The organism is Sphingosinicella microcystinivorans (assembly GCF_003634215.1).
GTDB classification, from domain to species: Bacteria; Pseudomonadota; Alphaproteobacteria; order Sphingomonadales; family Sphingomonadaceae; genus Sphingosinicella; species Sphingosinicella microcystinivorans.
Genome location: NZ_RBWX01000011.1, coordinates 113,297 through 200,049, shown reverse-complemented (window position 1 = coordinate 200,049; position 86,753 = coordinate 113,297). Strand labels below are relative to the sequence as shown.

Annotated in this window: 91 protein-coding genes and 1 pseudogene (1 of these 92 cut by a window edge); 34 read left to right on the top strand and 58 right to left on the bottom strand. The window is 65.1% G+C overall.

Features of this window, described 5'->3' with window-relative positions:
• On the top strand, positions 1-783 hold a 783-nt coding region (locus DFR51_RS17330; protein WP_121053444.1), incomplete at its 5' end, for a UDP-N-acetylglucosamine 1-carboxyvinyltransferase.
• On the top strand, positions 776-1,174 hold the full coding sequence (locus tag DFR51_RS17325) for a DUF2948 family protein (RefSeq protein ID WP_160119074.1): 399 nt from the start codon (positions 776-778) through the stop codon (positions 1,172-1,174). The genes DFR51_RS17330 and DFR51_RS17325, both read left to right, overlap by 8 nt.
• Here DFR51_RS17325 and DFR51_RS17320 read toward each other — a convergent pair.
• Positions 1,171-2,700 (bottom strand): lipopolysaccharide biosynthesis protein, encoded by a 1,530-nt coding sequence (locus tag DFR51_RS17320; protein WP_121053418.1) that lies wholly within the window; start codon positions 2,698-2,700, stop codon positions 1,171-1,173. The genes DFR51_RS17325 and DFR51_RS17320 overlap by 4 nt on opposite strands.
• A 373-nt stretch (positions 2,701-3,073) precedes the next feature.
• Positions 3,074-3,757 carry a hypothetical protein gene (locus DFR51_RS17315; RefSeq protein ID WP_121053417.1) on the bottom strand — a complete coding sequence of 228 codons (684 nt, stop codon included), beginning with the start codon at positions 3,755-3,757 and terminating at the stop codon, positions 3,074-3,076.
• A gap of 286 nt (positions 3,758-4,043) precedes the next feature.
• Between DFR51_RS17315 and DFR51_RS17310 the strand changes: the two genes are divergently transcribed.
• Positions 4,044-6,050 (top strand): transglycosylase domain-containing protein, encoded by a 2,007-nt coding sequence (locus DFR51_RS17310; RefSeq protein ID WP_243445534.1) that lies wholly within the window; start codon positions 4,044-4,046, stop codon positions 6,048-6,050.
• On the opposite strand, the gene DFR51_RS17305 is transcribed toward DFR51_RS17310, so the two are convergent.
• Genes DFR51_RS17305 through DFR51_RS17295 form a run of 3 tightly spaced genes read right to left on the bottom strand, consistent with a single transcriptional unit; the run spans position 6,027 to position 7,830 of the window.
• Positions 6,027-6,770 carry a M48 family metallopeptidase gene (locus DFR51_RS17305; protein ID WP_121053416.1) on the bottom strand — a complete coding sequence of 248 codons (744 nt, stop codon included), beginning with the start codon at positions 6,768-6,770 and terminating at the stop codon, positions 6,027-6,029. The two genes, DFR51_RS17310 and DFR51_RS17305, sit on opposite strands and share 24 nt — an antisense overlap.
• On the bottom strand, positions 6,767-7,210 hold the full coding sequence (locus DFR51_RS17300) for a YcgN family cysteine cluster protein (protein WP_121053415.1): 444 nt from the start codon (positions 7,208-7,210) through the stop codon (positions 6,767-6,769). The genes DFR51_RS17305 and DFR51_RS17300 overlap by 4 nt, the downstream gene beginning before the upstream one ends.
• A complete protein-coding gene (locus DFR51_RS17295; RefSeq protein WP_121053442.1) occupies positions 7,198-7,830 on the bottom strand; it encodes an SCO family protein in 633 nt (210 codons plus the stop codon). The genes DFR51_RS17300 and DFR51_RS17295 overlap by 13 nt, the downstream gene beginning before the upstream one ends.
• Before the next feature lie 94 nt (positions 7,831-7,924).
• Between DFR51_RS17295 and DFR51_RS17290 the strand changes: the two genes are divergently transcribed.
• The 3 genes from DFR51_RS17290 to DFR51_RS17280 are packed head-to-tail and all read left to right on the top strand — an operon-like array spanning position 7,925 to position 10,397.
• The gene (locus DFR51_RS17290; protein ID WP_243446580.1) at positions 7,925-8,524 is read left to right on the top strand and encodes an ankyrin repeat domain-containing protein; all 600 of its coding nucleotides are present in this window, start codon (positions 7,925-7,927) and stop codon (positions 8,522-8,524) included.
• An 11-nt stretch (positions 8,525-8,535) separates the two neighbouring features.
• Positions 8,536-9,840 carry an ActS/PrrB/RegB family redox-sensitive histidine kinase gene (locus DFR51_RS17285; RefSeq protein WP_243445535.1) on the top strand — a complete coding sequence of 435 codons (1,305 nt, stop codon included), beginning with the start codon at positions 8,536-8,538 and terminating at the stop codon, positions 9,838-9,840.
• Positions 9,837-10,397, top strand: coding sequence for an ActR/PrrA/RegA family redox response regulator transcription factor (locus tag DFR51_RS17280; RefSeq protein ID WP_121053413.1), 561 nt, complete (start codon positions 9,837-9,839; stop codon positions 10,395-10,397). Before DFR51_RS17285 ends, DFR51_RS17280 begins: the two co-directional genes overlap by 4 nt.
• On the opposite strand, the gene DFR51_RS17275 is transcribed toward DFR51_RS17280, so the two are convergent.
• From DFR51_RS17275 to DFR51_RS17225, 11 genes and pseudogenes are all read right to left on the bottom strand, one after another.
• Positions 10,394-10,873, bottom strand: coding sequence for an MmcB family DNA repair protein (locus tag DFR51_RS17275; RefSeq protein ID WP_121053412.1), 480 nt, complete (start codon positions 10,871-10,873; stop codon positions 10,394-10,396). The two genes, DFR51_RS17280 and DFR51_RS17275, sit on opposite strands and share 4 nt — an antisense overlap.
• 40 nt (positions 10,874-10,913) lie before the next feature.
• Positions 10,914-11,588 carry a cell wall hydrolase gene (locus DFR51_RS17270; protein ID WP_121053411.1) on the bottom strand — a complete coding sequence of 225 codons (675 nt, stop codon included), beginning with the start codon at positions 11,586-11,588 and terminating at the stop codon, positions 10,914-10,916.
• 163 nt (positions 11,589-11,751) lie between these two features.
• Positions 11,752-12,075 (bottom strand): DUF1491 family protein, encoded by a 324-nt coding sequence (locus DFR51_RS17265; RefSeq protein WP_121053410.1) that lies wholly within the window; start codon positions 12,073-12,075, stop codon positions 11,752-11,754.
• 9 nt (positions 12,076-12,084) lie between these two features.
• A complete protein-coding gene (locus DFR51_RS17260; protein ID WP_121053409.1) occupies positions 12,085-12,453 on the bottom strand; it encodes a PilZ domain-containing protein in 369 nt (122 codons plus the stop codon).
• Positions 12,450-12,908 carry a PTS IIA-like nitrogen regulatory protein PtsN gene (gene ptsN / locus DFR51_RS17255; protein WP_121053408.1) on the bottom strand — a complete coding sequence of 153 codons (459 nt, stop codon included), beginning with the start codon at positions 12,906-12,908 and terminating at the stop codon, positions 12,450-12,452. Before ptsN ends, DFR51_RS17260 begins: the two co-directional genes overlap by 4 nt.
• A 51-nt stretch (positions 12,909-12,959) precedes the next feature.
• The gene (gene hpf / locus DFR51_RS17250) at positions 12,960-13,547 is read right to left on the bottom strand and encodes a ribosome hibernation-promoting factor, HPF/YfiA family (protein ID WP_121053407.1); all 588 of its coding nucleotides are present in this window, start codon (positions 13,545-13,547) and stop codon (positions 12,960-12,962) included.
• Positions 13,548-13,653: 106 nt separating this feature from the next.
• Entirely contained in the window at positions 13,654-14,340 is a 687-nt protein-coding gene (gene dnaQ, locus DFR51_RS17245; protein WP_121053406.1) for a DNA polymerase III subunit epsilon, read from the bottom strand.
• A gap of 29 nt (positions 14,341-14,369) precedes the next feature.
• A pseudogene (gene coaE / locus DFR51_RS17240) lies at positions 14,370-14,948 on the bottom strand (dephospho-CoA kinase); the annotation flags it as partial.
• Complete coding sequence (locus DFR51_RS17235; protein WP_174234217.1) at positions 14,945-15,757, bottom strand: shikimate dehydrogenase family protein; 813 nt, start codon at positions 15,755-15,757, stop codon at positions 14,945-14,947. The gene DFR51_RS17235 and the pseudogene coaE, both read right to left, overlap by 4 nt.
• Positions 15,754-16,350: a Maf family protein gene (locus tag DFR51_RS17230; protein ID WP_121053439.1), complete on the bottom strand. Its 597-nt coding sequence runs from the start codon at positions 16,348-16,350 to the stop codon at positions 15,754-15,756. Before DFR51_RS17230 ends, DFR51_RS17235 begins: the two co-directional genes overlap by 4 nt.
• A complete protein-coding gene (locus DFR51_RS17225) occupies positions 16,350-17,180 on the bottom strand; it encodes a pyruvate, water dikinase regulatory protein (protein ID WP_121053405.1) in 831 nt (276 codons plus the stop codon). The genes DFR51_RS17230 and DFR51_RS17225 overlap by 1 nt, the downstream gene beginning before the upstream one ends.
• A gap of 303 nt (positions 17,181-17,483) precedes the next feature.
• Here DFR51_RS17225 and hemE point away from each other — a divergent pair, with 303 nt between their 5' ends.
• The 4 genes from hemE (at position 17,484) to DFR51_RS17205 (ending at position 21,129) form a co-directional block, all read left to right on the top strand.
• A complete protein-coding gene (gene hemE, locus DFR51_RS17220) occupies positions 17,484-18,506 on the top strand; it encodes a uroporphyrinogen decarboxylase (protein ID WP_121053404.1) in 1,023 nt (340 codons plus the stop codon).
• The gene (locus DFR51_RS17215) at positions 18,507-18,959 is read left to right on the top strand and encodes a CopD family protein (RefSeq protein ID WP_121053403.1); all 453 of its coding nucleotides are present in this window, start codon (positions 18,507-18,509) and stop codon (positions 18,957-18,959) included.
• A 144-nt stretch (positions 18,960-19,103) separates the two neighbouring features.
• The gene (rho, locus tag DFR51_RS17210; RefSeq protein ID WP_121053438.1) at positions 19,104-20,360 is read left to right on the top strand and encodes a transcription termination factor Rho; all 1,257 of its coding nucleotides are present in this window, start codon (positions 19,104-19,106) and stop codon (positions 20,358-20,360) included.
• Between the two features lie 22 nt (positions 20,361-20,382).
• A complete protein-coding gene (locus tag DFR51_RS17205) occupies positions 20,383-21,129 on the top strand; it encodes a YjbE family putative metal transport protein (protein WP_121053402.1) in 747 nt (248 codons plus the stop codon).
• A 50-nt stretch (positions 21,130-21,179) separates the two neighbouring features.
• Here DFR51_RS17205 and DFR51_RS19525 read toward each other — a convergent pair whose 3' ends face one another.
• Positions 21,180-21,305 carry a hypothetical protein gene (locus DFR51_RS19525; RefSeq protein ID WP_276330582.1) on the bottom strand — a complete coding sequence of 42 codons (126 nt, stop codon included), beginning with the start codon at positions 21,303-21,305 and terminating at the stop codon, positions 21,180-21,182.
• On the opposite strand from DFR51_RS19525, the gene rnk reads away from it, so the two are divergent.
• Together rnk and DFR51_RS17195 are read left to right on the top strand one after the other, a co-directional pair.
• A complete protein-coding gene (rnk, locus tag DFR51_RS17200; RefSeq protein WP_121053401.1) occupies positions 21,304-21,702 on the top strand; it encodes a nucleoside diphosphate kinase regulator in 399 nt (132 codons plus the stop codon). The two genes, DFR51_RS19525 and rnk, sit on opposite strands and share 2 nt — an antisense overlap.
• 305 nt (positions 21,703-22,007) lie before the next feature.
• Positions 22,008-22,511: a MerR family transcriptional regulator gene (locus tag DFR51_RS17195; RefSeq protein ID WP_121053400.1), complete on the top strand. Its 504-nt coding sequence runs from the start codon at positions 22,008-22,010 to the stop codon at positions 22,509-22,511.
• A 4-nt stretch (positions 22,512-22,515) separates the two neighbouring features.
• On the opposite strand, the gene DFR51_RS17190 is transcribed toward DFR51_RS17195, so the two are convergent.
• Together DFR51_RS17190 and DFR51_RS17185 are read right to left on the bottom strand one after the other, a co-directional pair.
• Entirely contained in the window at positions 22,516-23,472 is a 957-nt protein-coding gene (locus DFR51_RS17190; protein ID WP_243446579.1) for a quinone oxidoreductase family protein, read from the bottom strand.
• 23 nt (positions 23,473-23,495) lie between these two features.
• Positions 23,496-23,996: a GNAT family N-acetyltransferase gene (locus DFR51_RS17185; RefSeq protein ID WP_121053399.1), complete on the bottom strand. Its 501-nt coding sequence runs from the start codon at positions 23,994-23,996 to the stop codon at positions 23,496-23,498.
• Positions 23,997-24,178: 182 nt separating this feature from the next.
• On the opposite strand from DFR51_RS17185, the gene DFR51_RS17180 reads away from it, so the two are divergent.
• The 6 genes from DFR51_RS17180 to DFR51_RS17155 all read left to right on the top strand — a co-directional run bounded on the left by DFR51_RS17180 (position 24,179) and on the right by DFR51_RS17155 (position 30,055).
• Entirely contained in the window at positions 24,179-24,430 is a 252-nt protein-coding gene (locus DFR51_RS17180) for a DUF6489 family protein (protein WP_121053398.1), read from the top strand.
• A gap of 27 nt (positions 24,431-24,457) precedes the next feature.
• The gene (gene mnmE / locus DFR51_RS17175; protein WP_121053397.1) at positions 24,458-25,753 is read left to right on the top strand and encodes a tRNA uridine-5-carboxymethylaminomethyl(34) synthesis GTPase MnmE; all 1,296 of its coding nucleotides are present in this window, start codon (positions 24,458-24,460) and stop codon (positions 25,751-25,753) included.
• 97 nt (positions 25,754-25,850) lie between these two features.
• The gene (mnmG, locus tag DFR51_RS17170) at positions 25,851-27,701 is read left to right on the top strand and encodes a tRNA uridine-5-carboxymethylaminomethyl(34) synthesis enzyme MnmG (protein ID WP_197723733.1); all 1,851 of its coding nucleotides are present in this window, start codon (positions 25,851-25,853) and stop codon (positions 27,699-27,701) included.
• The gene (gene rsmG, locus DFR51_RS17165; protein WP_121053395.1) at positions 27,682-28,338 is read left to right on the top strand and encodes a 16S rRNA (guanine(527)-N(7))-methyltransferase RsmG; all 657 of its coding nucleotides are present in this window, start codon (positions 27,682-27,684) and stop codon (positions 28,336-28,338) included. Before mnmG ends, rsmG begins: the two co-directional genes overlap by 20 nt.
• Positions 28,335-29,117: a ParA family protein gene (locus DFR51_RS17160; protein WP_121053394.1), complete on the top strand. Its 783-nt coding sequence runs from the start codon at positions 28,335-28,337 to the stop codon at positions 29,115-29,117. The genes rsmG and DFR51_RS17160 overlap by 4 nt, the downstream gene beginning before the upstream one ends.
• Before the next feature lie 20 nt (positions 29,118-29,137).
• Entirely contained in the window at positions 29,138-30,055 is a 918-nt protein-coding gene (locus DFR51_RS17155) for a ParB/RepB/Spo0J family partition protein (RefSeq protein WP_121053393.1), read from the top strand.
• Between the two features lie 70 nt (positions 30,056-30,125).
• On the opposite strand, the gene mscL is transcribed toward DFR51_RS17155, so the two are convergent.
• From mscL to DFR51_RS17130, 5 genes are all read right to left on the bottom strand, one after another.
• Positions 30,126-30,551: a large conductance mechanosensitive channel protein MscL gene (gene mscL / locus DFR51_RS17150; RefSeq protein ID WP_121053392.1), complete on the bottom strand. Its 426-nt coding sequence runs from the start codon at positions 30,549-30,551 to the stop codon at positions 30,126-30,128.
• Between the two features lie 77 nt (positions 30,552-30,628).
• The gene (locus DFR51_RS17145; protein ID WP_121053391.1) at positions 30,629-31,300 is read right to left on the bottom strand and encodes a TPM domain-containing protein; all 672 of its coding nucleotides are present in this window, start codon (positions 31,298-31,300) and stop codon (positions 30,629-30,631) included.
• Positions 31,300-32,055, bottom strand: coding sequence for a TPM domain-containing protein (locus DFR51_RS17140; RefSeq protein ID WP_121053390.1), 756 nt, complete (start codon positions 32,053-32,055; stop codon positions 31,300-31,302). The genes DFR51_RS17145 and DFR51_RS17140 overlap by 1 nt, the downstream gene beginning before the upstream one ends.
• A 2-nt stretch (positions 32,056-32,057) precedes the next feature.
• A complete protein-coding gene (locus tag DFR51_RS17135; protein ID WP_121053389.1) occupies positions 32,058-32,639 on the bottom strand; it encodes a LemA family protein in 582 nt (193 codons plus the stop codon).
• A gap of 48 nt (positions 32,640-32,687) precedes the next feature.
• Positions 32,688-34,430 (bottom strand): N-acyl-D-amino-acid deacylase family protein, encoded by a 1,743-nt coding sequence (locus DFR51_RS17130; RefSeq protein WP_121053388.1) that lies wholly within the window; start codon positions 34,428-34,430, stop codon positions 32,688-32,690.
• A 91-nt stretch (positions 34,431-34,521) separates the two neighbouring features.
• Between DFR51_RS17130 and DFR51_RS17125 the strand changes: the two genes are divergently transcribed.
• The 3 genes from DFR51_RS17125 (at position 34,522) to DFR51_RS17115 (ending at position 37,300) form a co-directional block, all read left to right on the top strand.
• Entirely contained in the window at positions 34,522-35,724 is a 1,203-nt protein-coding gene (locus DFR51_RS17125) for a parallel beta-helix domain-containing protein (RefSeq protein ID WP_121053436.1), read from the top strand.
• Positions 35,724-36,740: an SO2930 family diheme c-type cytochrome gene (locus DFR51_RS17120; RefSeq protein ID WP_121053387.1), complete on the top strand. Its 1,017-nt coding sequence runs from the start codon at positions 35,724-35,726 to the stop codon at positions 36,738-36,740. The genes DFR51_RS17125 and DFR51_RS17120 overlap by 1 nt, the downstream gene beginning before the upstream one ends.
• 101 nt (positions 36,741-36,841) lie before the next feature.
• Complete coding sequence (locus DFR51_RS17115; RefSeq protein ID WP_121053386.1) at positions 36,842-37,300, top strand: CVNH domain-containing protein; 459 nt, start codon at positions 36,842-36,844, stop codon at positions 37,298-37,300.
• Positions 37,301-37,307: 7 nt separating this feature from the next.
• Here DFR51_RS17115 and folE read toward each other — a convergent pair whose 3' ends face one another.
• From folE to DFR51_RS17090, 5 genes are all read right to left on the bottom strand, one after another.
• Positions 37,308-37,895, bottom strand: coding sequence for a GTP cyclohydrolase I FolE (folE, locus tag DFR51_RS17110; RefSeq protein ID WP_121053385.1), 588 nt, complete (start codon positions 37,893-37,895; stop codon positions 37,308-37,310).
• A gap of 47 nt (positions 37,896-37,942) precedes the next feature.
• Positions 37,943-38,443, bottom strand: coding sequence for an NUDIX hydrolase (locus tag DFR51_RS17105; RefSeq protein WP_121053384.1), 501 nt, complete (start codon positions 38,441-38,443; stop codon positions 37,943-37,945).
• Positions 38,444-38,511: 68 nt separating this feature from the next.
• Positions 38,512-39,285: a CsgG/HfaB family protein gene (locus DFR51_RS17100; protein ID WP_121053383.1), complete on the bottom strand. Its 774-nt coding sequence runs from the start codon at positions 39,283-39,285 to the stop codon at positions 38,512-38,514.
• A 146-nt stretch (positions 39,286-39,431) separates the two neighbouring features.
• Positions 39,432-41,381: an acetate--CoA ligase gene (acs, locus tag DFR51_RS17095; protein WP_121053382.1), complete on the bottom strand. Its 1,950-nt coding sequence runs from the start codon at positions 41,379-41,381 to the stop codon at positions 39,432-39,434.
• Positions 41,382-41,424: 43 nt separating this feature from the next.
• Positions 41,425-41,787, bottom strand: coding sequence for a DUF4870 family protein (locus DFR51_RS17090; protein ID WP_121053381.1), 363 nt, complete (start codon positions 41,785-41,787; stop codon positions 41,425-41,427).
• A 103-nt stretch (positions 41,788-41,890) separates the two neighbouring features.
• Here DFR51_RS17090 and DFR51_RS17085 point away from each other — a divergent pair, with 103 nt between their 5' ends.
• The gene (locus DFR51_RS17085; protein ID WP_243445536.1) at positions 41,891-43,165 is read left to right on the top strand and encodes an MFS transporter; all 1,275 of its coding nucleotides are present in this window, start codon (positions 41,891-41,893) and stop codon (positions 43,163-43,165) included.
• A gap of 24 nt (positions 43,166-43,189) precedes the next feature.
• Here DFR51_RS17085 and argB read toward each other — a convergent pair whose 3' ends face one another.
• Positions 43,190-44,092 (bottom strand): acetylglutamate kinase, encoded by a 903-nt coding sequence (gene argB / locus DFR51_RS17080; RefSeq protein ID WP_121053379.1) that lies wholly within the window; start codon positions 44,090-44,092, stop codon positions 43,190-43,192.
• Positions 44,093-44,158: 66 nt separating this feature from the next.
• Here argB and DFR51_RS17075 point away from each other — a divergent pair, with 66 nt between their 5' ends.
• Both DFR51_RS17075 and DFR51_RS17070 read left to right on the top strand, forming a co-directional pair.
• Positions 44,159-44,584, top strand: a complete 426-nt coding sequence (locus DFR51_RS17075) for a DUF3052 family protein (protein ID WP_121053378.1) — start codon at positions 44,159-44,161, stop codon at positions 44,582-44,584.
• A 58-nt stretch (positions 44,585-44,642) separates the two neighbouring features.
• The gene (locus DFR51_RS17070) at positions 44,643-45,599 is read left to right on the top strand and encodes a cation diffusion facilitator family transporter (RefSeq protein ID WP_121053377.1); all 957 of its coding nucleotides are present in this window, start codon (positions 44,643-44,645) and stop codon (positions 45,597-45,599) included.
• On the opposite strand, the gene DFR51_RS17065 is transcribed toward DFR51_RS17070, so the two are convergent.
• Positions 45,596-46,231, bottom strand: coding sequence for a queuosine precursor transporter (locus tag DFR51_RS17065; protein WP_121053376.1), 636 nt, complete (start codon positions 46,229-46,231; stop codon positions 45,596-45,598). The genes DFR51_RS17070 and DFR51_RS17065 overlap by 4 nt on opposite strands.
• 82 nt (positions 46,232-46,313) lie before the next feature.
• On the opposite strand from DFR51_RS17065, the gene DFR51_RS17060 reads away from it, so the two are divergent.
• Entirely contained in the window at positions 46,314-47,546 is a 1,233-nt protein-coding gene (locus DFR51_RS17060; protein WP_121053375.1) for a NupC/NupG family nucleoside CNT transporter, read from the top strand.
• On the opposite strand, the gene DFR51_RS17055 is transcribed toward DFR51_RS17060, so the two are convergent.
• Genes DFR51_RS17055 through DFR51_RS17045 form a run of 3 tightly spaced genes read right to left on the bottom strand, consistent with a single transcriptional unit; the run spans position 47,543 to position 50,086 of the window.
• Positions 47,543-48,406: a 3-hydroxybutyryl-CoA dehydrogenase gene (locus DFR51_RS17055; protein WP_121053374.1), complete on the bottom strand. Its 864-nt coding sequence runs from the start codon at positions 48,404-48,406 to the stop codon at positions 47,543-47,545. The genes DFR51_RS17060 and DFR51_RS17055 overlap by 4 nt on opposite strands.
• A 4-nt stretch (positions 48,407-48,410) precedes the next feature.
• The gene (locus DFR51_RS17050; RefSeq protein ID WP_121053373.1) at positions 48,411-49,340 is read right to left on the bottom strand and encodes an electron transfer flavoprotein subunit alpha/FixB family protein; all 930 of its coding nucleotides are present in this window, start codon (positions 49,338-49,340) and stop codon (positions 48,411-48,413) included.
• Positions 49,337-50,086: an electron transfer flavoprotein subunit beta/FixA family protein gene (locus DFR51_RS17045; RefSeq protein ID WP_121053435.1), complete on the bottom strand. Its 750-nt coding sequence runs from the start codon at positions 50,084-50,086 to the stop codon at positions 49,337-49,339. The genes DFR51_RS17050 and DFR51_RS17045 overlap by 4 nt, the downstream gene beginning before the upstream one ends.
• 166 nt (positions 50,087-50,252) lie before the next feature.
• Between DFR51_RS17045 and DFR51_RS17040 the strand changes: the two genes are divergently transcribed.
• Positions 50,253-52,256 (top strand): BTAD domain-containing putative transcriptional regulator, encoded by a 2,004-nt coding sequence (locus DFR51_RS17040; RefSeq protein ID WP_126494509.1) that lies wholly within the window; start codon positions 50,253-50,255, stop codon positions 52,254-52,256.
• On the opposite strand, the gene DFR51_RS17035 is transcribed toward DFR51_RS17040, so the two are convergent.
• The 10 genes from DFR51_RS17035 to gluQRS form a co-directional block, all read right to left on the bottom strand.
• Positions 52,228-52,935, bottom strand: a complete 708-nt coding sequence (locus DFR51_RS17035) for a TfuA-like protein (protein ID WP_121053371.1) — start codon at positions 52,933-52,935, stop codon at positions 52,228-52,230. The two genes, DFR51_RS17040 and DFR51_RS17035, sit on opposite strands and share 29 nt — an antisense overlap.
• A complete protein-coding gene (locus DFR51_RS17030) occupies positions 52,926-54,077 on the bottom strand; it encodes a YcaO-like family protein (protein ID WP_121053370.1) in 1,152 nt (383 codons plus the stop codon). The genes DFR51_RS17035 and DFR51_RS17030 overlap by 10 nt, the downstream gene beginning before the upstream one ends.
• Before the next feature lie 51 nt (positions 54,078-54,128).
• The gene (locus tag DFR51_RS17025; RefSeq protein WP_126494512.1) at positions 54,129-54,401 is read right to left on the bottom strand and encodes a glycoside hydrolase family protein; all 273 of its coding nucleotides are present in this window, start codon (positions 54,399-54,401) and stop codon (positions 54,129-54,131) included.
• Positions 54,402-54,485: 84 nt separating this feature from the next.
• Entirely contained in the window at positions 54,486-54,716 is a 231-nt protein-coding gene (locus DFR51_RS17020) for a hypothetical protein (RefSeq protein WP_121053368.1), read from the bottom strand.
• A 181-nt stretch (positions 54,717-54,897) separates the two neighbouring features.
• On the bottom strand, positions 54,898-55,860 hold the full coding sequence (gene egtD, locus DFR51_RS17015) for an L-histidine N(alpha)-methyltransferase (protein ID WP_121053367.1): 963 nt from the start codon (positions 55,858-55,860) through the stop codon (positions 54,898-54,900).
• A 13-nt stretch (positions 55,861-55,873) separates the two neighbouring features.
• Complete coding sequence (gene egtB, locus DFR51_RS17010; RefSeq protein ID WP_121053366.1) at positions 55,874-57,064, bottom strand: ergothioneine biosynthesis protein EgtB; 1,191 nt, start codon at positions 57,062-57,064, stop codon at positions 55,874-55,876.
• A gap of 30 nt (positions 57,065-57,094) precedes the next feature.
• Complete coding sequence (locus tag DFR51_RS17005) at positions 57,095-57,655, bottom strand: cob(I)yrinic acid a,c-diamide adenosyltransferase (RefSeq protein ID WP_121053365.1); 561 nt, start codon at positions 57,653-57,655, stop codon at positions 57,095-57,097.
• A 4-nt stretch (positions 57,656-57,659) separates the two neighbouring features.
• Positions 57,660-57,863: a twin transmembrane helix small protein gene (locus DFR51_RS17000; protein WP_121053364.1), complete on the bottom strand. Its 204-nt coding sequence runs from the start codon at positions 57,861-57,863 to the stop codon at positions 57,660-57,662.
• A gap of 55 nt (positions 57,864-57,918) precedes the next feature.
• Positions 57,919-58,884 (bottom strand): DUF481 domain-containing protein, encoded by a 966-nt coding sequence (locus DFR51_RS16995; protein ID WP_121053363.1) that lies wholly within the window; start codon positions 58,882-58,884, stop codon positions 57,919-57,921.
• A 58-nt stretch (positions 58,885-58,942) separates the two neighbouring features.
• Positions 58,943-59,806 carry a tRNA glutamyl-Q(34) synthetase GluQRS gene (gluQRS, locus tag DFR51_RS16990; protein WP_121053362.1) on the bottom strand — a complete coding sequence of 288 codons (864 nt, stop codon included), beginning with the start codon at positions 59,804-59,806 and terminating at the stop codon, positions 58,943-58,945.
• 155 nt (positions 59,807-59,961) lie between these two features.
• Here gluQRS and DFR51_RS16985 point away from each other — a divergent pair, with 155 nt between their 5' ends.
• Together DFR51_RS16985 and ppc are read left to right on the top strand one after the other, a co-directional pair.
• The gene (locus tag DFR51_RS16985) at positions 59,962-60,540 is read left to right on the top strand and encodes an HNH endonuclease (protein WP_121053361.1); all 579 of its coding nucleotides are present in this window, start codon (positions 59,962-59,964) and stop codon (positions 60,538-60,540) included.
• A gap of 47 nt (positions 60,541-60,587) precedes the next feature.
• The gene (gene ppc, locus DFR51_RS16980) at positions 60,588-63,290 is read left to right on the top strand and encodes a phosphoenolpyruvate carboxylase (protein WP_121053360.1); all 2,703 of its coding nucleotides are present in this window, start codon (positions 60,588-60,590) and stop codon (positions 63,288-63,290) included.
• On the opposite strand, the gene dapE is transcribed toward ppc, so the two are convergent.
• Complete coding sequence (gene dapE, locus DFR51_RS16975) at positions 63,287-64,423, bottom strand: succinyl-diaminopimelate desuccinylase (RefSeq protein ID WP_121053359.1); 1,137 nt, start codon at positions 64,421-64,423, stop codon at positions 63,287-63,289. The genes ppc and dapE overlap by 4 nt on opposite strands.
• 41 nt (positions 64,424-64,464) lie before the next feature.
• On the opposite strand from dapE, the gene DFR51_RS16970 reads away from it, so the two are divergent.
• Both DFR51_RS16970 and DFR51_RS16965 read left to right on the top strand, forming a co-directional pair.
• Complete coding sequence (locus DFR51_RS16970) at positions 64,465-64,917, top strand: cupin domain-containing protein (RefSeq protein ID WP_121053358.1); 453 nt, start codon at positions 64,465-64,467, stop codon at positions 64,915-64,917.
• Positions 64,914-65,489 carry a GNAT family N-acetyltransferase gene (locus tag DFR51_RS16965; protein ID WP_121053357.1) on the top strand — a complete coding sequence of 192 codons (576 nt, stop codon included), beginning with the start codon at positions 64,914-64,916 and terminating at the stop codon, positions 65,487-65,489. The genes DFR51_RS16970 and DFR51_RS16965 overlap by 4 nt, the downstream gene beginning before the upstream one ends.
• On the opposite strand, the gene DFR51_RS16960 is transcribed toward DFR51_RS16965, so the two are convergent.
• Together DFR51_RS16960 and DFR51_RS16955 are read right to left on the bottom strand one after the other, a co-directional pair.
• The gene (locus DFR51_RS16960; protein ID WP_121053356.1) at positions 65,476-66,243 is read right to left on the bottom strand and encodes an alpha/beta hydrolase; all 768 of its coding nucleotides are present in this window, start codon (positions 66,241-66,243) and stop codon (positions 65,476-65,478) included. The two genes, DFR51_RS16965 and DFR51_RS16960, sit on opposite strands and share 14 nt — an antisense overlap.
• Before the next feature lie 34 nt (positions 66,244-66,277).
• Positions 66,278-68,539, bottom strand: coding sequence for an NADP-dependent malic enzyme (locus DFR51_RS16955; RefSeq protein WP_121053355.1), 2,262 nt, complete (start codon positions 68,537-68,539; stop codon positions 66,278-66,280).
• Between the two features lie 104 nt (positions 68,540-68,643).
• On the opposite strand from DFR51_RS16955, the gene mutS reads away from it, so the two are divergent.
• The 3 genes from mutS (at position 68,644) to DFR51_RS16940 (ending at position 74,592) form a co-directional block, all read left to right on the top strand.
• Complete coding sequence (gene mutS, locus DFR51_RS16950) at positions 68,644-71,238, top strand: DNA mismatch repair protein MutS (protein WP_121053354.1); 2,595 nt, start codon at positions 68,644-68,646, stop codon at positions 71,236-71,238.
• A 2-nt stretch (positions 71,239-71,240) separates the two neighbouring features.
• Positions 71,241-73,970, top strand: coding sequence for a [protein-PII] uridylyltransferase (locus DFR51_RS16945; protein WP_121053353.1), 2,730 nt, complete (start codon positions 71,241-71,243; stop codon positions 73,968-73,970).
• 322 nt (positions 73,971-74,292) lie between these two features.
• A complete protein-coding gene (locus DFR51_RS16940) occupies positions 74,293-74,592 on the top strand; it encodes a hypothetical protein (RefSeq protein ID WP_243445537.1) in 300 nt (99 codons plus the stop codon).
• Here the strand turns inward: DFR51_RS16940 and DFR51_RS16935 are convergent.
• The 3 genes from DFR51_RS16935 to recF form a co-directional block, all read right to left on the bottom strand.
• Complete coding sequence (locus tag DFR51_RS16935) at positions 74,525-75,322, bottom strand: universal stress protein (RefSeq protein WP_121053352.1); 798 nt, start codon at positions 75,320-75,322, stop codon at positions 74,525-74,527. The genes DFR51_RS16940 and DFR51_RS16935 overlap by 68 nt on opposite strands.
• 88 nt (positions 75,323-75,410) lie before the next feature.
• Positions 75,411-77,777, bottom strand: a complete 2,367-nt coding sequence (gene gyrB, locus DFR51_RS16930) for a DNA topoisomerase (ATP-hydrolyzing) subunit B (RefSeq protein ID WP_121053351.1) — start codon at positions 77,775-77,777, stop codon at positions 75,411-75,413.
• 7 nt (positions 77,778-77,784) lie between these two features.
• Entirely contained in the window at positions 77,785-78,885 is a 1,101-nt protein-coding gene (gene recF, locus DFR51_RS16925; RefSeq protein WP_121053350.1) for a DNA replication/repair protein RecF, read from the bottom strand.
• Between the two features lie 48 nt (positions 78,886-78,933).
• On the opposite strand from recF, the gene DFR51_RS16920 reads away from it, so the two are divergent.
• Entirely contained in the window at positions 78,934-79,650 is a 717-nt protein-coding gene (locus DFR51_RS16920) for a hypothetical protein (protein ID WP_121053349.1), read from the top strand.
• Between the two features lie 3 nt (positions 79,651-79,653).
• Here the strand turns inward: DFR51_RS16920 and DFR51_RS16915 are convergent, their stop codons facing one another.
• The 8 genes from DFR51_RS16915 to DFR51_RS16880 form a co-directional block, all read right to left on the bottom strand.
• A complete protein-coding gene (locus DFR51_RS16915; RefSeq protein WP_160119077.1) occupies positions 79,654-80,802 on the bottom strand; it encodes an alpha/beta fold hydrolase in 1,149 nt (382 codons plus the stop codon).
• Between the two features lie 67 nt (positions 80,803-80,869).
• On the bottom strand, positions 80,870-81,970 hold the full coding sequence (dnaN, locus tag DFR51_RS16910) for a DNA polymerase III subunit beta (protein WP_121053347.1): 1,101 nt from the start codon (positions 81,968-81,970) through the stop codon (positions 80,870-80,872).
• 99 nt (positions 81,971-82,069) lie between these two features.
• Entirely contained in the window at positions 82,070-82,756 is a 687-nt protein-coding gene (locus DFR51_RS16905; RefSeq protein WP_121053346.1) for an ABC transporter ATP-binding protein, read from the bottom strand.
• Positions 82,753-84,003 carry an ABC transporter permease gene (locus tag DFR51_RS16900; RefSeq protein ID WP_243445538.1) on the bottom strand — a complete coding sequence of 417 codons (1,251 nt, stop codon included), beginning with the start codon at positions 84,001-84,003 and terminating at the stop codon, positions 82,753-82,755. Before DFR51_RS16900 ends, DFR51_RS16905 begins: the two co-directional genes overlap by 4 nt.
• A 4-nt stretch (positions 84,004-84,007) precedes the next feature.
• Complete coding sequence (locus DFR51_RS16895; RefSeq protein WP_121053345.1) at positions 84,008-85,033, bottom strand: efflux RND transporter periplasmic adaptor subunit; 1,026 nt, start codon at positions 85,031-85,033, stop codon at positions 84,008-84,010.
• Between the two features lie 61 nt (positions 85,034-85,094).
• A complete protein-coding gene (locus tag DFR51_RS16890; RefSeq protein WP_121053344.1) occupies positions 85,095-85,736 on the bottom strand; it encodes a 3-oxoacid CoA-transferase subunit B in 642 nt (213 codons plus the stop codon).
• On the bottom strand, positions 85,736-86,584 hold the full coding sequence (locus DFR51_RS16885) for a 5'-nucleotidase, lipoprotein e(P4) family (protein ID WP_121053343.1): 849 nt from the start codon (positions 86,582-86,584) through the stop codon (positions 85,736-85,738). The genes DFR51_RS16890 and DFR51_RS16885 overlap by 1 nt, the downstream gene beginning before the upstream one ends.
• On the bottom strand, positions 86,581-86,753 hold the end of the coding sequence (locus DFR51_RS16880) for a CoA transferase subunit A (RefSeq protein ID WP_197723681.1). 532 nt of this gene lie beyond the right edge of the window; 173 of the gene's 705 nt are visible here — the last part of the coding sequence; the start codon falls outside the window, past its right edge; it ends in the stop codon at positions 86,581-86,583. Before DFR51_RS16880 ends, DFR51_RS16885 begins: the two co-directional genes overlap by 4 nt.

Here is an 86,753-nt window from a genome sequence, read left to right as displayed (position 1 = left end):
CCGATCGTATCGGTGGGCGCCACCGAGAACGCGCTGATGGCCGCCGTGCTGGCGAAGGGCGAAACGGTGATCGAGAACGCCGCGCGCGAACCCGAAATCGTCGACCTCGCCAACTGCCTGAACGCGATGGGCGCGAAGATCGAGGGCCACGGCACCTCCACCATCCACGTGCAGGGCCGTACCAGCCTGCACGGCGCGACCTATGCGGTGATGCCGGACCGGATCGAGGCGGGCAGCTACGCCTGCGCGGTCGGCACGGCGGGGGGTGAGGTGGAACTCGTCGGCGCCGATCTCGCCACGCTCGGCGTTGTCGCGGACCGGCTGCGCGACGCAGGGCTGGAGGTTGACGCCACGACCGAGGGTGTCCGCGTGAAACGGAGCGGGCCGATCCGCGCCATCGATATCGAAACGCAGCCCTTCCCCGGATTCCCCACCGACATGCAGGCGCAGTTCATGGCGATGCTGGCGCTGGCCGACGGCACCAGCCATCTGACCGAGACGATCTTTGAAAACCGCTACATGCACGTGCCGGAGCTGGCGCGCATGGGCGCGGACATTCGCGTTTCGGGCCGCACCGCCGACGTGCACGGCGTCACGAAGCTCACCGGCGCGCAGGTTATGGCGACCGACCTTCGCGCCTCGATGAGCCTGGTGCTCGCGGGGCTTGCGGCAGAGGGCGAAACGGTTGTGAACCGCATCTACCACCTCGACCGCGGCTACGAGCATCTGGAAGAAAAGCTCTCCGGCGCGGGCGCCGATATCGAGCGGGTTTCCAGTGACTGAACGCCTGCGGCTGCTCGCTGTGGACGAGGCGGACCTCGAAACGATTTCCGCGCTGGTGCAGGACGCCGCCGTGAAGCGCGGCGATATCGCTTATGATGCGAAGGCACGGCGGCTCGTCATCATCGCCAACCGCTATCGCTGGGAAACACGGCAACCCTCGCGCGTGCGCTGCGTGCTGCGCCTGGATTCGCTCACGAGTCTCAAACGGCGGAACTGGCCGGCATCCGATACGGTACTCGATCTGCTGGCGCTGCGCTGGGAAAACGGCGGCATCGAGATCGATTTCGCGGGCGGCGCCGCGCTGCGCGCAGACGCGGAATGCATCGATGTCGAGCTACACGATCTGAGCGGCCCGTGGGGCGCCAAACGGACGCCGCGCCACACGCTTTAGGATTGTTCCGGATCGTTGCGGAACTTGTCGCGCCCGGCGAAGAGCAGCCGGTCTTCTTCCTCGAAACCGCGATACCAGAGCACGATGCCGTAGGTCGCAAGGATGGCGGGCAGGCCGAGCACGAGCTCCCAGTACGCGACCAGATAGCGCTGCACGAGGATGCCCACAGCGAAGGCCGCGCCGGCCGCAAGCAGCATCGGCCAGCGCCAGCCGGAGACCGGCTCGCCGAGCGTGGTGCGCAGCAACCGCGATTTCACGACGGTCGCGAACAGCCCCGACGCGAGGAGCGCGGCGGCGGGCGCGATGCCGTTCACGGCAGCGTCGGGCGATTCGGGCGGAAACAGCTCTCGGAACAGCGGAATGAAGGCGAGCGTGAGGCCCACCTGCACGCCGAGCGTCGCCACCGACAGCATCAGATTGCGGTGCCGCGCGGTGTAGACGAGGCAGGTTTCCGCGACCGCGCCCGTCACGTAGGCGATTTCGGCGAGCAGCAGCAGATTGAGGATCATCGTGCCGCTGCCGAAGCCTTCGCCGACAAGATCGAGCACCGCTTCGCCTGTCATCCCGAGTGAGAGCGCGATGCCGATCTGCGCGGCGAGAATCCAGAAACCGACCTGCCGCAGATGCCCGGCAATGACGGAGCTGTTGCCCTGCTTCAGGCCATTGGTGATGACCGGCGCCAGAATCGGATCGAACGTCACCTTGAGCTTTTGCGGCAGCGTGACGACCTGCTGCGCGACGTAATAGATGCCGAGCACGGCCGGCGTCGCGAACTGGCCGAGGATCAGGAGATCGATGCGCCGCGAGGCCCATTCGATGGCATCCGCACCCGCGATCGGCAGATTTTCCCGCATCATGCGGAACAGCCGAACGGGATGCGGCCGCCATCCACGCGGCAGGCCGAATAGACGCACGCATGGCACGATCGAGGCGACGAACGCCGCGCCGAGCGAAACGGCGTAGGCGATGATCATCGCGTCCGGCTTCCATTCCGGGATGAAGGCCAGCGCGGCGGCGAAGATCGTCAGCACCCACGGCTCGACGATCGAACGCGCGGTGACCGTCGCCCCGACGCGGTGCCGATAGGCGAGCGCCGCGAGCGTGACGTCAGAACCGACGATGAAGATCGCCGTGAGCGGGAAGATCCTGTCCAGCCCGGAGATCTTGCTGTTCGGGAAGACGATCTGCGGCAGCGCAATCATGATGAGCGCACCGATGAGCGACAGCATCCACGCGAGCACGAGCCCATCGCCGACGACATGGCTTTCCGGGCGATCGCCCTTGCTGAGTTCCTTGGCGAGGCCGCGCTTGAGACCGATGGTGGCAAGCGCCGCCATCAGCTCCACGATCATCGTGGCATAAGCGAAGCGGCCGAGCGCCTCCGCGCCGTAGAGCTGACCGGCGATGAACAGAAAGGGCAGGCGCGCCAGCAGCCGGAGCACGAACCCGAAGAAGTTCGTACGTCCGCCCTTCGCGAGCGCCGCGGTATCAGCGCCGCGCGTCCCGTCTTCCGCCTTTTCGGTCAAACCCGGCGCACCGGGCGGTTCGTCCTCATGGCACCGCTTTAGAGCGTGTCCTGTTGATTTTGAAGCATCGTGATTGCGTTTCCGTGTTCGTCCGGCAAGGAGCGTGGTGCGGCGCGTAGCAGAGCTACGCGCAAACCGCGCGACGCCGTCCGGCGGGCGCGGTAACGCAACCGCGAAGCGGCGGGCGGAAAAGGGCGCATGGGGGCGTCGCTCGTCGGTCACGATGCTTCTGCATCGCTCCCTCCTCGCTCCTACCCATGCGCCCTTTTCCGCTCCGTCACGACGCTTCAAAATCAACAGGACACGCTCTAAAGGATCGCGCGCCAAAGTGTGAGTGGATTTGAAACGCGGCCCGTCTCAGACCGTGTGCCGCTCAGCCCAGAATCGCCTCGGCACGCTCTATATCCATCATGGCGGCGGCGCGGCTGGCGTGAAAACCCGCGAAAGCGACCTGCTTCATCAGCGGGCCTTCCGAAAGCAGCAGCGCGTCTCCGTAGACATCGAGCTGCCCCGCCGCTTGTTCGGCGCGGCGCAGCAGCGGCTGCACCAGCACGGCGTCGGCAAGGCTGGTGTCGCCGCTCTCGGTGCGCGCAAACAGCCGCTCGAGCGCCAGCTTCACCGCGCGGCGTTCGGCATTCGCCTCCACGATCATCTGCTCTTCCTCGGTAAGCACAGGTCCGGTCGGAACCGGCGGCGGCAGAGCAGCAACCGCCACACGCGCGCGCTCGACCTGCGCCAGAAGATTGAGCGGCGGCCCCTTCGCTTCGGCAAACACATCGGCGGGGGGAAGATCGGCACCCGCCGAAAGATCCACGGGTTCGGTTTCCATGAGATCGGCGAGTTCGGCATCGATGTCGAAGGCGGCGACCTGCGCGCTGCCGGTCTCCTTTCGAATCTCTCCCGCCACGCGTTCCACGATGAACGGCTGCATCGCAAGGAAGGTCAGCACGAACAGCGCCGCCGCGGCCGTGAACAGGCCAGCCAGCATCCAGCGTTCGTGCCGCGCGAGCGTGGCGGCGGCCGGAACCGATGGCACGAAGATGACTTCTGGTTTCATGAGCGACCAGCAATGTAATCGATCACGGGAACATCATGGTGAATTATTTCATTGTCGAACAGATTAAGTGATTGTTTACTTCCGTGTCTTGCGATGCCGAAATGAAACTGTTCCGCATATGAAGTAATTAACATCTTGTTAACCCCGTCTTCAGCGACAGGAAGCGCGTTGGCGCTTCAGGCCGGCGAAAGGTCGGCGCAGGCAATCTCTTCGTCGAACGGGCCTTGTTGCCGCCGCGATTGGCGCATACACGGCGCACACGGGGACGGTAACGGATACGCACGCCTTGGGCCGATTTCTAAAATCAGCACTGAAAATTTCGCTCGCCTTCGGAACCCTCCTGCTCGTCATCCTGGCGGTCGCGGTGGGCATCCAGATGTCGTCGCTGCCTTCGTTCGACGACATGATGCGGTCGCCGAACGGCCAATCGATCCGCGTGCTATCGGCGGACGGTGCCGTGCTCGTGTCAGTCGGCCCCTCCTACGGCCAGTGGCTGACTTACGACGAGATTCCCGATGTGATGGTGGATGCGATGCTGGCGGTGGAAGACCGGCGCTTCCGCTGGCACCCCGGCATCGATCCACTCGGCATCGCGCGCGCGCTGTTCGTGAGCGCGAAGACGGGCGACCGGCTGAAGGCGACTTCCACGATCACGCAGCAGCTGGCGCGCAACATTTTCCTGAACAACAACCGCACGTGGACGCGCAAGGCGAAGGAAGGCCTGCTCGCGCTCGCCATCGAGCGCAAGTTCTCGAAGGAGCAGATCCTCGAGCTGTACCTCAACCGTGTGTATTTCGGCGGCGGCGCCTACGGCATCGATGCCGCGAGCCGGCGTTTCTACGGCCATAGCGCGCGGACGCTGAGCCTGCCCGAGGCCGCGATCATCGCGGGCCTTGTGAAAGCGCCGTCGCGTTACGCACCATCCTCCGATCCCGAGCGGGCGCGCCAGCGCGCTGCGGTCGTGCTGTCGGTGATCAACGAAACGAAGCCGCTGCCCGATCTTGCCGCCGCGCAGGCGGACCTGAAGGACATCACGTTTGCGCCGCAGGCCCGCCAGAACAACGTGCGCTACTTCACCGACTGGGTGATGTCGCAGCTCGATATCCTGACCGACGAGACGGTGGAACCGCTCGTGGTGCGGACGACCTTGCTGTCTTCGATGCAGAAGGGTGCGGAAGATGCGGTCCGCACGCAGACGCCCGCGGAGGCGCAGGGCGCGCTTGTCGCACTGTCGCACGACGGCGCGGTGCGCGCGATGGTGGGCGGCAAGGACTATGTCGAATCGCTCTACAACCGCGCCACGATCGCCGAGCGGCAACCCGGTTCGGCGTTCAAGCTGTTCGTCTATCTCGCCGCGATCGAAAGCGGTGTGCTGCCCGACGATATCGTCGTGGACGAGCCGGTGCAGATCGGCGGCTGGAGCCCGCGCAATTCGAACGGGCGCTACGTCGGCGAGGTGACGGTGCGACAGGCCTTCGCGCAGTCCATCAACACAGTCGCCGTGCAGCTCGCGACGCGGACCGGCTTCGACGCGGTTGCAGACATGGCGCGGCGTTTCGGCATCGCGACGCCGATCAGCCGCCAGCCGGCAATGGCGCTCGGCGCCTCGACCGTCCGCCTGATCGACATGACCTCCGCCTACGCCGCCGTGGCGCGCGGCGGCATCGAGGTGCGTCCCTATGCGGTGACCTCCATCGAGACCGCGCGCGGCCGCAAGCTTTATGAGCGTCAGGCTGAAAACCCCCGCGTGCTCGTCGCGCCATGGGTCGCCGCGAACATGACCAACCTGCTGCAGGCAGCGGTCGAGACCGGCACCGGACGCCAGGCACAGATCGGGCGTCCGCTCGCCGGCAAGACCGGCACGACCAGCTCCAACAAGGACGGTTATTTCGTGGGCTTCACCGGCGATCTTACCGCCGGCGTCTGGATGGGCCGCGACGACAACAAGCGCGTCGGCGGCCTTCAGGGCGGCACGGCGCCCGCGCGCGCCTTCGCGGCGTTCATGCGCGTCGCAACGAAGGGCATGCCGGTCGTCGAGCTGAACAGCAACATCCAGATCGACGATACGCTGAGCGAGCCCGATGCCGAGGTCTATGGGCTCGACGGCACGATCGCAGGCTATCCGGACGAGTATTATCGCGGCGGGCCCGATTATCAGGGTGCGATCGAGGTGCCGGTGGATGGTGACGGCAACCCGCTTCCGCGTGTGCACCGGCCGGGCACGCTCGACAATGCGTGGCTGGAAGAGGCAGCGCCGCCCGTGGAGCCTTCAGCGGCGCCCGATCCAATGTAACGCGGCGCCGTGCACCGCGAGCCAACGCGTCGCCTTGCGCGCGGTGGCACCCGACAGGCGGCTGCACAGGGCGTGAAATTCCGGCCCGTGATTGTGGTGGACGATGTGGGCCACCTCGTGCGCGGCGACGGCGCGGCGCACAAATTCCGGCGCCATCACGAGCCGCCAGCTGAATGCGAGCGCGCCCTGGCTGCTGCAGCTGCCCCAGCGTCCGGTCGTGTCGCCCAGCCGGATCGGCGGCGGCGGCAGGCCGATCTCGGCGGCAAGCGCGGTGCAATCCTCGGCGAGCAGCCGCAGCGCCTCTCGCCGAAGCCAGGTTTCAACGCGGCGCGGCAGTGCCTCCGCAGGACCACCGATGTGGAGAACCTCGCCCTCCAGCCGTGCGGTGCGCGGCAGATCGGCCCGCCATTCGATCCTGATTTCGGTGTCGCCATAGGGAATATCGGCCCCCGGCGCGAACGGGCGCGGCGTCGGCCATTTCTGCGTGCACGCCGCGATCCACGGCTTCTGCGTTTCAAGGAAAGCGGCAGCGCGACGGTGCGAAATGCCATTCGGCAACGTAAGCCCAATGCAGCCGAGCGCGGCATCGGCGCGCAGCGTCATGCGCCGCGCGCGCGGGCTGACGCGTACGCGAAGCGGAACGAGGCGGCCATCGATTTCGAGGACGTCGGGGAGAACGGGTTTGCGCGAAAGCGTGCGCCGCAGGAACGCGAGGCTCACAAAACGCGGTCCAGCATATGGTGTTCGAGCGGACCCGCCTCGTCCTCCGAAACCGTCCAGCCGCTCACCGATTCGCCCGCGCGCTTCACGCTTTCCGGGTCGCCCGTGATCAGCGGATGCCATTCGGGCAGCGGATCACCGCGTTCGAGCAGGAGGTATGCACAGGTGGAGGGAAGCCAATCGATGCTGCGCACCTTGGCGGGGGTGAGCCGCACACAATCCGGGATGTGGGCGCGGCGGTTGCGATAATCCGAGCAGCGCCCCGTGCGGCGATCGAGCAGGCGGCAGGCCACATTGGTGGGAACGAGCTCGCCCGTGTCCTCGTCCTCCAGCTTGTGCAGGCAGCATTTGCCGCAACCGTCGCAGAGCGCTTCCCACTCCTCGCGCGACATATCCTCCAGCCGCTTTGTTTCCCAGAAGGGGGTCGTCAGCGCACCCATTTCGCAAGGCCGGCGGCGATCGCGGCTGCATCATCCGCGCGCTCGAAATACATGACGGGCTTTCCGTCCGGGTCCATCAGATAGATGAAGGCGCTGTGATCCATCAGGTAGTTCTGCGGATCGGTGCCTTCGCCCTTCGCGGCATAAACACGGTAGGCGCGCTTCGCGGTGTCGATTTCCGCCTGCGTGCCGGTGAGGCCGATAAGGCGCGGATGGAACGCCGCCGCGAAATCCTTCAGAACCGCAGGCGTATCGCGCGCCGGATCGACGGTGACGAATACAGGCTGCACGCGCGCGCCAAGGGCGGGGTTCGACGCTTCGAAGCTTTTCAGGCCCTGCGCCATGCGCTGCACATCCACCGGGCACACATCCGGGCAGAAGCTGTAGCCGAAATAGATGAGGCGATACTTGCCCTTGAGGCTGTCGTTGGTAACCCGCTTGCCGTTCTGATCGGTAAGCGCGAAATCGCCGCCGATGGGCGCACCGGCGAGCGGCGGCTCCTCCACATTCTGCGCGGCGGGCTTCGGCGCGGCGAGCCAGATGAATGCCGCGACAAGCGCAACGGCCGCGGCAAGGAGCAGCGCGATGCGGAGAAAGGAGAGGCGACGCGGTTGTTTCATATTCAGCTTGTCCGGCCTATAGACCAGCTTTGCCCTCGGGGACAAATCGGATCCGTGCTACATGTCCAGCCTGCGTAAACTTGCCGCTCTTCTCATGACATTCGCCGCGCTGTCGCTTGCAGCGCCCGCCGCCGCACAGTTTTCGGACCGCTACAATTTCTTCAAGGCGGTGAAAGACGGCGACGTGCTGAAGGTGAAGTCGATGATCGACCAGCCGGGATCGACGCTGATCGACACGCGGGACAATGACAGCGGTGAAATGGCGCTGCACATGGTGACCCGCCGCCGCGACGTGCCGTGGATGAACTTCCTGATCGCCAACGGCGCCAGCGTGAACGTCCGCGACAAGGACGGCAATACGCCGCTGCACGTGGCCTCGCAGCTCGGCTACATCGATGGCATCCAGACACTGCTTCGCCGCAAGGCGGACGTGAACGCAGTGAACAGCCGGGGCGAGAGCCCGCTGATCGTGGCCGTGCAGCAGAGGAACGCCATGGTCGTGCGCGAGCTGCTGAACGCAGGCGCGAAACCCGATCTTGCCGACCATGTCGCCGGCATGTCCGCACGCGATTATGCCGAGCGCGACCGCCGCGCCGCCGCGATCGTGCGCATGTTCAAGGACAACGACAACAAGGCGAAAACCGACGAGGCAAAGCCGACGACGGTGCTGCCGCTGCAGAACCCGGGCAACTGACGGGCCGCGGCGTGCCGCAGCCGCAATCGCTCCCGCAGGGGCCGCTCCAGCAGGCGCCGCTGCCGACGGCGCTCGGCACCGCAGGTGTCCGCGTCCGCACGCTCGTCACCATCCGCTGGATGGCGATCGCCGGACAGTCGATTGCCTTCCTTGTCGTGCACCTGCTGCTCGGCTTTCAGGTTCCGCTCGCGGCGGCGGGCGCTGCGATTCTCGCGTCCGCCCTGCTCAATATCGGGCTTTCGACGCTCTATGCGCCAACGGCGCGGCTTGTGGGCGCCGAAGCGCTGCTGCATCTCGCCTTTGATCTGCTGCAACTCGGCGTGCTGCTTTACCTGACGGGAGGCCTCGCCAATCCTTTCAGCGTGCTGCTCGTCGCGCCGGTCACGATTTCCGCGACGCTGCTGAGCGCACGCGCCACGGTGGCGCTCATCCTGATCGCGATGGCGATCCTCGGCGTGCTCTGGCAGTGGTCGCTGCCGCTGCCGTGGGCCGGGCCACCGCCGGTGCTGCCGCCGATCTATGTGCTCGCGAGCATCGTCGCGCTCGGCTTCACCGTTGTGTTCCTGGCCATCTACGTGCTCCGCGTCTCGCTTGACGCGCGGCGCTGGCAGCAGGCGCTGGTCATCACGCAGGCGGTGCTGGAGCGCGAGACGAAGATGTCCGCGCTCGGCGCGCTCGCGGCAGCGTCCGCGCACGAACTCGGCGGCCCGCTCGGCACCATCAGCCTCGTCGCGCGCGATCTTGCCGAAACGCTGGGAGACGACCCCGATTTCGGCGAGGACGTCGCGCTGCTCGACCGGGAAGCCAAGCGCTGCCGCGAGATCATGACCGACCTTGCCCACCGCGCCGAAGTGGACGCGCCCTTTCCGCACGTGCCGCTGCGCGTGCTGCTGCACGAAGTGGTGCAGCCCTTCGAAGCGAGCGGCAAGCGCGTGCATGTCGATGCTCCGTCCACTGTGGTGGCGCGCACGCCCGAGCTGCTGCACGGCCTCGTCAACCTCATCGACAATGCCGTTCGCCACGCGGCGCGCGAGGTGCGGATCGGGGCGGTCACGGACGCCGGAACCGTTACGCTGCAGATCACCGACGACGGCGCAGGCTTTCCGCCCGAACTGCTGCCGCATCTCGGCGAGCCCTATCTCGGCCCGTCACGCTCGGCGCGCGGCGGCACGGGGCTCGGCATCTTCATCGCCACGACGCTCCTTGAGCGCACCGGCGGCGCGCTGACGTTCCGAAATGCCGCAGGGGGCGGAGCGGTAGTCGAAATCACCTGGCCGATCGCCTATATCGCGGCAGGAACGGAAGGACAGGCATGACGACCGAAACCGAATCCGGCGCTCCGCACACTGCTGACCGCACGTTGCTGCTCGTCGACGACGACAACGCCTTTCGCCAGCGCCTGGGCCTTACGCTCGAGCGCCGCGGCTATACGGTGGCCGCCGTGGCCAGCGTTGCGGAGGCGCGCGGGATCGCGGCTGAACTGAAACCGGCCTACGCAGTGCTCGATATGCGGCTCGGCGATGGCAACGGGCTCGATCTTGTCGGGGAACTGCGTGCGCTGCGTCCCGGCATCCGGATCGTGATGCTCACCGGCTACGGCAACCTTGCCACCGCCGTTGCAGCTGTGAAGGCCGGCGCGGTCGATTACCTGCCCAAGCCGGCAGACCCCGACGCGATTTTGAACGCGCTGCTCGCGCCCGGCGAAGCGAAGCCCGCGCCGCCCGAAGAGCCGATGTCCGCCGACCGCGTGAAGTGGGAGCACATCCAACGCGTCTACGAACTGTGCGACCGCAACGTTTCGGAAACCGCACGGCGGCTGAAGATGCACCGGCGCACGCTGCAGCGCATCCTGTCGAAGCGGTCACCCCGCTAGGACAATTCCCCGAAGAACGGATCTTCCGCCCGCTGGAAGCGGCTCGCCGCGAGCCGCCCGAAGCGCAGGATTTCGGTGCGTCGCCTTGCAGCAGGCAGCGGGTTTGCGGGGGCGTTGCGCAGAATCGCCGCATCGAAGCGATCGGCGACGATCACGCCGCTGATTTCCGGCCGGAACGCGGGCTCATCGAGGATCGCCGCCGGAATGTGCGGGGGTACCGCCCAGAAGAAGCGGTCGCAGAAATCGAGATAATCGGGCCACTTCATGTCGCCGCGCAGATCGGCGAGCGACACCTTGACCTCGCAGATCACGATCTCGCCCTTCGCATCGATCGCATACACGTCCGCGCGGCGACCGTTGCGCAGCGGCACCTCGGCGAGCGCGGCAAGGCCGAGATGATGAAACATGCGCGTGACCCCGCGGACGACGTCGCACGCCACCATCGGCGATTCGGCGGGAAGGGCAGCAGGACTCATCCGCCACACTCTACCAGAACAGGACGGGAACGAAAGTGGTCTAGCGGTAGAAGATGTGGCCGCCGATACGCCGCGTCTGTTCCTTCACGCGGCGCCAGCCCGGCTTCACGTAAGTCGCATGGAAGAACGTCGCCTTGTCGGTCACGTCCTGCCAGCCCTGGCCGACGGCGATGATGGCGATGGCTTCGGCGCGCTTCCACGCCGGGCCCTTCACGGCCGGAATGTCGGGCTTCCCGTCAAACGTGAAGGAAAACTGCCCGCTCTGATAGACGACGGCGCAGATATCATTGGGCCACCGCTCGTTTTCCGCGCGGTTCAGAATCACCTGCGCGACCGCGAGCTGACCTTCGAGCGATTCGCCGCGCGCTTCATAGTAGATCGCGCTCGCCAGGCAGCGCATCTCGTCTTCAAGCTCGCTGCGGTGCATATCGGCGACGTCGCCGACAAGCGCGGCGAGATCGAGCGTCGGGCCGGTTTCCTCTGGCACGCTGAGCCCGACACGCGGCGTCTGGTCGACATCGAGTTCGTTTTCAAGGCGGACCGGCGAGAACGGCAGACCCTGCTGGGCCGCCATCGGCACGTCGAGCGTGATCGCGGCAGGTTCGAGGTTGCTGACGATATGATCGCCCGCCACCGGGGCGGCACTAGGCCACACCATCGCGATCATCGCCGCGCAGCACGCGACGAGGCCGATGCCCCGTATGGATTTAGACATGGAAGGGTCCGCTCGTTGTCCGGGGCCGTCCAAGGGGACGAGCGGGGCCGAAAATCAGGCCGCCAGCGCCGGGAGTTCAACATCAGCGCCGGCCCAGAAGGCGTGGCGCATAATCATTTCGCCGTGCGCATTGCCCTCCCGACAGTCGAGAGTCAAGAAATTGTTAATCTTTGGCGACAAAACGCCCTGGATTCTCGACATCCAGTTCAACGATCCACAGATCGGGATCGAATTTTCTGCGCTTTTCGAGCGCCTCTTGTGCGGCCGGATCGCGTTCTTCGCGATTCTCGAAAATCGGCTGCCACGAGACCTTGCCGTCTCCCATATTCACGCGGGAAAGCGCCGTTATCGTGCCGGACGTGTCGCGCAGGAGTAGCAGAACGGCGCCCGAATCAGGCTCACCCTTGGCAATGATGGTCGCGAAGCCGCCCGCAGCCTCGACGCGGCGGCGAAGCGCGCCGACCCATATATGCGTTTTGATTTGCACCCGCGCCGATCAGGCGCTGGCAGCGGCGGCGTGTTTCGGCTGATCCGGCTTGGCATCAAGCAGCCCGAGCATGCGCGCCTTGTCACCCAGCCGCTGCAGCCCGCCCGAATCGCCATCGACGAAGACGAGACCCATCAGCCCCTGGTCCGCCCACGCGACAAGGCACGGAAATGTGCCGTATTTGGGGAGAAACAGGTGAAGCGCGGTGCCCTTGGGCAGCATCTGCTTGCAGGCGATGCGCGCGCCGCTCGTGGAGATATCGCGCACGATGCACCCGAACTGCCGGTCGATCAGGCGAATCTCGCCCTTGAACACGACCTGGCGGCGGCCCGCGAGACGCGCCGCTTTGCCTTCATCCTGGGTGACCTCGATGCTCATGCTGCTTCGCTATGCCCGACTCCGCTTAAAAGCGCGTAAAGAGCATCGCTATTATTGGTCCCCCGAAGCTTATCGACGAGACGACGGTCGCGGAACATGCGGCTGATCTGCGCCAGCGCTTTCAAATGGTCGGCGCCGGCGTCCTCGGGCGCCAGCAGCATGAACACGAGATCGACCGGCTGGCGGTCGATCGCTTCGAAATCGATCGGCGGATCGAGTTTCGCAAACAGGCCCTGCACGCCCTTGAGTTCAGCAAGCCGCGCATGGGGCACGGCAATACCGCCGCCAAGCCCCGTCGAGCCCAGCCGCTCACGCTCCAGCAGCACCTCCATGATGCGTCCTTCGGGGACACCAACGACCGGCGCGGCAAGCGCGGAAAGCTGCTGAAGCAGTGCCTTCTTGCTGCCGGCGCGGAGTCCCGTGTGGACCGTTCGCGGTGTGACGAGATCGAACATGGCTGAGCCTGTACCCCAAACCCTCTGCAAGGGCCGTTAACGCACCGCCGCTCAGGCGGCGGGCGGTTCGACCCAGCCGATGTGCCCGTCTTCGCGGCGGTACACCATGTTGTAGGCGCCCGTGCGGCTGTTGCGGAACATCAGCGCGCCGGTATGCCGGAGATCGAGCATCATCACCGCATCGGAAACGCTGGCGTCGGGGATGTCGACGCGGGTTTCGGCGACGATGAGGGGGTTGTCGGCGCTGTCGCTGGTGGTGTCTTCCACTTCCTCGTCGATCGCGCGCAGCACGCGGTATTCAGCGTCGAAAGCAACGTCTTTCACACCGTTCAGGCGGTGGTGATCCTCAAGCCTGCGCTTGTAGCGGCGCATCTGCTTGTCGATCTTTTCGGCCGCGCCGTCGAAGCCGAGCTGCGCGGTGTTCATGGACCGATCCGACGCCTTCAGCACAAGGCCCTGCGTCAGTTGCATCAGGATATCGCAGACAAAGCCAGCGTCGTGCGGACCCGGCTTCAGCGTGACGTTCGCGCCGGTGGCGCGCACCCCATACTTCTGCACCATCGCGCCCAGCGTGGTTTCGATATGCGTTGTCAGCGAAGCGCCGACATCGATCTGCTGACCGGAAACGCGGATATCCATTTCGGTCCATCCTTTCTTTTTGGCCTCACCCGCCGGTTTGCCGGGCGATGGCGGTAAACACTTATGAGACGCACCTTCCGGCGCATCCCACCCCAACACGAACAACTCAACCCGTGCCCGTCTGCTCCCACAGCGGATTTTTCAGCAGCTTGAGGAAGGCAGCATGCCGCGCCAGCTCTTCAGGCGTCGCGGCGTGCGGGCGGGGCGCCACGTAGCTGCGTTCGACGCGAACCGCAACCGTTTCCTCATGCGTGGCCGCCTGGCCGAGCGACATGCCAATCTGGCGGCCGCCCATGAGCTCCACATAGACGCGTGAAAGCAGCTGGGCATCGAGCAGCGCGCCGTGCTTGTCGCGCGCGGTCAGATCGATGCTGAAGCGCGTGCAAAGCGCATCGAGCGAATGCTTGGCGCCGGGAAACTTCTTGCGCGCCAGGACGAGCGTATCCCCCACGCGCTCGATCGGGATCTGATCGTGGCCGCAGTTGCGCAGTTCCCAGTTGATGAAACGCCGATCGAACTCGGCGTTGTGCGCGATGAGTCGCGCGTCGCCGATGAAGGCCACGAATTCAGCGGCAACCGCTGCAAACGTCGGCTTGTCGGAGAGGAACTTGTCGGAGAGCCCGTGCACCGCTTCCGCCTCGGCGGGCATCGGGCGGCACGGATTTATGTACGCGTGGAACGTGCGCCCCGTTTCGATCCGGCCCACGAGCTCGACGCAACCGATTTCGCAGATGCGATGCCCGTCCGACGGGTCGAGACCCGTCGTCTCGGTGTCGAAGATGACTTCACGCATGACTTGCAATATCGGACTCCATGACGCCGGAGACAAGAGACGAGATGACGGATTTCAGCCCGCGTTTCGCGCAGGCTCTGTCCCGTGTCGATCACGAAATCCGCGCGGCGGCGCTTTTCGCGGTCACGCATCTGAGTGGCGAGGATCGCCGCAAACTTCTCATGGCTCATTCCAGGCCGCGCCAGCACGCGGCGGCGCTGCACATGCGCGGGTGCGGACACCACGATGGTGGCGTCGACATGCGCGTGGCCGCCGCCTTCGAAGAGAAGGGGGATATCGAGCGCGACGATTGCCGCGCGGTTTTGCCGCGCCTCGGCCAGAAACGCCTGCTGCGCCTCCCGCACCAGCGGATGCACGATTTTTTCCAGGCGGCGGCGGGCTTCGGTGTTGCCGAACACCGCGGCACCAAGTTTTGGGCGATCGACGCCCTTGGGTCCGGTCGTGCCGGGGAACGCCGCCTCGATCGCTTCGATCGCAGCGCCGCCGGGGCCTTGCAGCCGGTGCACCTCTGCATCAGCGTCGAACACGGGCACGCCCGCGCGTCGCAACATTGCCGCGACCGTCGACTTCCCCATGCCGATTGAGCCCGTGAGACCGAGAACGATCATTGGGTGAGCAGCGCCTTCAATTCGTCCTCGCAACCTTCCGGCGGCGCTACGCCGAAAAACAGCGAAAAGGCGATCGCAGCCTGGCCGATCAGCATTTCGAGGCCGTCCACGGTTTCAAGGCCGCGCGCATCCGCAGCCTTGAGAAGGCCGGTTTCGAGCGGGCTGTAGACGATGTCGTAGACGACGGCATCGTCGGCGAGCGGCGAGAGATCGAGATCGAGCGGCGGCTGCCCGGTCATGCCGAGCGCGCTTGCATTCACAAGCAGGGCGGCTTGCGGAAGCGGCGCATCGAGCGGCTTCGCCGCGCCTTTGAGGCCGAACGCGGCCAGCAGGCCCATCGCCTTTAGCGGGCTGCGATTGAGAACCGTGACCGGGCCGACGTTCGCTTTCGACAAGGCAAAAAGCACCGCCCGCGCTGCGCCCCCTGCGCCGATCACGGCAACCGGCCGGCCTTCGAGATCAAGACCCGCGATGGGCGCGAAAAATCCGCCCGCGTCGGTGTTCGTGCCGAACAGCGCGCCGTCTTCAGCTCGCGCGATCGTGTTCATCGCGCCGATGCTCTCGCGCACGCCGCCGGGATCCGAGACATGATCCATCACCGCGATCTTGTGCGGAATCGTGACGTTGCACCCGCGCCAGTCGGGATCCGCCCGGCGGCTTTGGATATAGGCGGCAAGATCCTCCGCTTTCACATGCGCGCGGCGGTAGTCGGCGGCGATGCCGAGCCGGTCGAGCCAGAACTTGTGAATGGCGGGCGATTTGGAATGGCTGATCGGATCGCCGATCACCTCGGCATAGAGCAGGGTCATATTGGCATCACACCGCGCGTTCTTAGATAATCGAGCACGGCGAGAAGCGGCAGGCCGCGGATCGTGAACTGGTCGCCGTCGACACGCGCGAAAAGCTGCGCGCCGTGTCCCTCTATATGATAGCCGCCCACCGACCCGAGCAGGACGTCGCCGCAGTTATCGAGATAGGCATCGAGGAACGCGTCCGAAAAATCCCGCATCGTGAGTTTGGCCACGCCGACGAAACGCCAGACCGGGCTTCCGTTTTCCGCCACGACGGCCGCTGAGACCAGCCGGTGCGTGCGGCCGCGCAAGCTGCGGAGCTGCGCGGCGAGTGTTTCGCGATCGGGCGCCTTGTCGATCATCGTGCCATCGTCGAGCGCGACGACCGAATCGCTGCCGAGCACCAGCGCGGGCGGAATCTTGCGCGAGATTTTCACGGCCTTGGCTTCGGCCAGCGCATCCGCCACCCGGCGCGCATCCGCGCCTTCCGACAGAAGCGCGCGCTTCAGTTCAGCCTCGTCGACCATCGGCGCCAGCGCCTCGAACGGCACGCCAGCCGCCGTCAGCATCGCCTGCCTTGAAGCGCTCGTCGACGCGAGAACGAATGACATCATGCCGCCGAACCGTTGGCACGCGCCTCGGCGCGCTCGTTGTAGAGGTTGATGATTGCCGCCGCCGATTCCTCGATCGAACGGCGCGACACATCGATCACCGGCCAGCTGTTGTCTGCGCAAAGCCGCCGCGCCGCAGCGACCTCCTTCGTCACCTCGTCCATATCCACATAGGCGGTCTCGGGCGCCTGCGCGAGGCTGAGCAGCCGGTTACGGCGCACTTGCACCAGCCTGTCCGGATTGGTGGTGAGCCCGACGACCATCGGCTTCGACAAACGGAAAAGCTGCTCGGGCGGGCGGCTCGTGGGCACCAGCGGCAGGTTCGCGGTCTTGTATCCGCGGTTCGCGAGATAGATCGAGGTCGGCGTTTTCGACGTGCGCGAGACGCCGATCAGCAGAATATCGGCTTCCTCCCAATTGTCGGCGCCCTGCCCGTCGTCGTGGTTCATCGTGTAGTCGATGGCCGCGACGCGGCGGAAATACGCCTCGTCCATCTGGTGCTGGCGGCCGGGCCGCGCGGCGGCGCGTTGACCCAAAACCGCCTGCAGACCTTCGATCACCGGATCGAGCACGCCAACCGCCGGCAGCCCCATCGCGCGGCAACGCGCCTCAAGGTGGCTGCGCATATCGGCGTTGACGAGCGTGAACAGCACGAGGCCGGGGCGGCTCGCGATATCCATCAGCACGCGATCAAGGTGGCCCTTCGAGCGGACGAGCGGCCAGAAATGCTTGATCGTTTCCACGTCCTCGAACTGCGCGAGGCCGGCTTTCGCAACAGATTCAAGGGTTTCGCCGGTCGAATCGGAAACGAGATGCAAGTGCAGCCGCATGTGTCGCCTCCTGCCGCGCGGTTGTGGATAAGCCCCCGGACGACTCGATTAAGGACTCACGGGATAACCGGCAAGCGGGTGGTCGTTCATCCCCCCGCCCGGCGGCAAAGGAAGATCATCCCCAGGTGGACAATCCCAAACGCTTCCTGTGAATCCGGTGGATAAGTCCGCCCGTGCCATGCAAACCCGCGCGAGGACTTGATCGGCTGCGTCACGCTTGCCTGTGGACTTCACAGGAAACCCCGTTATCCCCAGCCCAACAATCAACCAAATCCATTTCTATATATTTATAAGAGAAGAGATATGGGGTTCCGATCCTTGCTCGCAGTGCTGAACGGTGAACGACAAGCCGTGCCTCCGGTGTGGTTCATGCGTCAGGCCGGACGCTATCTGCCGGAGTATCGCGCGCTTCGTGCCGAGAAGGGCGGTTTCCTGGCGCTGGTGTACGACAGCGACGCCGCGGCGGAGATCACGCTGCAGCCGATCCGTCGCTTCGGATTCGACGGCGCCATCCTGTTTTCGGACATCCTGATCGTACCGCACGCGATAGGCCAGGCGCTGACATTCACGGCAGGCGAAGGCCCGCAGCTTGCGCCGCCGCTTTCCGGGGCAAGGCTTGAGGGTTTGCACCCCGCGCCGGAACATCTTGCCGCGATTTACGAAACCGTCGCCAAGGTCGCGAAGGCGCTTCCGGATGAAACCACGTTCCTGGGCTTCGCTGGAGCCCCGTGGACGGTCGCCACCTACATGGTCGCGGGCGAGGGTAGCCGGGACCAGGCGGCGGCACGCTTGATGGCTTACAGAGAGCCTGAGCGTTTCTCTGCGCTGATCGATGCAATCGTTGACGTCACCGTGGAGTATCTCGCCGGTCAGGTCGCTGCGGGCGTCCATGCCGTGCAGATCTTCGACAGCTGGTCGGGCAGTCTTGCACCGCAAGAGTTTGATCGCTGGGTGATTGCGCCGACACGCGCAATCGTGGAGCGATTGAAGGCGCGCACATCGGTGCCGATCATTGGATTCCCAAAAGGCGCAGGCGGAAACCTGCCGCGTTATGCGCGCGAAACGGGCGTCGACGCCGTCGGGCTCGATGAAACCGTGGATCCGGTCTGGGCGGATGAGGCACTGCCGAAGGGGCTGCCGGTGCAGGGCAATCTCGACCCCCTGCTGCTGCTCGCCGGTGGGGATGCGCTTCCCGGCGCCGTGCGGCGGATTCGCAGCGCGCTCGCGGCGCGACCGCATGTGTTCAATCTGGGCCACGGCATCGACAAGGAAACACCGATCGCCCACGTTGAAGCCGCGCTCGCCGCGATCCGGAGCCCGCTCTAGATGGAAAGCTGGGTCGGCTGGCTCGGCGGCGCCCACCTTTGGGTGCGCGCGTTCCACATCATTTTCGTGATCTTCTGGATGGCGGGCATGTTCATGTTGCCGCGCTACCTTGTCTACCAGCACCCCGTCGCGCCCGGATCGCCCGAGGATGCGCTGTGGATCACGCGCATCGAACGGCTTCGCAAGATCATCGTCGGCCCCGCCATGATCATGGTCTGGGTGCTCGGCCTCGCGCTTGCGTTCAATCTGGGTTTGGCTGGCAACGGCTGGCTCCACGCGAAGCTCGCGGTCGTGTTCCTGTTCTCGGGTTTCCACGGCTGGATCGTCGGCGTTTCCAGGAAAATGGCGCGCGGGGAGCGGCCCGTGAGTGAGCGCAGCCTGCGCATGTGGAACGAGCTTCCGAGCCTCGTCGCGATCGTTGTGGTGCTGCTCGCGGTGCTCCGGCCGTTCTGATCGGCTTGACTTCCACGGGGCGCGTTCCTAAGTCGAAAACCAAGTCCTCGTTCTGAGGCGCCCGCGCAGGGCATTGTTTCGATTTTCCTCGTATCTCCCTGGCGCCAGCTTTTCACACGATTCACTGAAGGCCCACCGATGGTCATGCACCTTAAAGACCTCAAGAAGAAAACCCCCGCCGACCTCGTTGCCATGGCCGAAGAGCTTGGCGTCGAGGGCGCGTCCACCATGCGCAAGCAGGATCTGCTGTTCTCGATCCTGAAAGCGCTTGCCGACAACGATGAGCAGATCATGGGCGGCGGCACCATCGAGGTGCTGCCCGATGGCTTCGGCTTCCTGCGCTCGCCCGAGGCGAACTATCTCGCCGGGCCGGACGACATCTACGTGTCTCCGAATCAGGTCCGCAAATTCGGCCTCCGCACCGGCGACACGGTTGAAGGCGAAATCCGCGGTCCCAAGGACGGCGAACGCTATTTCGCGCTGACCAAGCTCTCGCTCATCAATTTCGACGATCCCGAGCAGGTCCGTCACCGTGTCAACTTCGACAACCTGACGCCGCTCTATCCCGACGAGAAGCTGACGCTCGACACGCTCGACCCGACGCTCAAGGACAAGTCCGCGCGCGTCATCGATATCATCGCGCCGCAGGGCAAGGGGCAGCGCGCGCTGATCGTCGCGCCGCCGCGCACGGGTAAGACCGTCCTCCTGCAGAACATCGCGAAGGCGATCACCGACAACCACCCCGAGGTGTTCCTGATCGTGCTGCTGATCGACGAGCGGCCGGAGGAAGTGACCGACATGCAGCGGAGCGTGAAGGGTGAGGTCGTTTCCTCCACTTTCGATGAGCCGGCGACCCGTCACGTACAAGTCTCTGAAATGGTTATAGAAAAGGCGAAACGTCTCGTCGAGCACAAGAAGGATGTCGTTATCCTGCTCGATTCGATCACGCGCCTTGGCCGTGCCTACAACACCGTCGTGCCGTCGTCAGGCAAGGTGCTGACGGGCGGTGTCGACGCGAACGCCCTGCAGCGCCCGAAGCGCTTCTTTGGTGCCGCGCGCAACATCGAGGAGGGCGGTTCGCTTTCCATCATCGCCACCGCGCTCATCGATACCGGCAGCCGCATGGACGAAGTGATCTTCGAAGAGTTCAAGGGCACCGGCAACTCCGAGATCGTGCTGGACCGCAAGGTCGCGGACAAGCGCATCTTCCCGGCGATCGACGTGGGCAAGTCCGGCACTCGCAAGGAAGAGCTCCTTGTGGAGAAGGACAAGCTTTCCAAGATGTGGGTGCTGCGCCGTATCCTGATGCAGATGGGCACGGTCGATGCGATGGAATTCCTGCTCGACAAGATGAAGGATTCCAAGACCAACGACGATTTCTTCGCGGCGATGAACCAGTAAGCCGAAGGAGCGTTTGGCCCCGATGGATATCAGCCTTCTTTTCTCCGCGGCCGCTGCCGCCGGTGCATCGAGCCTTGGCGGCCCCGCTGACATCTGGGCGGCGATCGTCAACGACTTCTCGAATATCGGTTCGCCGGCTGCGCTCGCCGCGTTCACTCAGGTCCTGCTGATCGACATCGTGCTTGCCGGCGATAACGCAATCGTCGTGGGCGCGCTCGCCGCGGGTCTTCCGGCTGACGAACGCCGCAAGGTGATCGCCATCGGTGTTCTCGCTGCGCTCGTGCTTCGTATCGCGTTCGCGCTTGTCGTCACCCAGCTGATGCAGATCGTCGGGCTCATTCTTGCGGGCGGTCTCCTCCTGCTCTGGGTTTCGTGGAAAATGTACCGAGAGCTTCACCCGGCGGGCGCCGATCACTCTGCGGGCTCTCCCGAAATCGAAGGCGACGAGGATTCCGGTATCCGTCCGGCCAAGAGCTTCGTTGCTGCGGCCTGGGCGGTCGCGGTCGCCGACGTTTCGATGAGCCTCGACAACGTGCTCGCCGTTGCGGGCGCGGCGCGTGACCATCCGGGCATCCTTATTGTCGGCCTTGTTCTTTCGGTCGCGCTGATGGGCATCGCGGCGAACATTATCGCCAAGTATATCGAGCGTTACCGCTGGATTGCCTACATCGGCCTGCTTGTGATCATCTATGTCGCGTTCAAGATGATCTACGAGGGCATCGTCGATCCATCGGTGGGCGTTATGACGCTCAGCATGTTCGGCGGTTGACACCGACCCGGGGTCCGGACAGCATCCACATCATGGGTACACGCAGTCTTTCACGCCGCCTCTGCAGCGGAGGCCAGCTTCTGGCGGGCATCTAGCCCCGGACCCTGACGGCATGTCCCGACGGGTTCGGGGCAGTTCAGCCATGTCCCCAACGCCGTCAGAAAGACCTGTTCCATGACCGACGCATCGCGTCCGCCGATTCACCTCATCGATACCGAAGCCGAAAGGCTTGGAGACCTCGCACTTGCCGCGGAGGCGCGCCTTCCCGAGGCTGCGGGGCTTCTTTTGCGCGAAATCGAGCGCGCCGCCGTGCACGCCGCAGAAAGCTTCCCGCAAGGGGTGGTGCGCATGGGTGCGCGTGTCGATTTCGTGGACGAGGGCACCGGTGCGCGGCGCACGGTCGAGCTCGTCTATCCGCCCGAAGCGGATATCGGCGCGGGAAAGCTTTCGATCCTCTCGCTTGTCGGCGCCGGTCTCATCGGGCTCGCCGAAGGCCAGACGATCCGCTGGCCGGACCGGAGCGGCGCGGAGCGCTTACTGAAGATTGAAAGAGTTCTGTTTGGTCAGGATTGAGATGCGGTCAGTATATAATCACGGATCCGTCGGTTCCAATTTATCCCGAAAATTTATGTGCTTGAGCGCTATGGAACCTTTCATAAGGCTGATTAGCTCAGAACGGCTGGATGCTGTCCAAGTCTTTCCGTTCCAGATTGGAATGCCGTGATCAAATAGACGACCGGTCCAGATGCCTGATACGTTCGAATATATGTGAGCCTCGATCATTTCTCCCTCCATCGCAAGATGTGGGACAGATATCTTTTTGAGTAACAATTTGTAGGGGCTGTATTTTAGGTATTGCGCAATACTATTATTATCGCATGAGTCGAGATCGATCAGAACCGTCTTTTGTTTCATTTAAGCAAGCTGCGGGGTTCTGCGGCCTGACGCAGATAATGGTAAACTACTTAGAAAGGCAGAATATTTATCGGGGAGAATTGATTCCCGAGGTTCCAAGGAAAGGTATACGGCGGAGGTATACGTTCCGAGATTTGGTTATTCTCAGGGCAATATCTGATCTTCTGCGAAAGGGGGTAAGTGTTAAAAAGTTAAAAGTTGCCATAGACAAACTGAGCACTGAGAACGGATTAAAATTCATTCCAAATGGGATAGAGTATAATAGTGAAATTATAAGATACTTTATTACAGATGGTGTAGATATATATTTTAGAGGATCAAAAGGAAATCCACTTTCTATAACAAGTGATGGTCAGATTTCGTTCGCGTTTGTCATAGATTTTTCTGATATTCATGCTTCTTTGAAAAGGGATGCGGGGAAGTATTTCCCTGAAGTATCTCCCAAGAAAACAGCAGCTCGTCGGTGAAAATTCACGGCAGCATGATCGTCGCGCCCGTGGTTTTGCGCGCCTCGAGATCGCGGTGGACCTGCGCGGCGTCGGCGAGTGCGCGGCGCTGGTGGCTATCGGCCTTCAGTTTTCCGGTGGCGAGCATTTCCATGAAGCGGGTGGTTCCAGCCTGGAAATCACTGGGTGTGGCGTAATAGTGCGCGACAGTCGGGCGTGTAACGAACAGCGAGCCCCTGGCGGCGAGAACGCCGAGGTCGACTCCCGTTACGGGCCCTGAAGCGTTGCCGAAGCTGACAAGGAGCCCGCGCGGGCGCAGCGCGGAGAGCGATACGTCCCAGGTGGCCTTGCCGACGCCGTCGAACACCGCGTTGACTCCGGCGCCTTCCGTCATCTCCCGCGCCGTGGTGGCGGCATCGGCATAGTCGCAGACGACATCGGCCCCCGCCGATCGCGCAAGCGCCTGCTTCTCGGCAGACCCGGCGGTGGCGACGACGCGGACGCCGATCGCCTTCAGCCATTGGACGAGGAGCAAACCGACCCCGCCTGCGGCGGCGTGGACAAGCGCAGCATCTCCGGCCTTCATATGGGCGCAGCGTTCGATGAGATATTCGGTGGTCGCCGCCTTCAGCATCACGGCGGCGGCATCTTCATCTGAAAGTGTGTCCGGCAGTCGCAGTGCCTGCGCCGCCGGAATGTTGCGGTGAGTGGCATAGGCACCGGGCTTTGCGGTGAAGTAGCCGATGCGGTCCCCAACTGTGAAACCGCTCACGCCCTCGCCGATCGCCTCAACGATTCCCGCGGCCTCGATGCCGGGCGCAGCGGGAAGCGGAACCGGATACAGTCCGCTGCGATGATAGGTATCGATGAAATTGACCCCGATCGCCGTATGGCGGATCGCGAGTTCGCCGGGGCGGGGCGCGTCGGGCCCGAAATCCTGACGCGCGATTACCTCCGGCGCGCCGGTTTTCTGAAACGCCATTCGATACGCCATCGGATTTTCCTTCACAGCAGTTTCTGCATGAACACGAGCGTCAGCCAGCGATCGAACTTGCGTCCGACCTCGCGCAGCCGTCCCGCTTCCTCGAAGCCCAGTGCGCGGTGAAACGCAAGGCTTCCTGCGTTTTCGGAATCAACTCCGCCGACAATCGTATGAAGGCCGCGGCCCCGCGCGAGCTCGATCAACGCTTCGAGCAGTTGGCGGCCATAACCGTTCTCACGGTATGTATTTGAAATATATACGGAATGTTCTGCTGTTCCAGCGTACGCCTGCCGGGCGCGGAATGGGCCGAAACTGCCAAAGCCTGCGACGCCGTTTGCGACCTCCGCAACAATAAGCGGCCAGCCGTCCGCCAGCTTCGCCGTGCGCCATTCGGCAATACGCTCTTTGGTCCACGGCGCGCAATCGTACCAAGCTGTCGTGTTGAGGATGGCGTCGTTGACGATGGCAAGGATTCCTCCGTCATCCTCGGCCCGCGCGGCGCGGATGATGGCCGGATCAGCCATGGCAAACCTTTCTGGGCTTCGTTTCGAAGCATCTCGGCAAGGGCCGGACTTTCCCGGTTACGCACAGGTCTTTTTCCGTTGCGTCGTTTTTGCGCAAAACCGGTTCCCACTTTTGCACGCGATGCTTTAGCGTCGAAAAACCTACCCGCCAGCGCGCGGCTTTCACAAGAGGAGGGGCGTCCATGAAGGTGAATATCGAGATTGACTGCTCCCCGGAAGAAGCGCGCGCGTTCATGGGGCTTCCTGATGTCCGTCCACTGCACGATCTCTATATCGAGCGCATGACCGGCTTGATGAAGGACGGCCTTACCGCGAGCGATGTGGAGCGTCTGATGTCCAACTGGCTGCCGAGTGCGGCGAGCGGCATCGGCGAGGTCCAGAAAGCAATGTGGAACGCAATGACCGGAGGCGTTACAGGCGGCAAGAAGGGCTAGTTGCCGACGTCATGACGTCATTTACAAATGATTGAAAAGAAAACGATATTCTCCTTGTCGTCGGGACGGCCCCCGGCTGGCGTTGCGGTTGTTCGCGTGTCGGGCCCGGCGGCGGGTGCGGCTTTGCTCGCGCTCGGCGGGCGTGTACCGCCGCCGCGCCGTGCCACGCTTGTGCGCCTGCGGGACGCGGGAACGGCGATCGACGATGCCCTTGTCCTGTGGTTTCCGGCACCCGGGAGTTTCACTGGGGAGGATGTCGCCGAGCTGCACGTCACGGGTGGACCAGCGGTGGTTGCCGCGCTGCTCCGTGCGCTAGGCACAGTCGAGGGACTGCGACCGGCAGAGCCGGGCGAATTCACGCGGCGGGCATTCGATAACGGCAAGCTCGATCTTACCGAAGCTGAGGGGCTCGCGGATCTCATCGATGCCGAGACCGAAGCGCAGCGGTGTCAAGCTCTGCGCCAGGCGTCCGGTGGTCTGCGGACGCGCGCCGAAAGCTGGCACGCACGCCTGCTCTCCGTCCTCGCGGAAACAGAGGCTGCTCTCGATTTCAGCGATGACGAAGAGGATGTCAGCACCCGGCTCGTTGAGGGCGAGGGGCCAGAGATCATGGCGCTCGTGCGCGAGATGGAGGACCATCTCGGCAACTACCACTTTGCCGAACGCCTGCGGCGCGGACTTACGATCGTGCTGCTCGGCGCGCCGAACGCAGGCAAGTCGAGCCTTATCAATGCGCTCGCAAAGCGCGACGTCGCCATCGTTTCACCCGAAGCCGGCACCACGCGCGACCTTATCGAGGTGCATCTCGATCTCGGTGGTGTTGCCGCAACGCTCGTTGATACGGCGGGCCTTCGCGATGCCGCCGGCGCCGTTGAAGCTGAAGGTGTCCGCCGTGCCCGCCAGCGTGCGGATGAATCGGATCTGGTCGTCTTTCTTCTTGGCCCGGATGATCGCGAGGCACACATTCCGGCGGGCGCGATTGTTGTCGAGTCCAAGGCGGACATTCGTCATGGCCACGCCGACACACGGCTGCGCGTATCGGCGGTAACGGGTGAGGGGCTTGCCGCGCTTGAGGCGCTGCTTGTTGAACGGGCAGATGCTTTGGTGGGAGCAGGGCAGGATGCGCTCGTAACACATGCGCGTCAGCGTGATGCCCTCGCCGAATGCCGTGACGCGCTCGCTACCGCTTTCGAGGAGCATGACGCAGTGCTTCGGGCCGAATCATTGAGGCTGGCGATGCGTGCCCTCGGTCGTCTGACGGGCCGGGTAGGCGTCGAGGACATACTGGATATTGTGTTTGGCCGCTTCTGCATTGGCAAATGATGTTTCACGTGAAACATTTGGGGACGAGCTGAGCCCGCAATGTTTCACGTGAAACACGACGTCGACATGAAAGGCCGATTCGGCTAGTCCGTCTCCCATCATGGAACGATTCGACGTACTCGTCATCGGGGCCGGACATGCCGGTTGCGAGGCGGCGACTGCCGCCGCGCGGGCGGGAGCGCGTACGCTTTTGGTAACGCCGGGGCGCGCGACCATCGGTGTGATGTCCTGCAACCCGGCGATCGGTGGCCTTGGGAAGGGGCACATCGTGCGCGAACTCGATGCGCTCGGCGGCGTGATGTCGGAGGCGGCCGATGCTGCGGCGATTCAGTATCGCCTGCTCAATCGCCGGAAGGGTCCGGCGGTCCAGGGGCCACGTGCGCAGGCGGACCGCAAGCTCTACCGCCGGGCCATGCAACGGGCGATCGATACACAACCTGGCCTGCAAGTTCTGGAAGCGCGTGTCGACGATTTGGTCGTGGACGCCGACGGCGTGTCGGGTGTCGTACTCTCTGATGGCGCGACGATCGGCGCCCTCGCCGTGGTCCTCACGACTGGAACCTTTCTCGGCGGCGTCATCCTTATCGGTGGTGACGTGCGCGATGGTGGTCGGGTCGGGGAGGCATCATCTGTAAACCTCGCGCAACGTCTTCGCGCCCTGGGCCTGCCCATGGCGCGGCTCAAGACGGGAACGCCCGCCCGGCTCGATGGCCGGACGATCGACTGGACCCGTGTCGAGTGGCAGGACGGGGATGACGTGCCATCCTTTTTCGCAGCGTCGACGCGCGGGGCGATGAACCCACAGCTGAGCTGCGGAATCACGCGCACCAACATCGCCACCCACGACATCATCCGTGAGAACATTCACGCCAGCGCAGTCTACAGCGGTCGCATCGAAGGCACTGGACCGCGCTATTGCCCTTCGATCGAAGACAAGGTGATGCGCTTCGGTGACCGTGATGGGCACCAGGTTTTCCTTGAACCCGAAGGCCTCGATGATCCGCTCATCTATCCGAACGGCCTTTCCACGTCGCTGCCCGTGGATGTGCAGCGCGCGTTCCTGCGCACACTCACAGGACTGGAGCAGGTCGAGATCGCACGGCCCGGCTACGCGATCGAGTATGACTATATCGATCCACGTGCGCTTTCGCGGACACTTGAGCTGCACGCCATCCCCCGTCTGTTCTTCGCGGGACAGATCAATGGCACGACCGGCTATGAAGAGGCAGCCGGGCAGGGTTTGGTTGCCGGACTCAACGCCGCTCGCAGTGCACGTGATCTCTCGCCGGCGGTGTTTGATCGGGCCGAATCTTACATCGGCGTGATGATCGATGACCTCGTGACGCAGGGTGTCACCGAGCCATACCGTATGTTTACCTCGCGCGCCGAGTATCGCCTGCATCTGCGTGCCGACAACGCCGATCAGAGGCTATCCGAAAAAGCCATCGCCCTCGGCTTGCTTAGCGGCCATCGTGCGCGGCTTTTCCGCGACCGGGCTGAGGCGCTTGTAAAGGGGAGGGCGCAGCTTGATGCCGCGCGCGCGTCTCCAGCCCAGCTGCAACGCGCCGGTCTTGGAGTTCGCCAAGATGGCGTAACGCGGTCGGCATTCGAATGGTTGCGATTCCCGGACGTCGCATGGGCAGACGCCGTCTCGGTCTGGCCGGAACTCTCCGACATCGCGGAGCCGCACGCCGAGCAACTCCATACAGATGCGCGCTATGCCGTCTATCTGGAACGACAGTCGGGAGAGATTGACGCCTTCCGTCGAGATGAGGCGCTGCGCCTGCCGTACGATCTCGACTATTCGGCGATCGGTGGCCTATCGAACGAGATGATCGACCGCCTGAACCGTGCCCGACCTGACAGCCTCGGCGCCGCCGCGCGCGTCGCCGGCGTCACTCCCGCTGCCCTCACCGCGCTTCTCCGCCATGTCAAACGCGCCGCCTGAACCGCCCGAAGAGCAGCGCGCGTGGTTCGCGGCGACCTTCAATGTTTCACGTGAAACATTGGTGAAGCTCGATAGCTATGCCGCGCTGCTCACTGAGTGGCAGGCAAAGTTCAACCTCGTCGGCCCGGCCACGCTCCCACACGTGTGGGTCCGTCATTTCGCCGATTCCATGCAACTTCTCCAGCTTGTCGAGCGCGAAGGCGCGGCGCATCGGCCCACATGGCTCGACATCGGAAGCGGCGCAGGCTTTCCCGGAATGGTTATCGGACTGTTAACGGGTGATTCGGTCACGCTCGTCGATTCGATTCGCAAAAAGACGGTGTTCCTTGAAACCGTGCGCGATGCGCTTGGGTTGGAGCGCAACGTCAAGGTGTTGAATCAGCGCGTTGAATCGCTGGGCTCTGTGAAGTTCGACCATATAACCGCACGTGCGTGCGCACCGCTCGCGAAGCTGTTTGACTGGGGCGAACCCTATGCTGCAAAGTCCTGCACGTGGCTGTTGCTGAAAGGTGCAGCGGTTGAGGACGAGCTTGCGGAAGCCAAGCGCCGCTTCGTTTTCGAACATGAATTGATACCCAGTCTTACCGATTCGCGGGGGCGGATCGTGCGGGCGCACAGTGTACGGAGGCGTCGGTGATCAGAATCGCGGTAGCAAATCAGAAGGGCGGTGTCGGCAAGACCACGACCGCCATCAATGTCGCGACGGCGATCGCCGCGACCGGGCGGCGCGTGCTCATCGTCGATCTCGATCCGCAGGGTAACAGCTCGACAGGCGTCGGTGTCGATCAGAATACACGCCAGCGCACGAGCTATGATGTGTTGATCGGCGCGTGCAGCGCAGCCGACGCTGTCGTTCCTACGGCGATCCCGCGCCTGTCGCTGATAGCCTCAACCGTTGATCTGTCCGGCGCCGAGGTCGAACTCGTCGAGATGGAAGGGCGCATCCACCGCCTCGATACCGCGCTGCAGGCGCCGGCGATGCAGGCATACGACTACATCATCATCGATTGCCCGCCCTCGCTCGGCATCCTGACGATGAACGCGATGGTCGCAGCGCAGTCGCTGCTCGTGCCGCTGCAATGCGAGTTCTTCGCGCTTGAAGGCCTCAGCCAGCTTCTGAATACGGTCGAGCGCGTGCGTGCCGGCTATAACCAGCGGCTCAACATCGTCGGCGTGGTGCTGACGATGTACGACAAGCGCAACCGCCTGTCGGAGCAGGTCGCCGCAGATGTGCGGGCGGTACTCGGCAAGATCGTGTTCGAGACGATCATTCCACGCAACGTGCGCCTGTCGGAAGCGCCGAGCCACGGGCTGCCCGCACTCGTGTACGATCACCGCTGCGCCGGCTCCGAAGCCTATATCGACCTTTCCCGCGAGCTTCTGGGGCGGACCGAACCGCACGCCCGCGCCGCCTAATTCTTTGAAAGTCCTCGTCCATGTCTCAGCCTAAGCGTCCCACCGGCCTCGGCCGCGGCCTGTCCGCACTGCTCGAGGAAATGGGAAGTGCAGCTTTGCCGCCGCGTACCGACACCGCCGCAGCCCCGGCGGTTCCAGCGGGTGACGCAGGCAGCAGCATGGGTGCACAGATGCTGCCGATGGCGATGATCTCGCCAAACCCCAAGCAGCCGCGCCGCCGCTTCGATGAGACCGCGCAGGCCGAACTTATCGCTTCGGTGAAACGCCAAGGCCTGCTTCAGCCGATCCTCGTGCGCCCGGTGGACGGCGGTCGTTTTGAGATCGTCGCCGGTGAGCGCCGCTGGCGCGCGGCGCAGGCGGCGCAGCTTCATGACGTGCCCGTTCTGGTACGGCGCCTCACCGACGAAGAAGCCTTCGAAGTCGCGCTCGTCGAGAACATCCAGCGCCAGGACCTGAACGCAATCGAAGAGGCGGAAGGCTACAAACGCCTGATCGAAGATTACGGGCATACGCAGGAAGACATCGCCCGCATCGTCGGCAAGTCGCGCAGCCACATCGCGAATCTCGTGCGCCTGCTCGAGCTGCCGGATGACGTCCGCGAGCTTCTCATCGATGGCCGGCTCACTATGGGCCACGCGCGCGCGCTGCTCACCGCGCCCGATCCGTCGGCGCTGGCGCGCGACGTCGTGCAAATGGGCCTTTCTGTCCGCGAGGTCGAAGCGCGGGCGAAGAAGCCGCGTGCTGCCCGCAGCAAGGTGGCGCCGCGCGCAGCGGCGCGCAGCGCCGATCTCGAATCGCTGGAAGGTCAGCTCGCCGAACAGCTCGGTCTGCGCGTGCGTCTGGAATTCGATGGGGAGGGCGGGAAGCTGATCTTGTTCTACAGCGATCTCGATCAACTCGACATGCTTTGCCAGCGCCTTTCAGGCGAACGCTTCTAACCGATACAGGCACAAAAAGGGCCGCGCGACGCAGTTCGTCACGCGGCCCTTTGCTTGTGGACGGTGAAGACTATTTTTTCAGCGAATCCCGAATCTCGCGAAGCAGCAGAACTTCCTCGCTCGGGCCTGCCGCAGGCGCCTCTTCTTTCTTGGGGATGAGCCGATTCGCCATGCGCACGAGAAGGAAGATGATGAAGGCAAGGATCAGGAAGTTGATCGCGGCCGTGATGAAGGCGCCGTAACCCAGCATCGGCACGCCCGCTTCCTTGAGCGCAGCATAGTCGGTCATGGACCCGGCATAGCCCTCTGGCACAGCGCCGAGCCGGATGAACAGGCTGGAGAAATCGAGGCCGCCGAAGATCGCGCCGACCACCGGCATGATCACATCCTGCGTCAGGGACGTCACGATCGTGCCGAACGCGCCACCGATGATGACGGCAACTGCGAGATCGAGCACATTGCCCTTCGCAATGAACGCCTTGAATTCATTGAGCATTTTACAGTCCCCTTGTTTCAGCCCACACCAACCGCAACGCGTTTGCGTTCAAGTGCGCCACTTTTCCGCACCAGGCGCTAGATTTCAATCAGCTTATCGGGAAGTTCATTGGGATTTCGGGCACCGGGCGGGAAGTGCGCTGAAAGGACCGTACCGGACATCGTGATCGCCTTGACGAAACCGTCCGCGATCCTGCCGCCACGTACCTCGGCGAGCAGCGCGTCGAGCGCATCGCCCCACACGTCATGCTCAACCTTGTCGTAGATGCCTTCGTCGGCAACGATCTCCGCGACATGGTCGCCGAGCGACAGGAAGATGAGCACGCCCGTGCGGTCTTCGGTGACGTGAATGCCGTGCGAAAGGAAGCTTTCGACCGCCGCGCGGTGCACGGCGCTCCGCTTCAGGGAGCGCGGCGTGAGCAGGTGCAGGACCGGCGGCAGTCGCGCGATGAGAAAGGCGACGACGAATAGAAGGGCCGAAAGCGAGGCATAGAGCGCGATGATGAGGCGCGGCGCCGGGTGGCCACCATCGCTCCATCCGCCGCTCGTGAACCACAACGGATCGGGAACGCCGAACCACAAAAGCATCGGGGGCAGGACGATCGCAGCGAGTGCGGCCCAGGCGAACGGAACGGCGCGGTAATCGTCTGTTCGCTGCGTAACGACGCAAAAGATTTCGCCCGAGGTCGTCTGTTCCGCTGACGTAATGGCGTCACTAATGCGCGCGTGCTCTGCGTCTGTCAGCCGCATTACCAGCTCCCGCTCGCGCCGCCGCCGCCGAAGCTGCCGCCGCCGCCAGAAAATCCGCCGCCACCAAACCCCCCGGAGGAACCGCCGCCCCAGCCGCCGCCGCTGCCCGGCCCCCAGATGATGATCGGGCCGCCGCGCCCGCGCCGACGTTTACCGCCCAGCACGCCCCGCAGCATCCAGAACACGAACCAGATGATGAGAATGGTGGGGATGAGCCCAAGCCCGTGGCGGGTTTCCTCCCGATCGCGCTCTCGTGCGGCGATCAGGTTCGTGCGGGCCTCTTCGGGCGGCAGCGAAAGCTGTGCGACGATAGCGTCGGCGCCGGCAACGACGCCGCCCTCCATGTCGCCCTCCCGAAAGCGGGGCACAATCTGCCGGTTGATGATGACGGACGAGAGCGCGTCCGTCAGATAGCCTTCGAGGCCGTAGCCGACCTCGATGCGGACCTTCCGCTCATTGGGCGCGACGATCAGCAGCGCGCCGTTGTTTTCTTCCTTCTGGCCGATGCCCCAGTCACGGCCGAGACGGTAGCCGTAGTCGGCAATGTCGTAGCCCTGAAGATCGGGGATCGTGGCGACGACGAGCTGGCGTGTCGTCGTGTCCTCCAGCGTCTTCAGCTTTTCCGTAAGCGCGGCTTCAGTCTCAGGCGACAGGAGATCGGCAGCATCGACAACACGCCCCGAAAGCTTCGGGAAGTCCTGCGCTGCCGCCGGGAACGCCAGCAGCAGTGCGGCGAGGCACGCCAGCCTGAACATCGTTATTCGAACGAGACGGTCGGCGCGGTTTCGGCTCCGGCGGTGGTGGCCTTGAACGGCGTGATCGGCTCGGCGCCGTAGATGAACTTCGCCGCGATCAGGCTCGGGAAGGTGCGGATTTCGGTGTTATAGGCCTGCACCGACTGGTTGTAATCGCGGCGCGCGACGGTGATGCGGTTTTCAGTGCCTTCAAGCTGCGATTGCAGCGCGAGGAAATTCTCGTTCGATTTCAGGTCCGGGTAGCGCTCGACGGTGACGAGCAGGCGGGAAAGAGCGCCCGAAAGCTGGTCCTGCGCTGCCTGGAACCGTTCGACGGCCGCCGGGTCGGTGAGCTGGTCGGCGTTGATCGTCGTCTGCGTGGCAGAGGCGCGCGCTTGCGTCACGGCTTCCAGCACCTCGCGTTCCTGCGCGGCGAAGCCCTTCACCGTGGCGACAAGATTCGGAATGAGATCCGCACGCCGCTGATACTGGCTTTCCACCTCGGCCCACGCCGCCTTCACGGCTTCCTCGCGCGTCGGCACGGTGTTGATACCGCACGCCGCGAGCGTCAGCGCGGCGAGGAGCGGGAGCAGGAACTTGCGCATCGGATGAAACCCTTCCGTATCAGTCAACTAATACAGGGCTCTTTTCGCTTATTCTGCAGCCATTAGCAACGGTTCCGCCTGCGGACCGCGCACGACGCGCCCCGGCCGCGCGGACTGCACGTCGCCGTTCCGGAAGGTGATGGCGCCTGACTTGATCGTTGCGGTGTAGCCGTCGGCCTTCTGCAGCAGGCGCTTGCCGCCGGCGGGAAGATCGAACGCGAGCCATGGCTTGCCGAGCTTCAGCCGATCGAGATCGATGACGTTGACGTCAGCGAGATAGCCGGGCGCCAGCAGGCCGCGATCGGCGAGGCCATAGAGCAGCGCCGTATCCCGGCATTGCCGCTTGATCGCGAGCTCCAGCGGAATGCGGCCGCGCGTGCGGCCCTTCACCCAGTGCGTGAGGAGGAAGGTGGGGGAGGCCGCGTCGCAGATCGTGCCGCAGTGCGCGCCGCCGTCCGACAGCGAGATAACCGTGTCGTCGCGTTCGAGAAGGCCCTTCACGAAATCGAGGTTGCCGTCCACGTAGTTCAGGATCGGCAGATAGAGGAAGCCGGTGCCGTCCTCCTCCATCATGACGTCATACGCGACCTCGGCGGAGCTTCTGCCACTCGCCTTCGCCAGCGCGGCGAGGCTGCGGTCCGGCGCGGGCTCGTAGTCCGGCTCCTCGCCGAGCGGGAACTGCATCGTCCACCCCTGCGTCACCAGCATGAAGAGCGCGGCGGTATCCGGGTGCGGCGGCGGCAGGTTGTCCTCGGCCAGCAGCTTCGCGCGGAACGCTGGATCGCGCAGCGTGGCGAGCTGTTCGGCCCAGGGCTTTCCGGCAATCGCCTGCCACGAGGGGCGCATCACGAACGGATGCACGGTGCCGCGCCATGCCATCAGCACGCCGGTGCCGCGTAGCGAGATCTGCGCGCGGATGTTGGCGCCGCCGTCGTTCGCGGCTTTGGTCGCGGCCATCTGGTCGGTCCAGTGCATCGCCTTCAGCGGTGATTGCAGCATGGCGAAGGTCACCGGCATTGCGGTTTCCTTCGACAGGCGCGTCATCCAGTCGAACTCGTTCCACTCGGGCATCAGGTCGGATGCCATTTCAAAGACGCCGTGGCCGACGCGGCCCATGGCGCGGCCGATGCCGATCAGCTCCTCGGCGGTCGCGGTGGTGCCGGGCACCAGCACGCCGTCCACCGATTTGTGGATCACGGTGCGCGAGGTCGAAAAGCCGAGCGCGCCCGCGCGCAGGCCCTCTTCGACGATCCGCGACATCGCCTCGATCTCGTCCGCGGTCGGCGCTTCGTTCGCGGCGCCGCGCTCGCCCATCACATAGGCGCGCACGGCGCCGTGGGGCACGTGGCAGGCCACGTCGATCGTGCGCGGCAAGGCTTCGAGCGCGCCGAGATACTCGGGGAAGCTCTCCCAGTTCCACGTCATGCCTTCGGCGAGGGCGGTGCCGGGGATGTCCTCGACGCCTTCCATCAGGCCGATCAGCCACTGGTGCCGATCGGGGCGTGCGGGCGCGAAGCCGACACCGCAATTGCCCATGATCACCGTGGTCACGCCGTGCCAGGCGGATGGTGCCATGACGTCATCCCACGTCGCCTGCCCGTCGTAATGCGTGTGGATATCCACGAAGCCGGGTGTCACGATCTGGCCCGCCGCGTCGATCTCCTCGCGGCCCGCCTCGTTCACGCTGCCGACCGCGCTGATGCGGCCGCTGTCGATGGCGATGTCGCCGGTGAACGGCGTGCCGCCGTTTCCGTCCACGATCGTTCCGCCGCGGATCACGATGTCGTGCATGTCTCACCTCCCAAGGTTCCCGCTCAGTTTCCGCAGGGTTGTCCGCCTTCGTCAAGCTGACGATAATGGCCGGAAAATGGGGAGGATGGTGATGCGGACCACGGCTTTTCTCGTTTTCCTGCTGGTCTCGGCCTCGCCCGGATGGGCGAAGACAATTTCCGTCGCGCCGGGCGACAATGATCAGGAAGCACTCCAGACCGCGCTTATCGAGGCGCAGCCGGGCGATGTAATCGACCTCGCGGCGGGCACCTACCGGCTTACCAATGGCCTGTCGCTCGATGTCGACAATGTCACCGTGCGCGGCGCCGGGCCGGACAAGACGCGGCTCAGCTTCAAGGGGCAGACAGGGGCGGGCGAAGGGCTGCTCGTCACGTCGGACCGCGTGCTCCTCACCGGCTTCGCGGTGGAGGACACGAAAGGCGACGGCATCAAGGCGAAGGGCGTCGATCGCATCACGATGGACAATCTGCGCGTCGTCTGGACACGCGGGCCCCATAAGGACAACGGCGCCTACGGCCTATACCCCGTCGAAGCGACGAACGTGCTCGTGCAGAATTCGGAGGTCGTCGCCTGTTCCGACGCGGGCGTCTACGTCGGCCAGTCCGAAAACATCATCGTCAGGGGCAACCGCGTCAGCTTCAACGTCGCGGGTATCGAGATCGAGAATTCGAAGCACGCCGACGTCTACGGCAATCTCGCGCACCACAACACCGGCGGCATACTCGTCTTCGATCTGCCAAACCTGCCGAAGATGGGCGGGCATTCCACGCGCATCTTCTCGAACACGGTTGTCGACAACGACACGCCGAACTTCGCTCCGCCCGGCAACATCGTTGCGGAGGTGCCGCAGGGCCTCGGCATCATGGTGATGGCGAATGAAAACGTCGAAGTTTCCGGCAACCGCATCGAAGGCAATCGCACCGCGGCGGTGATGGTCGTCTCCTACGTGCGGCCGTTCGAGGACGCGAGCTACAATCCGCTGGCGCGAAACGTGCGCATCTTCGGAAATACGCTCGGCAAGAATGGCTGGGACCCCAAATTTCCCGGCGGTACCGAACTTGCCGCGGCGCTCGGCGGCGGTCTGCCGCCGGTGATGTGGGACGGCGTCACGCGTTTCGGCGACAAGCCGGATGACAGCACGACGACGCCGGCGAGCGACGTGCCGATGGTGTCGCTCGGTCTCGCCGTTGCCGGAACGCCGCCCACGAAGGCACAGCCCGCGCCCGTTGCGCCTGCGGGCGCTTCCGCAACGCTTGCCGCCGTAGTGCTTCCCGCCGATCAGCCGATGCCGTGATGCTGCGCGCTGCCGCCCTGCTTGCGGCCGCGCTGCTGGTCGCCTCCGCCGCGCCTCCAGCGGTGAACGATGCGGCGCTGGCAGGGGCGGCCGCGCCGGCGACGCTCGCTGAAACCGGGCTGTTCCTCGATAGCGGCGCCATCCGCCCGAACGCCCGCGTCGTGCGCTATGGCCTCGCGACCCCGCTGTTCTCCGATCATGCGGACAAGGCGCGCTTCCTTTATGTGCCGGAGGGCAAGACGGCGCGCTACGCGGGCGAGGGGCTGCTCGATATCCCCATCGGCAGCGTGCTCATCAAGCATTTCGGGTTCGCGCGCGCCGACGGCAGCCTCGATCTCATCGAAACGCGGCTGCTCGTGCATCAGACGGATGGCTGGAAGGCGTGGCCTTATGTGTGGAACGCCGACGATAGCGCCGCGACCTTGAAGCGTGCAGGCGTCCGCATCGCGGTAACGGGGCATGACGGTACGGGAAAGCGGGTCGCGCTCGATTGGCAGGTGCCGAACGTCAACCAGTGCAAAGGCTGCCACGCCGCGGGCAATGCGCTGGTGCCGATCGGCCCCAAGGCGCGAAATCTCAACCATGATTTCCAGGGCGAGAACAATCTCGCGCGCCTCTCGCGCCTCGGCCTTGTCACCGGCGTTCCCGAAAACGCGCCGCGCCTGCCGGATTGGAAGGACACAGGCGAAAGCCTCGAACACCGCGCCCGCGCCTATCTCGACGTCAATTGCGGCCACTGCCACAAGCCCGATGGCCCCGCGTCGAACTCCGGCCTGTTCCTCACCTGGGAGACCCCGGTCGGTCCGCATATAGGCATCGGCAAGGGGCCGGTCGCGGCGGGGCGCGGCTCGGGCGGGCGCATGGTCTCGATCGATCCCGGGCATCCCGATCGCTCGATCCTGACCTATCGCATGGAATCGACCGAACCCGGCGTGATGATGCCGGAGCTTGGCCGGACGCAGCCCGACGAAGCCGGCGTCGCGCTGGTGCGAGACTGGATCGCCGCAATGCGGTGATCCGCTTCCGGGGTCTCGGGAACTGGTGTATCCTCCTGCAATACTGGGGCTTTTCGAGTCGCAGTGACTCGAAGATCCCCATTCAACTGGGGAGAGGGCCAATGCGGGTTACGGGACTTGTCGGTGTGCTGGCCGCGCCGCTCTTGCTTGCCGCGTGTATGGGTTACGAGAATGATCGGCCGACACCGCTTCCGGGCCCGCTGCCCGGCGGCTCGTGGCAGCAGTCCTGCCGCGACGGTCAGGTCCGCAACGGCTACCTCCGCGCGCAGTGCATGACGTCGAACAATGCCTATCGTCAGACCATGGCCCGCATCGGCACCTGCCGCGCCTTCGGCAACCGCAACGGCACGCTCTTCTGCGAAACATCCGGCAGCGGCAATTATCGCTGGCGCGGCTCGTATGAAACAAGCTGCCGTGACAGCAGCACGAGCAGCAACGGAACACTGACGGCCATGTGCCAGAACGCAAGCGGCGGCTGGCAGCGCTCCGCTCTCAGCCCGCGCCAATGCCCATCATACCGAGCAGGCAATCGCAACGGGCGCTTGTTCTGCGAGGGTTAGCGGGGCGTCACAGCCCCATCAGGCTCAGCACTTCCTTGCGGCTGCGTTCGTCCTCGCGGAACACGCCCATCATGCGGCTTGTCGTCATGGTGACGCCCGGCGTGTTGACGCCGCGTGCGGACATGCAGGCGTGCGCCGCCTCGATCACGACGGCGACGCCGCGCGGCTGAAGGTGTTCCCAGATGCAGTCGGCGACCTCGGCGGTCAGGCGCTCCTGCACCTGAAGGCGCGAGGCGAAGCCCTTGAGGACGCGCGCGAGCTTCGAAATGCCGACCACGCGGTCGCCCGGCAGATAGGCGATGTGCGCCTTGCCGATGATCGGCGCCATGTGATGTTCGCAGTGCGACTGGAATGCGATGTCGCGCAGCAGCACGATCTCGTCATAGCCGCCGACCTCTTCGAAGGTACGCGAAAGGTGGCGCGCGGGATCTTCGTCATAGCCGCGGAAATACTCGCGATAGGCGCGCGCGACACGACCGGGCGTATCGGCAAGTCCCTCGCGGGCGGGGTCGTCTCCGGCCCATTCGATGAGACGGCGGACGGAGGCGAGAACGTCTTCCGGGATGCCGTTGTCGCGGTCGTTGGATGCGGTCATGGCACTCCCCTAGACGGCGACAGCGGTTTGCCGCAAGTCCCGCGCCCTTACAGAAGTGTCAGCGCGGCGAGCAGCCGAACGTCGATCATCACGCCTGCGCGGCGCTTTTCGGCGATAAACGCCGGCAGTGTCGAAATCGGAACGCAGTGAACGGTGATGGCCTCGCCATCGACGCCACCACCGGGGCCCACCCGCGCAAGACCCGTTGCCCGTACCAGCGTGAAGTGCTCGCTGGTCATGCCGGGGGAGGAGGTGAACATGCCGAGGTCTTCCACGGCGTCCGCGTGAAAGCCGGTTTCTTCCTCAAGTTCGCGGCGCGCCGCCGTCAGCACCTCTTCGGGCCCGTCGTCGCCAACGAGACCGGCCGGAAGTTCAAGGCACGCCGCGCCGAGCGGCACGCGGTGCTGCTCGACAAGCACGATCTCCCGGGCCTCCGTCACGGCAAGGATCACCGCCGCGCCCATGCCCCCGGGCCGGCGCACATATTCCCAGTCGTTTTCGACGACGGCTTCGAGGAAGCGGCCTTTCCAGACGGTCTTTTCGGTCACGTATATTCTTTCGGGCAAAGAAAAAGGGCGGCGCCAAGCGGAGCCGCCCCTTTCCGGCGTATTGGTGTTTACTGCGCGACCGGTGCCGCAGCGCTTGGGTCTACCGGCAGACCGCCGAGCTGCGTCACGAGCTGCTTGTAGGCGTCGAGATAGGCGAGCGTGATGACCTGACCGATCTCGGTGTTCGAATAGCCGCCGCCGCCGGCACCGCCAAAGCCGCCCCACCAGCCGCCGCCGCCGCCGGCCGCCCACGAAAGGTCCTTCTTGCGGAAGTAACCTTCGGTCAGGCGCTCCTGCTCCGTGGTGCGCGCGTTCACCAGCGTGAGCATCACGTTGGCTTCCTTGCTCTTCGTGGAAAGGCCGCCCGCGATCATGCCGAGCGTGCGGCTGCCGAGCAGGCCGCCCGCAATGGCGCCGATGCCGCCGCCGCCCGAGTTCTCGTTCTTGGAAACGAGATCGGGAACGATGAAATAGTCGGCTGCCTTCACCTGGCGCTTGCCGATGTTGGAGTTCGCCTGCAGTTCGCCGGAATCGGCAAGAGCGCGCTCGATGTTGCGGCTGGCGAGGCCCTTGCCGCGATCGACGAGGCCGAAGCAGCCGGATTTCATCACGAACAGCTTGATGATCGCTTCCGGGCTGCCGAGGCCAAGCTGCTGCCACCAGTTGGTGTCCGGCTCGACGATCGAAACCGTGCCGAGCCGCTTCTGGCAGACCGGGATTTCCTGCATGCTCTTCGTCTGCGCCTTGCGCGCGGAGGACTGCGATTGCGCGGATGCCGTGCCCGAAGCGACGGCCATGGCGGCCACGGCAACGCCGAAGCCAAGTGTTTTCAGGATCTTCATAACATTCCCCATGTTCAAATGTGCTGGTTGGCGAAACCCCAGTCGCCGTTTCCGGCGCCGCCCGCAGCCGGAGCGTATATTGCCGGACTTGGGCGGTTCCGGCAATCGTTCCCGCATAGTTTGCGGACGTTATGATTTGGTTTCGCCTACCGGTTTTTTCGTCCTGCGATCAGGCTGTCGACCACCGACGGGTCGGCGAGCGTCGTTGTATCGCCCAGCGAGCCGAAATCGTTCTCGGCGATCTTGCGCAGGATGCGGCGCATGATCTTGCCCGAGCGCGTCTTGGGCAGCGCGGGGGTGAAGTGGATCTGGTCGGGCGTTGCGATCGGTCCGATCTCGCGCCGCACCTCCGCCTTCAGCTCGGCTTCGAGCGCGGCGTCGCCCTCTACCCCTGCGATCGGCGTGACGTAGCAGTAAATGCCCTGTCCCTTGATGTCGTGCGGGTAGCCGACGACCGCCGCTTCGGCGACTTTCGCGTGCCCGACGAGCGCGGATTCGACTTCGGCGGTGCCCAGCCGGTGGCCCGAGACGTTGAGCACGTCGTCGACGCGGCCGGTGATCCACCAATAGCCGTCCTCGTCATGTCGCGATCCGTCGCCAGTGAAATAGAGGCCCTTGTAAGCGGAAAAATAGGTCTCGATGAAGCGCTGGTGATCGCCGTAGAGGCTGCGCGCCTGCCCGGGCCATGAGCGCTTGATGACAAGGTTGCCAGAGGCGGGGCCGTCCACGAACTTGCCTTCCGCGTCGACCAGCGCGGGCTCGATGCCGAAGAACGGCTTCGTCGCGCTGCCCGGCTTGGTGGGGATCGCGCCCGGCAGCGGCGAGATCAGGATGCCGCCGGTTTCCGTCTGCCACCACGTATCGACGATGGGCAGGCGCTCCTTGCCAGCGACGCGGTGATACCAGAGCCAGGCTTCCGGGTTGATCGGTTCGCCGACGGTGCCGAGCAGGCGGAGCGAGGAGAGATCGTGCTTCAGCACGGGTTCGTCGCCCTCGCGCATCAGCGCGCGGAGCGCGGTCGGCGCGGTGTAGAACGTCGCGGGTTTGTGCTTTTCGATCACGGCCCAGAAGCGGTCGACCGCCGGATAGTTGGGGACGCCTTCGAACATCAGGGTCGATGCGCCGTTCGAAAGCGGGCCATAGACGATGTAGCTGTGTCCCGTCACCCAGCCCACGTCGGCGGTGCACCAGTGGAGCGCGCCCTCGTCGCGCCAGTCGAACACGTATTTGAAGGTCAGCGTCGTCCACACGAGATAGCCGCCGGTGGTGTGCAGCACACCCTTCGGCTTTCCGGTGGAGCCCGATGTGTAGAGGATAAACAGCGGGTCTTCGGCGTTCATCGGCTCTGCCGGGCAGTCGGCGGAGACGGTTTCGCGCTGCTCGTGCCACCACACGTCGCGTTCATGCGTCATCGGCACGTTGGCGCCGGTATGGCGCACGACGAGGACGCCTTTGACGTCATGCCAGGCGTGACAGATGGCGTCATCGATGGTTTGCTTGAGCGGGATCGTCTTGCCGCCACGGCGGCCTTCGTCCGCCGTGATGATGAAGTCGCTTTTCGCGTCGTCGATGCGCCCGGCGACGGCTTCCGCAGAAAATCCAGCGAAAACAACGCTATGCACTGCGCCGATTCGCGCGCAGGCCAGCATGGCGACGGCGGCCTCGGGGATCATCGGCAGATAGATCGTCACGCGGTCGCCCTTCTGGACGCCCATCGCCTTCAGCACGTTCGCGAACCGACACACCTCCGCATGTAGCTCGGCGTAGGTGAGCGTAATGGACGCAGCGTTCGGGTCGTCTGCCTCCCAGACGATCGCCGGCTGGTCCGCCCGCGCCGGCAGGTGCCGGTCAATGCAGTTGACGCACGCATTCAACACGCCGTCCTCGAACCATTTGATATCGACCGGCGCGTAAGACCAGTTGCCCATCACACCCGGCGTCTTGATCCAGTCGACGATGCCGATCTGCTCGCGCCAGAACCCGTCCGGATCTTCAAGCGACCGGCGGTACATCGCCTCGTAAGTGTCGGCATCACAGATCGTCCGCGCGGCTGTATGCGCGGGCACGGGATACGTCGCGGTCGCGGCGTCGCTCATTGCTAAAACTCTCCCCAGGACGTTTCGCGGCACGCCCGCCGCATTACCATAGATACGTATTCGGGTCCGGCATGGGCTCGTGGCGCTGGGCCTTCGCGATCGAAACGACGGCGCGCACGACAAGCCAAATCGAAATCAGCGGAAACAGGAACGCGGCGAGCCCGAAGGTCAGGAGCGTCAACACGCTCAAGGCGATCACGCAAACCACCGTGATCCAGAAACCGCGGATGTGATAAGCGTAGTGGCTCTCCTCCCACGCAGCGTTCTCTGCTGCGCCGCGCCACACATAGGCGAGGATCGCTCCCAACAGTGTCGGCAGGCCGGAAACGGCGCCGACGAGGATCAACAGCGCCACGATGGTCGGCCGGTTGAGATCGAAACCCTGTGTTTCCGGTCTGCTTGCCATAATCGAGACTCCACTGTTTTCAGGCGGCAATTCTGGCGCGCTGCGGCGCATTCCGCAAGGATGGGCTTTCGCAGGTCCCCGCGCCGCGCTAGCGTCCGCCGCCGTGGGCATCCCTCTTCTCGCCGCGCGCCGCTTCGGGCCGCTGTTCGCCACCCAGTTCCTGGGCGCGTTCAACGACAATTTCTACAAGACGGCGATGCTGTTCCTCATCACCTACACGCTGCTGGCGGGAGACACGGCCGCCTCGGCGCAGATCGTCACGGCGGCGGCGGGCGTGTTCATCCTGCCGTTCGTGCTGTTTTCCGCGCTCGCCGGGCAGATCGCCGACAGCGTCGACAAGGCGCGGCTCGTCCGCATCATCAAGGCGGCCGAGATCGGCATCATGCTTGTCGGCGCGGCGGCGCTGACGCTTGGTTCTGTGCCGCTGATGATGCTGGTACTGTTTTCCATGGGCCTGCACTCCACATTCTTCGGGCCGATCAAATATGCGATCCTGCCCCAGCATCTCGCGCCGCAGGAACTGCTCACGGGCACCGGCTTCGTCGAAGCGGGTACGTTCATCGCCATTCTCACGGGACAAGTCGCCGGGGGCCTCCTCGCGCCGCAGGTTTCGGCGTGGGGAATCGTGGCGGTCGCTGTGCTCGGCTATGTCAGCGGCCGGCAGGTGCCTGCAGCGCCCCCGCCCGGCCGCGCGCGTATCGAATGGAACATCCTCGCAAGCTCGCTCCGCATCACGCGCGAGGTGACGCGCGATCCGCAGCTCGGCCGCGCGGTGCTCGCCGTCTCGTGGTTCTGGTCGGTGGGCGCCGTGTTCACCAGCCTGTTCGTGCCGCTGGTGAAGGGCGATCTCGGCGGCGCGGAAACCGTGGCCACGCTGTTTCTCACCATCTTCTCGGTGGGCGTCGCGACCGGCTCGCTCGTTGTCGCGCGGCTCCTGAAAGGTGCCGTCTCGGTGCGCTATGCCCCCGCGTCCGCCGTGCTGATGACCGCGTTCATCGCCGACCTCTACTTTGCGATCCTTGCATTCGATGTTCCGCATGCCGAACTCATCGGTGTCGGCGCTTTCCTTGCCGATCCCGGCAGCTGGCGGATCGTGCTCGATCTCTTCGGGCTGTCCGTCGCTGCTGGCGCGTTCATCGTGCCGCTCTATGCGTTGCTGCAGACGGCGAGCGATCCGTCCGCGCGGGCGCGCACCATCGCGGCCAACAACATTATCAATTCCGGCTTCATGGTCGCCGCGGCGCTCGGCTCGGGCGTGCTTCTGAAAGCGGGACTGGACGTGCCGCAAATCCTGCTCGCGGTCGGGCTCGCCAACCTGCTGATCGTGATTCCGTGCCTTCGGATTCACCGCATTCAGCGCGCGCTCGGCACGGTCTGAAAAGTTGCGCGGCGCAACTTTCGGCTAAGCGCGGATCAGCGTACCCGCCCCCTTGCGCGTGAAGATTTCAAGCAGCAGCGCATGCGGCACGCGGCCATCCAGAATAACAGCGGCTTCAACGCCGCCGGTCACTGCAGACAGGCAGGTTTCGAGCTTCGGGATCATGCCGCCCGAAATCGTGCCGTCGGTGATCAATTCCTCAATGCGCGCGGGCGTCAGGTCGGTCAGCAGCGACTTGTCCTTCGCCAGCACGCCCGGCACGTCGGTTAGCAGCATCAGCCGCGCCGCGCCCACTGCGCCCGCGATCGCGCCCGCCATCGTGTCGGCATTGATGTTGTAGGTGTGGCCTTCCGCATCCTCGGCGATCGGCGCGATCACCGGGATCACGTCTGAACGCGTCATCAGGTCCAGGATCTTGGCGTTCACGGAAATCGGCTCGCCCACGAAGCCCAGGTCGACGACCCGTTCGATGGCGCTGTCCGGGTCGCGCGCCGTGCGCGTCAGCTTGCGCGCCGTCACGAGCTTGGCATCCTTGCCGGAAATGCCGACGGCGGTGCCGCCTGCACGGCCGATCCAGCTGACGAGGTCCTTGTTGATCGCGCCTGCCAGGACCATTTCAGCGACTTCCGCAGTGGCCGCATCGGTAACGCGCAGGCCGTCCACGAACTCCGACTTGATGCCGAGCCGCCCGAGCATGTTGCCGATCTGCGGCCCGCCGCCATGCACGACGATCGGGTTGATACCGATCGCCTTCAGAAGGACCACGTCCTCCGCGAAATCGATCGCGCGCTCAGGGTCGCCCATCGCGTGGCCACCGTATTTCACCACGAAGGTCTGGCCGACATATTTCTGGATGAAGGGCAGCGCCTCCGTCAGCGTTTCGGCCTTGGCGAGCATGGCCGGATCGGGCGTGTGGTCGGCGGACATTCGGCAGGACTCCTCAGGCATGATCGTGCGCCGCTATAAAGGCTCGGCGCGAAAGGGGAAGAGAAGATGACAGGGTCCGCCGCGGGCTATTCAGGAACCCCGCTTGCCCGCAAGCTCGGGGTTCGCGACGGCGAAACCGCGTGGCGAAAGGGGATGCCCGAAACGGTTGCGGAGGAGATCGCCGCATCGGGCACCGTTCAGCGCCTCGTTGCGGTGCCTGAACCCGGGCTTGCGTTCGCCCATGTTTTCGAAACGCGGCGCAGCGCGCTGGAAGACGATCTTGCAGCTTTGCGCATCCTCCTCGCGCCCACGGGTATGGTGTGGGTTTCATGGCCGAAGAAGAGCGCGAAAGTCGAAACCGACATCACCGAAGACGTCGTGCGTGCCGCCGCGCTTCCGCTCGGCTTCGTCGATGTGAAGGTCTGTGCTGTCGATGCAGTCTGGTCAGGCTTGAAACTGGTGGTTCGAAAAGAGCTGCGAGCCGCACGGTGATATCACGTAACATTCTGTTTTTATTGACGCTGCGTCCAAAGAGCGTCAGAGTTTTCGCATGAGCCGCGACCACGACCACCCGCACACGGATCATGACCACGGCCATGATCACGGTCACGGTCACGGACATAGCCATTCGCACGCGCCGACCGTGAGTGTCGGCAACGAGCACCGCGTCGGCCTTGCTGCGCTGCTCACGGGCGGCTTCATGATTGCCGAGGTCGTGGGCGGGATCGTTTCCGGTTCGCTGGCGCTGCTTGCGGACGCGGGGCACATGCTCACCGATTTCGCGGCGCTCGCGCTCGCCTGGTTCGCGTTCCGGCTGGCGCGGCGGCCGGCGGACTGGCGGCGCACGTTCGGTTTCGATCGCTTTTCGGTGCTTGTCGCCTTCGTGAACGGTCTCACGCTGTTTGTGATCGCCGCGTTCATCGTCTGGGAAGCCGTGGAGCGTCTCCAGAATCCGCCCGCCATTGCGGCGCCGACGATGCTGGGCATCGCGGTCGCCGGTCTCGTCGTGAACATCCTTGCCTTCTGGCTGCTCTTTGGCGCGGATCGGGGCAATCTCAATGTGCGCGGCGCGCTCGCGCACGTCGCGGGCGATCTTCTTGGCTCGGTCGGGACCATCACCGCCGCGATCGTCATTCTCTATACCGGATGGACGGCGGCCGATCCGCTGCTATCGGTCTTCGTGGCGCTCATCATCCTCCGAAGTGCATGGGCCGTGACACGGGATGCCGCGCATATTCTGCTCGAAGGTGCACCGGCAGGGCTCGAGGCGGATACGGTTGTCGCGGATCTGTCAGCGAACGTCGACGGGGTGGAGAGCATTCATCACGTCCACGTCTGGTCGATCAGCCAAGAGCGGCCGATGGCAACGCTGCACGCGCGTATCCGTGCGGATGCCTCTTCTGCACTTGTGAAAAGGGCCATTCGCGAAAGGCTGCAATCACGTTTCGGCGTCGATCACGCCACCGTCGAGATCGAGGACGGCGACCACGCGCCAACCTGTCGCTAGCTGTTCGCGTCGAGTTTCCGGCCCAGTACGACGAAGCCGTGGATCAGCGGCGGCACCAGCACGACCGACAGCACCACCTTCGTCAGCATCTGGCCGATCATCAGGTCGAGGATCGGGAACACGCCGTAGAAGGCAAGCGTGATGAAGATCAGCGTGTCGACGATCTGAGACAGCACGCTCGCAAGCGCGCCGCGCAGCCAGAGAAGTCCGCCTTCGCGGCGCATCAAACTGAAAAGGCCGACGTTCAGAAGCTGCGAGATGCCGTAGGCGACAATTCCGGCGCCCATCAGCCGCGGGCTCTGCGCCAGCACGAGCTGGAAACCGGCCAGCCGCTGCGGGTCCATCTCTGGCGAAGCGGGCAAGGCGAGCACGGTAAGGATCAGCAGCATCGACACGATCAATGGCACGAAACCCAGTACCACCAGCCGGTTCGCGGTCTCGCGTCCATGAAGCTCCGCGACTGCGCTCGACAGCACGACAAGCAGCAGAAACGCGAAGATGCCGGCCTCCACCGCGAGCGGCCCCAACGCCACCTGCTTGTTGCCGAGGATACCGGCAATGCAGGTCATGCCGCCGTAGAGGACTGAGAGCACGAAGAGCGAGCGGGATATCGGCGGCGCGGAGGTCGTCATCGGCCCTGTTGCTAACCGCTTTTCGCAGTCCGAGAAAGCTATATAGCTGGATGCTTGGGCGCGGATATTTGCCGGGGGAACAATGCGCATACTGATCGGCCTTGGCGGCATCGCACTCATTCTCGCCATCGCCGTTCTATTCTCCTCCAACCGCAAGGCTATCCGCCTGCGTGTTGTGGGCGCCGCCTTCGCGCTTCAGGCGGGAATCGCTGTGCTCGTGCTTTATGTTCCGGCTGGGCGGCGCGCGCTCGCCTGGCTCTCCGCGGGCGTTGGCGAACTGCTCGGCTATGCACGGGCGGGCTCCGAATTCCTGTTCGGAAAGCTGCTCGGCGATCCGCTCGGGCAGAGCTTCGCGTTTCAGGCGCTGCCGACGATCATCTTCTTCGCCGCGCTCATCGCCATTCTCTATCACCTCGGTGTGATGCAGCTCGTCATCCGCTGGATCGGCGGTGCGCTTGAAAAGATCACCGGGATCAGCAAGGTCGAATCGCTGTGCGCGGCGTCGAACATCTTCGTCGGCCAGAGCGAATCACCGCTCGTGATCCGGCCCTACCTCGCGGGCCTCAGCCCCGCGCAGCTGTTCGCGGTGATGTCGTCCGGCATGGCCGGCGTTGCGGGCACCATCCTTGCCGCTTACGCCTCCATGGGGATCAGCATCGATTATCTGCTCGCGGCGAGCTTCATGGCGGCGCCGGGCGGCATATTGATGGCGAAGCTGATGATGCCCGACGATCCTGCGGATCTCGCGCGCACGCAGGGCGAGGTCGTGGAGATATCCGACCACGACGAGGAAAAACCCGCGAACATCATCATGGCAGCCGCGCAGGGTGCGCAGACCGGCGTCAAGCTCGCGGTCGCCGTGGGGGCAATGGTGCTGGCGTTCGTGGCGCTGGTCGCGCTGGCGAACGGGCTGCTTTCGGGCGTCGGCGGCTGGTTCGGGCTGGAGGGGCTTACCTTCCAGCAGCTGATCGGCCACGTCTTCGCGCCCATCATGTACCTGCTCGGCGTGCCGTGGGACGAAGCCGGCATCGCGGGCGGCCTCTTCGGCACCAAGGTCGTGCTCAACGAATTCGTGGCCTACATCGATCTCAGCGCGCAGCAGGCGGCGCTCTCGCCCGCGACCGTGGCAATCGTGACCTTCGCGCTTTGCGGCTTCGCCAACTTCAGCTCGATCGCGATTCAGATGGCCGTGACGGGCAGTCTTGCGCCCAGCCAGCGGCCGATGATTGCACGACTCGGCATCAAGGCGCTCGTTGCGGGCAGCCTTGCGAACCTGATGAGCGCGGCCCTCGCGGGCCTTCTGCTCTCGGTTTAGCGGGTGGGAACGGGCGTCTCGCCGGAATAATCGTAGAAGCCCTTGCCGGACTTCTTGCCGTACCAGCCGGCCTCGACGTACTTCACGAGCAGCGGCGCCGGGCGATACTTGGGATCACCGGTCGCTTCCTGCATCACGTGCATGACGCTGAGCAGCGTATCGAGGCCCACGAAATCGGCGAGCGTCAGCGGGCCCATCGGGTGATTGGCGCCAAGGCGCATGCCCTGGTCGATATCCACCACGGAGCCGACCCCTTCGCCGAGCGCGAAGATCGCCTCGTTGATCATCGGACAGAGCACGCGGTTGACGATGAACGCCGGGCTATCGAGCGCTTCCACCGTGGTCTTGCCGATCGCCTTGCAGAAGGCGTGCATCGCCGCGGTCGTGGCGTCCGACGTCGCGAGCCCGCGGATGATCTCCACGAGCTTCATCACCGGGACGGGGTTGAAGAAGTGCAGGCCGACGAAACGGTCGGGGCGATCTGTCGCTGCCGCGAGGCGCGTGATCGAGATCGACGAGGTGTTGGAGGCGAGAAGCGCGGAGTCTTTCAGGGCGAGGCCCTTGAAGATCGCCTTCTTGACCGCCTCGTTCTCCGTCGCGGCCTCGATCACGAGATCGCAATCGGCAAAATCGGCGGGGTCGGTAGTCAGGCGGATGCGCGCGAGCGTGGCCTCCACCTCTTCCACTTGCATCGTGCCCTTGGCTACGGCGCGGCCGAGATTCTTCTCGATCACTGCCTTGCCCGCCTCGGCGCGTGCCAGTTCGACATCCGAAAGGATGACGTCGAAACCGGCGAGCGCGGAGACGTGCGCGATGCCGTTGCCCATCAGGCCCGAGCCGATGACCCCGATCGTTTTCATGGTGCTACAGCTTCTGCGTGAGTTCGGGGACGATGGTGAACAGGTCACCGACGAGGCCGAGATCCGCGACCTGGAAGATCGGGGCGTCCTCGTCCTTGTTGATGGCGACGATCACCTTCGAATCCTTCATGCCCGCAAGGTGCTGGATGGCGCCCGAGATGCCGATCGCGATGTAAAGCTCCGGCGCGACGATCTTGCCGGTCTGGCCGACCTGATAGTCGTTCGGCACATAGCCCGCATCGACGGCAGCGCGCGATGCGCCAACCGCCGCGCCGAGCTTGTCGGCGAGCGGGAAGATGACCTGCTGGAACGTGTCGCTGTCCTTCAGCGCGCGTCCGCCCGAAACGATGATCTTGGCGGAGGTGAGCTCAGGACGCTCAAGCTTGGCGATCTCGGCGCCGACGAAGCTTGAAAGACCCGCGTCGCCGCTGCCGGAAACCGCCTCGACGCTCGCCGAGCCGCCGTCAGCCGCCTTCTCGAAGGCGGTGCCGCGCACGGTGATGACCTTCTTCGTGTCGGCCGACTCCACGGTGGCGATGGCGTTGCCTGCATAGATCGGGCGTTCGAACGTGCTCGCGTCGACGATGCCGGTGATCTCGGAAATCTGCTGCGTATCGAGCTTCGCAGCGACACGCGGCATGATGTTCTTGGCAGACGTCGTGGCGGGCGCGACGAGCGCGTCGTAGTTCGCCATCAGGCCTTCGATCAGCGGCGCAACGTTTTCGGCGAGGCCGTTGGCATAGGCCGCATCGTCGGCGAGCAGCACTTTCGAGACGCCAGCGATCTTCGCGGCGGCGTCGGCGGCGCCTTGTGCACCCTGGCCGGCGACGAGCACGTGCACGTCGCCACCGAGCTTGCCGGCAGCCGTTACGGCGACGCGGGTCGCGTCCTTGATCGAGGCGTTGTCATGTTCAGCGAGGACGAGGACGCTCATGCGATCGCTCCCATTTCCTTGAGTTTGCCGATGAGGGTGTCGACCGAATCGACCTTGATGCCCGCCTGCCGCTTCGGCGGCTCGGTGACTTTCAGCGTCTTCAGCCGCGGCGTGACATCGACGCCGTAGTCGTCCGGCGTTTTGGTCTCGATGGGCTTCGACTTCGCCTTCATGATGTTCGGCAGCGACGCGTAGCGCGGCTCGTTGAGGCGGAGGTCGGTGGTGATGATCGCCGGAGCCTTGAGGCTCAGCGTCTCAAGGCCGCCATCGACTTCGCGCGTCACATTGACCTTGTCGCCTGCCACCTCGACCTTGGAGGCGAAGGTGCCCTGCGCCCAGCCAAGCAGGGCGGCGAGCATCTGGCCGGTCTGGTTGGCGTCGTCGTCGATCGCCTGCTTGCCGAGGATGATGAGGCCGGGCGCTTCGGCCTCGGCGATCTTCGCAAGGATCTTGGCGACCGCGAGCGGCTCCGTGGTAACGTCGGTGGTGACGAGGATACCGCGGTCGGCGCCCATCGCGAGCGCAGTGCGGAGTGTCTCCTGGCACTGCTGAACGCCGATGGAAACCACGACGATCTCGGTCGCGGCCCCCTTTTCCTTCAGACGGATGGCCTCCTCGACGGCAATCTCGTCGAAGGGGTTCATGCTCATCTTGACGTTTGCAAGTTCTACGCCCGACTGGTCGGACTTCACGCGCGCTTTGACATTGTAGTCAATAACCCGCTTCACGGGCACTAGGATCTTCATCGGCATCCTCCGGAAAGCTGGCCCGGCCTCTGGGAGCCGGATCGCGGGAGGACCTGCGTCAAAGGGACGTATGTGTCAACGCCCAAGGCAGACAACTCACCGTTTGACGTGAAGAATTCGCGTGCCAAAATGGCGCAACTCCAAAAAGAAGCAGTCGGGGTCGGTCGTGAACAGGGAGACATCGCCGGGCGGCGATGGCGTGCATTTGCGTTTGCAGCTCCTGGGAGAGGTGCGATTCAGCGTCGGTAGCGCGGATGTCACGCCGCGTTCCAAGCGCGCGCGCGCACTCGTTGCCTATCTTGCGCTGTCGCGCGGCTATACAGCCACGCGCGCACGGCTTGCCGACTTGTTCTGGGGTGATCGCGGCGAAGCGCAGGCGCGCGGAAGCCTGCGGCAGTGCCTGCTCGAGGTGCGCAGCGCCGCGGGCGATACAGGCGTCGAGATTCTCTCCTCGGACCGGGAAAGCGTTTCGCTGGGCGCTGGCTGGACGAGCGATATCGCCGAGATCGAGGCAGCGATGGCCGGGCCCTGTGCCAGCATCGCGGACGCGATTGAAACCGCGGGGCGGGAACAGCTGCTCGGCGGGCTGTTCGTCAGCGATGAATATGATGAGTGGTTGACGCTCGCGCGCGCCGATTTTGATGCGCGGCTTGCTGATGCGGCGCGGCGCGGCCTTGCGCGGGCGATCGAAACCGGCGACGCGGAGTCGGCCCGGCGCATTGCCGATCACTATCTGCTGCGCGATCCGGGCGACGAAGAGGTCACGGTGCTCGCGATGCGCGCGGATGCGATGCGCGGCGCGGCGCCGATCGCCCACCGCCGCTTTCAGAAACTGCGGGACTATCTCGCTGCCGAACTGGGCACGGCGCCGGGCCCCGCGGCGCTCGATGCGCTTGCCGCCGTTGCCAGCACGCCGGTGGCTGAGCCGGTTGCGCCGACGGCGCCCACCCTTCCTGTGCTCCCCACTCACGACGGCCCGCCGCTGCTGCTGGTGTGCCCATTCGTCGAAACGGGTTTCGCGAGCAATCTGATGCACCTTGCTGACGGTGTGCGCGAGGAGGTCTTGTCGGGGCTCTCCCGCTTCAAGGATCTGCGCGTGCTTGTGGAAGACCGCATGCCTTCGTCGGATGAGGCGACGATGTTCGGCGCTGGAACGATCGCGTATGCGCTTACCGCGACGCTCCGACAGTCGGGCACGCACATGCGCGTGACCCCGGTGCTCACGCGCCTTTCCGATCGTTCGGTCGTCTGGTCGAATCCGGTGTCGATCGAGGTGAGCGACCTTCAGGAAGCGATCGACGCGATGGTGGACCGCATCATCGGTGCCGTAACGCCGCGCGTCGAGCGCGATGCGGTTCCGCGCGCGCAGCCAAGCGCCGTCTACGACCGCTACCTCGTCGCCCGACACCGCGCCCGAACGGCGACCACGCTCCACGAAGGGAAGGCGGCGGCCGACCTTCTCGAAGGCGTGATCGCAGACGCGCCGGAGCTTGCGGTGGCCTATCCGCATCTCATCCGGCTTTATAACACCAACTATTTCTACAAGATCGCAGGTATCGATCCGGCGCCGAACCGTGTGCGCGCCTTTGAACTCGCGAAGACCGCGCTGTCGCTCGATCGCGGTCATATCCACGGTTACACGGTAATGGGCTGGTGCCAGCTCTGGCGCGGCGGATGGGATGCCGCGCGCGCGCATTTCGAAAAGGCGGTGGAGCTCAACCCCTATCATTCGGAGCGGATCAAGGAGGCGGCGTTCGGCCTTATCTTCCTTGGGGAGCACGCGAAGGGCGGCGACTATCTGCAGCGCTGTCTCGATCTCGATCCGTTGCCCAACGACAATTTCTTCGAGGACCTCGGCTTTCTGAAGCTGATGCAGCGGAAGCCCGAGGAGGCGGTGGCCTATTTCGATCTCATCGTGGAGCCGACGCTGTTCGCCGATCTCTACGGCGTGCTTGCCAGCTGCGCGGTCGGGCATCCCGCCGGGCCGACGATGGCGGCGGCGTGGCGGCGGCGTATCGCAGCGATCTGGTCGCCTGATGTGCCGATGACGGACGCCAACATGGTGTCGTGGCTGCACACGCACCTGCCGTTCCGGAAACCCGAACACTGGTCGCTGTTCTCCTCCTACCTCGGCCCAGTGCTCAGGGACGCTCATCCCGAAGCCGCTTGAGGAACAGCGTCTCGGGCGGTGGTTCGCGGCGGCTGGGCGAAAACGGCACGGTGCGCGCTGCGGCGATGGCACCTTGCGCGTCGCGGGCCTTCTGGGAGACGAAGCCGGTGGACAGCCATGCCGTGAAACGCTCGGGGTTCGGCAGCAGCGCCCCGGCGGCAGCGATCAACGCCGGCATCGTGCGGTCTTTGAAGAAGATGGCGCGCGACGCGTCGCGCAGGCGATTGGCCTCGTCCCTGCTCAGTATCCGTAGCCGGAGCGCTGCGGCGAGCGTGGCGCGCACATCGACCTGCGCGAGCGAAAGCGCACGGTGGCCGAATTCAGCCGGGGCATGGGCGACGGCGACCTCGTCGTCGCCGATGATCCGTCCGGCAGCATAAGCCCGTGCGATGGCCCCGTGGGGGCGCATGCCGAACGTGTGAAGCTCGGCGGCGCGAAGCGCGCCGAGGCTGGCGGCACCCCAGACATCGAAGCCGTTGGCGAGCAGCACGAGGATTTCTTTGTGCCACGGCGCTCTCGCGGCCTCGAAAACCCCATCGATAAGGAGCACGCGGTGCGGCGACTGTTTGGCGAGCGAGAGCATGTCTCCGGCGCTTGCGGGGGGAAAATATGTGATGTCGTCATCTGCGGGACGATTTTCGGGGGCGAGCGTGGGGCCGAGATAAACACTTAGAGGCATTGTTCGGAGCCCAGCATGCCCGGTATCCAGAGCCTCACGACACTGACACCGTCTTGAGGCGGGGAGAGGTCGCAGCGCGCCATGTTTCGAATGCCGTCCGCCGCGAGGCGCGCGCACAGCGTATCGAGAGACGGGCGCTCGGCATACGCGCTCTGGACACCGCGCCAGTCCACGCTCTGGCCTGTGGGCGCGCCGAGGGCCCGATGCCCGAGCTGCTTCGGTTCTTCGGGCGCGATGTCGTCGCGGGCGCCGCTGATGATGGTGAGGCGCGATTGCGCTGCCTCGGCGAAGGCGCGAAACAGCGCGTCGTCGGGATCGAAACGGCACGCGGCACCGAGAAACGAGGGCGCATAGCCCGGATCGTCGAGACGGCACATGACCACGGGCAGCTGCCCGGCGCCCTCGACCACATAGACGGCAATCGCGATCCCAAGTCCCGCGAGATGATCGGTGAGTGCAGCGAACCAAGGAACTTCGATCGTCTGCGGATCGACGCGCGCGCGCGCTTGGCCCGCCATGCCGCTTTTCAGCCAGTAGGCCTGTGCGTCACGCTCAATGCGTTCGAGGATCGCCGCAACGGTTGCATCCTCAAGGCTTGCGCCGGCCCCGAGACCAAGACTTGAACGCGCGAAGGGGCTGTCGCCGTCGAACGTGAAGTCCACCGAAACGGTGTCGAAGGGGACAAAGACAGTCCCGCCTTCGGGAAAGCGCTCGGCCCTGTGCCAGCGGATGGGCGTATCCGGCCACGCGCGGCGGCTTGGACGGAGTTCGCCATAATCGAGGAAGCGAGGTAGCCGTTCCTCTTCGGGAAGCGCATCGAAGCGGCAGCAGGGCCCGTCTGCTTGCACCGATTCCGCGCAGGCCCCTTCGATCGCTTCCATCACGGCGGATATACGTGCGTCGGCGTCGCACCGACCCTTGCCCTGATGCACGGCGAGCGAGCGGCTCATCGGCCGCACCGCCTGAAACACCGGCAGCCCCACGCGATCGAGATGCGTCACTTCGCCGATCCGGGTGATACCAGCCCAATCGCGCACCGGGCCGAGCCGCGACAACAGCGCTTCCGACTCGACCTGTCGCCAACGATCGGACGGCGGTACCAGCGTCAGCCATTCGGGAAGGCGCCGGGCATAATCATCCATTCGCCGCCGGGCTCCGGCAGCGTTACCGCGCGTCACGAGTCGCGATCCGTTCTAGTTGCCGCCGCCCCAGGTCTGCTGGAAGGACATTACGTTGTTTGCCTTCGGCAGCTTCACGGCCTCGACCGAATCGCCAGCCTTCTTCGCGGCTTCGAAGATGCGGACGAGGTTTTCGACGTCGGTCTTTTCCTGTTGGGTCTTCGCCTGGGCGAGATCGTAGGTCGCGACCGACTGCGTAACGTAATACGTCTCGCCGTCCTTGATGATGAACGTCGGGTCGCTGGAGCCGCCGAGCTGCACACGTGTGATTGTCGGGGGTATGCTCATGGTTTCTGCCTCCTGCCTGTTGGATTCAGTCCGCATTGCCTACGTCCAGCGCCGGGAAAGCGCCAGAGACAAAGAGGATGAGCATCAGATTTCGAGGAGGTTGGTGAAGGGGATATCCTCATCGCCCGCGCATTTTCCAAGCCGGATTCGGCTCGGCCTATGCTCTGCCAGGAAGGTACGCGGCGCCGCGTCGGCACCGGCGAGCAACGCAGGCGCACTGGGCATGTCAATGACGCGACTTGCGGGTGCAGTGGCGTTGAATGCGGCGGCGGCGAGCGCGGCGGCAATGAGGACGCGCTTGAGATCGGACGGCATGGTTTCGTGCTTTCGAAGAGAATAACGTGCCGGCAGCAGCTGCGACCACCACTACCGACACTTGTTCTTCTAGGCCGCCCGCGTCAGCCGCCCCGCCAATGCTCCGTCAGATCATCGTCAAATCGCGCCTTGGCGCCTGCGCCGTATTCGCAGGAAAACCGCTCCGCTTTTCCGCGATATTCTAAGGCTCCATTGCGTCCGCGTCTCCGCGCCACAGGTGGAAGCTGAACAACGCACGCGCGTCGGTCCAATAGCGGACCGGTCGCCAGCCGGCGGCGCGGGCCAGCAGCCGCGCCTCCTCGATCGTGTATTTGTGGCTGTTTTCGGTGTGAATCGTCTCTCCTTCGCGCAGAGAGAATGTCTCGCCGCCCGCATGGAAGCGGACATCGCGCGTCGCAGCGAGATGCATTTCGATACGCCCGAGGTCGTCGTTCCACGGCGCACGGTGTTCAAAGGCATCAAGCGGGATATTGCCATCCAGTTCGCGGTTGATCCGTGCCAGCAGGTTGAGGTTGAACGCCGCGGTCACCCCCGCAGAATCGTCATACGCCGCCTCGATCAAGCGCGGGTTCTTGCGCAGGTCGATGCCGATGGCCAGCCACGGCTCGCCCCCGAGCGTGGCACGGAATGCGCGCAGCAGGTCGACGGCGGCAGCGTGCGTGAGATTGCCGATCGTGGAGCCGGGGAAGAAGCCGATCATCGGGCGGCCCTTAACGGCACTGGGAAGTGCGATCGGCTTCGTGAAGTCTGCGGCCACCGGCAGGATATCGAGTTCCGGCAGCATCCGTGCCAGGCGGGCGGCGGCATCGCGCAGGAAACTCGCCGAAATATCGATCGGCACATAGGCGGCGGCGCGCAGTGCCTCCACGAAGACCGGGGTTTTGGTCGAGGAGCCGGAGCCGAACTCGACCACCACCTTGCCGGTGCCCGCTATGCGTCCGATTTCTGGTGCGTGCGCATTCAGGAGGCCGGTTTCAGTCCGGGTCGGGTAATATTCAGGAAGTTCAGTGATCTCCTCGAAAAGCTCGGAGCCGCGACGGTCGTAAAGGTAGCGTGCGGGGATCACCTTGCGAGGCTGCGAGAGGCCGCGCACCACGGCATCTGCAAAATCACTGTCCAGCAGGGTATCGGCGACTGACGTCATGACGCATCCGTTCCTAAATGTCCTTCGCCAGCCGCACGCCGGTGAATTGCCAGCGCTGGTGGGGATAGAAGAAGTTGCGATAGGTGGGGCGGGCATGGCCTGCGGGCGTCGCGCACGACGAACCGCGCAGCACGAACTGCCCGCACATGAACTTGCCATTATATTCGCCGACCGCCCCCGCCGCTGTGCGGAAGCCGGGGTAGGCGGTGTAAGCGCTTTGGGTCCACTGCCAGCAGGCGCCGAACATTTGGGACAGCGCCGGATTTTCGGGCATCGCTTCCCATTCCGTCTCGCGTGGCAGCCGCGCCCCTGCCCAGCGTGCGAAGGCGTCGGCCTCGAAATAGCTGACATGTGTTGCGGGCGCCGCGGCATCGACCGGCTGCCGTCCGGCGAGTGTCATCGTGGACCAGCTGCCGTCTTCACGCTGCCAGTAGAGCGGCGCGGTGACGTCATTTTGCTCCACCCACGCCCATCCGTCCGAAAGCCAGAGCGTCGGCGTGCGGTAGCCGCCATCGTCGATGAACGCCGCCCATTCGGCGTTCGTCACGAGTCGGGATCCGAGCGCGAAGGGTTGTAACAGCTCGGGGTGGCGGGGCATTTCGCAGTCGAACGCAAAGCTGTCTCCCGTGTGGCCGATGGAGACGATACCGCCGGGATGTGTCAGCCAGTCGTGGGCATTGGCGCCTGCCGCCGGGAAGGGGGCGTTTTCTGCATAGACGGGCGCTAGCGGGTTTTCCGAGAACAGGTGCAGGATATCGGTCAGCAGCAGTTCCTGATGCTGCTGTTCATGGTGGCAGCCGAGCGTGATCAGTGCGTGAGCGGTTTCCGGCAGGCCATTGAGCGCTCGCTCAAGCGCGTCGTCCACATGCGCGCGCCACGCGAGAATATCGGCAAGCGCCGGACGTGTCAGAAGCCCGCGACGATCGCGGCGCAGGCGCGGCCCTGCGGCCTCATAGTAGCTGTTGAACAGGAAGCCGTATCCCGGATCGAACACCTGATAGCTCGGCTCATGCGTGGCCAGCACGAAGGTTTCGAAGAACCATGTCGTGTGCGCCAGATGCCATTTCGCAGGGCTGGCATCGGGCATCGACTGCGCGCTCGCGTCCGCGTCCGAAAGCGGCGCGGCGAGATCGAGGCTGTGCCGCCGTGTTTCTGAAAGGAACCGGCGGAGCGCGGCGTGCGCAGAAACCGTTGTTGAATCCATGCGTCCTCCCCGTTCGGGAAGGGCCGCGGGTCAGCCGTCCCGGTTAGCGCCCGGAACCCAGAGCACGTCGGCCCTGCCCTTGTCGTTGCAGTGACGTGCCATGACAAACAAATGATCGGACAAACGGTTCAAATATTTGATCGGCAGATCGCCGATCGCATCGGTTTCATTGGCTTCCACCGCGATGCGCTCGGCGCGGCGCACGATGGTGCGCGCGACGTGAAGATGCGCGGCAAGCGCAGACCCGCCCGGCAGAATGAAGCTCGTCAGCGGCTCAAGATCGGCGTTCATCGCGTCGATTTCGCGCTCCAGCCGGTCGACCTGCGCCTGCGTGACGCGGAGCGCGCCCGTGATCTCTCCTGGCGTCGCGAGGTCGGCGCCCAGATCAAAAAGGTCGTTCTGGATGCGTGCGAGCATGGCGTCGTCCGGGCCCTCGGCATGCAGCCGCGCGACACCGATCGCGCTGTTCGCCTCGTCGGCGGTGCCATAGGCGGCGACCCGCGCGTCGTGCTTGGCGCGGCGGCTGCCGTCGACGAGGCCGGTGGTGCCGTCGTCTCCCGTGCGCGTATAAATCTTGTTGAGCTTGACCACGTCGTCAGCCGCCGTTCCGGGTCATCATGATCAGGATAATGACGAGAATCACGGTCACGCCCTGCAGCAACACACGGTAGCTCATCAGCTTGTTCGATTGCTGACCCGTGATGTCCTTGCCGCGCGCCATCACGATGATGCCGCGCACAAGGACGGCTGCGGTCGCTAGGGCGCCGAGCACGATGAGGGCGATGACGAGTCCGGTCATGGCTCAAGACTAATACGGGTTTCGGCGCGCATGTCACGCCGCTGCGTATCCGCGCTCAGAATTTGTAGACGAGGCTGGCGCGCGTCACCGTATCGGTCTTCACGCGGTCGTCGGGCGGATCAGTCTCGTGTTTCACGTCGAACGACAGGCGCGTCGAAAGGCTGCCGATCAGTTTCGTGGTCAGTGCGCTGTTCGCAAACAGCGTGTCGTTGCCGTTGCCCACGATGAAGCCCGCTTCTTCGGTGAAGATCAGATCGCCCACCACGGTCCAGCGCAGATTGGTTTTGCCGCGAAGGCTCAGCTCGCTGCGGCTGCGATCGGCGTCGGGTTCGAGTTCGTCGAAGACGAAGCGTGTCTGCCGAAGCGCCGGACCGCCTTCAAGCACAAGCCGCAGGCGCGGCTTTTCGGCCGCGATCCAACCGAAACCGGCGGATTCGGTGAAGCGGCGGCTGAAACCGGCGAAGCGATCGCTTTCCCAGCCGACGAAGCCGAAGGTGTAGAAGCGCGGGCTGAAACGGTGGTCGCCCTGATAGGAGGCGCCATAACGTTCGCGTGTGCGCTCACCATCCGATTCTTGGAAGTCGGCTTCGGCGAGCAGGCGGTGACGCCACGTCAGGCCCTGTTTCACAAGATCGATCTTGCCCGAAGCGCCGCGCTGGTCGGTGTTGCCGGTGGTCAGGGTCGCACCGAGTGCCGCCTCGCCCTCCCAGCCGTTGGTGAAACCCTGCGTTGCGAGGACCCGCTTGCGCTGCTTTTCGGCTTCCTGCGCGGCCCGGATTTCCGAGACCATCGCATCGATTTCAGCCATCGCCTGCGGCTGCGTGCGGCGCGCAAGCGCTGCGATCGTATCGAGCTGGCCGGGTTCGGCCGCTCGGATCATTTCGGCGACAGGCGCGGGCAGCACGCCTTCGGCGGGCTTTTCTTCGGCCGGGGCCACGGCAGGAAGCTCCGTGGCGGCAGATGTCTGCGCCGCAGCGGTGGCGGCAAAGCAGAAGGGAGCGGCGAGCGCGATACGCCACACGTGTCGATCTCCTTGTCATTCACCCCCCGGCGGGAACCGCCTAACAAAAGTCGGCGCGTCAGGCAAAACCCAGCTGATGCTTTATTGCGTCGGGGCTCACGCCGCGCGCGCGAAGCGCGGCAAGCGTTTCCGCGCGGTCGCGCTTGGCAAAGCGTTTGCCATCGGGGCCTCTGAGCAGCCCGTGGTGGTGATAATGCGGCGTCGGCAGGCCGAGCAGCGCCTGCAGCAGCCGGTGAATGTGCGTCGCGGAAAACAGGTCCTCACCGCGCACCACGTCGGTGATGCCCTGCAGCGCGTCATCGACCGTCACGGAAAGATGGTAGCTGGTGCCCGCGTCCTTGCGTGCGAGCACGACGTCACCTTCGGCTTCGGGCGTGGCGACGATGTTGCCGTGCGCTGCGTCGTGCCAGGAAAGTGGGCCGGTCAGGGCAGCAGCGCGGGCGATGTCGAGGCGCCATGCGTGCGGCTCCGTCATGCGACATGCGCGCATCTCCGGGTCCAGCGCGCGGCAGGTGCCGGGATAAAGCGGCTGCGCGCCGTGCGGCGCGGTCACCGCGGCGGCGATGTCGGCGCGCGTGCAGAAACAGGGGTACACGACCTCCATCGCCTGCAGGCGCGTGAGCGCCGCGGCATAGTCGGCCATGTGTTCGGATTGGCGGCGCACCGGCGTTTCCCATGTCAGGCCAAGCCAGGCGAGATCTTCGAAAATGCCGTCGGTAAATTCAGCACGGCAGCGCCCGGTGTCGATATCCTCGATGCGCAGCAGGAAGCGCCCTCCCTGCGCCTCTGCGAAGCGGAAAGCGGTAAGCGCCGAAAATGCGTGGCCCAGATGCAGGTGCCCTGTGGGGCTCGGCGCGAAGCGCGTGACGACCTTTATGTGGGCCTCCCCTGAAAATCTTGGTGCAGTCTGCACAAAGCGCATTGACCTAACCCCAGATCAAGTGGTGTCATAGCGGCGACACACAAGACGCTGTATGATGCGTGCAGTAAGGTTACGGACGGCCGGTGCGGCCGCCTTGCGTGCGACAGGGTACGGGTAGCGCCCCGGCAGTCCGCGAAAATGCGGATTGGGGCTCAATGTATACGACAGACCTTCTCGATGCGCGTGCGGTTTCGCCGGAAAGTTGTCCGGCATTGGTACTGAACGCCGATTACACACCGCTTTCCTATTATCCGCTCAGCCTGTGGTCGTGGCAGACCGCAATCAAGGCGGCTTTCCTCGATCGGGTTTCGGTGGTCGCCGAATACGACCGCGTTGTGCACAGTCCGCGTTTCGCGATGCGGCTGCCTTCCGTGATCGCGCTTCGGGACTATGTGAAGCCATCGTCCCATCCAGCGTTCACGCGCTTCAATCTGTTCCTGCGCGATCGATTCAGCTGCCAGTATTGCGGCACGCGGCACGATCTCACCTTCGATCACGTCGTGCCGCGCGCCTATGGCGGGCGCACCACATGGGCGAACGTCACCACCGCCTGCGCGCCCTGCAACCTCCGTAAAGGTGGGCGAACACCGGCCGAGGCGCACATGGCGCTGCGCTCGGCGCCGCGCCAGCCGACCGCGCACGAACTGCAGGTAAACGGTCGCGCCTTCCCGCCGCACCACCTTCACGAAACGTGGCGCGACTACCTCTATTGGGATACCGAACTCGAAGCCTGAGGCGATCTGCTGTTGCGGTGCAGCATCGGGGGGCATAGCCTTGCCGCATGACTTCTGTTCCGCTTCGCAATCCGTCCGCCATGCTCTCTGACCGCGATGAAGTGCGCCACCTCGGTCGCCTTCTCGGTGACGTCATTCGTGATTTCGACGGCAAAGCCGCGTTCGACACGATCGAGGCGCTTCGGCAGGCCTCTGTCGCGGTGCACCGCGACGACGGGCCGGAGCGGCGTGCCGAACTGGCGCGGCTGCTTGCCGGGCTGAGCCTTGATGACGCGGTGCGCTTCATCCGCGGCTTCCTCAACTTCTCGCTGCTTGCGAACATCGCTGAAGACCGGCAGGCGGCGATCGTACCGGAGGGATCGGAAACCCGGCCCGAACGCCTCGAAGGCGCGCTTGCCGAACTGGCCCGGCACGGCGTTGCGCAAGGCGAGGTCGCAGCCACGCTCGCGGGCGCGCTCATTTCGCCGGTGCTCACTGCGCATCCCACCGAGGTGCGGCGCAAGAGCGTGATCGACCGGGAAAGCGCCATCGCCGAACTCGTCGCGCGCCGTCCGTCAGCCGCCGATGGCGAGGCCGTCGATGCAGAGCTTTACCGCCAGATCGCGCTGCTCTGGCAGACGCGGCCCCTGCGTGCGGTTCGCCTGCTTGTGGTCGACGAGATCGCGAACGTGCTGTCAGTGATGCGCGATAGTCTGCTTCCGGTGCTGCCCGCGCTGCATCGCCGCGCCGAGGCGCTGACAGGTGCGGATGTCGGCAGTTTTCTGAAGCCGGGAAGCTGGATCGGCGGCGACCGCGACGGCAACCCGTTCGTGACCGCTGAAACGCTGAAGGCTGCGCTCGGCGGGCAGGCGCGCGCCGTGCTGCAATATTATCTGGACGAGGTGCACAGGCTCGGCGCAGAGCTTTCGATCAGCGCATCGATCGCGGGTATCACGCCTGAACTCGCGGCGCTTGCCGACGAAAGCGGCGATGAGTCACCGCACCGGCAGGACGAGCCTTATCGCCGCGCGCTTTCGGGCGTTTATGCGCGGCTCGCCGAAACGCATGTGGAGCTCACCGGCGCCCGCGCGCCGCGCGCCTCGGCGCTGATCGCGGAGAGCTACGGCACACCGGAAGCGCTGATCGCCGACCTCGAGGTGGTGCGCGCAAGCCTCGTCGCGCATGGTGGCGAGCGGCTGGTGGGCAATCGTCTTGGCGATCTGATCCGCGCCGCGCGCATCTTCGGCTTCCACCTCGCCTCGCTCGACATGCGGCAGAACAGCGGCGTGCACCGCGCCGTCGTCGCGGAGCTGCTGCGTGAGGCGGGTGTATGCGGCGACTACGAGGCGCTTGGGACGGACGAACGCACCGCATTGCTGCGCGGCGAACTCGCGCACCGGCGCCTCCTTGTCAGTCCGTTCGCGGACTATTCGGAAACGACCCGAAGCGAACTCGCTATCCTCCGCGCCGCCGCCGAGGCTCACGCGCGTTACGGTGCCGCGTCGGTCCGCAACTATTTGATCTCGCACTCGACCTGCGTCGCCGACCTGTTCGAGGTGTACCTGCTTCTCAAGGAAGTCGGCCTCTATCGCCCCGGCGACGTTCCCGTGTGTGACGTCATGGTGTCGCCGCTCTTCGAAACGATCGAGGATCTCGAAGCCGCGCCCGCCGTGATGCGCGCGTTTCTGGCGATGCCCGAGGCGCAGGCGCTCGCCGTTGCACGCGGCGGCGTGCAGGAGGTGATGATCGGCTATTCGGACAGCAACAAGGACGGCGGCTATCTGACGTCGAGCTGGGCGCTCTTTGAAGCCTCGCGCGCGCTTGCGGGTGTGTTCGCCGAGGCGGGTGTGCGGCTCCAGCTGTTCCACGGGCGCGGCGGAACGGTGGGGCGCGGCGGTGGCTCCGCGTTTGCCGGCATCCGCGCGCAGCCGCCGGGTACGGTCGGCGGGCGAATCCGTATCACGGAGCAGGGCGAGGTGATCGCCTCCAAGTATGGCACGCCCGCACTGGCCGCGCTCAGCCTGGAGACGATGACGTCAGCAACGTTGCTCGCGACGCTCGCGCCGCCCGAAACCGACCCCGCCGACCTGGCGCGCTTCCGCGCGGCGATGGAGACGCTGAGCGGCACGGCGCGCGCGGCTTATCGCGGGCTCGTTTACGAGACGCCTGGCTTCAACACGTACTTTCGCGCCGCAACGCCGGTGGGCGAGATCGCCGAGCTCAAGATCGGCTCGCGGCCCTCGTCGCGCACCAAGTCCGACCGTATCGAAGATCTGCGCGCGATCCCCTGGGTGTTCAGCTGGTCGCAGTCGCGCGTGATGCTGCCGGGCTGGTACGGCGTCGGCGCCGCGCTTGCGGCGTTCGAGGACAAGGGCCTTCTGCGCGCGATGAACGCCGAGTGGCCGTTCTTCGCGGCGACGCTTTCGAACATGGCGATGGTGCTCGCGAAATCCGACATCGATATCGCCGCGCTCTACAGCGAGCTGGTCGAGGACGAAGCCCTGCGCGGCACCGTGTTCGGCGGGATCAGCGCGGGTTGGCACCGCACCTGCGACGCGCTGCTCGATATCACCGGCAACGCCGATGTTCTTGGCGACGATCCCGTCCTCGCGCGCCGCATCCGCATGCGCCTGCCTTATATCGAGCCGCTGAACGCCTTGCAGGTGGAACTCATCCGACGCTACCGGCGCGGCGAGACGGATGCCCGTGTGCGCGAAGGCATCCACCTCACGATCAACGGCATCGCGGCGGGTCTCAGGAACAGCGGTTAGGCGAAATACGTGCGGAGAATGCGCCCGTAGATGCGGGTGAGCGTGTGGAGATCGTCCACCGCGACATGCTCGTCGGTCTTGTGCATCGATTGGCCGGGCAGGCCGAACTCGACAACCGGGCACAGCCGCCGGATGAAGCGCGCGTCGGAGGTGCCGCCGCTTGTCGAGAATTCGGTTTCAGCGCCTGTCTCAGCGCGGATCGCATCGGCGAGAAGCGCGCTGAAATCGCCGGGTTCGGTGAGGAACGCCTCGCCCGAAATCTTCGCCTCGACGCTGGCACCCGCCGTTTCCCGCGCAGCGACCTTTTCGATCCACTGGACCAGCTCCGCGCCGGTATGCTCGTCGTTGAAACGGATGTTGAGCCGCGCTTCCGCCTGCGCCGGGATCACGTTCGTCGCCGGGTTGCCGACGGTCATGTCGGTGATTTCGAGGTTCGACGGATCGAACCACGCATTGCCGGTATCGAGTTCGCGCGCCTGCAGCGCGTGGAGGATGTTGACGAGGTGGCGGACGGGGTTGTCGGCCATGTGCGGATAGGCGACGTGGCCCTGCGCGCCCTGCACGCGAATCCAAACGTTCACCGAGCCGCGCCGTCCGATCTTCACCATGTCCCCGAGACGCTGACGGCTGGTGGGTTCGCCAACGAGGCAGTGATCGGGGACGTTGCTGGTTGCCTCCATCCAGTCGAGCAGCGGCTTCGTGCCGAACGTCGCCGGGCCTTCCTCATCGCCGGTGATGATGAAGCTGAGCGAGCCCTGCGCGGGAATATTCTCCGCCGCCGCCGCGACGAACGCGGCAATGGCGCCCTTCATATCGGCAGCGCCGCGCCCCACGAGCTGGCCGTTTCGCACCTCGGCGGCGAACGGCTCGACGGACCAGCCGTCGCGATTGCCCACCGGCACGACATCGGTGTGTCCGGCGAAGGCAAAATGCGGGCCACTGCTGCCGATGCGGGCGAACAGGTTGTGCACCGGGCCGTCGGGCGCCTCGCCCCACACGTGCCGCCACACCTTGAAGCCGATCGCCTCCAGCGCTTCGGCGAGCACGGCCTGCGCGCCCTCGTCGCGCGGCGTGATGCTGGGGCAGTGGATGAGCGCGCGGGCAAGCGCGAGCGGATCGATGGCGGCAGACATGAGAGGTGCTTATAATGGCGCCGCCAGCTTAAGGAAGCGCCATGCCAAAACTCGATCTCGATGCCATCCCCGAAGTCTGCCGCACCGGCTATCCCGCACCCTATAACGCCGCCGTCGCGGGGCGGCACTACCGGCGCCTCACGGGGCCGGGCGGCCTAACCGATTTCGGCGTCAATTTCTGCAGGCTTGAGCCCGGAGCATGGTCGAGCCAGCGCCACTGGCACAGCAAGGAAGACGAATTCGCCATGCTGATTTCAGGCGAGGCGGTGCTGGTGACGAATGCGGGCGAAACGGTGATGCGGCCCGGCGACTGCGCGGCCTTTCCCAAGAACGACGGCGATGCGCACCATTTCGTGAACCGATCGAATGCGGACGCGGTGCTGCTCGTCGTCGGTACGAATGTGCCGGACGATATGTGCACCTATCCTGATATCGATATGCACCTGCCGCGAAACGATGGTCCCTTCACGCGCAAGGACGGCAGCGCGTTTTGATCGCGGACGCACGCGATGCGGAAGCGGCCGGCGCGATCATTGCGCGCGCGTTCCATGACGATCCTGTCAATCGCTGGGTGTTCGGTTCCCGCCCGATGGCGCCGACGTTCACCGCGCTGGCCCGTCATCTCTATCTGGTGCGGGGCTTCGGGCATGTGGCGGGTGCCGATGGCGCAACGCTTTGGCTTATGAATGCGCGCGACAAGGATGCGGGGCTGATCGCTACGCTCAAGGTCGCGGGCGCGCTCGGCCTCAGTGCGGGGCTCGGTGCCATGCGGCGCGGTCTCGCGCTCGATGCGGTTTTCAGCAAGGCGCATCCTCCGCAGCCGCACGCCTTCCTGTTCGCGGTCGGCGTGGTTCCAGAGGCGCAGGGCAAGGGTCTTGGCGGCGCGCTGATCCGTGCGGGCCTGCAGCGTGTCGATGCCGCGGGTCTGCCCTGCTATCTCGAAAGCACGAAGGAACGGAATCTGCCGCTTTACCGACACTTCGGATTTCAGGATCTGCCGCGCCTCGAAGCGCCGCGCGGATGCCCGCCGGTCTGGCCGATGTGGAGGCCGGCTAGAGCTGCCTGAGAAAGCTGTCCATTTCCGCCGCGACCTTTTCGCGGACGGGATCATGGAACAGCCAATGCCCGGCGCCCGTGATCTCGCGATAGTCGGTGTGGCCGGTGAGCGCGCGTGCGGTCGCGCGGGCGACGGCGATGGGCGTCACCCGGTCGCGATCGCCGACGACGACCAGCGATGGCATCGACAGCCGCGAATATTCGACATGCGAGGCGCGGCTCTTGTCGGCCCATGGGATCGAAATCTGGAAAAGAACGCGGCCCGAATCCCAAACCAGCTTCGCGATTTCCGCATTGGCGATGTCGTGCGGCACCTCGTTGAAGATACCCCAGCGCGCGCGCTCCGCATCGATCTTCGTAGGCTGTTTCCACCATTGACGCTTCATGGTGATCCCGAACACCGTGCGCATCGGCGCAAGGGAAATACTCTGCGCCTGCGCGGTCGGCGCGGGGGAGAGCAGCACCAGCCCGCGCGCGCCAGTGGCCTCCGCGACCTTCTGCGCCAGCATGCCTCCCATCGAATGTCCGATGATAACCGGGCTTTCGGGCAGGGTGCGGACAACGGCCGCAACGGCATCGACATAGTCCTGAACGCCGATGGTGGCGAGGATCGGTGAAGGCGGCTCGGCAGGGTCGACGTCGTGATACGGGAGCGCCGGAACCTCAACGGTATGACCGGCGGCCCGGTAGCGGTCCGCAAACCAATCCCACACATGCGGCGTCGACCACATGCCATGGATGAAGAGAAGCGGCGGCTTGCTCATGGACGGGCCCTCCGGTTCGCCAAACAGGGGCAGGTTAGTCGACAACGCCGCTTGCCGCCAGCACTGCCATCGTAACAAGATCGCTCGTCGTCGAGGTCATCGGCACGATCTGTACCGGCTTCGACATGCCCATCAGCAGCGGCCCGAACACACGGCCGCCGCCCAGCTCCTTCAGCAGCTTCGCGGAGATGTTCGCGGAATGGAGCCCCGGCATGATCAGCACGTTGGCGGGCCCCGTGAGGCGGCTGAACGGATAGAGCTTCGCCATGTCACGATTGAGCGCGACGTCGGCGGACATCTCGCCCTCGTATTCGAAACCGACGCGGCGATCGTCGAGCACGGCGACCGCTTCGCGCAGCACGTTGGTGATGTCCCCCGGCGGGTTGCCGAAGTTCGAATAAGAGAGGAACGCGACACGCGGCGTCTTGCCCATGCGGCGTGCGACGCTCGCGGTCTGCTCGGCGATGTCGGCGAGCTGCTCGGCGCTCGGGCGCTCGTTCACCGTCGTGTCGGCGATGAGGAAGCTGTCGGAGCGGCCGACGATGAGGTGGATACCGAAGGGCACGTGGCGCGGCGCGGGGTCGATCACCTGCTGCACCTGGCTCAGCGTTTGACTGAAATGGCGCGTCACACCGGTGACGAGCACGTCGCCGTGGCCGAGCGCGACGAGGAGCGCGCCGAAGATGTTGCGGTCCTGGTTCACCATGCGCTGCGCGTCACGGTAAAGCACGCCTTTGCGCTGCAGCCGGCGATAGAGATACTCAGCCATGCCGGGGACGAGCGGGCTGATGCGGCTGTTGTGAATCTCGAAGGCGGCGGCGTCGTCGACGCCGAGTTTGCGCAGCCCCTCCTTCACGCGGTCGTCGCGGCCGACGAGCACGGGGATGCCGTAGCCGGCGTTCTTGATGGTGATGGCGGCGCGCAGCACGGTCTCTTCCTCACCCTCGGCGAAGACGATGCGCTTCGGGTTCGCTTTCGCGGCATCATAGCTGTTTGAAAGCACGGCGGTTGTCGGGTTGAGCCGGGCGCGCAGTTCAGTGCGGTACGCGTCCTCATCGATGATCGGGCGCTGCGCCACGCCGGTGCGCATCGCGGCGCGGGCGACGGCAAGCGGGATCGCCTCGATGAGGCGCGGATCGAACGGCGCCGGGATGATGTATTCGGGACCGAACACGGGCTGCTTGCCATAGGCGACCGCGACTTCATCGGGCACGGTTTCGCGCGCGAGGTCGGCAAGCGCTTCGGCGGCGGCGATCTTCATCTCCTCGTTGATCGTCGTTGCGCGCACATCGAGCGCGCCGCGGAAGATATACGGGAAGCCGAGAACATTGTTGACCTGGTTCGGATAATCGGAGCGGCCCGTTGCGATGATCGCGTCGGAGCGCACGGCATGCGCGTCTTCGGGCAGGATTTCGGGAACCGGGTTCGCCATCGCGAAGATGATGGGGTTGGGCGCCATCGCCTTCACCATTTCGGGGCTCAAGGCGCCAGCGGCGGAAAGGCCGAGGAAGACGTCCGCACCCTGCATGGCATCCAGCAGTGTCCGCTCTTCGGTTTCGATCGCGTAGGCGGATTTCCACTGGTTGAGATTTTGGCGGTCCTTGTGGATCACGCCTTCGCGGTCGCACATGCGGACGTTGGTGCGCGGCATTCCCATCGCGATGATAAGCTCGGCGCAGGCGATGGCGGCGGCGCCCGCGCCGTTAACCACCATCTTCACGTCCTTGATCGATTTGCCGGTGATCCTGAGCGCGTTGATGAGGCCGGCGGCGGAGATGATTGCGGTGCCGTGCTGGTCGTCGTGGAACACGGGGATGTTCATCATCTCGCGCAGGCGGCTTTCGATGATGAAGCAGTCGGGGGAAGCGATGTCTTCAAGGTTGATGCCGCCAAAGCTCGGCTCCATCAGCGAGATGGCGCTCACCAGTGCATCGACGTCCTCGCTCGCCAGTTCGATGTCGATCGCGTCGACGTCGGCGAAGCGCTTGAAGAGAACCGCCTTGCCTTCCATCACCGGCTTCGAGGCGAGCGCGCCGAGGTTGCCGAGGCCGAGGATGGCAGTGCCGTTGGAGATGACGGCGACCAGATTGCCCTTGGCGGTGTAGTCGTAGGCGAGCACGGGATCGGCGGCGATCGCTTCCACGGGCACGGCGACGCCGGGAGAATAAGCGAGGCTGAGGTCGCGCTGAGTCGCCATCGGCTTCGATGAGATAATCTCGATCTTGCCCGGGCGGCCCTGCGAATGGAATTGCAGGGCTTCCTGATCGCTGAACTTGATCGAACTGCCTTTTGACAAATGTTTTCTCCACCAAGGCGCCTGAGATCGCTATTAGCGTCCGCATGTGCGCTGACGCCAGTCCTCAATCCGTGAAATCTGTAAAAGCGGATTCCCCCTCGCCCATGATGGAGCAGTACCTCGCGCTGAAGGCAGAGGCTGGGGAGAGCCTGCTGTTCTTCCGCATGGGCGATTTCTACGAGATGTTCTTTCAGGATGCTGTCGCGGCGGCGGGTGCGCTCGATATCGCGCTCACGAAGCGCGGCCAGCATCTGGGCGAAGACATCCCGATGTGCGGCGTTCCCGCGCACAGTCACGAAACATATCTTGCGCGGCTCATTTCAAAAGGCTTCCGCGTGGCCATCGCCGAGCAGGTCGAAGACCCGGCGGAGGCGAAGAAGCGCGGTTCGAAATCGGTGGTGCGCCGCGCTGTCATTCGCGTCGTCACGCCGGGCACGCTGACCGAGGAAAATCTGCTCGATGCGCGCAGCGCGAACCGGCTTGCCGCAGTGGGCGAGGCGGAAGGCCGCATGGGCCTCGCGTGGTGCGATCTGTCGTCGGGCGAGTTCATGACCGCGCCCGTCGATGCCGCGCTCGTCGGCGCGGAACTGGCGCGGCTACGTCCTGCCGAGCTCCTCGTCGCAGACGGTCGGGAAGCGCCTTCGGGGCAGCTGGTCGCCATGCGTCCGCGTGGCGACTTCGACAGCACGGCGGGCGAGCGCAAGCTGTGCCATCGCTTCGGCGTCGGCACACTCGACGGCTTCGGCACCTTCACGCGCGCTGAACTCGCGGCGGCCGGAGCGTTGCTCGCGTTCGTCGAGGCAACACAGAAAGACGCCGCCGTCCGCCTGCGTCCGCCCGCGCGGCACCTCCCTGAAAGTGCGATGCTGATCGATGCGGCGACGCGCGCCAGTCTGGAGCTTGCCGAGACGATGGCGGGCAGCCGCAAGGGCTCGCTCCTCGACTGCATCGATCTCACTGTCACGGGTGCGGGGGCGCGGCGCCTCGCCGCCGACCTCGCAGCGCCGCTTACCGATCCGGCGGCGGTTGCGCGTCGGCTCGATCTCGTCGGCTGGTTCGTCGGCGCGCCGACCATCCGTGAACGCGTCCGCGCTGCGCTGAAGCGCATTGCCGACATCGAGCGCGCACTCGGCCGGCTCTCCGCCGGGCGCGGCAGTCCGCGCGATCTCGGCCTGCTGCGCGATGCGCTGCAGGGCGCGCTCGATCTGAAGCGCATGCTTTCGGAAAGCCAGCTCGGCGTGCCGGCAATGCTTGCGGAATGTCTGGATCGGATCGGGCCGCACGGCGCACTTGTCGAAGGGCTTGCCGCCGCGCTCGTACCGGAGCCGGGCTTTTCGGTGTCCGATGGCGGTTTCGTCGCCGAAGGCTTCGACCCCGTGCTCGATGAGCTGCGCGGGCTCGCGCAGGATGGCCGCCGCCACATCGCGGCGCTCGAGGCCCGCTACCGCGATGCGACCGGAATCGCCACGCTCAAGATCCGCCACAACAACGTGCTCGGCTATCACGTCGAGGTTGCAGCGCGTCATGCCGATCCGCTGATGGCGGCGGACAGCGGCTTCACGCATCGTCAGACGCTCGCGGGCGTCGTGCGTTTCAACAGCGTGGACCTGGCCGATCTCGCGGCGCGCATCGCCGAGGCGTCGACAAAGGCACTTGCTTTGGAAACCGCGCACTTCGCGACGCTTCGCGATACCGTGATCGAAGAGGCGGAGGCCGCCGGAGAAACCGCCGCCGCGCTCGCGCGCATCGATGTCGCCGCCGCGCTCGCCGAGCTTGCCGCGCGTGGCGGCTGGGTACGTCCGGAGGTGGATGCAAGCACGGCATTCGACATTCGCGGCGGCCGTCATCCGGTCGTCGAGGCGGCACTCGGCGCGAAGCGCGAGGCGTTCGTCGCCAACGATTGCGATCTCGGACCGGAATGCCGCCTGTGGCTGCTCACCGGCCCCAACATGGCGGGTAAGTCGACGTTTCTGCGGCAGAATGCGCTTCTCGCGGTGCTCGCGCAGACGGGAAGTTTCGTGCCTGCGGCGTCAGCGCACATCGGCATTGTCGACCGTCTGTTCAGCCGCGTCGGCGCGTCGGACAATCTCGCCGAGGGGCGCTCTACCTTCATGGTCGAAATGGTCGAGACGGCGGCGATCCTGCGCCAGGCGACGGCGCGCTCGCTTGTCATTCTCGATGAGGTCGGGCGCGGAACCTCCACCTACGACGGGCTCGCCATCGCGTGGGCCGTGGTGGAGGCGGTGCACGACAGCCTTGCCAGCCGCTGCCTGTTCGCGACGCACTATCACGAGCTGACAGCACTCGCCGAGCGCCTCTCCGCCGTCCACCTCGCCACCGTGAAGGTGCGCGAATGGAAGGGTGATCTCGTGTTCCTGCACGAGGTGATCGCCGGCGCGGCGGATCGCAGCTACGGCCTCGCCGTCGCGCGGCTCGCGGGGTTGCCAGAGCTCGTGACGCACCGCGCATCCGAAGTGCTGGCACGGCTGGAGCAGGGCAAGGCGAAGACCGGCGGCATCGCTGCGGGGCTCGGCGACCTGCCGCTGTTCAGCGCCGCGGCACCGGCGGCGCCAGCCCGCGATGCGCTGCGGGATGCGCTCGCCGCGCTTCGGCCGGACGAAATGAGTCCGCGCGCCGCGCTCGATGCGCTCTACGATCTCAAGCGCTTGGCAGACGGCGGCGGAGGGGCGATATCATGAGCATGACCGACCGTTTCCACCGCGTCACCGACCGGCGCGCGATCATTGACCGCCGCGAGGTTGCCGAGGCTCTGGCCGCGATTCCCGCCGACCGCAACGCGGCCGTCGGCGTGCTTCGCGGCGCGCTTGCGGACGCGCGCACCGAACTCAAGCGGCGTCTGGAAGCTGCGCCCTACAAGGGGCTGGAGCTTGCGAACGGCTACGCGTTCCTCACCGATCAACTGGTGCGGCTGGTGTTCGATTTCGCGACGCAGCGCCTGTATCCGGCGAGTAACCCCAGTGCTGCAGAGCGCATCGCCGTGTGCGCCGTCGGCGGCTACGGCCGCGCCGAGATGGCGCCGTTCTCCGACGTCGACATCCTGTTCCTCACCGCGCAGAAATCCACGGGCTGGATTGAGCAGGTCGTTGAGACGATGCTCTACACGCTGTGGGATCTCGGGCTGAAGGTCGGTCACGCCACGCGCTCCATCGCCGATGTCGTGCGCCTCTCGCGCGAGGATGTGACAATCCGCACCGCGATGCTGGAGGCCCGCTACGTGTGGGGCGACGAGGCGCTTTACGACGAGTCGAACGCGCGGTTCCTGAAGGATGTTGTTTCCGGCACCGAACGCGATTTCACGCAGGCGAAACTCGCCGAGCGTGAGGCGCGGCACACGCGCATGGGCGACAGCCGCTATGTCGTCGAGCCCAATATCAAGGAGGGCAAAGGCGGCCTTCGCGATCTCCACACCTTGTTCTGGATCGGCAAATACGTGTTTCGCGTTGAACGCGCGGCGGAGCTAGTCGACAAGGGGCTGCTGACCCCGCGCGAATACCGTCAGTTCAACAAGGCCGAGAATTTCCTGTGGGCCGTGCGCATCAACCTGCACGACATCGCCAAGCGCGCCGAGGAGCGGCTGACGTTCGACATGCAGCGCGAACTTGCCGAGCGGCTCCACTATCAGGACCGCGCCGGCATGTCGGCGGTCGAGCGCTTCATGCGCCATTATTTCCTGATCGCGCGGCAAGTGGGCGACCTCACCGGCCTGTTCCTCTCGCATCTTGAGGAGACGTACGCGGAAAGCCGCATACGCCTGCCGAGCATGCGGCGTGCGCCGCGTAAGCTGAACGGCTTCACCGTGCAGCGCGGCCGCCTTGGTGTGCCGACAGACGATTTCTTCGCGAAAGACCCGGTACGCCTCATCGAAATGTTCGCGCTCGCCGAGAAGCACGAACTCGAAATCCACCCGCAGGCGATGCGCCAGGCGGGCCGCGACGCGAAGCTGATCGATGCGCGCGTCCGTCGCGACCCCCGCGCCAACGCGCTGTTCATGGAGGTGCTCACCAGCCGCCGCGCGCCCGATACGGTGCTGCGCTGGATGAACGAGGCGGGCGTGTTCGGCCGCTTCGTGCCCGATTTCGGCCGTGTCGTCGCGCGGATGCAATACGACATGTACCACCATTATACGGTGGACGAGCATACGATCCGTGCCATCGGCCTGCTTGCGCGCATCGAGAGCGGCGAATTGACGGCGGAGCATCCGACAAGCGCGGTCATCATCCACCAGATTGCCTCGCGCCGGGTGATTTACATGGCGGTGCTGCTGCACGATATCGCCAAGGGGCGCGGCGGGGACCACAGCGTTCTTGGCGCCGATGTCGCGCTCGCGCTCTGCCCGCGCCTCGGTCTCACGCCGGCCGAAACGGAAACCGTTTCGTGGCTGGTCCGCTATCACCTGCTGATGTCGGAAACCGCGACGCGCCGCGACCTTTCAGACTTCAAGACGATCCAGGATTTCGTGGGTGTCGTGCAGGACGTGGAGCGTCTCCGGCTGCTGATGATCCTCACCGTCGTCGATATCCGCGCGGTCGGCCCCGGCCGCTGGACGGAATGGAAGGCGCAGCTTCTGCGCGATCTTTATGTCGCCGCCGAGGAGATGCTGCGCCTTGGCCACCAGCAGCGTGGACGCGCAGAGCGCATCGCGGCGAAGAAAGAAGAATTGAAGGCCGCGCTCGGCTGGAGCGACCGGGTGTTCAACGCGCATGCGAAGCGGTTTTTCGACAGCTACTGGGTCGCCGAGCCCGCCGGTTCGCTGCTCGCGAACGCGCGGCAGATTGCGGAGGCGAAGGACGAGATTTCGGTTTCGATGACCAGCGATGACGCGCTCGGCGCCACGCAGGTTTCGGTCTACGCACCCGATCATCCTGGCCTCTTCTACCGTATCGCGGGCGGCATTACGCTTTGCGGCGCGAATATCGTCGACGCGCGCATCCATACGACGCGCGACGGCATGGCGATCGACAACCTCGTCGTGCAGACGCCCGCGGGCCGAGCGCTCGAGGAAGCACACGCGCTCGAACGGCTGAAGACGACGATCATCGAAGCTGCGTCGGGGCAGGTGAAGCTCGCCGAGCGACTGGCTGCGCGGCCGCTCGCCCGTCACCGTGCCGATGTGTTCAAGGTGGAACCAAACGTGCTCGCCGATAACAAGGCTTCGAACCGCTACACCGTGATCGAAGTGCACGCGCTGGATCGACCGGCGCTGCTCTATGGGATCACCCGCACGCTGTTCGATGCGCGGCTTTCGATCAGCTCGGCGCACATCGCGACCTATGGCGAGCGCGCGGTCGACGTTTTCTACGTGACCGATCTTACCGGCGACAAGATCGAGAACGCGCAGCGCCTGAAAGGCATTACGCGGAAGCTCTTGGCGGTGGCTTCGGGCGACACCGAAGCGAAGGCCGCCGCTTGAAAAAGGACCCGCGCCCCTCGGGGCACGGGTCCAACTCCCCGGGTCAGCGTGGAGTGTCTCCGAATATCCCCGTCCAGCCTGCGATAATCGGAACTGCATCTGGACGCACAAGTGGAACCTGCCGACAGCTTCCCCTCGCGTAAAGGCCTAAGTTGGGGCGAACCGAGCAAACCTGCAACAACTACGCATGGTGAGGCAGTGTTGTTGCCATGCATCGCTGTCGGGTGTTGCCGGAACGCCACGGTTTTTATCACGCCGCCCGCCGGAACCTGCAGGCCGGCCCGTCGCTTGAACCTTCGGGGGCACCCGAAAGGAGCGCTCTGTGCTGGAAGTCGTAAAGTGGATCGCGTCGATCAGCGGTATGGTTGCCGCGCTCGCGGTCGCAGCCGATCTCGGCCGGCGTATCACCGGCTGGGGTTTCGTGCTCTTTCTCCTGTCGAGCGCGGCGTGGATCACCGCAGGGCTGCTGGACGAGGAGGCGGCGCTCTCCACGCAGAACGCCGTGCTCTTCGTCATCAATTTTGTTGGCGTTTACCGCTACCTGATCCGAAAGGTCAGTGCGAAAGCACCAGCGGCAACGCCGCGTCCGCCAGCAGCGAGCGCGTTACGCCGCCGAGGATAAACTCGGCAAACCGCGAGCGCCCGTACGCGCCCATCACCAGATAGCCGGCGCTCACCTCGGCGGCGATGCTGCTCAGCGTGTCCGCCACCGTGCCGCTTTTCGCGCGTGCATGGACTTCGGCCTTGATGCCGTAGCGGGAGAGGTAGGAGGCCGCTTCGCGTGCCGGAATGTGCGTGTCGAAATCCTCTTCGATGCAGGCGATGTGGACGCCTTTCGAGGCGGTCAGCAGGCTCATCGTGTTGCGCACCGCCTGCGCGGCTTCGGGTGATCCGTTCCACGCGATCAGTGCGGCGCCCGACGGATCGAAGCCGATCTGGTCGTCGCGGACGGCCAGCACCGGCGCGCGGACCTTCGTTGCGATCTCCCCGACGATGGGCAGCGCCGCATCGGGATCGGTGAGCTTGCCGGTGGGGCTCAGCACGATAAGGTCGGTGAGCTGGCTGTGCATCATCACCGCGACCGAACCGCTGCCGCGCGAATCGATCCAGTCCCACGGCACGCCTTCGTTCTGAAGCTGCGCTTCGATGCGCGTGCGCGTCGCCTCCATCGTTTCGGCGTAGGCCTCGTAGGCGATCATCGCGCCCGTGAAGGGCTCGCCCGCATAGGCCGCGAACGGCATCGCCTGCAGGCAGGTCAGGTGGCCGCTGTAATAGCGCGCCGTGTCGAGCGCGGCCTGCAGCCGTGCGTTCTGTCCCGCATCCTCATGGATATGAACGAGAATCGATTTCATTTTCCGCTCTCCCACTATTCACCCGAACGAGTGATACCACCGGCAACGCAAGCGACATTGCGGCAGATCAAGAAGGAGAGCGAGCCGCCTAAACGTCCAGATTGGCGACGTTGAGTGCGTTCTCCTGAATGAATTCACGGCGCGGCTCCACCACGTCGCCCATCAGCCGCGTGAAGATGTCGTCGGCAAGGTCGGCCTGCGCGATCTCCACCTTCAGCATCGATCGCACGGCCGGATCGAGCGTCGTTTCCCAGAGCTGCTCGGCGTTCATCTCCCCGAGCCCCTTGTAGCGCTGGATTGCAAGCCCCTTGCGACCGATCTCGAAAATCGCCTCCAGCAGCGCAGAGGGGCGCGTCACCTGCCGCTCGCCGAGGCGGATCGGCGTGCGGTAGGCGGCGGCTTCGCCTGCGAGCAGCTGGTTGATCTTGCGGGCCTCCGCCGAAACGATGAATGCGCGGTCGATCGCGTAATGATCGGTCACGCCGCGGAAGGTGCGGGCAAGCTTGTAGCCGCCGTCGACATGCTCGGCGCTCCACTGGGCATCGTCGTGGCCATTCAGCCACACGGCGACGTCCGCTGCGGCATCGCGCTCCGGATTGAGCCCGCCGGAGATCGCCAGCGCCTCGACAATGCGGGAATCGTAGCGCCCCGGCACATAGGCCATCAGCGCGCGGAGCTTGCGCGCCTGCTCGACCAGACCGCGAAGGTCCTCACCCGTGCGCGGGCCGTCGGCCGTCTCGGCGACGAGCCCGTCGAGGCCGGTGCGGATCAGATAGTCGTCGAGCGCCGCCTGGTCCTTCAGGTACACTTCGGAGCGGCCGCGGCTCACCTTGTAGAGAGGCGGCTGCGCAATGTAGACGTGACCGGCCTCGATGAGCTCGCGCATCTGCCGATAGAGGAAGGTGAGGAGCAGCGTACGGATGTGTGCGCCGTCCACGTCGGCGTCGGTCATGATGACGATCTTGTGGTAGCGCAGCTTCGAAATATCGAAGTCGTCCCGTCCGATGCCGGTGCCGAACGCCTGGATGAGCGTGCCGATCTCGCGCGACGCCAGCATCCGGTCAAAGCGCGCGCGCTCGACGTTCAAAATCTTGCCGCGAAGCGGCAGGATCGCCTGGAAATGCCGGTCTCGCCCCTGCTTTGCAGAGCCGCCTGCCGAATCGCCCTCGACGAGGAACAGCTCGGACTTCGCCGGGTCCTTCTCCTGGCAGTCGGCGAGCTTGCCGGGCAGCGAGGAAATCTGCAGCACATTCTTGCGGCTCGCCTCACGCGCTTTCCGCGCGGCCTCGCGCGCAACTGCGGCCGAAACGATCTTCTCGACGACGGTGCGGGCCGGGCCGGGGTTCTCCTCCAGCCACTCTGCGAGCTTCTCGCCCATCAGCGATTCAATCGGCTGCCGCACCTCGGAGGAGACGAGCTTGTCCTTGGTCTGCGACGAGAACTTGGGATCGGGCACCTTCACCGAAACGATCGCGGTCAGCCCCTCGCGCATGTCCTCGCCCGTCGGTGACACCTTCTCCTTTTTCAGGATGCCCGAACTTTCGGCGTAGTTGTTGAGCGTACGCGTCAGCGCGCTGCGGAACGCGGCGAGATGGGTGCCGCCGTCGCGCTGCGGGATATTGTTGGTGAAGGGCAGGACCTGCTCATAATAGCTGTCGTTCCACTCCAGCGCGACATCGATGGAGATGCCGTCGCGTTCGCCCTGCATCAGGATCGGCTCGGGGATCAGCGGCGTCTTGGTGCGGTCGAGATACTTCACGAAGGCCGCGACACCGCCTTCGTAGAACATCTCGATCGACTTCGGCTCGGTGTGGCGGGCGTCGGTCAGCACCACCTTCACGCCGGAATTCAGGAACGCCAGCTCGCGGTAGCGATGCTCCAGCTTTTCGAAATCGAACTCGATGACCTTGAAGGTTTCCTCGGAGGCGAAGAACGTAACGTGCGTTCCTTTGCGGCCGTTGGCGTCGCCGACGACCTTCAGCGGCGCGACGGCATCGCCGCGCTCGAAGCGCATGTAGTGTTCCTTGCCGTTGCGGAAGATGCGCAGGTCGAGCCAGTCTGAAAGCGCGTTCACGACCGAAACGCCCACGCCGTGCAGGCCGCCCGAGACCTTGTAGCTGTTCTGGTCGAACTTGCCGCCCGCGTGGAGCTGGGTCATGATGACCTCGGCGGCGGAAACGCCCTCGCTCGGGTGAATGTCGGTGGGGATGCCGCGCCCGTTGTCCGTCACCGTCACGGATCCGTCGGCGTTCAGCGTGATCGTCACCGTGTCGCAGTGGCCCGCGAGTGCCTCGTCGATGGCGTTGTCCGAAACCTCGAACACCATGTGATGCAGGCCCGAACCGTCTTCGGTATCGCCGATGTACATGCCCGGCCGCTTGCGCACGGCGTCGAGCCCCTTCAGGACCTTGATCGAATCGGCGCCGTATTCGCCGGAAGACGCGTTGCTGCTCATGATTTCCTTAAAGTCTGCTCAGGCGACCGTTTGACACTTCTATATAGGTAGCGTGCGCACCGATTGCACGGAAAAGTGACGCATCGGTGCCCGTCATCCACACCTGCATCGCATCGGCCTCCAGCATGCTGAAAAGCGCCGCGCGCCGCGTCTCGTCGAGGTGTGCGGCGACCTCGTCGAGCAGCAGCACGGGACGCCGCCCGGTGCGAGCGGCGACAACGCGGGCATGTGCGAGGACAAGGCCCAGAAGCAGCGCTTTCTGCTCGCCCGTGGAGGCGCGCGCAGCGGGCTGATCCTTGGCGAGATGCGTGACGGCAAGGTCGCTGCGGTGAGGCCCCACGATGGTCCGCCCCGCCGCCATGTCTGCGCGGCGGGACGCCGCGAGAGCAGAGGCCAGCGCGTCGGCGCTCCATGTCTCGCCTTCCAGCGTCAGGGCGCTCTTGGGGAAGGAGCCCTCGCTTGAAGCCGCAATCTCCTCACCAAGCGCATCGATCGCCATGCGCCGCGCGGCATCCACGGCCGCACCGTGCTCGGCCATCTGCTTTTCGAGCGAGGCGAGCCAGTCCGTATCGGGCGCGCGTTCGCCGCCGAGCAGCTTGTTGCGCGATTGCATCGCGGCATCATAGCGCTGCGTGTGGCCGGCGTGCTGCGGCACCAGCGCCAGCGTCAGCCGGTCGAGGAAACGTCGGCGTCCGCCCGCGCTTTCCAGGAACAGCCGGTCCATCGCCGGTGTCAGCCACAGCACGGAAAGCCATTCGGAAAGCGCGTTCGCCGCCGCGCTCGCGCCGTTCACGCGCACCAGCCGCCGCCCCGGCGCCTCGACCTGCGTGCCCGTGCCGATCTCCACGGGCGCATCCGCGCCGCAGCCGAGCGTCGCGGAGACGGCGAAGCCGCCGCTGCCGCCGATACGCGCCATTTCAGGAAGCCCCGCACGCCGAAGGCCGCGCCCGGGTGCGAGCAGCGAGATGGCTTCGAGAAGATTGGTTTTCCCCGCCCCATTGTCCCCGGTCAGTACGACCGCGCCTGGCCCGGCGGTGATGTCCGCGAGCGCATAGCTGCGGAAATCCGTCAGGCGCAGCCGGTCTATGGTGCGGGGCTGTGTCGGCATGGCGGCCCCGTCTATCGCGTGCTAGTCTTGGGCGAAAGGGAGACGTCCATGATCCGTGCCGCTGCGTTTGCCGTCGCCATGTTGTTTTCGTCCACCGCGCTTGCCGACCAGACGGTCGTCTACAAGGGGCAGGATGGGAAAAATCTGACATTGGAGATTGCCGATAGCGGCATCGTGCATATCACCGGGCCGGTGCCGGGGCAGACCGGGCTGGTTCAGGATGGCGAGCTTTTCCTGATCGATACGGCGCAGGAAAAGCCCCGCGTCACGCGGCTTACCGATGTCGCCGCCGTGTTCGGGGAGGTTATCGGGCCGATGTTCGGCGCGCTCTTCGATGCCGCGGCGAAGGCCGATCCGAAGCCCGCGCAGCCGCTCGTTATCGAGGCGGCGGGCACGACGACCGTCGCGGGCTTCACGGGCGATGCCTATCGCATCAAGGGCATCGACAAGATGAACCCGGAGACCGCCATCGAATGGGTGGCGACGCGCGATCCGGCGCTCGCGCCCGCGGGCAAGGCGATGCTGCAGTTCATGGAAGCGACAATGGTGATGGCTGCACCGATGATCGGCGAAGTCGCCGCGAGCATGATCGGTGACATGCGTCAGGCCTTCACGCTCGGCACGCCGCTCAAGGCCGGCACGCGGTTCGAGCTTGCGAGCGTGAAGGACGGTGCGATCGACCCTGCGCGCTTCCAGCTTCCAGCCGCGCCGATGAGCCGTGCCGACCTTCTGAAAGAAGTGAAGGCGGGCGCGCCCGCCAAATAAAGGTCAGCCGCGGGCTTTGCAGGCCGGTGTCGCGGTCACCGCTCCGTCTGCCGCGAACGGACGGACCTCGAGCAGTGCGCCAAGCACGCGTCCCGGCTCTTCCGTCACCATGAAGTGCGCGGAATTCTCGATGAAGATCATTCGCGTCTGCGGCGAACACAGCTCCGCAGCAAGCCGGGCCGCTGCGGCCGCGGGTGTCTGCAGGTCGTGACGGCCCGAAACGAAAATCATCGGCACATCGAAATCGCGACCCAGTGTCTCGCGGAAGTCCCAGTCCGCCACGGAGGCCATCAGCGGATCGAGGGCAAGGTCCGTATCGGTGTTCAGCATGCGCCACATGGCGCGGAGCGACAGCGTGGGCGAAGCAAACGCCGTCGCGAGCATCCGGCTGGCGATGTCTCCCGCGCCGGCGCTGTTGTACCAGGACCCGCGCGCAGCGGAGAGGTGCTTCTGTATTTTCGCCGTCCACGCCGAAAAGGCCTCGGTATCGTGGGCGTCGGGCGCCGGACCTGCATCGGCCATGGCCCTCGCAAGTGCGGCGTTGCCCGTGGTGCGGCCGATCTCGGCAAGCGCCGCGCGCGTTTCCTCCATGTTGCGTTTCCAGCCCGTCAGCTGTCCGAAGCCGACGTACGCATAGAGCAGGTCGGGCCGGCGTTTCGCGACCTCGGCGCCCAGCACCGTGCCCCAGCTATGGCCAAGAAGGATCACTTTCTGTTGGCCGGTGCGGCGGCGCAGATGCTCGATAAGCGCGATGGCGTCGTCGACGAGTTGGGTCTTGGTTATGGTGCCGCGCAGGGCCTCGCCATCGATGGCGGATCGACCAAAGCCCCTTTGGTCCCACTGCACGACGGTGAAATAATCCTCCCACGGTCGCTGGAAGCTATAGGCAAGATCGCTCGTCGTTCCGCCCGGCCCGCCGTGAAGATAGACGAGGATCGGCTGTCGGCGATCCTGTCCGCGGATCGTCACCCACTGGCGCGCGCCGCCCAGCCGCACATATCCAGCCTCTTCTATTCCGCGGGGTGAAACGATGCGTGCGTCGGCAGAATTGGCGCTTTGCAGGAACGCTCGTATGCCGAGCGCCGTGCCGATGGCGACGGCAAGCAGCAGCACCGGCAGCAAGACAAGGTAACGCAGCACAAACCGCAGCACTTTCCGCTTCCGCGATACGGAAGTTTGCGGGGCTACGGTCACGTCCGGTGGGGATGGCATCCACGCGTCAGACGCGCATCGGCATCAACACATAGAGCGCGGGCGAGGACTGGCCTTCACGAATCAGCGTCGGCGCGGCGGCGTCGGCGAGATGAATCTCGATCTCGTCGGTCTCGATCTCGCTGAGGATGTCCAGCAGGTAGCGCGCGTTGAAGCCCACATCGAGGCTCTCCGATGCGTAATCCGCGGGCACTTCCTCAGCGGCGGTGCCGGTTTCCGGGCTCGTCACCGACAGCACGATGCGGTCGCGGTCGATGCTCATCTTCACCGCGCGCGTCTTCTCGGTGGCGATCGCCGCCACGCGGTCGACGCCCTCGGCGAGCGATTTCGTGTCCACCTTCAGCAGCCGGTCGTTCTTCGTGGGGATGACCCGCGAATAATCGGGGAAGGTGCCGTCGATAAGCTTCGAGGTGAGCACCGCCGTGCCTGCGCGGAAGCGGATCTTGGTGGAGGAGAGCGAAACCTCGATCTCGCCCGTCACCTCGTCGAGGAGCTTGCGCACCTCGGCGACGCATTTCCGCGGCACGATGATGTCGGGCATTCCATCCGAACCCGCAGGCGCGTCGAGCGCGACACGCGCCAGGCGGTGGCCGTCGGTCGCGACCGCGTAGAGCTTGCCCTCAACCACGTGCATGAAGATGCCGTTGAGGTAATAGCGTGTCTCTTCGGTCGAAATCGCGAAGCGCGTCTTGTCGATGATCTGCTTCAGCGTTTCGGCGGGAAGCTGGAACTTCGTCGGCAGGTCGCTTTCGGCGATCATCGGGAAGTCGTCGCGCGGCAGCGTCGCGAGGTTGAAGCGCGCGCGGCCTGCCGCGATCGACATCTTGTCGCCCGAAACCGCGATTTCGACCTGGCTGCCCTCGGGCAGCTTTCGCACGATGTCGAACAGCGTGTGCGCCGAAACCGTCGTCGCACCCGCCGTTTCCACCTGCGCGGCGATCGAATCGACGACCTGCAGGTCGAGGTCCGTCGCCATCAGCTTGAGGCCGCCGTTCTCAACCTCGATAAGGACGTTCGACAGGATCGGGATCGTGTTGCGACGCTCCACCACCGACTGGACGTGACCAAGGCATTTGAGCAGCGTCGCCCGCTCGACCGTCGCCTTCATGCGTTTCCCTTCAAACCCCCGATTGTGAGCGCGAGACTATAGCGCCTGATTCAACCTTCGGTAGGGGGAATCCGGGGCCAAATGCAAGCCCCCGCGACCTCAATCGATGCGTTCCACGCGCCCGTCGAGCATGTGGATGCGCCGGTGTGCCGAGGCGGCAACGTCGGGGTCGTGTGTCACGCAGACGATGGTGCGGCCTTCCTTGGCGGCAAGGTCGTGGAAGATTTCGATGACACGCTTGGAATTCAGGCTGTCGAGGTTGCCGGTGGGTTCGTCACCAAGGAGGAGGGCAGGGTCGTTGGCGAGCGCGCGGGCGATGGCGACGCGCTGGCGCTGTCCGCCGGACATCTTGTCGGGGGTCTTGTGTTCCTGCCCCTCAAGCCCCATCGCGGCCAGCAGCTTGCGTCCGCGCGCGTCCGCCTCCCGCTCGCCGAGGCGCCCTAGTCGCCGCATGGGCAGCGTCACGTTTTCCAGCGCAGTGAACTCCGGCAGCAGGAAGTGGAACTGGAACACGAAACCAAAGCGCGCCAGCCGCAGATTCGCGCGTGTGTTGCCGTCGGTGCCGGTCGTGTCCTCGCCGTCGAACAGCAGGCGGCCTTCCGTCGGTCGATCGAGCAGCCCGAGCAGGTAGAGCAGCGAGGACTTCCCGCACCCCGAAGGGCCGATCACCGCAACGAACTCGCCGCGGTTGATCTCGAACGACACGTCGCGGATCAGCGTGACCGGCGGCTCGACCGAGAGCACGCGTGTCAGCCCCTCGGCGCGGAGCAGCGGCGTGCCCGTCATACCGCACCCCGCAGGATATCGACCGGATCGACCTGTGCGGCCTTCCGCGCGGGTAGCCACGCTGCGATGATTGCGGAAAACAGGCTGGCGCCCGCTGAGATCGCGTACTGGAAGAACGAGCGGTCGAGCGGCATCGTCTCGGTCGAGCCCTGGATGTTGAATTCGACGCTACCGAGAATCTGCATCAGCGCGAAGCCGAGGCCCCAGCCCGCAAGCACGCCGATACAGGCGAGCGTGAAGCCCTCCATCACGAACACGGCCTGAAGGTCGCCTGAGGAAAAGCCCATTGAGCGCATGATCGCGATGTCGCGGCGCTTGTCGGCCACGCTTGTCGAAACGACCGTGTAGATGCCGAACGAGGCGACGAGCAGGATCGCCGAGATCACCGTGTACATGATGACGTTGCGCGTCACGAGCAGGCTGAGGAAATCGGCCGAACGCTCCTGCCAGCTTTCCGCCTTGTAGCCGTAGCGCGCCTCCAGTCGTTTCGCGATGTCTTCGGCCGCATAGGGGTCGTCGAGCCGGATTCCGATGCGGTTGATCACGAACGGCTGGCTTGTCAGCGACTGCGCCTCGCGTAGCAGCACATAGCCGGATGAACCGCCGAACTGGCCGCGCCCGCGTTCGAATAGGCCGACGATCTTCAGCGTCCGCGTCACCCCGCGCGCCGAGGTTGCGGCCATGATGTCGCCCATGCGTACGCCGAGCCGGCTCGCCATTTCCTCGCCGATGATGACCCCGCCCTGAGTGGTTTCAAGGTTCCGAAGCCGGCCTTCCTTCAGATATTGCTCGACGTCCGACACCTGCGCCTCGATGCCCGGCTCGACGCCGACGATGGCGAGCGCCTCCTCGCGGCCGCCGACGCGCAGCGTCACAGCGCCCGACAGCGAAGGTGACGCCACGGCGTCGGATCGCGCGCCGATCGTGCGCATGATGCCCTGCCAGTCCTTGATGCCGCGGACTTCGTTCCGCGTCTTGTAATGCCGCACCTCGACAGCGGCATTTGGGAAGGCACGCACGGCGGGCTGCGGCGTGGGGCTGCGGATCTCATCGGAAATGATGATGTGCGGCGCCGCGTCGATCAGCGTTTTCACGAAGTCGTTCTGGCTGCCGATCATCAGCGCCGAGACGGCGAGGAAGAAACCAACGCCGATGCCGACGCCAGCGATGGCAACCAGCGTCTGCCGCTTGCGCTTGGAAATGTGGCGGAGCGCGATCCCGAGCAGCAGGGAAAAGCGGCGCAGCACCGGCTCAGCGCGGCCCGGCGGTCTTCTTGGTGGCGCTCGCCTCGCTGCTCACGCGCGCACCGTCGCTCAGCCCCTCCGGCGGGTTCACGATCACGACGTCACCTGGGGCGAGACCTTCCGTCACTTCGGTGCGGTCGGTACCGACGATGCCGGTTTTCACGGGTGTGCGTTTCGCGCGCCCGTCCGCAAGGCGCCAGACCTGGCCGTCCTCGACCGCGCCGTCGGGCACGAGCAGCGCGCCTTCCTTCTCGCGGGTAACGATATTGACTTCGAGCGTCAGCCCGACGGGCAGAGGTTCGTTTGAAAGCGGCTCCAGTCGCACGCGGAATGATCGCTGATCCGGGTCGCCGCCCGGCGTGATCTCGCGCACGCGCGCCGGGAAAATGCGCCCCGCATAGGCATCGCTCGACATCAGCGCCTGCTGGCCGACGCGGATGCGCGGAATATCGCGCTCGTCGACGGTGGCGGTGATCTTGATGCGGGCCGGGTCGCCGATCACGAAGAGTGTCCGGCTCGGGCTCGCAAGGTCGCCCGGCTCGGCATCGCGGCGCAGCACGATGCCGTTCACGCCCGCGCGGAGTGCGTAGTTTTCAAGCCGCTCGCGCGCGGCCTTCTCGGCGGCGCGGGCGGCATCGCGGTTCGCGACCACGTTGTCGCGGGCGGCTTTCGATGCGAAGCCGCGATCGACGAGCGTGAGCGTGCGCCGCGCTTCGGCTTCCATGCCCCGCGTCACCGCGGCGAGCCTGGCGATCTCGGCATTCAGATCGGCGATGTCGAGTGTGGCGAGCAGCGTGCCGCGCGTCACGCGGTCGCCTTCCTTCACGCGGATATCGACGACGGGGGCCGTGACCCGCGCAGCGATCTCGACGGGTTCTTCGACCTCGACGAAGCCGGTCGCGTAGACGACCTCCACGGCCTTGCCGCGCGTAACCCCGGCGGTTTCCACCGGCGTCGGGCGGAGCGTGCGATAAGCGAAGGCCGTGGCGACGAGCGCCACCAGCAGTCCAAGAAAGATCCAGCGCGCGCGCATGTGCGTTAGCTAGGCCGAAAAACCTTGCGTCGCAACGACGTGGATCAAAATGCCGTTGGCCTTACAGCGCGACTTCGTAGTGCGCTTCCGTCTTGGCCGCGACCTCCTCCAGCGTCACGTCCGGCGCGAGCTCGATCAGGCGGAACGGCTGGCCCTTCGCCGGGCGTTCGAACACGCCGAGGTCGGAGATCACCACGTCAACGACGCCTTGGCCGGTCAGCGGCAGTGTGCACGCCTTCAGGAACTTCGATACGCCCGCCTTGTTGGTGTGGTCCATGAGCACGATGATGCGCTTCACGCCGGCGACAAGGTCCATCGCGCCGCCCATGCCCTTCACCATCTTGCCGGGGATCATCCAGTTGGCGAGATCACCGTTTTCCGCGACTTCCATCGCGCCGAGGATGGAAAGGTCGATGTGACCGCCGCGGATCATCGCGAAGCTGTCGGCGGAGCTGAAATAGCTCGTGCGGCGCAACTCGGTGATCGTCTGCTTGCCCGCGTTGATGAGATCGGCGTCGACCTCGTCTTCGGTCGGGAACGGCCCCATGCCGAGCATTCCGTTCTCGCTCTGCAGCGTGATGTCGATGCCGGGTTCCACATGGTTCGCGACCAATGTGGGCATACCGATGCCGAGGTTCACGTAGAAGCCGTCTTTCAGTTCCTTCGCGGCGCGCGCCGCCATGCCGTCGCGGTTCCAGGGCATTAGTGGTTTCCTTTGTACGTCCAGCGTTGGTCGGGCGCGACGACCTCGTCGCGGTTCATCGGCGGGTTGTTCCAGCCGCCGTAAAGGGGATTGGGAAGCACGAACCAGTCGGCGCCCCAGTGCGCGCCATAGCGCGCGACGGCGATCTCCCGCCGCTCCGCCATCGGGCGCTTGCCTGCGGGGCCATTGTCGATGCTATCGGTGAAGTCGCCGTTCTGGTCGCCGACGAGTGCGAGCACGCAGAAGCGCTTGACGATCTCGGCGCGGCGTCCGTCCTTGCCTGATTTGCCGTCGACATCGCCCTTCAGGAACAATGTCTCGCCGTGCACCGCCGGGCCGAGGCCCGTGTGCGCGAGCGCCGCTTCGGTGTGCTTCGCGTTTTCCGCGCTGCGGTTGGTGTTGAACACCGGCGTTACGCCCATCGCGCGAAGCGCATCGAGCGCGGCCTTCGCGCCGGGGATCGCCACTGTCTGCGCGGGGCCCTCGCGCTCCCACGCGGCCCAGCTTTTTTCGTCGAACGGCGCATCGCCGCGCGCCTCATAATAGGCGTGGCCGACGTTCCAGATCAGCGTTTCGTCCACGTCAAACACGGCGGCGGGACGCTGTGCGGTCTCCGCCGTGCAGGGCAGCGGCGTTCCGTCCGAACCCAGGATTGCGGAGGGCATGCCGGCGGCCGCCGGCAAGCGAGCTTCAACGGATTGTACCAGTGCGCGGTAAGTCTGCGTGGCGATCGCGCCGGCTTCCACCGAACCCAGCGTCCACGCGAGCGGCTGCGTCGTGCGCGGCACGCCCGTTGCCGCGCAGCCATGCAGCGCTGCCATCAGGCAGACCGCTGCGATACGTTTCACGCCGCCTGCCTCACGGTGCGCTGTTCGATGCGCTTTTCGTAATTCTTTCCGACGAACAGCCGCTGCACGAAAATGCCCGGCGTGTGGATGTGGTCGGGGTCGAGCTCGCCGGGGCCGACAAGCTCTTCCACCTCGGCAACCGTCACCTTGCCTGCGGTCGCCATCATCG

Excerpts from the sequence above, each read along its gene's own strand:
- DFR51_RS17315 (WP_121053417.1), bottom strand. The coding sequence starts at position 3,757 with ATGAAACCAGAAGTCATCTTCGTGCCATCGGTTCCGGCCGCCGCCACG.
- DFR51_RS17300 (WP_121053415.1), bottom strand. The coding sequence starts at position 7,210 with ATGGGTGCGCTGACGACCCCCTTCTGGGAAACAAAGCGGCTGGAGGAT.
- DFR51_RS17295 (WP_121053442.1), bottom strand. The coding sequence starts at position 7,830 with ATGAAACAACCGCGTCGCCTCTCCTTTCTCCGCATCGCGCTGCTCCTT.
- DFR51_RS17290 (WP_243446580.1), top strand. The coding sequence starts at position 7,925 with ATGACATTCGCCGCGCTGTCGCTTGCAGCGCCCGCCGCCGCACAGTTT.
- DFR51_RS17280 (WP_121053413.1), top strand. The coding sequence starts at position 9,837 with ATGACGACCGAAACCGAATCCGGCGCTCCGCACACTGCTGACCGCACG.
- DFR51_RS17275 (WP_121053412.1), bottom strand. The coding sequence starts at position 10,873 with ATGAGTCCTGCTGCCCTTCCCGCCGAATCGCCGATGGTGGCGTGCGAC.
- DFR51_RS17270 (WP_121053411.1), bottom strand. The coding sequence starts at position 11,588 with ATGTCTAAATCCATACGGGGCATCGGCCTCGTCGCGTGCTGCGCGGCG.
- DFR51_RS17260 (WP_121053409.1), bottom strand. The coding sequence starts at position 12,453 with ATGAGCATCGAGGTCACCCAGGATGAAGGCAAAGCGGCGCGTCTCGCG.
- ptsN (WP_121053408.1), bottom strand. The coding sequence starts at position 12,908 with ATGTTCGATCTCGTCACACCGCGAACGGTCCACACGGGACTCCGCGCC.
- hpf (WP_121053407.1), bottom strand. The coding sequence starts at position 13,547 with ATGGATATCCGCGTTTCCGGTCAGCAGATCGATGTCGGCGCTTCGCTG.
- dnaQ (WP_121053406.1), bottom strand. The coding sequence starts at position 14,340 with ATGCGTGAAGTCATCTTCGACACCGAGACGACGGGTCTCGACCCGTCG.
- DFR51_RS17235 (WP_174234217.1), bottom strand. The coding sequence starts at position 15,757 with ATGACCCTGCTCTATGCCGAGGTGATCGGCGATCCGATCAGCCATTCC.
- DFR51_RS17230 (WP_121053439.1), bottom strand. The coding sequence starts at position 16,350 with ATGTCATTCGTTCTCGCGTCGACGAGCGCTTCAAGGCAGGCGATGCTG.
- DFR51_RS17225 (WP_121053405.1), bottom strand. The coding sequence starts at position 17,180 with ATGCGGCTGCACTTGCATCTCGTTTCCGATTCGACCGGCGAAACCCTT.
- hemE (WP_121053404.1), top strand. The coding sequence starts at position 17,484 with ATGGGGTTCCGATCCTTGCTCGCAGTGCTGAACGGTGAACGACAAGCC.
- DFR51_RS17215 (WP_121053403.1), top strand. The coding sequence starts at position 18,507 with ATGGAAAGCTGGGTCGGCTGGCTCGGCGGCGCCCACCTTTGGGTGCGC.
- rho (WP_121053438.1), top strand. The coding sequence starts at position 19,104 with ATGCACCTTAAAGACCTCAAGAAGAAAACCCCCGCCGACCTCGTTGCC.
- DFR51_RS17205 (WP_121053402.1), top strand. The coding sequence starts at position 20,383 with ATGGATATCAGCCTTCTTTTCTCCGCGGCCGCTGCCGCCGGTGCATCG.
- rnk (WP_121053401.1), top strand. The coding sequence starts at position 21,304 with ATGACCGACGCATCGCGTCCGCCGATTCACCTCATCGATACCGAAGCC.
- DFR51_RS19525 (WP_276330582.1), bottom strand. The coding sequence starts at position 21,305 with ATGGAACAGGTCTTTCTGACGGCGTTGGGGACATGGCTGAACTGCCCC.
- DFR51_RS17195 (WP_121053400.1), top strand. The coding sequence starts at position 22,008 with ATGAGTCGAGATCGATCAGAACCGTCTTTTGTTTCATTTAAGCAAGCT.
- DFR51_RS17190 (WP_243446579.1), bottom strand. The coding sequence starts at position 23,472 with ATGGCGTTTCAGAAAACCGGCGCGCCGGAGGTAATCGCGCGTCAGGAT.
- DFR51_RS17185 (WP_121053399.1), bottom strand. The coding sequence starts at position 23,996 with ATGGCTGATCCGGCCATCATCCGCGCCGCGCGGGCCGAGGATGACGGA.
- DFR51_RS17180 (WP_121053398.1), top strand. The coding sequence starts at position 24,179 with ATGAAGGTGAATATCGAGATTGACTGCTCCCCGGAAGAAGCGCGCGCG.
- mnmE (WP_121053397.1), top strand. The coding sequence starts at position 24,458 with ATGATTGAAAAGAAAACGATATTCTCCTTGTCGTCGGGACGGCCCCCG.
- rsmG (WP_121053395.1), top strand. The coding sequence starts at position 27,682 with ATGTCAAACGCGCCGCCTGAACCGCCCGAAGAGCAGCGCGCGTGGTTC.
- DFR51_RS17155 (WP_121053393.1), top strand. The coding sequence starts at position 29,138 with ATGTCTCAGCCTAAGCGTCCCACCGGCCTCGGCCGCGGCCTGTCCGCA.
- mscL (WP_121053392.1), bottom strand. The coding sequence starts at position 30,551 with ATGCTCAATGAATTCAAGGCGTTCATTGCGAAGGGCAATGTGCTCGAT.
- DFR51_RS17145 (WP_121053391.1), bottom strand. The coding sequence starts at position 31,300 with ATGCGGCTGACAGACGCAGAGCACGCGCGCATTAGTGACGCCATTACG.
- DFR51_RS17140 (WP_121053390.1), bottom strand. The coding sequence starts at position 32,055 with ATGTTCAGGCTGGCGTGCCTCGCCGCACTGCTGCTGGCGTTCCCGGCG.
- DFR51_RS17135 (WP_121053389.1), bottom strand. The coding sequence starts at position 32,639 with ATGCGCAAGTTCCTGCTCCCGCTCCTCGCCGCGCTGACGCTCGCGGCG.
- DFR51_RS17130 (WP_121053388.1), bottom strand. The coding sequence starts at position 34,430 with ATGCACGACATCGTGATCCGCGGCGGAACGATCGTGGACGGAAACGGC.
- DFR51_RS17125 (WP_121053436.1), top strand. The coding sequence starts at position 34,522 with ATGCGGACCACGGCTTTTCTCGTTTTCCTGCTGGTCTCGGCCTCGCCC.
- DFR51_RS17120 (WP_121053387.1), top strand. The coding sequence starts at position 35,724 with ATGCTGCGCGCTGCCGCCCTGCTTGCGGCCGCGCTGCTGGTCGCCTCC.
- DFR51_RS17115 (WP_121053386.1), top strand. The coding sequence starts at position 36,842 with ATGCGGGTTACGGGACTTGTCGGTGTGCTGGCCGCGCCGCTCTTGCTT.
- folE (WP_121053385.1), bottom strand. The coding sequence starts at position 37,895 with ATGACCGCATCCAACGACCGCGACAACGGCATCCCGGAAGACGTTCTC.
- DFR51_RS17100 (WP_121053383.1), bottom strand. The coding sequence starts at position 39,285 with ATGAAGATCCTGAAAACACTTGGCTTCGGCGTTGCCGTGGCCGCCATG.
- acs (WP_121053382.1), bottom strand. The coding sequence starts at position 41,381 with ATGAGCGACGCCGCGACCGCGACGTATCCCGTGCCCGCGCATACAGCC.
- DFR51_RS17090 (WP_121053381.1), bottom strand. The coding sequence starts at position 41,787 with ATGGCAAGCAGACCGGAAACACAGGGTTTCGATCTCAACCGGCCGACC.
- argB (WP_121053379.1), bottom strand. The coding sequence starts at position 44,092 with ATGTCCGCCGACCACACGCCCGATCCGGCCATGCTCGCCAAGGCCGAA.
- DFR51_RS17075 (WP_121053378.1), top strand. The coding sequence starts at position 44,159 with ATGACAGGGTCCGCCGCGGGCTATTCAGGAACCCCGCTTGCCCGCAAG.
- DFR51_RS17070 (WP_121053377.1), top strand. The coding sequence starts at position 44,643 with ATGAGCCGCGACCACGACCACCCGCACACGGATCATGACCACGGCCAT.
- DFR51_RS17065 (WP_121053376.1), bottom strand. The coding sequence starts at position 46,231 with ATGACGACCTCCGCGCCGCCGATATCCCGCTCGCTCTTCGTGCTCTCA.
- DFR51_RS17060 (WP_121053375.1), top strand. The coding sequence starts at position 46,314 with ATGCGCATACTGATCGGCCTTGGCGGCATCGCACTCATTCTCGCCATC.
- DFR51_RS17055 (WP_121053374.1), bottom strand. The coding sequence starts at position 48,406 with ATGAAAACGATCGGGGTCATCGGCTCGGGCCTGATGGGCAACGGCATC.
- DFR51_RS17050 (WP_121053373.1), bottom strand. The coding sequence starts at position 49,340 with ATGAGCGTCCTCGTCCTCGCTGAACATGACAACGCCTCGATCAAGGAC.
- DFR51_RS17045 (WP_121053435.1), bottom strand. The coding sequence starts at position 50,086 with ATGAAGATCCTAGTGCCCGTGAAGCGGGTTATTGACTACAATGTCAAA.
- DFR51_RS17035 (WP_121053371.1), bottom strand. The coding sequence starts at position 52,935 with ATGCCTCTAAGTGTTTATCTCGGCCCCACGCTCGCCCCCGAAAATCGT.
- DFR51_RS17030 (WP_121053370.1), bottom strand. The coding sequence starts at position 54,077 with ATGGATGATTATGCCCGGCGCCTTCCCGAATGGCTGACGCTGGTACCG.
- DFR51_RS17025 (WP_126494512.1), bottom strand. The coding sequence starts at position 54,401 with ATGAGCATACCCCCGACAATCACACGTGTGCAGCTCGGCGGCTCCAGC.
- DFR51_RS17020 (WP_121053368.1), bottom strand. The coding sequence starts at position 54,716 with ATGCCGTCCGATCTCAAGCGCGTCCTCATTGCCGCCGCGCTCGCCGCC.
- egtD (WP_121053367.1), bottom strand. The coding sequence starts at position 55,860 with ATGACGTCAGTCGCCGATACCCTGCTGGACAGTGATTTTGCAGATGCC.
- egtB (WP_121053366.1), bottom strand. The coding sequence starts at position 57,064 with ATGGATTCAACAACGGTTTCTGCGCACGCCGCGCTCCGCCGGTTCCTT.
- DFR51_RS17000 (WP_121053364.1), bottom strand. The coding sequence starts at position 57,863 with ATGACCGGACTCGTCATCGCCCTCATCGTGCTCGGCGCCCTAGCGACC.
- gluQRS (WP_121053362.1), bottom strand. The coding sequence starts at position 59,806 with ATGCGCTTTGTGCAGACTGCACCAAGATTTTCAGGGGAGGCCCACATA.
- DFR51_RS16985 (WP_121053361.1), top strand. The coding sequence starts at position 59,962 with ATGTATACGACAGACCTTCTCGATGCGCGTGCGGTTTCGCCGGAAAGT.
- ppc (WP_121053360.1), top strand. The coding sequence starts at position 60,588 with ATGACTTCTGTTCCGCTTCGCAATCCGTCCGCCATGCTCTCTGACCGC.
- dapE (WP_121053359.1), bottom strand. The coding sequence starts at position 64,423 with ATGTCTGCCGCCATCGATCCGCTCGCGCTTGCCCGCGCGCTCATCCAC.
- DFR51_RS16970 (WP_121053358.1), top strand. The coding sequence starts at position 64,465 with ATGCCAAAACTCGATCTCGATGCCATCCCCGAAGTCTGCCGCACCGGC.
- DFR51_RS16960 (WP_121053356.1), bottom strand. The coding sequence starts at position 66,243 with ATGAGCAAGCCGCCGCTTCTCTTCATCCATGGCATGTGGTCGACGCCG.
- mutS (WP_121053354.1), top strand. The coding sequence starts at position 68,644 with ATGATGGAGCAGTACCTCGCGCTGAAGGCAGAGGCTGGGGAGAGCCTG.
- DFR51_RS16945 (WP_121053353.1), top strand. The coding sequence starts at position 71,241 with ATGACCGACCGTTTCCACCGCGTCACCGACCGGCGCGCGATCATTGAC.
- DFR51_RS16935 (WP_121053352.1), bottom strand. The coding sequence starts at position 75,322 with ATGAAATCGATTCTCGTTCATATCCATGAGGATGCGGGACAGAACGCA.
- gyrB (WP_121053351.1), bottom strand. The coding sequence starts at position 77,777 with ATGAGCAGCAACGCGTCTTCCGGCGAATACGGCGCCGATTCGATCAAG.
- recF (WP_121053350.1), bottom strand. The coding sequence starts at position 78,885 with ATGCCGACACAGCCCCGCACCATAGACCGGCTGCGCCTGACGGATTTC.
- DFR51_RS16920 (WP_121053349.1), top strand. The coding sequence starts at position 78,934 with ATGATCCGTGCCGCTGCGTTTGCCGTCGCCATGTTGTTTTCGTCCACC.
- dnaN (WP_121053347.1), bottom strand. The coding sequence starts at position 81,970 with ATGAAGGCGACGGTCGAGCGGGCGACGCTGCTCAAATGCCTTGGTCAC.
- DFR51_RS16905 (WP_121053346.1), bottom strand. The coding sequence starts at position 82,756 with ATGACGGGCACGCCGCTGCTCCGCGCCGAGGGGCTGACACGCGTGCTC.
- DFR51_RS16895 (WP_121053345.1), bottom strand. The coding sequence starts at position 85,033 with ATGCGCGCGCGCTGGATCTTTCTTGGACTGCTGGTGGCGCTCGTCGCC.
- DFR51_RS16890 (WP_121053344.1), bottom strand. The coding sequence starts at position 85,736 with ATGCCCTGGAACCGCGACGGCATGGCGGCGCGCGCCGCGAAGGAACTG.